The sequence below is a fragment of the Comamonas kerstersii genome, assembly GCF_008801935.1.
GTDB classification, from domain to species: domain Bacteria; phylum Pseudomonadota; class Gammaproteobacteria; order Burkholderiales; family Burkholderiaceae_C; genus Comamonas; species Comamonas kerstersii.
On record NZ_VZOT01000008.1, the window covers coordinates 1 to 115343 of the forward strand.

General features: G+C 59.3%; 99 protein-coding genes, 4 pseudogenes and 1 riboswitch (1 of these 104 running past the window's edge). Of the genes and pseudogenes, 60 read left to right on the forward strand and 43 right to left on the reverse strand.

What is annotated here, in order from left to right; translation table 11 throughout:
• The 3 genes and pseudogenes from F7P80_RS11600 to F7P80_RS11610 form a co-directional block, all read right to left on the reverse strand.
• A pseudogene (locus F7P80_RS11600) lies at positions 1-1096 on the reverse strand (calcium-binding protein); the annotation flags it as partial.
• A 20-nt stretch (positions 1097-1116) separates the two neighbouring features.
• Complete coding sequence (locus F7P80_RS11605) at positions 1117-1650, reverse strand: hypothetical protein (protein ID WP_130932726.1); 534 nt, start codon at positions 1648-1650, stop codon at positions 1117-1119.
• Complete coding sequence (locus F7P80_RS11610; RefSeq protein ID WP_151044895.1) at positions 1647-3866, reverse strand: peptidase domain-containing ABC transporter; 2220 nt, start codon at positions 3864-3866, stop codon at positions 1647-1649. The genes F7P80_RS11605 and F7P80_RS11610 overlap by 4 nt, the downstream gene beginning before the upstream one ends.
• 397 nt (positions 3867-4263) lie before the next feature.
• On the opposite strand from F7P80_RS11610, the pseudogene F7P80_RS17375 reads away from it, so the two are divergent.
• The 5 genes and pseudogenes from F7P80_RS17375 to F7P80_RS16805 form a co-directional block, all read left to right on the forward strand.
• Positions 4264-4362: pseudogene (locus F7P80_RS17375) on the forward strand (nucleotidyltransferase domain-containing protein); the annotation flags it as partial.
• A gap of 16 nt (positions 4363-4378) precedes the next feature.
• Positions 4379-4714 (forward strand): hypothetical protein, encoded by a 336-nt coding sequence (locus F7P80_RS11615; protein WP_338028327.1) that lies wholly within the window; start codon positions 4379-4381, stop codon positions 4712-4714.
• 138 nt (positions 4715-4852) lie between these two features.
• Positions 4853-5155: a hypothetical protein gene (locus tag F7P80_RS11620; RefSeq protein ID WP_077344977.1), complete on the forward strand. Its 303-nt coding sequence runs from the start codon at positions 4853-4855 to the stop codon at positions 5153-5155.
• 97 nt (positions 5156-5252) lie between these two features.
• Positions 5253-5657 carry a hypothetical protein gene (locus tag F7P80_RS11625; protein WP_151044897.1) on the forward strand — a complete coding sequence of 135 codons (405 nt, stop codon included), beginning with the start codon at positions 5253-5255 and terminating at the stop codon, positions 5655-5657.
• 150 nt (positions 5658-5807) lie between these two features.
• Entirely contained in the window at positions 5808-5951 is a 144-nt protein-coding gene (locus F7P80_RS16805) for a hypothetical protein (RefSeq protein WP_165442798.1), read from the forward strand.
• Between the two features lie 287 nt (positions 5952-6238).
• Here the strand turns inward: F7P80_RS16805 and F7P80_RS11630 are convergent, their stop codons facing one another.
• Complete coding sequence (locus F7P80_RS11630; RefSeq protein WP_211372029.1) at positions 6239-6751, reverse strand: tetratricopeptide repeat protein; 513 nt, start codon at positions 6749-6751, stop codon at positions 6239-6241.
• A 335-nt stretch (positions 6752-7086) separates the two neighbouring features.
• Between F7P80_RS11630 and icd the strand changes: the two genes are divergently transcribed.
• Entirely contained in the window at positions 7087-8343 is a 1257-nt protein-coding gene (icd, locus tag F7P80_RS11635; RefSeq protein ID WP_077344979.1) for an NADP-dependent isocitrate dehydrogenase, read from the forward strand.
• A 236-nt stretch (positions 8344-8579) separates the two neighbouring features.
• Complete coding sequence (locus tag F7P80_RS11640; RefSeq protein WP_249041452.1) at positions 8580-9971, forward strand: MFS transporter; 1392 nt, start codon at positions 8580-8582, stop codon at positions 9969-9971.
• Positions 9972-10018: 47 nt separating this feature from the next.
• On the opposite strand, the gene F7P80_RS11645 is transcribed toward F7P80_RS11640, so the two are convergent.
• The 3 genes from F7P80_RS11645 to F7P80_RS11655 all read right to left on the reverse strand — a co-directional run bounded on the left by F7P80_RS11645 (position 10019) and on the right by F7P80_RS11655 (position 13944).
• Positions 10019-12583, reverse strand: coding sequence for a chemotaxis protein CheW (locus tag F7P80_RS11645; protein ID WP_151044901.1), 2565 nt, complete (start codon positions 12581-12583; stop codon positions 10019-10021).
• A 96-nt stretch (positions 12584-12679) separates the two neighbouring features.
• A complete protein-coding gene (locus tag F7P80_RS11650; protein ID WP_151044903.1) occupies positions 12680-13231 on the reverse strand; it encodes an NUDIX hydrolase in 552 nt (183 codons plus the stop codon).
• Positions 13232-13245: 14 nt separating this feature from the next.
• Positions 13246-13944: a fumarylacetoacetate hydrolase family protein gene (locus F7P80_RS11655; protein WP_054067050.1), complete on the reverse strand. Its 699-nt coding sequence runs from the start codon at positions 13942-13944 to the stop codon at positions 13246-13248.
• A gap of 39 nt (positions 13945-13983) precedes the next feature.
• Here F7P80_RS11655 and pgeF point away from each other — a divergent pair, with 39 nt between their 5' ends.
• Positions 13984-14850: a peptidoglycan editing factor PgeF gene (pgeF, locus tag F7P80_RS11660; RefSeq protein ID WP_151044905.1), complete on the forward strand. Its 867-nt coding sequence runs from the start codon at positions 13984-13986 to the stop codon at positions 14848-14850.
• Here the strand turns inward: pgeF and F7P80_RS11665 are convergent.
• Positions 14770-15081: a hypothetical protein gene (locus F7P80_RS11665; protein WP_151044907.1), complete on the reverse strand. Its 312-nt coding sequence runs from the start codon at positions 15079-15081 to the stop codon at positions 14770-14772. The two genes, pgeF and F7P80_RS11665, sit on opposite strands and share 81 nt — an antisense overlap.
• A gap of 186 nt (positions 15082-15267) precedes the next feature.
• On the opposite strand from F7P80_RS11665, the gene F7P80_RS11670 reads away from it, so the two are divergent.
• The 4 genes from F7P80_RS11670 (at position 15268) to F7P80_RS11685 (ending at position 21192) form a co-directional block, all read left to right on the forward strand.
• Positions 15268-16962 carry a PHA/PHB synthase family protein gene (locus F7P80_RS11670; RefSeq protein ID WP_054067068.1) on the forward strand — a complete coding sequence of 565 codons (1695 nt, stop codon included), beginning with the start codon at positions 15268-15270 and terminating at the stop codon, positions 16960-16962.
• A 123-nt stretch (positions 16963-17085) separates the two neighbouring features.
• Positions 17086-18267 (forward strand): acetyl-CoA C-acetyltransferase, encoded by a 1182-nt coding sequence (locus F7P80_RS11675; RefSeq protein WP_151044909.1) that lies wholly within the window; start codon positions 17086-17088, stop codon positions 18265-18267.
• Positions 18268-18460: 193 nt separating this feature from the next.
• On the forward strand, positions 18461-19198 hold the full coding sequence (phbB, locus tag F7P80_RS11680) for an acetoacetyl-CoA reductase (RefSeq protein WP_054067054.1): 738 nt from the start codon (positions 18461-18463) through the stop codon (positions 19196-19198).
• A gap of 635 nt (positions 19199-19833) precedes the next feature.
• Positions 19834-21192 (forward strand): alanine/glycine:cation symporter family protein, encoded by a 1359-nt coding sequence (locus F7P80_RS11685; protein WP_054067055.1) that lies wholly within the window; start codon positions 19834-19836, stop codon positions 21190-21192.
• Positions 21193-21327: 135 nt separating this feature from the next.
• On the opposite strand, the gene F7P80_RS11690 is transcribed toward F7P80_RS11685, so the two are convergent.
• From F7P80_RS11690 to F7P80_RS11700, 3 genes are all read right to left on the reverse strand, one after another.
• Positions 21328-22275, reverse strand: coding sequence for a tyrosine-type recombinase/integrase (locus tag F7P80_RS11690; RefSeq protein WP_151044911.1), 948 nt, complete (start codon positions 22273-22275; stop codon positions 21328-21330).
• Between the two features lie 139 nt (positions 22276-22414).
• Entirely contained in the window at positions 22415-24466 is a 2052-nt protein-coding gene (locus F7P80_RS11695) for a PAS domain S-box protein (RefSeq protein WP_151044913.1), read from the reverse strand.
• A 146-nt stretch (positions 24467-24612) separates the two neighbouring features.
• Complete coding sequence (locus tag F7P80_RS11700; RefSeq protein WP_054067058.1) at positions 24613-25260, reverse strand: GntR family transcriptional regulator; 648 nt, start codon at positions 25258-25260, stop codon at positions 24613-24615.
• Between the two features lie 123 nt (positions 25261-25383).
• Between F7P80_RS11700 and scpA the strand changes: the two genes are divergently transcribed.
• From scpA to F7P80_RS11795, 19 genes and pseudogenes are all read left to right on the forward strand, one after another.
• Positions 25384-27573: a methylmalonyl-CoA mutase gene (gene scpA, locus F7P80_RS11705; RefSeq protein WP_151044915.1), complete on the forward strand. Its 2190-nt coding sequence runs from the start codon at positions 25384-25386 to the stop codon at positions 27571-27573.
• A 14-nt stretch (positions 27574-27587) separates the two neighbouring features.
• Positions 27588-28628, forward strand: a complete 1041-nt coding sequence (meaB, locus tag F7P80_RS11710) for a methylmalonyl Co-A mutase-associated GTPase MeaB (RefSeq protein ID WP_205245377.1) — start codon at positions 27588-27590, stop codon at positions 28626-28628.
• Positions 28629-28705: 77 nt separating this feature from the next.
• Positions 28706-30244 carry an acyl-CoA carboxylase subunit beta gene (locus F7P80_RS11715; protein ID WP_054067060.1) on the forward strand — a complete coding sequence of 513 codons (1539 nt, stop codon included), beginning with the start codon at positions 28706-28708 and terminating at the stop codon, positions 30242-30244.
• Positions 30245-30409: 165 nt separating this feature from the next.
• A complete protein-coding gene (gene accC, locus F7P80_RS11720) occupies positions 30410-32464 on the forward strand; it encodes an acetyl-CoA carboxylase biotin carboxylase subunit (RefSeq protein WP_151044917.1) in 2055 nt (684 codons plus the stop codon).
• Positions 32465-32674: 210 nt separating this feature from the next.
• The gene (locus tag F7P80_RS11725; RefSeq protein ID WP_054067062.1) at positions 32675-33145 is read left to right on the forward strand and encodes a VOC family protein; all 471 of its coding nucleotides are present in this window, start codon (positions 32675-32677) and stop codon (positions 33143-33145) included.
• An 84-nt stretch (positions 33146-33229) separates the two neighbouring features.
• The gene (locus F7P80_RS11730) at positions 33230-34123 is read left to right on the forward strand and encodes an alpha/beta hydrolase (protein ID WP_151044919.1); all 894 of its coding nucleotides are present in this window, start codon (positions 33230-33232) and stop codon (positions 34121-34123) included.
• Between the two features lie 139 nt (positions 34124-34262).
• Complete coding sequence (locus F7P80_RS11735) at positions 34263-35453, forward strand: ABC transporter substrate-binding protein (RefSeq protein ID WP_151044921.1); 1191 nt, start codon at positions 34263-34265, stop codon at positions 35451-35453.
• A 21-nt stretch (positions 35454-35474) separates the two neighbouring features.
• Complete coding sequence (locus F7P80_RS11740) at positions 35475-35813, forward strand: tRNA-binding protein (protein ID WP_151044923.1); 339 nt, start codon at positions 35475-35477, stop codon at positions 35811-35813.
• A 12-nt stretch (positions 35814-35825) separates the two neighbouring features.
• The gene (locus tag F7P80_RS11745; protein ID WP_151044925.1) at positions 35826-36746 is read left to right on the forward strand and encodes a branched-chain amino acid ABC transporter permease; all 921 of its coding nucleotides are present in this window, start codon (positions 35826-35828) and stop codon (positions 36744-36746) included.
• Between the two features lie 69 nt (positions 36747-36815).
• The gene (locus F7P80_RS11750; protein WP_151044927.1) at positions 36816-37808 is read left to right on the forward strand and encodes a branched-chain amino acid ABC transporter permease; all 993 of its coding nucleotides are present in this window, start codon (positions 36816-36818) and stop codon (positions 37806-37808) included.
• Positions 37805-38581 (forward strand): ABC transporter ATP-binding protein, encoded by a 777-nt coding sequence (locus F7P80_RS11755; RefSeq protein WP_151044929.1) that lies wholly within the window; start codon positions 37805-37807, stop codon positions 38579-38581. The genes F7P80_RS11750 and F7P80_RS11755 overlap by 4 nt, the downstream gene beginning before the upstream one ends.
• Positions 38578-39270, forward strand: a complete 693-nt coding sequence (locus F7P80_RS11760; RefSeq protein ID WP_151044931.1) for an ABC transporter ATP-binding protein — start codon at positions 38578-38580, stop codon at positions 39268-39270. The genes F7P80_RS11755 and F7P80_RS11760 overlap by 4 nt, the downstream gene beginning before the upstream one ends.
• Complete coding sequence (locus F7P80_RS11765; protein ID WP_151044933.1) at positions 39263-40906, forward strand: DUF262 domain-containing protein; 1644 nt, start codon at positions 39263-39265, stop codon at positions 40904-40906. The genes F7P80_RS11760 and F7P80_RS11765 overlap by 8 nt, the downstream gene beginning before the upstream one ends.
• Positions 40907-40913: 7 nt before the next feature.
• Positions 40914-41618, forward strand: coding sequence for an SDR family oxidoreductase (locus F7P80_RS11770; protein WP_151044935.1), 705 nt, complete (start codon positions 40914-40916; stop codon positions 41616-41618).
• Between the two features lie 47 nt (positions 41619-41665).
• The gene (locus F7P80_RS11775) at positions 41666-42418 is read left to right on the forward strand and encodes an IclR family transcriptional regulator (protein WP_054067074.1); all 753 of its coding nucleotides are present in this window, start codon (positions 41666-41668) and stop codon (positions 42416-42418) included.
• A gap of 160 nt (positions 42419-42578) precedes the next feature.
• Positions 42579-43559 carry a Bug family tripartite tricarboxylate transporter substrate binding protein gene (locus F7P80_RS11780; RefSeq protein WP_151044937.1) on the forward strand — a complete coding sequence of 327 codons (981 nt, stop codon included), beginning with the start codon at positions 42579-42581 and terminating at the stop codon, positions 43557-43559.
• Between the two features lie 13 nt (positions 43560-43572).
• Positions 43573-44598: an amidohydrolase family protein gene (locus tag F7P80_RS11785; RefSeq protein WP_151044939.1), complete on the forward strand. Its 1026-nt coding sequence runs from the start codon at positions 43573-43575 to the stop codon at positions 44596-44598.
• Positions 44599-44613: 15 nt separating this feature from the next.
• Positions 44614-45252 carry an RraA family protein gene (locus tag F7P80_RS11790; protein WP_077345119.1) on the forward strand — a complete coding sequence of 213 codons (639 nt, stop codon included), beginning with the start codon at positions 44614-44616 and terminating at the stop codon, positions 45250-45252.
• Positions 45253-45340: 88 nt separating this feature from the next.
• Positions 45341-45505: pseudogene (locus F7P80_RS11795) on the forward strand (SDR family oxidoreductase); the annotation flags it as partial.
• A 217-nt stretch (positions 45506-45722) separates the two neighbouring features.
• Here F7P80_RS11795 and F7P80_RS11800 read toward each other — a convergent pair.
• Entirely contained in the window at positions 45723-47189 is a 1467-nt protein-coding gene (locus F7P80_RS11800) for an amino acid permease (protein WP_077345120.1), read from the reverse strand.
• A 453-nt stretch (positions 47190-47642) separates the two neighbouring features.
• On the opposite strand from F7P80_RS11800, the gene F7P80_RS11805 reads away from it, so the two are divergent.
• Positions 47643-48107 carry a fimbrial protein gene (locus F7P80_RS11805; RefSeq protein ID WP_170265376.1) on the forward strand — a complete coding sequence of 155 codons (465 nt, stop codon included), beginning with the start codon at positions 47643-47645 and terminating at the stop codon, positions 48105-48107.
• Positions 48108-48280: 173 nt separating this feature from the next.
• Positions 48281-49030, forward strand: coding sequence for a hypothetical protein (locus F7P80_RS11810; RefSeq protein WP_249041453.1), 750 nt, complete (start codon positions 48281-48283; stop codon positions 49028-49030).
• A gap of 40 nt (positions 49031-49070) precedes the next feature.
• Here the strand turns inward: F7P80_RS11810 and F7P80_RS11815 are convergent, their stop codons facing one another.
• The 12 genes from F7P80_RS11815 to F7P80_RS11865 all read right to left on the reverse strand — a co-directional run bounded on the left by F7P80_RS11815 (position 49071) and on the right by F7P80_RS11865 (position 59848).
• The gene (locus F7P80_RS11815) at positions 49071-50132 is read right to left on the reverse strand and encodes an NAD(P)/FAD-dependent oxidoreductase (RefSeq protein ID WP_151044943.1); all 1062 of its coding nucleotides are present in this window, start codon (positions 50130-50132) and stop codon (positions 49071-49073) included.
• A gap of 73 nt (positions 50133-50205) precedes the next feature.
• The gene (fdxA, locus tag F7P80_RS11820; protein WP_151044945.1) at positions 50206-50535 is read right to left on the reverse strand and encodes a ferredoxin FdxA; all 330 of its coding nucleotides are present in this window, start codon (positions 50533-50535) and stop codon (positions 50206-50208) included.
• Positions 50536-50651: 116 nt separating this feature from the next.
• Positions 50652-52025, reverse strand: coding sequence for a sulfate adenylyltransferase subunit 1 (locus tag F7P80_RS11825; RefSeq protein WP_151044947.1), 1374 nt, complete (start codon positions 52023-52025; stop codon positions 50652-50654).
• Positions 52025-52957 (reverse strand): sulfate adenylyltransferase subunit CysD, encoded by a 933-nt coding sequence (cysD, locus tag F7P80_RS11830; protein WP_054067080.1) that lies wholly within the window; start codon positions 52955-52957, stop codon positions 52025-52027. Before cysD ends, F7P80_RS11825 begins: the two co-directional genes overlap by 1 nt.
• Before the next feature lie 64 nt (positions 52958-53021).
• Complete coding sequence (locus F7P80_RS11835; RefSeq protein ID WP_058880404.1) at positions 53022-53645, reverse strand: phosphoadenosine phosphosulfate reductase domain-containing protein; 624 nt, start codon at positions 53643-53645, stop codon at positions 53022-53024.
• Entirely contained in the window at positions 53642-54025 is a 384-nt protein-coding gene (locus F7P80_RS11840) for a DUF934 domain-containing protein (RefSeq protein ID WP_054067105.1), read from the reverse strand. The genes F7P80_RS11835 and F7P80_RS11840 overlap by 4 nt, the downstream gene beginning before the upstream one ends.
• 28 nt (positions 54026-54053) lie before the next feature.
• Entirely contained in the window at positions 54054-55841 is a 1788-nt protein-coding gene (locus F7P80_RS11845; protein WP_058880476.1) for a nitrite/sulfite reductase, read from the reverse strand.
• Positions 55842-56043: 202 nt separating this feature from the next.
• The gene (locus F7P80_RS11850; RefSeq protein WP_151044949.1) at positions 56044-56409 is read right to left on the reverse strand and encodes a hypothetical protein; all 366 of its coding nucleotides are present in this window, start codon (positions 56407-56409) and stop codon (positions 56044-56046) included.
• A 96-nt stretch (positions 56410-56505) separates the two neighbouring features.
• Positions 56506-58284 (reverse strand): FAD-dependent 5-carboxymethylaminomethyl-2-thiouridine(34) oxidoreductase MnmC1, encoded by a 1779-nt coding sequence (gene mnmC1, locus F7P80_RS11855; RefSeq protein ID WP_151044951.1) that lies wholly within the window; start codon positions 58282-58284, stop codon positions 56506-56508.
• 31 nt (positions 58285-58315) lie between these two features.
• Positions 58316-58972, reverse strand: a complete 657-nt coding sequence (locus F7P80_RS11860) for a trimeric intracellular cation channel family protein (protein WP_417034787.1) — start codon at positions 58970-58972, stop codon at positions 58316-58318.
• Positions 58973-59174: 202 nt separating this feature from the next.
• Positions 59175-59272: riboswitch (glycine riboswitch) on the reverse strand.
• A 115-nt stretch (positions 59273-59387) separates the two neighbouring features.
• A complete protein-coding gene (locus F7P80_RS16810) occupies positions 59388-59549 on the reverse strand; it encodes a hypothetical protein (protein WP_170265377.1) in 162 nt (53 codons plus the stop codon).
• Positions 59550-59575: 26 nt separating this feature from the next.
• Positions 59576-59848 (reverse strand): oxidative damage protection protein, encoded by a 273-nt coding sequence (locus F7P80_RS11865; RefSeq protein ID WP_054067085.1) that lies wholly within the window; start codon positions 59846-59848, stop codon positions 59576-59578.
• 151 nt (positions 59849-59999) lie between these two features.
• Here F7P80_RS11865 and F7P80_RS11870 point away from each other — a divergent pair, with 151 nt between their 5' ends.
• The gene (locus tag F7P80_RS11870; protein WP_054067086.1) at positions 60000-61025 is read left to right on the forward strand and encodes a sulfate ABC transporter substrate-binding protein; all 1026 of its coding nucleotides are present in this window, start codon (positions 60000-60002) and stop codon (positions 61023-61025) included.
• A gap of 39 nt (positions 61026-61064) precedes the next feature.
• Positions 61065-61259 (forward strand): hypothetical protein, encoded by a 195-nt coding sequence (locus F7P80_RS11875; RefSeq protein ID WP_130932729.1) that lies wholly within the window; start codon positions 61065-61067, stop codon positions 61257-61259.
• Between the two features lie 105 nt (positions 61260-61364).
• Here the strand turns inward: F7P80_RS11875 and mmsB are convergent, their stop codons facing one another.
• The 4 genes from mmsB to F7P80_RS11895 form a co-directional block, all read right to left on the reverse strand.
• Positions 61365-62264: a 3-hydroxyisobutyrate dehydrogenase gene (mmsB, locus tag F7P80_RS11880; RefSeq protein ID WP_151044953.1), complete on the reverse strand. Its 900-nt coding sequence runs from the start codon at positions 62262-62264 to the stop codon at positions 61365-61367.
• Positions 62265-62379: 115 nt separating this feature from the next.
• A complete protein-coding gene (locus tag F7P80_RS11885; RefSeq protein ID WP_151044955.1) occupies positions 62380-63546 on the reverse strand; it encodes an acyl-CoA dehydrogenase family protein in 1167 nt (388 codons plus the stop codon).
• A gap of 168 nt (positions 63547-63714) precedes the next feature.
• Positions 63715-64098, reverse strand: a complete 384-nt coding sequence (locus F7P80_RS11890; protein ID WP_249041454.1) for a lysozyme inhibitor LprI family protein — start codon at positions 64096-64098, stop codon at positions 63715-63717.
• 42 nt (positions 64099-64140) lie between these two features.
• A complete protein-coding gene (locus F7P80_RS11895) occupies positions 64141-65664 on the reverse strand; it encodes a CoA-acylating methylmalonate-semialdehyde dehydrogenase (protein WP_077345078.1) in 1524 nt (507 codons plus the stop codon).
• Positions 65665-65787: 123 nt separating this feature from the next.
• On the opposite strand from F7P80_RS11895, the gene F7P80_RS11900 reads away from it, so the two are divergent.
• The 6 genes from F7P80_RS11900 (at position 65788) to rssA (ending at position 78103) form a co-directional block, all read left to right on the forward strand.
• Positions 65788-66684 carry a LysR family transcriptional regulator gene (locus F7P80_RS11900; protein WP_151045019.1) on the forward strand — a complete coding sequence of 299 codons (897 nt, stop codon included), beginning with the start codon at positions 65788-65790 and terminating at the stop codon, positions 66682-66684.
• Between the two features lie 320 nt (positions 66685-67004).
• Positions 67005-70154, forward strand: a complete 3150-nt coding sequence (locus tag F7P80_RS11905) for a bifunctional diguanylate cyclase/phosphodiesterase (protein WP_170265378.1) — start codon at positions 67005-67007, stop codon at positions 70152-70154.
• A 148-nt stretch (positions 70155-70302) separates the two neighbouring features.
• Positions 70303-73833 (forward strand): chromosome segregation protein SMC, encoded by a 3531-nt coding sequence (gene smc / locus F7P80_RS11910; protein ID WP_151044961.1) that lies wholly within the window; start codon positions 70303-70305, stop codon positions 73831-73833.
• A 27-nt stretch (positions 73834-73860) separates the two neighbouring features.
• Positions 73861-75036, forward strand: coding sequence for a cell division protein FtsZ (locus tag F7P80_RS11915; RefSeq protein ID WP_151044963.1), 1176 nt, complete (start codon positions 73861-73863; stop codon positions 75034-75036).
• Between the two features lie 19 nt (positions 75037-75055).
• The gene (ligA, locus tag F7P80_RS11920) at positions 75056-77158 is read left to right on the forward strand and encodes an NAD-dependent DNA ligase LigA (protein WP_151044965.1); all 2103 of its coding nucleotides are present in this window, start codon (positions 75056-75058) and stop codon (positions 77156-77158) included.
• On the forward strand, positions 77159-78103 hold the full coding sequence (rssA, locus tag F7P80_RS11925; protein WP_151044967.1) for a patatin-like phospholipase RssA: 945 nt from the start codon (positions 77159-77161) through the stop codon (positions 78101-78103). It abuts the gene before it with no gap.
• A gap of 88 nt (positions 78104-78191) precedes the next feature.
• Here rssA and F7P80_RS11930 read toward each other — a convergent pair whose 3' ends face one another.
• Positions 78192-78386 (reverse strand): hypothetical protein, encoded by a 195-nt coding sequence (locus tag F7P80_RS11930; protein ID WP_249041455.1) that lies wholly within the window; start codon positions 78384-78386, stop codon positions 78192-78194.
• Positions 78387-78637: 251 nt separating this feature from the next.
• Here F7P80_RS11930 and F7P80_RS11935 point away from each other — a divergent pair, with 251 nt between their 5' ends.
• Complete coding sequence (locus F7P80_RS11935) at positions 78638-81115, forward strand: YgiQ family radical SAM protein (protein WP_151044971.1); 2478 nt, start codon at positions 78638-78640, stop codon at positions 81113-81115.
• 18 nt (positions 81116-81133) lie between these two features.
• Here the strand turns inward: F7P80_RS11935 and F7P80_RS11940 are convergent, their stop codons facing one another.
• The 5 genes from F7P80_RS11940 to F7P80_RS11960 form a co-directional block, all read right to left on the reverse strand.
• Positions 81134-83554: a putative bifunctional diguanylate cyclase/phosphodiesterase gene (locus F7P80_RS11940; RefSeq protein WP_151044973.1), complete on the reverse strand. Its 2421-nt coding sequence runs from the start codon at positions 83552-83554 to the stop codon at positions 81134-81136.
• Between the two features lie 396 nt (positions 83555-83950).
• Entirely contained in the window at positions 83951-84865 is a 915-nt protein-coding gene (locus F7P80_RS11945; RefSeq protein WP_151044975.1) for a CoA transferase, read from the reverse strand.
• A gap of 132 nt (positions 84866-84997) precedes the next feature.
• The gene (upp, locus tag F7P80_RS11950; RefSeq protein ID WP_054067099.1) at positions 84998-85630 is read right to left on the reverse strand and encodes a uracil phosphoribosyltransferase; all 633 of its coding nucleotides are present in this window, start codon (positions 85628-85630) and stop codon (positions 84998-85000) included.
• 223 nt (positions 85631-85853) lie between these two features.
• Positions 85854-86720, reverse strand: coding sequence for an enoyl-CoA hydratase-related protein (locus F7P80_RS11955; protein ID WP_151044977.1), 867 nt, complete (start codon positions 86718-86720; stop codon positions 85854-85856).
• Between the two features lie 70 nt (positions 86721-86790).
• The gene (locus F7P80_RS11960) at positions 86791-88302 is read right to left on the reverse strand and encodes a helicase HerA-like domain-containing protein (protein WP_151044979.1); all 1512 of its coding nucleotides are present in this window, start codon (positions 88300-88302) and stop codon (positions 86791-86793) included.
• A gap of 81 nt (positions 88303-88383) precedes the next feature.
• Between F7P80_RS11960 and F7P80_RS11965 the strand changes: the two genes are divergently transcribed.
• The 7 genes from F7P80_RS11965 (at position 88384) to rng (ending at position 95007) form a co-directional block, all read left to right on the forward strand.
• A complete protein-coding gene (locus F7P80_RS11965; RefSeq protein WP_054067109.1) occupies positions 88384-89103 on the forward strand; it encodes a YebC/PmpR family DNA-binding transcriptional regulator in 720 nt (239 codons plus the stop codon).
• Positions 89100-90386, forward strand: a complete 1287-nt coding sequence (gene purD / locus F7P80_RS11970) for a phosphoribosylamine--glycine ligase (protein WP_054067110.1) — start codon at positions 89100-89102, stop codon at positions 90384-90386. The genes F7P80_RS11965 and purD overlap by 4 nt, the downstream gene beginning before the upstream one ends.
• Before the next feature lie 10 nt (positions 90387-90396).
• Positions 90397-91338, forward strand: a complete 942-nt coding sequence (gene hemF / locus F7P80_RS11975) for an oxygen-dependent coproporphyrinogen oxidase (protein ID WP_240183940.1) — start codon at positions 90397-90399, stop codon at positions 91336-91338.
• A 196-nt stretch (positions 91339-91534) separates the two neighbouring features.
• Positions 91535-92203, forward strand: a complete 669-nt coding sequence (rsfS, locus tag F7P80_RS11980; protein ID WP_054067111.1) for a ribosome silencing factor — start codon at positions 91535-91537, stop codon at positions 92201-92203.
• 6 nt (positions 92204-92209) lie between these two features.
• Positions 92210-92677, forward strand: coding sequence for a 23S rRNA (pseudouridine(1915)-N(3))-methyltransferase RlmH (gene rlmH, locus F7P80_RS11985; protein ID WP_151044981.1), 468 nt, complete (start codon positions 92210-92212; stop codon positions 92675-92677).
• Positions 92678-92859: 182 nt separating this feature from the next.
• The gene (locus tag F7P80_RS11990; protein ID WP_151044983.1) at positions 92860-93474 is read left to right on the forward strand and encodes a Maf family protein; all 615 of its coding nucleotides are present in this window, start codon (positions 92860-92862) and stop codon (positions 93472-93474) included.
• Positions 93475-93519: 45 nt separating this feature from the next.
• The gene (rng, locus tag F7P80_RS11995; RefSeq protein WP_151044985.1) at positions 93520-95007 is read left to right on the forward strand and encodes a ribonuclease G; all 1488 of its coding nucleotides are present in this window, start codon (positions 93520-93522) and stop codon (positions 95005-95007) included.
• A gap of 167 nt (positions 95008-95174) precedes the next feature.
• Here the strand turns inward: rng and F7P80_RS12000 are convergent, their stop codons facing one another.
• On the reverse strand, positions 95175-96062 hold the full coding sequence (locus F7P80_RS12000; RefSeq protein ID WP_151044987.1) for a LysR family transcriptional regulator: 888 nt from the start codon (positions 96060-96062) through the stop codon (positions 95175-95177).
• Between the two features lie 199 nt (positions 96063-96261).
• Between F7P80_RS12000 and F7P80_RS12005 the strand changes: the two genes are divergently transcribed.
• The 4 genes and pseudogenes from F7P80_RS12005 (at position 96262) to F7P80_RS12020 (ending at position 100334) form a co-directional block, all read left to right on the forward strand.
• Entirely contained in the window at positions 96262-97461 is a 1200-nt protein-coding gene (locus F7P80_RS12005) for an MFS transporter (protein WP_151044989.1), read from the forward strand.
• A 70-nt stretch (positions 97462-97531) separates the two neighbouring features.
• On the forward strand, positions 97532-98203 hold the full coding sequence (locus F7P80_RS12010; RefSeq protein ID WP_151044991.1) for a gamma-glutamylcyclotransferase: 672 nt from the start codon (positions 97532-97534) through the stop codon (positions 98201-98203).
• A 95-nt stretch (positions 98204-98298) separates the two neighbouring features.
• Positions 98299-99173, forward strand: a pseudogene (locus F7P80_RS12015) (LLM class oxidoreductase).
• Between the two features lie 39 nt (positions 99174-99212).
• Entirely contained in the window at positions 99213-100334 is a 1122-nt protein-coding gene (locus F7P80_RS12020; protein WP_151044993.1) for an alkene reductase, read from the forward strand.
• A gap of 51 nt (positions 100335-100385) precedes the next feature.
• On the opposite strand, the gene F7P80_RS12025 is transcribed toward F7P80_RS12020, so the two are convergent.
• Positions 100386-100655: a type I restriction endonuclease subunit R, EcoR124 family gene (locus tag F7P80_RS12025; RefSeq protein WP_249041456.1), complete on the reverse strand. Its 270-nt coding sequence runs from the start codon at positions 100653-100655 to the stop codon at positions 100386-100388.
• Positions 100656-100833: 178 nt separating this feature from the next.
• Here F7P80_RS12025 and F7P80_RS12030 point away from each other — a divergent pair, with 178 nt between their 5' ends.
• From F7P80_RS12030 to F7P80_RS12055, 6 genes are all read left to right on the forward strand, one after another.
• Entirely contained in the window at positions 100834-101064 is a 231-nt protein-coding gene (locus F7P80_RS12030; RefSeq protein WP_054067115.1) for a hypothetical protein, read from the forward strand.
• A 389-nt stretch (positions 101065-101453) separates the two neighbouring features.
• Positions 101454-102014 carry a carboxymuconolactone decarboxylase family protein gene (locus tag F7P80_RS12035; protein WP_077345124.1) on the forward strand — a complete coding sequence of 187 codons (561 nt, stop codon included), beginning with the start codon at positions 101454-101456 and terminating at the stop codon, positions 102012-102014.
• Positions 102011-103105: an acyl-CoA dehydrogenase family protein gene (locus tag F7P80_RS12040; protein WP_151044995.1), complete on the forward strand. Its 1095-nt coding sequence runs from the start codon at positions 102011-102013 to the stop codon at positions 103103-103105. Before F7P80_RS12035 ends, F7P80_RS12040 begins: the two co-directional genes overlap by 4 nt.
• Positions 103102-103953: an ABC transporter ATP-binding protein gene (locus F7P80_RS12045; protein WP_151044997.1), complete on the forward strand. Its 852-nt coding sequence runs from the start codon at positions 103102-103104 to the stop codon at positions 103951-103953. Before F7P80_RS12040 ends, F7P80_RS12045 begins: the two co-directional genes overlap by 4 nt.
• 87 nt (positions 103954-104040) lie before the next feature.
• Positions 104041-105282, forward strand: coding sequence for an ABC transporter substrate-binding protein (locus F7P80_RS12050; protein WP_151044999.1), 1242 nt, complete (start codon positions 104041-104043; stop codon positions 105280-105282).
• The gene (locus F7P80_RS12055; protein ID WP_151045001.1) at positions 105279-106061 is read left to right on the forward strand and encodes an ABC transporter permease; all 783 of its coding nucleotides are present in this window, start codon (positions 105279-105281) and stop codon (positions 106059-106061) included. Before F7P80_RS12050 ends, F7P80_RS12055 begins: the two co-directional genes overlap by 4 nt.
• A 98-nt stretch (positions 106062-106159) precedes the next feature.
• Here the strand turns inward: F7P80_RS12055 and F7P80_RS12060 are convergent, their stop codons facing one another.
• The 7 genes from F7P80_RS12060 to lptF form a co-directional block, all read right to left on the reverse strand.
• Complete coding sequence (locus F7P80_RS12060; RefSeq protein ID WP_151045003.1) at positions 106160-107308, reverse strand: glycerate kinase; 1149 nt, start codon at positions 107306-107308, stop codon at positions 106160-106162.
• 16 nt (positions 107309-107324) lie between these two features.
• The gene (locus F7P80_RS12065) at positions 107325-108659 is read right to left on the reverse strand and encodes a GntP family permease (protein WP_151045005.1); all 1335 of its coding nucleotides are present in this window, start codon (positions 108657-108659) and stop codon (positions 107325-107327) included.
• A 335-nt stretch (positions 108660-108994) separates the two neighbouring features.
• A complete protein-coding gene (locus tag F7P80_RS12070) occupies positions 108995-110155 on the reverse strand; it encodes a pyridoxal phosphate-dependent aminotransferase (protein WP_054067132.1) in 1161 nt (386 codons plus the stop codon).
• A 45-nt stretch (positions 110156-110200) separates the two neighbouring features.
• Positions 110201-111142: a CysB family HTH-type transcriptional regulator gene (locus F7P80_RS12075; protein WP_054067122.1), complete on the reverse strand. Its 942-nt coding sequence runs from the start codon at positions 111140-111142 to the stop codon at positions 110201-110203.
• Between the two features lie 61 nt (positions 111143-111203).
• Positions 111204-111602, reverse strand: a complete 399-nt coding sequence (locus F7P80_RS12080; RefSeq protein ID WP_151045007.1) for a sirohydrochlorin chelatase — start codon at positions 111600-111602, stop codon at positions 111204-111206.
• A complete protein-coding gene (lptG, locus tag F7P80_RS12085; protein ID WP_151045009.1) occupies positions 111581-112711 on the reverse strand; it encodes an LPS export ABC transporter permease LptG in 1131 nt (376 codons plus the stop codon). Before lptG ends, F7P80_RS12080 begins: the two co-directional genes overlap by 22 nt.
• The gene (gene lptF, locus F7P80_RS12090) at positions 112708-113805 is read right to left on the reverse strand and encodes an LPS export ABC transporter permease LptF (RefSeq protein ID WP_058880424.1); all 1098 of its coding nucleotides are present in this window, start codon (positions 113803-113805) and stop codon (positions 112708-112710) included. The genes lptG and lptF overlap by 4 nt, the downstream gene beginning before the upstream one ends.
• A 24-nt stretch (positions 113806-113829) precedes the next feature.
• Here lptF and F7P80_RS12095 point away from each other — a divergent pair, with 24 nt between their 5' ends.
• Positions 113830-115343: the 5' portion of a leucyl aminopeptidase gene (locus F7P80_RS12095; RefSeq protein ID WP_151045011.1), read on the forward strand. Its footprint extends 28 nt past the window's final position; 1514 of the gene's 1542 nt are visible here — the first part of the coding sequence; it begins with the start codon at positions 113830-113832; the stop codon falls past the right edge of the window.

A 115343-nucleotide genomic window follows, 5' to 3' on the forward strand; every position in this document is an offset into this window, starting at 1 on the left:
GGCTGACGATGCCGGCGTCGGCGAGCGAGATCAGTTCGCCGGCGCCCGTCGCCCCGTTCTGGTCGGCATCGCGCCAAAGTTTGAGTTCGGCAAAGGCCGGGTCAGAAGCGTCGATGATGCCGTCGCCGTTGCTGTCCAAGGCGGCGAGTGCGGCAAAGCCGTTCGGAGCCAGCGTGCCGTTGGGAAGAGGTGTGAAGTCGCCAAAGAGCTCAGCGCCGGTGTCGATGCGGCCGTTGCCATTGCGGTCCCAGACCAGGAGGGCGTCGTCCTTGCCCGCCCAGCCGGTTCTAGTCAACACACCGTCGCCGTCGTGGTCGAAATAGACGTTGCTGGCGAGTCCCACCGTCTCCAAGCCGTCGCCGTCAAGGTCGAGAATGATGGGGTCGCGCGGCCAAACCCAGTTTTTAGCGCGGTCCCACCAGTCTTTGATGTTCTTTCCGAAGTCGCTGAGGTTCTTGCTCAGGTCAAGCAAGCCATCAAGGATATCCTTTTCGAGTTGGTTCTTGAAATCTTCCCAACCTGTCTTGTCATCGAACCATTTTTCAAAATCGTCCCAGAATTTCCCTTCATCACTATTGCCGGGGACATCGCCACCGGGGAGATCGAAATCCGAGCCTGGAGCCCAGTTATCTGTTGGCCCATCTTTCTGTGGTGCTGGCAATCCTGCTTCGCGAAGCGCTTCGTCTACGGTGGAGTTGGAGTTGCTTGACCTCGGGTCATAGGGGATGTTTTTGTCATCGATGCCCTTGACGGTTTCTTTGATTTTGTTCCATTCCCGCGACAAATCGTCACCTTCCTTGATGGTTTCGCGGGGGTGAGGCGTGGCGTTTGGGTCGGGGTGTTCTGGATCACGCGCACGATCCCAGTCAGGACTCTTGTCGTCGTACTTCCCAGATTCGGTCTTGATGTTTCCAAATGGTGAGGTTGAGGATTCACTTCGACCGCCACTCGCCGCACCAGGGCCAAAATACCCAGGGCCTCCACGAGCATAAAACTTGTCGCCATTGCTATCGGTGTAGATGATGTACTTGTGAAAAATGCCAAGACCACCAACAAATGCGGCAGGCGTGTATCCAACTTCGATTTTTTCCGTCATGATTACCCCCCCCCCCCGAATTAAATAGAACTGGCCCAGATATTGGCTTCAACACTTATTACGACTGCCTTCTTAGCATCAACGGTAAGCGTCATTGCCACTCCCTTGGAGATGATCAATCGCTCTCGTCCATACTGATCTTTTCTTACTGTGAATCTGCTTGTTCCCTGTGTGATTTCGCGCTCGAATTTTTTCTTTCTCGCTTCATCAGCATATGGCTTTAGCTCGCCATTGGGCCATATTCGGGTACCTTCGTGACGGTACTCGTAAATACTAAATTCTTGTGACTTGAGTTGATTCAATAACTCAAAAGCCTCTGCCATAGGCATCCCTGGGCGAAAGTACTTCGTAGCGACAAGACTTACGGCTTTGTCCCGCCCATCCTGCCCACCACCAGCTTTGTCGGCTTCAATCCAAGCCGTCTCCATTTCAGACAGCATTTTGTCGATCCACGTTTTGTCTTCCACTTTGCACCCCGCAATAAAAAAAACGGTCAATGCCATCAGCAAAGATGACCAGAACCGGCTGCTTACTTGTGCCGACCAGAAATTCATACATCCTCCTCCACCAAACTCATCTGCATGGCATGCTGCCCCATATTCACCACCTCATCCACTTGCAAGCTCTTGGGCACTTGGTGCGTGATAAAAATCATCGTCACCTTGCCCTTGAGTCGGTTGATGGTCTGCGCGAAGTGCTCGGCGGTCTGTTGATCCAGGTTCGAAATCGCCTCGTCGAAGATCAGCACCTTGGGACGCTTGAGTAGCGCGCGGGCAATGGCAATGCGCTGGCGCTGCCCGCCCGATAGCCCGGTGCCGCGCTCGCCGATCTCGGTCTGGTAGCCCTGCGGCAGCTTCTCGATCACCTCGTGGATTTCCGCCGCCTTGCAGGCTGCGATCACGTCCTCGAAGCTGGCGTGCGGGTGCGCCATGGCCAGGTTGTCGTAGACCGTGCCGGAGAACAGCACCGTTTCTTGCGGCACCACGCCGAAGGTGGCCCGCAGTTCGTTGGCGGCAAGCTGCCGGATGTCTCGCCCGTCGAGCAGGATTTGCCCTTCCTGCGGCCAGTAAAAGCCCTGCATCAGCTTGGCCAGCGTGCTCTTGCCGCAGCCGCTGGGGCCCATCAGCACCGTGAGCTTGCCGGTGGGGATGGCCAGACTCAGGTTGCGGTAGAGCCAAGGGTGCTGCTCGGAGTAGCGGAAGCCCACGTCCCGGATGTCGATGCGGCCTTCGCCACCCGCAGCGCGTTGCGGGGTGAGCGTAAAGGGCTCCTGCGGCATGTCCAGGATGTCGCCCAGGCGCTTGACGGAAATGCTGGCCTGCTGGAATTCCTGCCACAGCCCGACCAGGCGCAGCAGCGGCTGGCTCATGCGGCTGGCGAACATTTGGAAGGCCACCAGCATGCCCACGGTCATCCCCGCTTCGGGCTGCATCACGAGCCACGCCCCCACGATGAGGATGGACAGCGTCATCACCTGCTCCAGCCCGTTGGCCACCACGTTGTAGGTGTTGCCCACCTGCTTGGTGGCAAAGCCTGCCGAGAGGTACTGGGCCAGATAGGTGCCGTAGCGTTTGCCTACGTCCGGCTCCAGTTGCAGGGATTTCACCGTGGCCATGCCCGCCAGGTATTCGGTGAGAAAGGCTTGATTCCTTGCGCCGAGCAGGAACTGCTTGTCCAGCCGCTCGCGAAAGATCGGCACCATGATGAGGCTGGCGATGACGATCAGCGTCAAGATGCCCAGCGCGATCAGCGTGAGCTGCCAGCTGTAGGAGAACATCACCGCCAGGAAGATGAGTAGAAAGGGCAGATCGAGTACCAGGCTCACCGCCGCGCCGCAAATGAACTCGCGCAGCTGCTCCACGCCGTGCAGACGCGCCACCAACGTACCGGTGGGCCGCGCCTCGAAGTACGGCAGCGGTAGGTGCAACAGGTGCTTGAGCACCTTCTCGCCCAGCACGGCGTCGATGCGGCTGCCGGTGTGCAGCACCAGATACTGGCGCAGCCAAGTCATGCCGCTGGTGAAGAGCATGAACACCACCAGCGCCACGCCCAGCACGATGAGCGTGCTCTCGGAGTGATGGGCGATGACCTTGTCGATGATGACCTGGGTGAAGAGCGGTGTGGCCAGGCCGACCAACTGGATGGCGAGGCTGGCGAGCAGTACATCCCGCCAGATGCGCTTGTGGCGCAGCAGTTCGGGCACGAACCAGGAGAAGCCGAAGGGCTTTTTCTGGGTTTCGGGCGATGCGGTTTTGCTGACCGATTCGGAAACGGGTGGCTCGGCCTGGGCCACCAGCAGCAGTACCGGTGCCGCTTGGGCGCGGGCGGCGTCGAGCGCCACGGTCTCCGGGGCCGACTGGCCGGGTTTGACCCAAGCCAGGGTGTCGTCACCGTGCTGGACGATCAGCGCCGGGGTGAGCGGGATGCGGGAGGGTGGCGGGGGTGACGCGGCATTTGTATCTTCGCCAGAGCCTGCCTGCGTAGCTTCAGCCGCGGGCGTAGGCAACAGCGCCACGGCGGGCAGCGGCAAGGCCGACAGCCCTGATGACTGGCCATCAGGCCAATGCGCCAACCCGGCCTTGAGGCCGAGGGCGTCCAAGGCCTCGATCAGCGTGGGCAGATCGATAGGCGGCGGAAAACGCTTGATCACCAGCTCCGTATCGAAGGGCTGGCGATAGAAACCGGCCAGGCTCGCCAGGAGCCACAGCGCGGCTTGGGTGTCTACGTGTGTTTCCGCATCAGCAGTCGTATCCTGATGCACTCCCTGCATGCTTGTCCATCTTGTTTGTTATTCTGACGAAATACAGGTTGTGCGAGTGTAATGAGGGGGCTGTCAATAGCAAGATGGCATGTTGTCGCAGGATTTTTGCAAACGTGTTGCAGCCGGCCGACATCCCATCACCCGCTCATCCCCTCACAAACACGCAGAAACGCGCTTATGCTCGGAGAACGGGTTTGGTTTCGGTCGCGACTGCACCACCAAGCACCTGAAAAGGCCTAATGTTTTAAGGCATTAGGCCTTTTTTCTTTTTGGGTGCAAGAAAGTACATGTTTTTTGCAGCACCGCCAGACGCAATGGGCAGGCAACGCCGTAACATGCAGGATGATTGAGGGCGCCAGCAACTTCGATAGGGCATAACCAAGTGGGTGCAATGAACTACACACGCATGCTTGAGCAGCTGCAGACAGCCGTTCCCAGCCTGTCTGCGCTGTATGTGTTTGGCGCTCAGGCCACGGGCGATGCAGGCCCAGACAGCGACTTGGACCTGGCCGTTCTGGCGGATGAGGCGCTGGGCCCTGAAAAGCTGTGGGCTGCTGAGCAGCGAGCTGGCCGCCACGGCGCGCTGCCATGTGGATTTGCTGGACTTGCGTGCCTCGTCTACCGTGATGCAATACCGCATCATCACCACAGGGCAGCGCCTGTGGGCCAGAGACAGCCAGGCTGCCTTGTACGAGAGTTTTATCCTGAGCCAGAAAACTGCCCTGGATGAAGCCAGGGCAGGGCTGCTGCAAGACATTCAAAAAACACTACCAAGCGCTGCAGCTGCCCATTGTGGAGGCTGTGATTACCAAGCATCTGGGGGATTTCACGGCGTACAGCAAGACGCTGCTGCTTAAAAACGCTACTTTGCCGCAGCAGTAAATTTTGGATCTACAGAGGTAGGACACCAAAGAGTGTTGAGATGGCTTTAGAAGCTGCTAGCTTGGCAAATAGGGCCTACCTAGAATGCGCTTTGTTACAGGCATGGCGTGCATATGAAGCGGATAGTGATTGTCGGTTTAATGTTTTCATCGATGGCCTTCGCTCAGAGCGATGTCGTTCGAGGCGCAGGCAGATTGGCAGGTCAATTTGGCGTGGGCATCACTGACACTATTCGTGACAATCAGCCTCATTGGGAAACCATACCAGCCAAGTCAAAAGCTGAGTGCCTGAAGGAGTCCAATGGCGTATTGAACAATCAATTTGTTCGCTGCAGAAACGGTCGCCAAGAGTATGTGCAGTACAACAGCAAGAACGAGCGCATGGTGCTGAGAGAGCGGCCTATCCCGATGAATTGATGGTTCCGAACTGTTGACAGCAGATCTTCCAGATTTTTGGGTGTGCCCCCAGGTCGCTTTGGCAATCGGCTTGCCGAGCGCTTAGGACGATGCTTGCATGGGGCAGCTCAAGATTGGAGTCATTTTTATGTTTGGCTGGTTTTGCAAGCTATTTCGTGACGTCAATGCGCGCAGCGCCGCGCTGGAAATATTGGAGCAGCAGGCGCATGCTGCAAAGGAGCAGCTCAACGCATCTCTTCTGCTTGCCTATACCTCTTCAGGCCCTGAGACGAAAGTCGCATACCTGGAGCTTGCGAAATCCAGCTTTGCCACGCTGCAGGCCATTGCTGCAGAGCATCCAAGCATGCGTTTAACCAACGAGAACGAAGTGGATGACGCCATCAAACTGATGGAGGAAGAATTTACTCGCGCTGGTTATTACGCGATGTTCGATGCCAGCCGTAGGCAAGCAGCGTCGGCGCATGTGCATCTCAGCCAAAGAGCGAAAGAGTTGTTGCGCTAAAAGCCATGCTGCTTGCGCCAGCTCGGCAGCTGCAGGTCACAGGCTGCATGTGCTTTTGGTAGAGGCTGGTGCCAGTATTGGATAGCCCAATGTGCAGACCTGCTCAATAGGGTATGGTGTCCGTACTGAAACAAAGAAAGCACTTTCTGTATGGCTAAACCTAACTATCAATTCGAAAAGCGTCAGAGAGAGCTGGAAAAAAAGAGAAAAAAGGCCGAGAAGGCACAGCGTAAGGCCAGTGGCGCTGATGGCGTGCCTGCGGAAACACCGGTTGTGCCGACATTGGCGCAGTAAGCCCACTCTACGTCCCTTGGATCGCTTGTTCAAAGTCTTGATGTACTGGCTGAGGCTTGCGCGTCTGCACGGACCGGCCTGATCGCCAATGCAAACCTGCGGTTTGCTGTCTGGTGTGAGTAGCTTTAAGAAAAGCCCCTTCTGGCTATGGCCAAAAGGGGCTTTTACATTGGTGAGTCAGTGCCCGGGCTTGCTGCAAAAGGCATGGATTGATCTGCTGTGTCGACAGCGTAAGCCTGCAGCAGGACGGGCTGTTTGCTTTTACTGGGCAGATATTTCACGCACGATCAGCCATTGATTGCCTTCGCGCTGCAGCTCCATGGTTTTGAGGGTGCTGTCTTTGTAGTTGTCTGCAGAGTAGTCCTGGCGGAATCTGGCCGTGGCGCGTGCGCCGTTGTCTGCGCGGCTTTTTGCATCTGGCCCTGTGTGGCGTAGAGCACGGCCAGATTGTTGTAAGGCTCTGGCAGGTTGGGGACGTCACGTGTCAGCGCGCTAAAGATGTCTATGGCCAGATCGTACTTTTGCTGTTCTGTGGCGATCACACCCTGCAGAAAGCGCATATGTACGTCGTTGCCGTTGCGGCTCAGGTGTGCCTGCGCAAGCGCTGCCGCTTCGGTCAGCTTGCCCTGGGCCATGAGCTGATTGACTTCGGTGACGGCCGTGGAGGCAAGGCTTGCGCTGGCAAAAGTCAGGGCCGCCAATGCCAGACTGGCAGTGCGCCAGCGCGCCAGCGCGACCAGCGTTGCATCCAGGTACGTGAGAGACCGGAGAGGGAAGGCGCGGAAGCAGGGGGCATACAAGCGAATTTCACAGCAGCAGGGCAATTCGGAAGGAGTGAATGAAAGCCTGTTACAAGGCAGAAGTTACGAAACTTTTACTTTGTTTCTGAATTTTGTATGTAGGTGGATTGCCTGCGCTGTGGGGGTTTTGTCTGTTCTGTACATCCTTGCTGTGCGGGTGTGGCGCAGTCGCAAAGCAGCACCAGGTGCAGCGGCTCGCTGCAAGAGGGGCATCGCCAATGCATACCCGGTGGTGCGCGTTTCATGCCGCCATGCGGGGTGAAGCAGCCTAGAATCGGCAGCAAGTGGCCATGCAGACCACAAGCCCTACGTTGAAGTCCGGAGATAGCTTCCTCATGCAGTACACACACATCCGCATTCCTGAAAATGGCAGCCAAGTGACCGTTAACGCGGACATGACCTTGAATGTTCCCGATCAGCCCATCATTCCTTTTATTGAAGGTGATGGTGTGGGCGTGGACGTTACGCCAGTGATGCGCAAGGTGGTGGATGCTGCAGTGGCCAAGGCCTATGGCGGCCGCCGTCAGATTCAGTGGATGGAGGTGTATGCCGGCCAGAAAGCCACGCAGGTCTACGGCCCGGACGTCTGGCTGCCCGAAGAGACGGTGGATGCCGTGCGCGAATATGCCGTTTCCATCAAGGGGCCGCTGAATACGCCTGTGGGCGGTGGCATTCGTTCCCTGAACGTGGCACTGCGCCAGACGCTGGACCTGTATGTGTGCCTGCGCCCCATGCGCTACTTCAAGGGCGTGCCTTCGCCCGTGCGTGAGCCTGAGAAGACCGATGTGGTCATCTTCCGCGAGAACTCGGAAGACATTTATGCAGGCATCGAGTTCGCTGCAGGCACGGACAAGGCGCAAAAACTCATCGACTTTCTGCGCGATGAGATGGGCATTGACCATATCCGCTTCCCAGCGACCTCTGGCCTGGGCATCAAGCCTGTCTCGCGCGAAGGTACGGAGCGCCTGGTGCGCAAGGCCATCCAGTACGCGATTGACCATGACAAGCCTTCGGTGACGCTGGTGCACAAGGGCAACATCATGAAGTTCACGGAAGGTGCGTTCCGGGACTGGGGCTATGACGTGGCCCTCAAGGAGTTCGGTGGCGAGCTGATTGATGGCGGCCCATGGGTGGAAATCAAGAATCCCAGGACCGGCAAGCGCATCACCATCAAGGACAGCATCACTGACGCATTCCTGCAGCAGGTGCTGCTGCGCCCGGCCGAGTACAGCGTGATTGCTACCATGAACCTCAATGGTGACTACATCTCGGACGCTGTGGCGGCGCAGATTGGCGGCATTGGCATTGCGCCCGGTGCAAACATGTCAAGTTCCGTGGCGGTGTTTGAAGCCACCCATGGCACAGCGCCACGCTATGCAGGCAAGGACTATGTGAACCCCGGCTCCATGATTTTGTGTGGCGAGATGATGCTGCGCCACATGGGCTGGGTGGAGGCGGCGGACCTGATCATCAGCGGTATGGAGCAGGCCATCCAGAGCAAGAAGGTGACTTATGACTTCGCGCGCATGATGGAAGGGGCCACCCAGGTGTCATGCTCCGGATTCGGGCAGGTGGTGATTGACCACATGTAAGTGGCCCTGCGTATCCGCCAACCCCGCAGCCGCGGGGTTTTTTAGCTTTTGACCGTGTGTACGGCTGGCGCTTTGGCTGTGCAGCTGCGGTTTGCATGCATTCGCTTGACCTCGGTAATTACGAAAAAAAGAGCTGCCAGCGCTCTATTTGCAATGCTTTCAGATAGAAAAGTAGTTGAAACCATTGCTGTATCAGCGCTAGAAGCTATTGATTTGATATGACTCATACTTCCACTATGGCATCTGCTGCTGAGCCAGATGGCATGCATGGGCGTGCACGCAAGCTGGCCATGGCAGTCATTATTTGCGGCCTGGTGATCTGTGTGCTCGACAGCACTATGCTGAGTCTGGCCCTGCCGCAAATGGCCCGGCAGTGGCAGATTGACCCGGCCCAGACGCTGTGGGTGGTCAATGCCAACCAGGTGGCATCGCTGGTGCTGCTGCTGCCACTGGCTGCGCTGGGCGATCGTCTGGGCTACAAGCGTGTGTACCTGTGGGGCATGCTGGTGTTTGGCCTGTCCAGTGTGCTGGCGGCGCTGGCACCTTCGCTGCAGTGGCTGATTGTGGCGCGTGCTCTGCAGGGCATGGGCATGGCGGGGGCGCTGAGCGTCAATGGCGCGCTGGTGCGGCAGATTTATCCGCGTGCCCAGCTGGGGCAGGGCCTGGCGCTGAACTCCATGATGGTGGCCATCAGCTATGTGACCGGGCCGGTGCTGGCGGCGGCGGTGCTGTCGCAGCTGGACTGGCGCTGGCTGTTCAGCCTGCACATGCCGCTGGCGCTGTGGGTGTGCTGGCTGGGGCGCAAGGCCTTGCCCAAGCCATTCAAGCCTTCAGACCTGCGGGGGCTGTCCTGGTGGGATGTGCTGCTCAACATCACCATGTTTGCAGCGCTGTTCCTGGGGCTGGATCGTCTGAGTCACTACAGCCCAGAGCAGGGTCTGCTTCCTGCCGTTGCCTGGCTGCTGCTGGGTTTGCTGGCGGGCTATGTGTATGTACAGCGCCAGAAGCGCGGGGCGCAGCCCATGCTGCCGCTGGATTTGCTGCGCATTCCGGCGTTCAGGCTGTCCATGGGCGCTTCCATCTGCGCCTTCAGTGCGCAGACCATGGCCTTTCTGGCCATGCCTTTCCTGCTGATGGATGCCTATGGCGTATCGACCGGGCAGGTGGGCATGCTGATCAGCGCCTGGCCGGTGGCGCTGGCCATCGTTGCACCCATTGTGGGGCGGCAGATTGGCAAGATTCCAGCCAGCCGCCTGGGCGGCATGGGCATGCTGCTGTTTGCGGCGGGGCTGGCGGCACTGTCTCAGCTGTCGGCTGGCGCACCCGCCTGGGATATTGCCTGGCGCATGGCCATGTGCGGTGCGGGCTTTGCCATGTTCCAGTCGCCCAACAACCACACCATCGTCACCTCTGCACCCATGCACCGCAGCGGCGCGGCCAGTGGCATGCTGGGCTCGGCCCGTCATACCGGGCAGAGTCTGGGCGCGGTGCTGCTGGCGGCCGCCTTTGTGCTCTGGCCAGGCAGCGAAGGCATCGCCGAGCAGCGTGCCTTGCTGATGGGCGCAGGTCTTGCGGTGCTGGCAGCCGTGTTCAGCGTACTGCGCCATACGCCGGTCAAAGGCCGCTGAGGCGGCCTGCGCCAGCACAGCGCATGCTGGCGGAAACCGTGGCGGGTTTAGCCGATGTACTCCATCGCCTCACCAGATTTGCGGGGCGACTGCAGCGCATGCAGCAGCCCCTGTGGGTTCAGGCACTGGATCAGCAGTGCGCCCTGGTTGGCCTGAATCAGCTCATGCACCAGCAACTCTGCGCCGCCCGCCATGCTGGGCGCGGGGCGCACGCTCTCACGGGCGAAGTGGTGCACGCCATGCAGGGCGCTGACCAGCAGACCAAACTTGCGCTCGCCGTGCTCAACCACCACCACCTGGTGTTTTTCCGTCAGGCGTGAGCGCTGACCGGTCAGCAGCTCACCCAGATCAAACACCCAGACAAAGCCTGTGACCTGCCCCTGCGCATGCCGTGCCAGTGTGCCAATGCAGTAGGGCAGGCGGCTGGCCGAGACGGGGTTGACGGAGGTCGCGGGCAGGGCCTCCAGCACGGATTCGGCATGCAGTGCAAACAGCTGCTTGCCCACGAAGAAGGTGGCCATCTCGATGCCGTTGATGCTGGCACTGCTCTGGATGGCGTGGCTGGCCTCATGCACGCTGTCTGCTGTTTCCACCTTGCCAAAGGACTCGATGGAAATGGCCAGTACATCCTCACGGTAGCCGTCCGAGGTTTTGAACTCACGGTAGCCGCGCGAGACGCTGGCGCCCACAATGCCGTATTCGTTCTGGTAGGTGGTGATGGCGGCATCGCTGTGGCCCACCTGCAGCTGCAGCAGCTCGGGCTTGGGCAGTTGGACCGTGCTGCCGGGGGGCGAAGCAGGATCGGTGCTCGCCAGCACCAGTCCCTGGCGGTTGACGTACATGGCGCGGGTCTTGGGTTTGCCGACCAGAGAGCTTTCCAGCATGGCCTGCAGCTCCGGTATGGCATTGAACACGATGGCAATGCCGCCTACGGTGCGTTCATGGGCATCGTCCGTGCGAATGGGGGCGTGGTAGACATAGGTGGCCCCTTCGCTGCCAACGTGCGCAGCGCTCCACGGCGTGACGTGGTAGGACTGGCTGTCATTGAGTTGCATGACGGCCTGCACGGCTGCGCTGTCAATCGTCTGCTCCAGCACGCTGCTGCCATCGGGCAGATGCGGATGGCTGGCGCACAGGATGCGGCCCTTGTTGTCATAGACCATGAGGCGCAGGTAGACCGTGTAGAGGCTGTTGATGTGTTCCAGTACCTGGGTCGCTTCAGCCAGCAGAGCTGCAGGCGCCTCGCCTTGCGCATGGTGCAGCGTCAGCAGCTGGCGCAGCACGGGCGAGAGCGCCCACCAGCGGCAGTCATTGGCGCGTTCGTAGAGGTTGCGGTCCAGCAGATCGACCAGCAGCTGGGTCAGCGACTGGCTGTCGCGCAGGCCGACGCTGAGCACGGTGTCGTACAGATCACGAATCGACTGGGTAAAGACCAGATTCGTGCGTGCGCCGGTCTCGCCAATCTGCTCGAGCACCGACTTCAGGCGCACCGACCCTCCGCGCTGCCCGGCCGTCATGACCTGGCCATTCCAGACCACGCGGCGGATGGAGTCTGCCGCGTTGATGATGTCGTACAGCGGCGGGCAGAAACTCTTGGCGTGGGCCAGCAGACCCTGTGCCACATCGTGGGGCAGACTGTCCACGCAACGCATGATTTTGGTGCCAAAGGCCTGTTCCACCGGAATCATGACCTGACCTTTCCACCCTGCAGGCCCCGGATAGCCTTGGTAGGGCTTGGCAGAAACGGTTTGCACCAGATAGGTGCGACCGGAGTGTGTGAACAAATGTGGTGCGCCTTCGGGGTTGGAGGGGACCTTGGTGCCCGGCGCAATCCAGTGCGCGTCGCTGCTGGCGAGTACGTAGTCATGCTCGTTGAGCAGCAGGGCTACGCTGCGGCCTTCGGCGGCGCTGCTGCCGGCAAAAATGCCTGCCATCTCCCCCAGAAAGTCAAAGGACAGGCACAGCACGCCGCAGGGTTGGCCGGTCTGCGGGTGCAGCATGCGCTGTGTGTAGAGCAGGGCCTGGTCCTTGTGGGGGCGCAGATTGGTGTAGCGGAAGGTTTCTACAAAACTGTGGCTTCCCAGCGTCTGGGCCAGCAGCGAATCGTGTGAGCCATCGACGGGCGAGCTTTCATCGATCTGGGCCAGCACGGTGCCGGTCAAATCGAACAGCATGATTTCGTCGTACACCGTGTATTTGTGCTGGTACTCACGCAGGCGCTCGACGATGCCCTGGCCATCGGTGAACCCGGCGACGTAGTTGCACAGCGTGCGGTCCGTGGCCAGAAAACCGACGTCGGCCGTGCGTTCATAGAGATTGCGCACCACGATGTCGATGACGTGGTGCGCGCAGGTGGCGATTTCGGACATGACCTCGCCAATGGACTCCGACACCATGGAGTGCACCAGGTCCTGCTCCAGGCGCTGAAAGCCTTCGCGTGTGGCGGCCATCATGGGCAGCATGCTGTGCGCCTCTTCGGCGCAGTGCATCTTGGCCGATGATTCGATCAGGCGCCACATGAGGTTGAGCTCCTGCAATAAGCGCTCGCAGCGCGCGACATCCCGCATGTATGGGATGAAGGTGTCGATATGGATCTCGTTGTCGCTTGTCATGTCTGCCTCCCCTTTTTCAAGACAGAGCTGGCAGTTCAGGGGCCCAGCTCTTGTATGTCTTGGAAAAGCAAAAGCCAGGCCAGTGCGAACAAAGAGTTACAGCAAATCGATGTTGTGTACCTGTTCTACGCTACGGGCACGGTCGTCCAGGTAGCGCTGCAAGGTGGTGCTGACGGTGCGAAAGGCCAATTCATCCCACGGAATGTCCTTGGGCTCAAACAGGCGCGCTTCAATGGTTTCGTGCCCGGGGTTGAAGCTTTCGCTGAGCAGGCGTGCGCAGTAAAACAGGTGCACCTGACCAACGCGTGGCACGCTGATCACGGAAAACAGCCGGCCCATGGCAATCTGGGCACCGGCTTCTTCATCCGTTTCGCGGGCCGCGCCTTCGGAAGTGGTTTCATCCAGCTCCATGAAACCTGCTGGCAGCGTCCACTTGCCCCAGCGGGGTTCGATGTTGCGCTTGCACAGCAGGATGCGGCCATCGTCGGTAACAGGGATGCAGCCCACCACATTCAGCGGGTTTTGATAGTGCACAAAGCCGCAGGAGGGGCAGATGGCGCGCACGCGCGTGTCGCCATCGTCAGGAATGGCGTGCTTGACGGGGCTGCCACACTGGCAGCAGAACTTGATGGTGGGGCGAAAACTCATGGGCAATGCCTGCTTCAGGCAGTGATGGCTACGCGCAATGTGCCCAGGCCGGTAATACCGCCTTCCAGCACATCGCCGGCCTGCACGGCACCTACACCTTCGGGGGTGCCGGTCATGATGAGGTCACCGGGCTGCAGCTCCCAGGCCTGGGAAAGCACCTCAATAGTCTCAGCAATATTCCAGATGAGTTGGTTCACATGGCTGCGCTGGCGGTCTTTGCCGTTGACCTGCAGCCAGATTTCTGCCTGCTCTACATCACCCGCCTGTGCTGCAGGCGTGATGGCGCTGATGGGGGCGCTGTGCTCAAAGGCCTTGCCAATGCACCAGGGGCGGCCCTGCTTTTTCATGTCGTTCTGCAGATCGCGGCGCGTCATGTCCAGGCCTACGGCATAGCCCCAGATATGTTCCATGGCCTGCGCGGCCGCAATGTTTTTGCCGCCTTTGCCAATGGCTACCACCAGCTCGATTTCGTGGTGCAGATTGCTGGTCAGCGTGGGGTAGGGCATGCCGACAGTGCCACCGTTTTCTGCGGGCAGTACGGCATCTGCGGGCTTCATGAAGAAAAACGGTGCTTCGCGCCCCGTAAAGCCCATTTCTTTGGCGTGCTCCGTGTAGTTGCGGCCTACGCAGTAGATGCGGTGTACGGGAAAACGGTCAGCGCAGCCAATGACAGGCACCGAGGCTTGGGCTGGGGGCGTAAACACAAATGGCATGGTTCAGGGCTAAGCAGTCAACGAAAGAACAAGTGTGCCATGAGTCAGGTGTCAAGTTATGCTGTGCAGGTGACTGATACCAAGCATCTTCAGCAGCAGTGGCTGCAACCCGACTGGCCCGCCATTGCTGGCGTGCATGCCCTGTTTACCACCCGTGCAGGTGGGCAAAGTGCAGCTCCGTGGAACTCCATGAATCTGGGGGACCATGTGCATGATGACCCGCAGCATGTGGCCGCCAATCGCGCACTGCTGCAGGCGGTGCTCAGCGATATTTCCGGTCGCCCAGTGCAGACCCGCTTCCTGCAGCAGGTACATGGCTGCGATGTTCAATTTCTGGAGCACGCATCGCCCAATGGACAAGCCTTTGACGCCTGTTTGACCACTGAATCTGATGTGGCCTGCATTGTCATGGTGGCGGACTGTCTGCCCGTCTTGCTGGCACACCGCAGCGGGCGCGCCGTTGCTGCAGCCCATGCGGGCTGGCGCGGACTGGCAGGACATAACGGCCATGGCGTACTGGAAGCCGTCTGGCAGGCTTACGCCGCCCGACTGGGTGTGGCTGCCGATGCGCAGCTGGCAGCAGAAACGCAAGTCTGGCTGGGGCCATGCATTGGCCCCGAGGCTTTTGAGGTGGGCGATGAAGTGCGTGAGGCCTTTGTGCAGACGCTGCCTGCAGCCGTGCAGTGCTTTGTGCCCGTGGCGGGTAAGAGCGGCAAGTGGCTTGCTAATTTGTCGCTCCTGGCGCGCCAGCGACTGCAGGCTGTGGGCCTCACGCACATTTATGGCAATGACGGCAGCGCGCCCTGGTGCACGGTGAGCAATGCCTCACGGTTCTTTTCTCACCGGCGCGATGCTGCTGTCCTGGGCAGCACCGGCCGCATGGCTGCCTGCATCTGGAAGGGCTGAAGCCTTGGCGGCCTGCGCCTGATCGTAGGCACGTTGCTCGGCTTCGCGCTGGGCCTTGAGCTTGCGTTTGCGCTCTGGCGTGCCAAAGATGTAGATGATGATGCCGACAGGCAGCAGGCCATAGAGCACCAAAGTGACCATGGCCCCCAGCACGCTGCCCTGAGGGCCGAAGGCTTCGGCCAGTGCCATCATCACCGTGACATAAAGCCACGCAATCACGATTAAATACATGGTCTGTAATTTGCTTGATTTCTGTGCCAGGCGCTGGTTGCGATGTTGATTGGAGTCAAGGAATCAGGCTTTTGACATATGGCTGTCATGCACTGATTGTCACAATTGGTGTGCTGGACAACAATCATCAACCAGCATGATGCACTGTCGCATGGTGGTGCCGCCAAGAACGCAAGGATGACAAGCATGAATTCCACACCAGACTGGGGTGCTGCAGGGGAGCAGTACACAGACTTTTTCTCCAGACAATGGCAGAACGCCTTCCAGTCGTTTGCCGCACTCGGCCAGGCAGAACCCGCCAAAACAGCGGTCCAGTTGGATGTGAATCGGCTCCAGGCATTGCAGCAGGAGTATGTGCAGGAGGCGGCCCGTCTGTGGAGTCAGGGACTGCAGGCGCCAGCACAGCTGCAGGACAGGCGTTTCAAGTCTGCGCCATGGCTGAGCAATCCCGTCGCAGCCATGACGGCTAGCGCCTATTTGCTCAATGCCAAGGCACTGATGGGCATGGCGGACGCGGTGCAGACCGATGAAAAAACACGCCAGCGCATTCGCTTTGCCGTAGAGCAGTGGGTGGCAGCCATGTCGCCCAGCAACTATCTGGCGCTGAATCCAGAAGCCCAGCAAAAGGCGCTGGAGACCAAGGGCGAGAGTCTGGCCAAGGGCATTCAGAACATGCTGCACGACCTGCAGCAGGGCCATCTGTCCATGACGGACGAAAGTGCCTTCGAAGTTGGCAAAAACGTTGCCACCACCGAAGGGGCCGTGGTCTATGAGAACGAGCTGTTCCAGCTCATCGAGTACAAGCCGCTGACGGGCAAGGTCTACAAGCGCCCGTTGCTGCTGGTGCCACCATGCATCAACAAGTACTACATCCTGGACTTGCAGCCTGAGAACTCGCTGATTCGCTATGCCGTCAGCCAGGGGCACCGTACCTTTGTCGTGAGCTGGCGCAATCCGGATGAGTCGCTGGGCCACCTGGGCTGGGATGACTATATTGAAGATGCTGTCATCCGCGCCATCGATGTGACCCAGCAGATTGCCGGTGCGGACCAGATCAACACCCTGGGCTTTTGCGTAGGCGGCACCATGCTGGCTACGGCGCTGGCCGTGCTGGCTGCGCGTGGTGAGGATCCTGTAGCCAGTGCGACCTTGCTGACCACATTTGTGGACTTTTCCAGCACCGGGGTGCTGGATGTCTTTATTGATGAAGCCTTTGTGCAGATGCGTGAAATGCAGCTGGGCAAGGGCGGTCTGCTCAAGGGGCAGGAGCTGGCCGCGACATTCAGCTTCCTGCGACCCAACGATCTGGTCTGGAACTATGTGGTGGGCAATTACCTCAAGGGCGAGACGCCGCCACCCTTTGACCTGCTGTACTGGAACAGCGATGCCACCAATCTGCCAGGCCCCTGGTATGCCTGGTATCTGCGCAATACCTATCTGGAAAACAACCTGATTCGCCCCGGCAAGCTCACCGTCTGTGGCGAGCAGATCGATATGGGCCGCGTGACGCTGCCGCTGTACATCTATGGCTCGCGTGAAGACCATATCGTGCCGATTGAGGCCGCCTATGCCTCGACGCAGGTATTCCCTGGCGACAAACGCTTTGTCATGGGCGCATCGGGCCATATTGCGGGCGTGATCAACCCTCCGGCCAAGCACAAGCGCAGCCACTGGATTCGCAGCGACAACGCACTGCCAGCCAGCCATGGCGAGTGGCTGCAGGAGGCGACAGAACACCCTGGCAGCTGGTGGACCGACTGGTCGCAGTGGCTGCAGAGCCATGCTGGTACACAAATTGCAGCCCCCAAACGCTATGGAAAAGGGCGCAGCTACGAGGCACTGGAGCCAGCACCCGGGCGGTATGTACGGGAAAAAGCTTGAACCACGCTCACCCAAGTCATAGCAAAATGCTGCATTGCAACATCTGTCTGTAGCGCATTTGCCGCCGCAAGTACGTTGGGCACAAGTTGCAGCGCTTAGATCAACGAATAAAGGAATTAGAAAATGGAAGACATCGTCATTGTTTCGGCAGTGCGCACAGCGATCGGCAAGTTTGGTGGCAGCCTGGCCAAGGTGCCTGCTGTGGATCTGGGGGCTACGGTCATCAAGGAGGCGCTGCAGCGCGCCAATGTGCCTTTTGACCAGGTGGGCGAAGTCATCATGGGCCAGGTGCTGACCGCAGGCGTCGGTCAGAACCCTGCACGCCAGGCCATGATGAAGGCGGGTGTTGCCAAGGAAACACCTGCCCTGACCATCAATGCCGTCTGCGGCTCGGGCCTGAAGGCCGTCATGCTGGCGGCGCAGGCCGTGGCAACGGGGGACAGCGAAATTGTGGTTGCAGGCGGTCAGGAAAACATGAGCCTGTCGCCCCACGTGCTCAAGGGCTCGCGCGACGGCCAGCGCATGGGGGACTGGAAGATGCAGGACACCATGATCGTTGACGGCCTGTGGGATGTGTACAACCAGTACCACATGGGCATTACGGCCGAGAACGTGGCGCGTGAAAACGACATCACACGCGAGCAGCAGGACGAGCTGGCCATGGGCAGCCAGCAAAAGGCGGCGGCTGCGCAGGACGCAGGCAAGTTCAGGGATGAAATCGTTCCCGTGGTGATTCCGCAGCGCAAGGGCGACCCTGTTGTGTTTGATACCGACGAATACATCAACCGCAAGACCAGCCTGGATGCGCTGTCTGGCCTCAAGCCTGCTTTTGACAAGCAGGGCACGGTCACCGCTGGCAACGCTTCTGGCATCAACGACGGCGCAGCTGCCGTTGTGGTCATGAGTGCCAGCAAGGCGGCTGCACTGGGGCTCAAGCCGCTGGCCAAGATCAAGGCTTACGCCACCAGCGGTCTGGACCCCGCCACCATGGGCATGGGCCCTGTGTTTGCTACACGCAAGGCGCTGGAGCGCGCAGGCTGGCAGGTGGGTGATGTGGACCTGTTTGAACTCAATGAAGCTTTTGCCGCACAGGCCTGTGCCGTGAACAAGGTGCTGGGCATTGATGCGGCCAAGGTGAACGTCAATGGCGGTGCGGTTGCGCTGGGCCACCCCATCGGTGCCTCGGGCTGCCGCGTGCTGGTCACGCTGCTGCACGAAATGCAGCGCCGTGATGCCAAGAAGGGTCTGGCCGCACTGTGCATTGGCGGTGGCATGGGTGTGGCGCTGGCCGTAGAACGCGCATAACAGCCGCAGTTGGAGCCGCGAAACGATGTGCAGCCATCGCTTCGCTGGCGTTTTCCCTGTGCAGGGCATCCGCAATAGGCACGAGCAAGGGTGAATGCCATAGTCACGGAGTCTGAGGTGCAAGCTCAGCCGCTGTGATGCTGTATGGGCGGTGTGAGTTGTAAAGAATGACTAAATCAGCAGGAGTACAAAGATGAGCCAGAAAGTAGCGTATGTGACCGGAGGTATGGGAGGGATTGGTACTGCCATCTGCCAGCGTCTGCATCAGGATGGCTTCAAGGTGATTGCCGGTTGTGGGCCTACCCGTGATTACCAGAAGTGGCTGGATGAACAAAAAGCCCTGGGCTTTACCTTCTATGCCTCGGTAGGCAATGTGGGGGACTGGAATTCCACAGTGGAAGCCTTTACCCAGGCCAAGGAGGAGCACGGCAGCATTGATGTGCTGGTGAATAACGCCGGTATCACACGTGACCGCATGTTCCTGAAGATGACGCCTGAAGATTGGCGCGCCGTGATTGAAACCAATCTGAACTCCATGTTCAACGTCACCAAGCAGGTGGTGGGTGACATGGTGGAAAAGGGCTGGGGCCGCATCATCAATATCAGCTCGGTCAACGGCGCCAAGGGCCAGGCCGGTCAGACCAACTACTCCGCCGCCAAGGCTGGCATGCACGGCTTTACCATGGCGCTGGCCCAGGAGCTGGCTGGCAAGGGCGTGACGGTGAACACCGTCAGCCCCGGCTATATCGGCACCGACATGGTCAAGGCCATTCGCCCTGATGTGCTGGAAAAGATTGTGGGCGTGATTCCCGTCAAGCGCCTGGGTGAGCCCAAGGAAATTGCCTCCATGGTGTCCTGGCTGGCTTCGGAAGATGGCAGCTATGCAACCGGGGCGGACTTCTCGGTCAACGGCGGTCTGCACATGCACTGAGTCTTGCCTCGCCAAGCAAAATGCCCACCGGAAGGTGGGCATTTTTGTTGCAGAGCATGGAAGATGAAAGCGGCCGCTGCCACGAGGGCGGGCCTTGCACCCCTCTTACAGACGGATGGGGGCGCGCTTGCGGTCGCGTTCGTCTTCAGGCCAGATGGTGGTAATGGTTTGGGGTTGCATGGTTTTCACTCCTTTGCCTCTTTAACGTCCTGATCGCTGGTGGCGTTGACGTCGTTGGTGCAACTGTTTGTTTGCTGCGTTCGAGAATGTGTCGAAGCTGGTGTCGTGCTCAGGCGCGCAGAGGAGCGCGCTTGCGATCACGTTCATCTTCGGGCCAGACAGCTAAAGCTTGTGTGTGGTTCATGGGGTGTATTCCTTATGTACGAGGAACAACGCAGTTGCTAGGCAGCGCGTTGACACGCCCGAATAAAAAAAATTTGAAATTTTTTTGTAGCCCTCGGATTGGCCTCTTCTGAAGCTGCTGGTGCGGCCGTGCCGTACAGGCTGGCTATGCGCTGTATAGGGGAAAATATTGCGTCTCATGCATAACTGCTTGCGCGGGTGGAGAATGCAGCCCCTGCGGTTGGCGAAGGGGAGGAGGTCCCGGTAGCTGCAGCCCATGGAAGAAAAACGGTATGCAACAACTCACAGAATGGCTCCAGGCTCTTAACGGACTGGTCTGGGGCATCCCCATGATCGTGCTGATACTGGGCACAGGCTTTTATCTGCAGCTGCGTCTGGGCTTGATGCCACTGCGCAATATTGGCTACGGCTTTCGCATGATCTGGAAGAGCCGTTCCGTGCATGACGCTTCCAGCGGTGATATCTCGCCTTTTGCTGCCTTGATGACGGCGCTGTCTGCCACCGTGGGTACGGGCAATATTGCCGGGGTGGCTACGGCGATTGCCGTGGGCGGGCCCGGTGCCCTGTTCTGGATGTGGATGACGGCGCTGGTTGGCATGGCCACCAAGTACGCCGAAGTGGTGGTGGCCGTGAAGTACCGCGAGAAAAATCCCAGGGGCCATTGGGTGGGCGGCCCCATGTATGCCATCAAGAATGGTCTGGGCCCACGCTGGCGCTGGCTGGGTACGGCGTTTGCCATTTTTGGCGGCCTGGCAGGCTTTGGCATTGGTGCCATGGTGCAGGCCAACGGTATTTCTTCGGCCATTGAAGGTGCTTTTGGTGTGCAGACCTGGATCACTGGTCTGGTGGTCGCAGCCCTCACCGGTGCCGTGGTGCTGGGTGGCATTACCCGGATTGGCGCGGTGGCCGAAAAGCTGATTCCCACCATGTGCGTGGTCTACATCCTGTGCGTGCTGTGCGTGCTGGGCACCTTTGCTGACAAGATTCCTGCTGCGTTCGCACTGATTTTTGAGCAGGCTTTCAACCCCACGGCAGCCGTGGGTGGCTTTGCAGGCTCTACCGTGCTGATGGCCATTCGCATGGGTGTCGCGCGCGGCATTTTCTCCAATGAAGCGGGTCTGGGCACGGCAGGTATTGCGCAGGCCGCAGGCCAGAGCAAGGACCCCGTGTTTTCGGGCATTGTGGGCATGATGGGCACGTTTATTGACACCATCATCGTCTGCACCATGACGGGCCTGGCGATTGTGGTCAGCGGCGTGTGGAACAGCGGCGCCAGTGGCGCACTGCTGAGCACACAGAGCTTTGAAGCCGCCATGCCCGGCGTGGGCAAGTATCTGCTGGCGATTTCGCTGGCACTGTTTGCCTTCACCACCATCTTGGGCTGGGCCTATTACGGCGAAAAGTGCTGGAACTATCTGGTCGGCCCCGTGTGCGAAAAGCCGTTTCGCCTGCTGTGGGTGATCGGCGTCTATCTGGGGGCGGTCGTGACACTGGATGTGGCCTGGCTGGTGGCGGACACGCTCAACGCGCTGATGGCGATTCCCAACCTGATTTCCCTGCTGCTGCTCTCGCCCGTGATTGCGAGGCTGACACGCGAGTACTTTGCCGCGAAGCAGGCTTCAGAGCAGTAAGTCGTAGCCCACGGAACTGGGCAATTGCAGTGCCTGAAACTTCAAAAACAAGAGCTGCCAGCGCAGATATTTGCTTGTTTTCAGATACAAAACTATCTGAAACGCTGCAAATACGAGCGCTGGCAGCTATTTTTTTTATAAGTCCTTATCGTTGTTGAAGTAGGCACGCAGATGCTGCAAGGCATTGGGGTTCTTCATGCCAGAGCGTGCCAGCACCTCGCTGACGCTGCAGCCAGACTCCAGCCACTGCACCAGCACTGTGTTGCGCAGCACCTGGGGGCCCATGCGTGCAGGCTCGGGCAGCTTGGCGGCCAACGCCGCCTGGCGCAGGGTTTTGGTGACCAGATGCAGCAGGGTATGGCTGGTCAGCTGCGGGGCTTTGCGCGTGCAAAACAGCGCGCTCTGGCCCTGCATGGCGTGGTAGCCCGCGCGCGCCTGCAGCCAGGCCTGCAGGGCATGGTGCAACTGGGGGGAGACGGGCAGGGTACGGGTCTGCATGTCGCGCTCGCCTGCCACCAGCAGGGACTGAATCACACGCGGCTCGTCTTCGCTCCAGCGCAGGTTGCCCACTTCCAGGTGCTTGACTTCCTCGGGCGTGAGGCCCAGCTCCATCAGCAGCATCAGAATGGCGCGATCGCGGCTGCTGATCAGGTCGTCCGGCTGTGGAATGTGCTGCTGCAGGGCACGCCACATGCGTGGAGAGAGGATGGCGCCTTGCGGGTTCTCGCTGGGGGGGATGTCCTGGGCAGCCAGGCCCTGGGCCGGATTGCTGCGTGCCCATTGGTGCAGCACGGCATGGTCGTACACGCGGTCCAGCACACGCCAGTAGCGCCGGCGCGTGATGTCGCTGGGCTTGTGGTTCTTGGGGCTTTGCGGTGCGTGGTTGATGAACTGCAGCACTTGCACAGGCGTGGCACGGGCCCAGGCAAAAGGCTGTATGGCTTCGGCCTGCTCGCCAGACAGAAAGCGCAGCCAGGACAGCCAGATAAAGCGGTAAGGCCTGGCGGCCTCAGGGCTGAGCGGCTCCCAGGGGTTTTGCCCACAGGTCATCAGCCAGTGTTCAAACGCGTTGTCACCGCGCATGGGGATAAGAGGTGTCTCTTCTTCAGGGAGACAGTGGTTGCTGTGCAATGCGATGCGTCTTCCAAAAACAATGGGCCAACTGAAAAACTCAGGCCGTGTTTATAGCTGTTTCTGAAGATGCTATGCCGCAAAGTGCAGGCTAGTGCACATGCCTCTGATCACTGACGGCAGGAATTTCCCGGGCATGTGGGCTGTGGATGGCGGCTTTCATCAGGTCGCTGGCGGAAAAGCGGTCATCCAGCGTAGAGGCATGGCTGATGCGCAGCATCTGGACATGGAACCTGAGGTAGTGGTGCTGCACCTCCTGTATGGAGCGGGTCAGGCGGTCCACAAGAGCAGCAAATGACGCAGCGTCCTTGATGCCAGGCAGCAGCACGGCCAGCAGGTCCTTGCTGTAGCGCGACAGCGTATCGGTGCAGCGCAGCTGCTGCTCCAAGAGCTGCGCCAGCAGGCGCTGGGCGTTGTTCAAATCGTGAGGTGTAGCTTGGTCATCGAGCACAAACTGCACGCACACCACGCCCGCATGGGTGGACTTTCGATGGGAACTGATGAGCTGGCTGGTCAGTCGGTCCATGAACAGCTTTCGGGTCGGCAGCCCCGTGCTGCTGTCATGCAGCTCTGCATGTGGCAGCATGACCTCCAGGCTGGGGCGCTCGCTGATATCGCTGATCACCACGATGAAGTGGTGGGGGCGCTTGATCTCATTGAGCACGGGAGAGATGGAAATACGCTGCATCCAGACCTGGCCATTGCTGCGGGTGAGCAGCACCTCAGCCTGCCAGTGCTGCTCGGTGGCCAGGGTATGCCACAGCCCGCTCATGTCGGGGGGGATATCTGCAGTTTCGTAAAGCCATGGCAGTGATTTGCCAATGCAGTCCTGCCTGTGCATTTCCATCAGGCGCTCAAAGGACGGATTGACATCCGTGATGTTGTAGTGCGCATCCATGATGGCAACGCCCTCATGTACGTGGTGAAAGACGCTGGCAGCAATGCGCAGCTGTGCGTCTGCACGCTTGCGCTCCGAGATGTCCTGTAGATAGGCAACAAAAATCAGCCCTGAAGGGGTGATCGCCTTACCCAGTGACAGCTGCAGGGGAATGAGCTTGCCGTCTTTGTGTATGCCCAGCACTTCGCGGTGTTTGTTGGTAATCGGTTTGCCCACGTGCTGAAGGTGGCCTTCCAGAAAGGCATTGTGCTGCTCTGCCAGAGGTGAAGGCATGAGCATATTGACGCTGCGGCCCAGTACTTCTTCCTTGGTGTAGCCAAACAGTTGCTGCGCCATGGAGTTGTATTCAAGGATGATGCCGCGGGCATCGGTGCTGATGAAGCCCGCATCGGCTGCTTCCACCATGGCAAACAGACGGGCATCGCGGGCTGCAGCAGCGTGCCAGTGGTCGCGGTAGCGCATGGCTGCATGCGCCAGCCCCAGAATGACAAACACGGAACCTGCGATGGAGGCAATAAACAGTGACAGCATCTGGCTGCCATGCAGATCAGGCATGGCCGATGGCAGGGACTCACTCGTTCCAGGCAATGCAATGCGCATGGCATGCATGGAGAGGTAGTGCATATTGGCGATGGCGGCCGCCAGCAGGGAAGGGGGGAGCCAGCGCCAGTACAGCAGGTTTGTGCCACGGGCATGCTGTTCCACCCAGCGGTAGCTGGCAAAGCTCAGAATGCTCAGAGCGACGCCTGCGACGCTGGCCAGCAGGAACTGCGGCAGGTCCAGGCGCACCACTCCATCAATATAGGCAGCGCCAAGGCCGCTGTAATGCATGACCGTCACGCCAAGGCCAAACAGGCTGCCGCCCAGCAGCATGCGCGCTGTGCTCATGGGCTGGCTTTGCAAGGTCCAGATGGCAATGCCTGCGGCAGCCAGACTGGGCAGGATGGAGGCGGCAGTTTTCCAGACGCTGTAGCTCACATGCGTGGGCAGCTGCATGGCCAGCATGCCGGTGAAGTGCATGCACCAGATGCCAAAACCGAGCACGATGGCAGTGCACAGCCAGGCAATGCGCTGGTGACTGTGCGCGGCGGCACCCTGGTTGTTGCGCAGGATGTAAAAGCCAATATGGCAGCTGACAAAGGCAATCAGCAAAGACAGCAGCACAACCCCTAGGCTGTGAGGCACATGGGTAATGAGATGTGAACTGGGGACGTTGATGTGCTCAAACACGCTCAAACCAAGCATGTGAACTCCTGGGTATCTCTGGCGGCGCTGCGCATGCGATGAAGGCGACCAAGTACTGGCGTACGCGGCTAAATTTGATTGCTATAGAAATATTTTTGGTTACTTTCCAGGCCATGTCTGTAGGAAGAGTCTTGGAACTTCACTTTTCATGACATTTTTGCGGCCTGCAACCCATTGCTGAAGTGCGTAAGCATGGCTTGGCGGCTGCCCTGCGCATTTCGAGCCAGCAGCTGCTGCATCAGCGCTTCATGCTCCTGCAGGCTGTCCTGTGTGCGCCCCTGCTTGAACAGGGACTGGTGGCGGTTGAGCTTCATGACCTTGCGCAGGTCAGTCACCGTCTGCAGCAGAAAGCGGTTGTCGCACAGCGTCAGCAGTTGCAGATGAAAGGCTTCGTTGATCTGGAAAAACCGGTTGGCATCGTCCACCGCGGCGCACAGAGACTGGTGCAGGGCGTGCAGCTGCTGCAGCTGCGCATCCGAGGCCTGCTGGGCCACGGTGGCGGCAGCATCGCTTTCCAGCAAGGCCAGCAGGTGGTACACATCGCGCATGTCTTTTTCGGATGTCTCGGTCACATAGGCACCACGGCGCGGCTTCATGGTGACCAGGCCTTCTGCGGCCAGCACTTTCAGTGCTTCACGCAAAGGCGTGCGGCTGATGCCAAATTCCTCTGCCAGCTTCATTTCATCAATCCAGTCACCAGACTGGAGTTCGCGCTGGTAGATGCGCTGGCGTACCAGTTCAGCCACCTGGAGGTACAAGGGCTTGGGTGCAAGCAGGGGGGTAGTTTCTGTCATGGGTCTTAGGGGGCTTTCCCTAGGCCGGTGTTTCGTAGTTATGTATTCATAATTATGAATCACAAGCAGTGCGGAAAAACTGGCGTTTTCCAGCACAAGACTATTACGGAGACAGTTCTAGCCATGGGCATCGACAGCAAACAGGGCCAGACAGCGGCCACTGCCACATCTGAATTTCCATCAGCCAGCCTCGCAGACTGGGAAAAAGCCGCCGCCAAGGCTGCACCGCAGGGGGATATCAGCCAGCTCAACTGGACCACGCCGGACGGCATCACGGTCAAGCCGCTGTATACGGCGCAGGACACGCAAGACCTGCCCTATGCAGATACTTTGCCCGGGTTTGCGCCCTTTATTCGCGGCCCGCAGGCCACCATGTATGCAGGCCGCCCATGGACGATCCGCCAGTACGCGGGTTTTTCTACGGCCGAAGAGTCCAACGCTTTTTATCGCAAGGCACTGGCCGCCGGGGGGCAGGGGGTGTCTGTGGCGTTTGATCTGGCCACGCACCGCGGTTACGACTCGGACCACCCGCGCGTGACGGGGGACGTGGGCAAGGCCGGTGTGGCGATTGACTCGGTGGAGGACATGAAAGTCCTGTTCAACGGCATTCCGCTGGACAAGGTGTCTGTGTCCATGACCATGAACGGGGCTGTGCTGCCCGTGCTGGCGGGCTATGTGGTCGCAGCGGAAGAGCAGGGCGTGTCGCAGGACCAGCTCTCCGGAACCATTCAGAACGACATTCTGAAAGAGTTCATGGTGCGCAACACCTATATCTACCCGCCCCAGCCCTCGATGCGCATCATTGGCGACATCATCGAGTACACGAGCCAGCACATGCCCAAGTTCAACTCGATCTCGATCTCGGGCTACCACATGCAGGAAGCCGGGGCCAACCAGGCGCTGGAACTGGCCTTTACGCTGGCCGATGGCAAGGAATATGTGAAGACCGCCATTGCCAAGGGCATGGATGTGGACGACTTTGCCGGTCGCCTGTCCTTCTTCTGGGCCATTGGTATGAACTTCTATTTAGAGATTGCCAAGATGCGCGCTGCCCGCCTGCTGTGGTGCCGCATCATGAAAGACTTCGGTGCCAAAAAGCCCAAGAGCCTGATGCTGCGCACCCACTGCCAGACCTCCGGCTGGAGCCTGACGGAGCAAGACCCGTACAACAACGTGGTGCGCACCACCATCGAGGCCATGGCCGCCGTATTCGGTGGCACGCAGTCGCTGCACACCAACAGCTTTGATGAAGCCATTGCCCTGCCCACAGAGTTTTCGGCCCGGATTGCGCGCAACACCCAGCTCATCATTCAGGAAGAAACCCACATCACCAATGTGATTGACCCCTGGGCAGGTTCCTACATGATGGAAAAGCTGACCCAGGAAATGGCCGACAAGGCCTGGGCCATCATCGAAGAAGTCGAGGCCATGGGCGGCATGACGCAAGCCGTGGATTCTGGCTGGGCCAAGCTCAAGATCGAAGCTGCCGCAGCCGAAAAGCAGGCGCGCATTGACTCTGGCAAGGACGTCATCGTTGGCGTCAACAAATACAAGCTGGCCAAGGAAGACCCCGTCGATATCCTGGAGGTGGACAACGTCAAGGTGCGCGAAAGCCAGATTGCGCGCCTCCAGGATTTGAAGCAAAAACGCGATGCAGCCAAGGTGCAGCACGCGCTGGATGCTCTCACTAACGCAGCGCAGACCGGCGAGGGCAATCTGCTGGATCTGGCTATTGCGGCCATTCGCCTGCGCGCTACCGTGGGTGAAGTGTCGGATGCGCTCGAAAAAGTTTTTGGCCGCCACCGTGCGGATACCCAGAAGGTGACTGGTGTGTATGCAGCAGCCTATGACTCAGCCCAAGGCTGGGAGCAGCTCAAGCAAGAAATCAACACCGCTGCCGAGCTGCTGGGCCGCCGCCCGCGCGTGATGATCGCCAAGCTGGGGCAGGACGGACATGACCGGGGTGCCAAGGTGGTGGCCACTGCTTTTGCTGATCTGGGCTTTGATGTGGACATGGGGCCGCTGTTCCAGACGCCCGAGGAATGCGCGCGCCAGGCCATTGAGAACGATGTGCATGCCGTGGGCGTCTCGACCCTGGCCGCAGGCCACAAGACCTTGGTGCCCGCCATCATTGAAGCACTCAAGCAGCAGGGCGCAGACGACATCATTGTCTTTGTGGGGGGGGTCGTGCCTGCGCAGGACTATGACTTTCTGTTCCAGGCAGGGGTCAAGGGCGTCTATGGCCCCGGCACGCCCATTCCCGCCAGTGCCAAGGATGTGCTGGAACACATCAAGAAAGCGGCAGGCCTGTAACTGGGGAGCGCATCTTGACTCCTCAACAAATTCAGGAAGGCATTCTGCGCGGTAGCCCCGCCGTGCAGCGCCGTGCCATGGCCAAGGCCATTACCTTGCTGGAATCCACCCGCGCAGACCATCGCGCGCAGGCCGATGCACTGCTCACGGCCTTGCTGCCGCACACGGGCAAGGCGCTGCGGCTGGGTATCAGCGGAGTACCTGGCGTGGGCAAATCCACCTTCATCGAAGCGCTGGGCATGTATCTGACGGGGCAGGGCCACCGCGTGGCCGTGCTGGCGATTGACCCTTCAAGCACCGTATCCGGCGGCTCTATCCTGGGTGACAAGACCCGCATGGAGCAGCTCTCGGTCAACCCCAATGCCTATATCCGCCCCAGCCCATCGAGCGGCACGCTCGGCGGCGTGGCCGAGAAAACGCGCGAAGCCATGCTGGTCTGTGAGGCTGCGGGCTATGACGTGGTGATCGTAGAAACCGTTGGCGTAGGGCAGAGCGAAATCGCTGTGCACGGCATGACAGATATGTACTGCGTGCTGCAGCTGCCCAATGCGGGCGATGACCTGCAAGCCATCAAGAAAGGTGTGATGGAGCGGGCCGATTTGGTGGTCATTAACAAGGCTGACATTGACCCCAATGCCGCCACGCGCGCGCAGGCCCAGATTACGTCCAGCCTGCGGCTGCTGAGCATGCACGGCAACCCCGAGCATGCCCAGCACAACGCCGCACTGTGGCAGCCCAAGGTGCTGCAGATCTCGGCCCTGCAAGGACAGGGCGTGGGGGAGTTCTGGCAGACGGTGCAGCAATTTCAGCAGCTGCAGACTGCCAATGGCCGTCTGGCCCAGCGGCGTGAGCAGCAGGCACTGGCCTGGATGTGGGAGCGCATTGATGCCGGGCTGAAGCAGGCCTTCAGGCAACACCCGCAGGTGCAGGCCTTGCTGCCCGGCACGCTGGCCGATGTTGCCGCAGGCCGGCTGGCCGCCAGTACGGCCGCCAGAAATCTGCTGGCAGCGCAGGCGGCATCAGCGCCAACCGCAGCGAAAAGTGATGAAACATGACCGATTTCACCACTCAATCGACATTACATGAATAAGAAAACCGCCATCTTTATCTGAAGAGGATCTGAGGAAGACATATGGAATCGAACAACATCCTGGCCCAGCTCGAAGCGAAAAGAGAAATGGCCCGCCTGGGCGGCGGACAGAAAAGAATCGACGCCCAGCACCGCAAGGGCAAGCTCACAGCCCGTGAGCGCATCGAGCTGCTGCTGGACGACGGCACTTTTGAAGAATGGGACATGTTCGTCGAGCACCGCTGCACCGACTTTGGCATGGAGAACACCAAGATCCCCGGTGACGGCGTAGTGACGGGCTACGGCATGATCAACGGCCGCCTGGTGTTTGTCTTCAGCCAGGACTTCACCGTGTTCGGCGGGGCGCTGTCAGAAACCCATGCCGAGAAGATCTGCAAGATCATGGACCAGGCCATGAAGGTGGGCGCTCCGGTCATTGGGCTGAACGACTCCGGCGGTGCACGCATTCAGGAGGGCGTAGCGTCCTTGGGTGGTTATGCCGATGTCTTCCAGAAAAACGTGCTGGCTTCAGGCGTGATTCCGCAGATTTCCATGATCATGGGCCCTTGCGCTGGTGGGGCGGTGTACTCGCCCGCCATGACGGACTTTATCTTCATGGTCAAGGACAGCAGCTATATGTTTGTGACCGGCCCTGAAGTGGTGAAAACCGTCACGCACGAAGAAGTCACGGCCGAAGAGCTGGGCGGTGCCATCACCCACACCACCAAGAGCGGCGTAGCCGATCTGGCTTTCGACAACGATGTAGAGGCGCTGATGATGCTGCGCCGCCTGTACAACTACCTGCCGCTGAATAACAAAGAAAAAGCCCCGGTGCGTGCGACGACAGACCCGGCCGACCGTGCCGACATGTCGCTCAACACCCTGGTGCCCAGCAACCCCAACCAGCCCTATGACATGAAGGAGCTCATCCTCAAGACCGTGGATGACGGCGACTTCTTCGAGCTGCAGCCTGACTACGCCAAGAACATCTCGATTGGCTTTGCCCGCATGCGCGGCCAGACCGTAGGCATTGTGGCCAACCAGCCGCTGGTGCTGGCAGGCTGTCTGGACATCAAGTCCAGCATCAAGGCCGCGCGTTTTGTGCGCTTTTGTGATGCGTTCAACATCCCCGTCATCACCTTTGTGGACGTACCCGGCTTCATGCCTGGCACATCGCAGGAATACGGCGGCATCATCAAGCACGGTGCCAAGCTGCTCTATGCGTATGCGGAATGCACCGTGCCCAAGATCACCGTCATCACCCGCAAGGCCTACGGTGGCGCGTATGACGTGATGGCTTCCAAGCACCTGCGCGGCGATGTGAATCTGGCCTGGCCCCATGCCGAAATTGCCGTGATGGGCGCCAAGGGCGCCGTGGAAATCATCTTCCGCGAAGACAAGCACGACCCCGAAAAGCTCGCTGCCCGCGAGGCCGAATACAAGGCCCGCTTTGCCAACCCCTTTGTGGCTGGGGCTCGTGGCTTTATTGACGATGTGATTCAGCCGCACGAAACGCGCAAGCGCATCTGCCGTTCGTTGGAGATGTTGAAAAACAAGCAGTTAGAGAATCCATGGCGCAAGCACGGCAACATCCCTCTGTAAGGGGCGGCGGTGATACAGCCCCCCGATGCTTTGTTGCATGGGCTTGCCGTAGCGCTGCTACTGCCTGCGCCCATGCGCCGCGCCTCGGTCGCTTCGCTGGGCTGTCTCACCACCTCCATGGATAAACCTGCTGCTTAAAGCAAGTACAAGAAAGAGACAAAGATCATGTTTACAAAAATCCTGATCGCCAACCGTGGCGAGATCGCATGCAGAGTCATCGCCACCGCCAAGAAAATGGGCATCCAGACCGTTGCGGTCTACTCCGAAGCGGATAAGGAAGCCCGTCACGTCAAGCTGGCCGATGAAGCCGTGCACATTGGCCCAGCGCCCAGCCGTGAGTCCTATCTGCAGGCCGACCGCATCATTGCCGCCTGCAAGCAGACCGGCGCACAGGCCGTGCACCCCGGCTATGGTTTTTTGAGTGAGAACGAAGCCTTTGCCCGCCGTCTGGAGGAAGAGGGCATTGTCTTTATCGGCCCCAAGCATGCAGCCATTGCCGCCATGGGCGACAAGATTGCATCCAAGAAGCTGGCCAACGAAGCCGGTGTGAACACCATTCCCGGCTACAACGACCCCATCGCTGGTCCTGAGCAGGCCGTGGAAATTGCCAAAGGCATTGGCTACCCCGTGATGATCAAGGCCTCGGCTGGCGGCGGCGGCAAGGGTCTGCGCGTAGCCTTTGACGACAAGGAAGCCTTCGATGGCTTTGCCTCCTGCCAGAACGAGGCGCGCAACAGCTTTGGTGATGACCGCATCTTTATCGAAAAGTTTGTGGAGCAGCCGCGCCACATTGAAATTCAGGTGCTGGGCGATGCGCACGGCAACGTCATCTACCTGAACGAGCGCGAATGCTCCATCCAGCGCCGCCACCAGAAAGTGATTGAAGAAGCGCCTTCGCCTTTCATCAGCGATGCCACGCGCAAAGCCATGGGCGAGCAGGCGGTGGCACTGGCCAAGGCCGTGGGCTACCAGTCCGCAGGCACAGTGGAGTTTGTGGTGGGCAAAAACCAGGACTTCTACTTCCTGGAGATGAACACCCGCCTGCAGGTAGAGCACCCTGTCACCGAATGCATCACCGGGCTGGACCTGGTGGAGCAGATGATCCGCATCGCCGCCGGTGAAAAACTCGCCATCCGCCAGGAAGACGTCAAGCGCGATGGCTGGGCCATGGAGTGCCGCATCAATGCCGAAGACCCATTCCGCAACTTCCTGCCATCGACGGGCCGCCTGGTGCGCTTTAACCCTCCGGAGCAGACCATGTGGCAGGCCGACACCGAACACCTGCACGGCGTGCGCGTAGACACGGGCGTGTACGAAGGGGGCGAGATCCCCATGTACTACGACTCGATGATTGCCAAGCTCATCGTCCACGGCAAAGACCGCAACGATGCGATTGCCAAGATGCGTGAGGCGCTCAACGGCTTTGTGATTCGCGGCATCAGCTCCAACATCCCGTTCCAGGCCGCGCTGCTGGCCCACCCCAAATTCCAGACGGGTGACTTCAACACCGGTTTTATTGCCGAGCACTATGTCCACGGCTTTAACGCCAGTGATGTGCCGCACAGCGACCCGGATTTCCTCGTTGCGCTGGCCGCCCACATGAACCGCCGCTACCGCGCACGTGCGGCCACCATCAGCGGGCAGATGAACGGGCATGAGGTGGTCGTGTCTGCGGACTACACCGTCATCGTCCTGGGTGCAGAAGGCCAGAACCAGCACCACAGCGTCACAGTGTCTGACTTTGAGTTTGACAGCCGCAAGAGCACGGTCACGCTCAACGCCAGCGGCAAGCGCTATGAGTTCCAGAGCTTCAGCGCCATGCGTGAAGTGCGACTGCAGGGACTTTGCAATGGTCAACCCTTTACCGTGCAGGTAGAGCGCGGCACGCCCAAGAATCCGCTGGCATTGCGCATCACCCACAACGGCACGCAGATTGATGCGCTGGTGCTCTCACCCAAGGGGGCCAAGTTCCATGAACTGATGCCCTACAAGGCGCCGCCAGACATGTCCCGGTTCCTGCTCTCGCCCATGCCAGGCTTGCTGGTGGATGTGGCCGTGAAGGAAGGCCAGAAGGTGCAGGCGGGTGAGAAGCTCGCCGTCATCGAAGCCATGAAGATGGAAAACATCCTCTTCGCCAGCCAGGACGGCGTGGTGCGCAAGATCAGCGCAGGCAAGGGAGCTTCATTGGCAGTCGATGATGTGATTCTGGAATTTGAATGATCGGGGCGGTGTTGCTACAAGCCTTCAGACTTTGTTGCAAAGCTTTGCCGTAGCGCTGCTACTGTCTGCAGCTTTGCGTCGCGTCTGAACCGCCAAGCTTTGCTTGGCTGGCTTGTAGCACCACCTCGAAACGAAGAATGACTATAAAAATCATGCTCCAGCGCAATACCAGTAAGCGCTGACAGCTATGAAAACGATAAGGAGACAGCCATGAACATCACCGCACGCCCCTTCAAGGTCCTGGGCATCCAGCAAGTTGCCATTGGTGGCACCGACAAACAGCGCATGAAAAAGCTCTGGGTGGACATGCTGGGCCTGGAGCAAACCGGCACTTTCCAGTCTGAGCGTGAAAACGTGGATGAAGACATCCTCGCCATGGGCAAGGGTGCGATGAAGGTGGAAGTGGACATCATGCAGCCGCTGGACATCGACAAAAAACCCGCCGTTCACACCACACCGCTCAACCACATTGGCCTGTGGATTGACGATCTGCCCAAGGCCGTAGAGTGGCTTACCGCCCAGGGCGTGCGCTTTGCGCCCGGCGGCATCCGCAAGGGGGCGGCAGGTTACGACATCTGCTTTCTGCACCCCAAAAGCAATGACGAGTTTCCCATCGCAGGCGAGGGCGTGCTGATTGAGCTGGTGCAGGCCCCCCCCGAGGTGATTGCCGCGCTGGGCTGAGGTGGCGCAGCCTATTCAGCGTTTATTCAGCCTGCAGGCGATTTTGTTTCTTATGCTGCTGCGCAACCACCGGAGACCAACGCCATGCCAGGCAGCAATGCGCAAGCCTATTACGACCGCCAGTACAACGCCCGCGCCAGTGTGCAGGATGCGGCAGCCCTGATTGCCCGCTACACCCAGGAAAGCCAGGCTGCTTCGCAACTTCGAGCTATTAAAAACGTAGCTTATAGCGCACGCAGTACCGACGTTCTGGATATATATCTACCCCAAAGCACGCAACAGCAAGCGCAAGGCGCTCCTGTTTTTATATTTATCCACGGTGGCTACTGGCGGGCCCTGAGCAAGAACGATTCGGCCTTCATGGCCCCCGCGCTCACGCAGGCTGGGGCCATGGTGGTCGTGCCTGAGTACGATCTGGCCCCGGCGGTGACGCTGGACCACATCGTCGATCAGATGCGCCAGATGTTTGCCTGGGTGGTGCGCAACATCGCCATCTACGGTGGTGATGCTCGCAATATCTGCGTCTGCGGCAGCTCCGCAGGCGGTCATCTGGTCGGCATGCTGCTGGCCAAGGGCTGGCAGGAAGACTACGACTTGCCCGCCAGCGCAACGCCCGCCTCGGCCTTCCCCCTGAGTGGCCTGTTTGACCTGCAGCCGCTGCTGCACACCCACATCAACGGCTGGATGCAGATGGACGACGCTGCCGCCCTGCGCAACAGCCCACGCTTTCTGCTGCCAGACGCAAGCACCCATAGCCAGTGCCAGCTGCGCGTAGCCGTGGGGGAGTTTGAAAGCCGAGAATTTCACCGCCAGTCGCGCGAATATCTGGCGGCCTGGAATGCCCGCCTGCTGCCGGGGCAGTGGGTGGAAGCCCCCGCCACCAACCATTTTGATTTGCCGCTGCAGCTGGCCGACCCGAAGTCCATCGTGCACCAGACGACACTGCAACTCATGGGTTTGTCAACGCCTGCCCCTTGATGCAACTGTTGTGATTGCACCAATGGCCCCATGCCCGCGCTCCTCAAAAACGGCTGCGCTGTGTAGGCTTGCGGCGATTGATCGCCGTTGCTGCGCCGCAGCATTCATTCCACGATTCTGATATTTGAGACAAAGAGACATGAGCACCATCCACCGCCTGGCCCTGCGCGCCACCGCTGTCGCCGCCTTTGCCGCATCGCTGACCACTGCCGCCTGGGCGCAAGACCCCATCAAGGTGGGCGTGGCGCTCGATATCTCCGGCCCATTTGCGGGACCTGGTGCGGAAATCCGTGATGGCCTGAATCTGGCCGCCAAGCTGCTGGACAACAAGCTGGGCGGTATGCCTGTGGAATTGATTCAGGCTGACATGGCGGGCAACCCTGAAACCGCGCGCCAGCTGGTGGACCGCTTTGTCAAGCGCGACAAGGTGGACTTTTTCACCGGCCCCGTGGGCTCCAACGTGGTGCTGGCCGTGGGCCCCACCTTGTTTAACGCCAAGGTACCGTTCCTCTCGGCCAACCCCGGCCCCAGCCAGCTGGCGGGCAAGCAGTGCAACCCGTACTTCTTTGGCACCAGCTACCAGAACGACGCCATGCACGAAGCCGCGGGCAAACACGCTGCGGACAAGGGCTACAAGAAAGTCGTCGTGCTCGCGCCCAACTACCCCGCAGGCAAGGACGCGGTCAACGGCTTCAAGCGCGCCTATGCCCAGCCTGTGCAGGACGAGGTCTACACCAAGGTCGGCCAGTTGGACTTTGCCGCCGAACTGGCCCAGCTGCGCGCCGCCAAGCCCGATGCGGTCTACATCTTCCAGCCCGGTGGCATGGGCATCAACTTCATCAAGCAGTTCATGGGCGCGGGCCTGAACAAGGACATGGTGCTGATCTCCTCGCCCTTCACGGCCGATCAGGACATCATCGCCGCCGTGGGCGAGCCCATGGTCGGCATCTACAACGCCTCCAGCTATGCACACGATCTGGACAACGCCGCCAACAAGCAGTTTGTGGCCGAGTTCCAGAAAGCCTATGGCCGCCTGCCCACGCTGTACGCCGCTTTTGCCTATGACGTGGTCATGAACCTGGACGCCGCCGTGAAGGCTGTGGGCGGCAAGCTCGACGACAAGGCCGCCGTCGCGCAAGCCATCAAGACCGCCAAGTTTGACTCCGTGCGCGGCAACGTCAGCTACGGCAACAACCAGTTCCTCACCCAGGACTACTACCTGCGCCAGGTGGTCAAGACCGCAGACGGCCAGATCACCAACCAGCTGCAGCCCGGCAAGATCTACACCGCCCACCAAGATAGTTTTTCGGCCCAATGTGGCATGAAATAAGCGCTAGCCGCTATCAAAAATATGGAAACCATTACCTGGGATGACTTTGCCCGCTTGGAATTGCGCGTGGGCCGCATTGTGGCTGCCGAAGTCTTTGCGCAGGCGCGCAAACCGGCGTACCTGCTGCAGGTGGACTTTGGGCCGGAACTTGGCATCAAAAAATCCAGCGCGCAGATCACCCACCACTACACGCCCGAGGGCCTGATCGGCAAGCAGGTCGTGGCCGTGGTGAATTTCCCCAAAAAGCAGATTGGCCCCGTCATGTCGGAATGCCTGGTCACAGGTTTTCCGGACGAAAACGGCCACGTCGTGCTCTGTGTACCAGACCAGAACGTGCCGCTGGGCGCGAAGTTGTATTAAGGCGGTCGCAGGATGGATCTGGTTTTCTTGCTGGAGCAAACCCTCAACGGTTTGGGCTACGGCCTGATGCTGTTCTTGCTGGCCGCGGGCCTCACGCTGGTGTTCGGCATCATGGACACGCTCAATCTCGCCCACGGCGCGCTGTTTATGGCGGGGGGCTATGTCTCGGCCAGCGTGCATACGCACAGCGGCTCTTTCTTGCTGGCGATTGCGGTGGGCATTGCCGTCACGGTGGCCCTGGCTGCGGTGCTGGAAGCCGTGCTGATTCGCAGGCTCTACGCGCGTGACCACCTGAGCCAGGTGCTCGCCACCTTTGGCGTCATCTTGATTGCGGACGATGTGGTCAAAGCCATCTGGGGGCCTTCGCCCATCATGGCGTCCACCCCGGCGGCGCTCTCGGGGCCGGTTCAGCTGTTCGGCTTTCTGCCATATCCCAGCTACCGCCTGCTGATTCTGGCCGCAGGCCTGGCCGCCGCGCTGGCGCTGTACCTGCTGGTCAGCCACACCAAGCTCGGCATGTGGGTGCGCGCGGGCGCGTCCAACCGCCAGATGGCGCAGTGGATGGGCATTCGCGTGAACCGCGTGTTTGCCATCGTCTTTGCCATGGGGGCGGCGCTGGCGGCTTTGGCGGGGGCGCTCATGGCCCCCATCAGCGCCGTGCAGGTGGGCATGGGGGAACACATCTTGATTCCCGCGCTGGTGGTCATTGTGATTGGCGGCATTGGCTCGGTGCGCGGCGCACTCATTGCCAGTCTGCTCGTGGGCCTTGTTGATACCGCAGGCCGTGCCTTGCTGCCGCCGCTGCTGCGCGAGGTGCTCTCGCCCACGCTGGCGGCGGACATTGGCCCCGCCGTGGCCAGCATTGCCATGTATGTGCTCATGGCCGGTGTGCTGGTGTTCAAACCCTCGGGCCTGTTCCCGGCGCGTGGTTAAAAGGGCGGTTTTCTTGTGATGCATTCAAACCCTGTCAATACATACAGCGCTGCGCAGAACCCGCCGCCGATGGCATCCACCGCCCATGCGCGCTGGGTCAGCCACAGTGTGCTGGCTGCGCTGGTGATCGTGCTTGGCGCCTTTCCGTGGGTCGCACCCGCGCTGGGGCTGGATTACTACGTGGACTTTGTGCGCCGCATCCTCATCGTGAGTATTGCGGCGCTGAGTCTGAACTTTCTCATCGGCCGCGCAGGCCTGGTCGCCTTGGGCCATGCCGGTTTTGTGGGCGTGGGGGCCTATGCCGTGGTCGCCATGGTGGAGGGTGGCTACAGCAACGCCTGGCTCATCTGGCTGGTCGCGGCCGTGGCGGGCTTTGTGGTGTCGGGCCTGATCGGGCTGGTGGCCGTGCGCACCAGGGGCGTGTACTTCATCATGATTACGCTGGCCTTTGCGCAGATGCTGTACTACCTGGCCGTGTCGCTGCGCTTCTGGGGTGGGGATGATGGCTACACCATGTACAGCCCCCTGCAACTGTGGGATGGCGTGGATGCGCAAGGAAATGGGCTGTTCAGCCTTGTTCTGCTTGCCTTTGCATCACTCTTTTTGGTGCTTTCGCGCATCGAGCGCTCCTACTTTGGCCGCGCGCTGGAAGGCATTCGTGACAACGAAACGCGCATGCAGGCCATGGGCTACCCCACGGTGCGCCTGAAATTGCTGGCTTTTTCGCTGGCAGGCAGCATTGCCGCCTTGTCTGGCGCGCTGCTGGCGACGCAAAACGGGTTTGTCAGCCCCAGCCTGATGCAGTGGAACCAGTCGGCCCTGCTGATTGTGATGGTGCTCATCGGCGGCATCGGCCTGCGCTGGGGCGCGCCGCTGGGCGTGGCCGTGTGGCTGGTGCTGGAAGAACTGCTCAAGCAGCACACGGACTACTGGCACGCCCCCATGGGCCTGCTGCTGGTGGCCGTGGTGTTTCTGGCACCCAGGGGCTTGGCGGCATTCTTTGCCAAAAAAGACAGCGCAGCTAAAAAGCAGAGCGCCCAGCACAGTAAGGACGCCGCATGAGCCTGCTTTCCATTGAAAACCTCGTCAAACGCTTTGGCGCCCTCACGGCGACCGACCATGTCTCGCTGCAGGTGGAGCAGGGCGAAATCCACGCCCTGATTGGCCCCAACGGCGCGGGAAAATCCACGCTGGTGCATCTGATCTCGGGCTTGTTGCCTGCCGATGGTGGCTCTTTGAAGCTGGACGGCCAAGAACTCATCCACCTCGCCCCCCACCAGCGCGTGGCGGCGGGGCTGTCGCGCTGCTTTCAGATCACCAGCATCTTTGGTCAACTCACCGTGGCCGAAAACCTGCTGCTGGCCGTGCAGGCCCACCACAGCAACAGCTTTCGCTGGTTCAAAGTGCGGGACAAAGATGCGGAGCTAAAGGCCAAAGCATGGGAGCTGGCGCACCGTGTGCAACTGGAAAGCCAGTGGAACACCGTGGCCGGCACCTTGCCCCACGGCGCGCAGCGCAAGCTCGATGTCGCCTTGGCCATTGCAGCTACGCCGAAACTCCTGCTGCTGGACGAGCCCATGGCAGGCATGGGGCCAGCGGAATCCGAAGAAATGGTGGAGCTGATCCAGCAGCTGCGCAAAGACATGGCGATTTTGCTCATCGAGCACGATATGGACGCCGTGTTCCAACTGGCCGACCGCATCACCGTGCTGGTCTATGGCAAGGTGTTTGCGCAGGGCACGAGCGAACAAATCCAGCACGACCCGCGCGTGCAGGCCGTGTATCTGGGGCAGGAAGATGAACTGGAAGAACAAGCAGAAGAGGGTGCGGCATGAGCGGTTCCACGACACCATTGCTCGAAGTGCGCAACATCGAAGCAGGCTATGGCGCCAGCCAAGTGCTGTTTGGCGTCAGCCTGACGATTGAACCGCACCAGGTCGTCAGCCTCATGGGCCGCAATGGCATGGGCAAATCCACCACCATCAAATGCATTACCGGCGCCTTGCCTGTGCGCAAGGGGCAGATTTTCTTTGAAGGCAAAGAAATCACCAATCTGCCTGCCGATGAAATTGCCCGCCGTGGCATTGCACTGGTGCCCGAAGGGCGCATGTGTTTTCCCAATCTCACGGTGAAAGAACACCTGATCGCCTTTGCACGCAAGCCGGATCGGTCACAGGACACGGCCTGGGATTTGCAGCGTATCTATGAACTGTTTCCACGCCTGAAGGAACGTGAGCACCATATGGGCAACCAGCTTTCGGGCGGTGAACAGCAGATGCTGGCGATTGGGCGGGCTTTATCGACCAATCCAAAGTTATTGATTTTGGATGAAGCAACGGAGGGGTTGGCGCCGGTGGTGAGGGAGGAGATTTGGAAGTGTTTATATCGGTTACATCTCAAAAATCAATCAATTCTGATTGTTGATAAATATATCGATAAAATTCAAGAAATATCTCAAAATTATTTCATTTTGGAAAAAGGTTTAATTAAGACAAATAAAATATTAGGAGAATTTTATGAATAATTTGCAAGGCAGTATTGAGGTCGTAGGGAAAATTTTTTCTACGGACTTATTTTTTAACATACCAGATTATCAAAGACCATTTGCTTGGGAAGATTCAAATTTCCAAGATCTAATAGATGATTTAATTAGTGCACAATCAGAAAAAAACTATTTTTTAGGCACCATTGTTCTTCATAAGAAAAATGAGAGAAATAGTTATGATGTTGTCGATGGTCAACAGCGATTAACATCGCTATTAATTTTGTTTGCATGTTTAAGAGATCTTATAGCAGACCCTCTTTTTAAGAAAAATCTGCATGGTAAAATTCTTCAAGAAGAAAACCGTGTAGATGGTATTCCGGAGATGCCCAGAGTATCTGTAAAAGATCGGCAGATATTTAGAGAAATTGTTTTGGAAAACGGTGGAACACTTCAGAAGTTTAAGTCCAACGATTTTTCTGAGTCACAAAAAAGATACATACAAGCGATAAAAATATTTAAGTCATCAATAGATAAATATACACAAGAGCAACTTCAGAAATTCGTGCAATTTATAAACCAGCATTGCACCATTATTTATCTTTCTGCATCAACATTTAATGATGCATTTAAGTTGTTTACCATAGTTAATGATAGAGGTCGACAACTAAGAAGAATTGATATTCTTAAGGCTCAGAATATATCACCTGAAGCCGTCCCAATTGAAATGACTCGAGATAGACTTTCAAAGCAATGGGAGTCAATGGAGAATGACATTGGCGAAAAAGAATTTGAATCAATTCTTTACTCTATGAGGATGATTTTACTCAAGGAAAAGCCTCAAGAAGATCTGTTACAAGAATTTGAAAATAGGATTTTCAAAAAGGACATCCTTCAAAGAGGAGAAAAGTTTATTGATGAAGTAAAAATATATTCAGATATATATAGGCAGATATTTATCGATAAGGATTATTTGCCAAAAACTGACCCCAATCATTTGAAATATAAGGCAATGATCCATATTATGGACTCGGAGTTTGAGGCATCTGAATGGCGCTCTTGCCTTATGTTTTTTGCCAAAAAGTTCTCTGGTGAAAATTTTTATGATTTCATGTTGTTAATTGAAAAAGTATACTTACAACAATGGGTCGATGGTGTGCGAAAGGATGAGCGATTTGGAGTATATGCAAAAATACTAAAGTCCATAGAATCTGAAACCTCAGCATCAAATGTCATTAAAAATATAAAATTTGACAAAAACTCAATTATCAATGCAGGGAAGAGCAAAAATTTATATGGGAATAGATTTTGTAGGTATTTTTTATTAAGACTTGAAGTAATTTCTTGTGAAAATGATATTTACAAAGAAATAAATGCGAAGTCAATTGAACATATTTTTCCTCAGAAACCTGATCCCTCTTCGCAGTGGAGTCATGATCCAAATATCAGTGAACACAAAGAAGTTGTTAATACTTTAGGCAATTTGGTTTTGCTTAGTAAATCTAAAAATTCTTCAGCAAGCAATCATGATTTTTCTATCAAAAAAGAAAAATATCTAAAAGATAGAATGAGTGACTATCCTAGAAGTTTACAGGTTACGCTTGAAGAAAATTGGACAATTCAAAAGATAAAAGATTTGACCGAGAAATTATCTTTAAAATTAGTTGAAAATCCTTAATTTTTTTATGAAAAATTACAAAACCGCCATCATCATCGCCGCCGGCTCCGGCATGGGCGCAGCCACTGCCCGCAAACTCGCCGCTGACGGCTACCACGTGGGCTTGCTGTCTTCTTCCGGCAAAGCCGAAGCACTGGCCCAGGAGTTGGGCGGCATAGGAGTAACAGGAACCAACCAAAACCAAGCCGATATCCAAAAGCTGGTCGACTTGGTGATGGAACGTTGGGGCCGTGTCGATGTGCTGGTCAATTCCGCTGGCAAGGGGCCGCGTGCGCCGGTGCTGGAGTTGACGGATGCCGACTGGCACGCAGGCATCGACGCCTATTTCCTGAACATCGTGCGCGCGGCGCGCTGTGTGACGCCGATCATGGTGAAGCAAGGGGGAGGCGCGATTGTCAATATCTCCACGGCCTGGGCGTTTGAACCGGTGGATTTGTTCCCGACGTCTGCCGTGGCGCGTGCGGGCCTCGCCAGCTTTACCAAGCTGTTTGTCGATGAATACGCCAGGCACGGCGTGCGCATGAACAATGTGCTGCCCGGCTGGATCAACAGCCTGCCCGAAAAAGACGAGCGCCGCGCGGCCGTGCCCATGCAGCGCTATGGCACGGTGGAAGAGATTGCGGCAACGATTGCTTTCCTTGCCAGCGAAGGCGGGGCATACATCAACGGCCAGAACATTCGCGTGGATGGCGGGCTGATGCGCTCGGTGTAATCGCTTGCAGTTTTTAGCTTCATCTTTCTATAGCGGCAGACATCGCCATGCCTGAGTCCGAGCGTTCTGAACTGCCTGCAGCGTCGGACTCGCATGTCGTGGCGGTGTCCCGCGCTTTGCGTGTGCTCAATGCTTTCTATGGCGACGAAAGCTTTGTGTCCTTGGCAGAGCTGGCACGCCGAACGGGCATGCACAAGCCTACGGTGCTGCGTCTGGCGCGTACCCTGGAGCATGCCCGTTACTTGGTTCGGCGCGAGGATGGTGCCTGGCGCTTAGGCCCCAGTGCGGGTTTGCTGGGCGCACGCTACCAAGCGCAGTTTGATGTGAACACCATCGTTGAACCGTACTTGGTGGAGTTGTCGCAAATGAGTGGTGAGAGTGCCTCGCTCTACGTCTACGAAAACAACGCCCGCAGCTGCTTGCTGCGCTACGAAGGTCCCAGAGCACTTCCCCAGCACGTGCGCTCGGGCGAAGTGCTGCCGCTGGACCGTGGCTCAGCGGGGCGGGTGATTTTGGCAGCGCTGGGGGAGCCCGGTGCCATCTACGACGAGATTCGCCGCCAAGGCTACAGCGTGACGCGTGGTGAGCGCAGCGCTACCTCGGCCAGTGTCGCGGTGGTGGTGTATGGGACACGGCGATCGGTGCTGGGGTCGGTGTCGGTGGCGGGGCCGGCCGACCGCTTGAGCGATGCCCAGCTGCACAGCTACGCCCCGGCCGTGATGCAGGCAGCAGCACAGATTTCGTGGAAGCTGGGTGGCGTGAGTGCCTCTGCGCTGCGTTCGACCTGGCACCCCAACTGAGTGCTGCGGCCTCTTAGCGCTGGTTGCTTGCGCCGCGTTCGTTGTAAGCCTTGCTGGTATCCAACAGCGTTACGCCTAACGTAACGCTGTGTACCTAAGTTGGTGCGCTTACTACCATGCGTTTGCTCCCAACACAGGAGCGCACCATAAGGAGACAAATATGTTGAGCAAACGCACTCTTCTCAAAGCAACGGTGGTCGCATGCGCTGCATGGGGCGTGGCAGGCGGTGCCTGGGCGCAAAGTGATGGGTTCCCCAGCAAAAGCTTGCGTCTGGTGGTTCCTTTTGCCGCGGGCGGTCCGGCCGATGTGGTGGCACGAGAGTTTGCCCAAGACTTGGGTAAAGATCTGGGCCAAACCGTGGTGGTGGAAAACATGGGCGGCGGGGCTGGGGTGCCTGCGATCAATGCCGTATCGCGTGCACCGGCAGATGGCTATACCTTGCTGTTTGCTGCCTCGGGCAATGTCGTGATTCAGCCCTTGCTGACCAAGAACCGTGTGGACATTCTGACCCAACTCAGCCCTGTGGGCATGGTCACTACCAGCCCCCACGTACTGGTTACAACGGGCAAGTTGCCTGCCAAAAACGCCAAGGAGCTGATTGAATACGCCCGCGCCAATCCGGGCAGTTTGAACATGGCATCGGCCGGTGTGGGCGGTTTGGCCCATTTGGCTGCTGAGCTATTTATGAAAGAAGCTGGAATTCAGGGGCAGCACTTGGCGTACAAGGGATCGTCGCAGGCCATGACGGACTTGGCCTCGGGCCAGGTGCAAGCCATGTTCAGTAGCCTGCCTTCCATGAAGGGCATGGTCGACAAGGGCTTGATCAACGTGGTGGGTGTGACGGCTGAGTCCAAGTCGCCCACTTACCAGAACTACCCGTTGATCAAAGAAGCCTTGCAGGGGTTTGAGTACGTCACCTGGTACGGTATCTATGGCCCAGCAGGTTTGCCGCAGAACGTGGTGAGCAAACTCAGCCAAGCGTTGCAAAAACTGGGCAGCGATGCCCAGTTTGAAGAACGCCTGCGTGACCAAGGTGTGGATTTACATGTAACCACTGCAGAGGTTCTGGCCGATCGCACCCGCAAAGAAACAGCCCAGTGGGACAAAGTGATCAAAGAAGCGGGCATTCATTTGAACTGAGCAGGCACGTTCCATGATCATCGATTGCCACGGGCATTACACAACCTCACCCGCTGCATTGGCGGAATTTCGCAAACTCCAAAAAGCGCAGTTGCACACGGACCTGCGACCTGTCTTTGACGGTGCCCAGGCCATCAGTGACGAACAGATCCGGGAAAGTCTGGAGAAAAATCAGCTGGCCACACAACGCGCACGGGGCATTGATGTGACGCTGTTCTCGCCAACCGCAGGCGCGATGGAGCACCACGTAGGCGATGTGCAAACCAGCATCAATTGGACGCGGGCGTGCAACGATTTGATTCGCCGCGTTTGCAGCTTGTACCCCAAGGAGTTTGTGGGGGTGTGCCAGCTGCCACAGTCGCCGGGGGCAGATTTGTCCTATGCAGTCGATGAACTGGTGCGCTGTGTGCAGGAGCTGGGTTTTGTGGGCTGCAACCTCAACCCAGACCCTTCAGACGGGTATTGGACAGGCCCGCCGCTGACCGATCGCTACTGGTACCCGCTGTATGAAAAACTGGTGGAGCTGGATGTCCCCGCCATGGTGCACGTAAGCTGCTCATGCAATCCCAACTTTCACCACACAGGGGCGCACTATCTGAATGCGGACACCACGGCGTTCATGCAGTTCATTCAGGGGAATCTGTTCGTGGATTTTCCGACGCTGCGCTTTGTGATTCCGCACGGCGGCGGTGCGGTGCCTTACCACTGGGGACGTTACCGGGGCTTGGCCCAGCAATTGGGACGGCCACCGGTAGAGCAGTTGCTGAACAACGTGTTTTTTGACACCTGTGTCTACCACCAGCCGGGTATTGACCTGCTGCTCAGCGTCATACCGGAAGACAACATCTTGTTTGCCTCTGAAACACACGGTGCCGTCAAAGGTGTTGATCCCATGACGGGTTTTCACTACGACCACACCAAACGCTACGTGCAGTCGTCCACGGTGGTGCACGACGCGGTACGGGCCAAGCTCTTCGAGCACAACGCGCGCAAGGTCTATCCACGGCTGGATGCCTTGCTGTGTGCACAAAACCGTTAATTTCAGGAAATGGCTATGACATATTCCCAATTGCTAGAACTCTCAAGCACCTTGCTGGCCGATGTGGGCGCCTGCACCATGCACAGTCGCATACGCAGCCTCACCCCCGGCAAGCAACTGGTAGGCAAAGTGCTGACGGTGCGTGTGGCCCCAGGCGACAACTTGGCCATTCATGCCGCCTTGGCCCGTGCCCAGCGGGGAGATGTGCTGGTGGTAGACGGCGGCGGTTATACCGAGCGAGCCTTGATGGGCGGCATCATGATGACCCAAGCCAAAGCCACGGGGCTTGCAGGGGTAGTAATTGATGGTGCCATGCGCGATGTACAGGAGCTCCAAGCCTTGGGGTTGCCTGCCTTTGCCGTGGCTGTGCATCCGGCTGGGCCTTTTAAAGAGGGGCCTGGCAGTTTGTATGGTGCGATCCAATGCGGCGGTGTCGAGGTCCACCACGGCGATTGGGTGCTGGGCGATGACGATGGTGTGGTTGTTATGACCGAGGCAGCGTTGGCATCTTTGGTCGCAGCTGCAGCCGCGAAAAAGCAGCGCGAGCAAGACCGTATGGATGCTATTGACCGTGGCGATTTGAAGCCCAGCTGGTTGGATGCTGCTCTGGAAACGGCAGATATTGAGATAGTAAAAAAACCTAGGATGTATTGAGATTTGTGTGCGAGCACGAAGCCCTGTGCTGTCTTGACAATCTAGGCGTGCAGCGCGGTGAAGATGTTCATCCGCACAAAGAATGCACAACAGCCTGCCCGAAAAAGATGAGCGCCGCGCGGCCGTGCCCATGCAGCGCTATGGCACGGTGGAAGAGATTGCGGCAACGATTGCTTTCCTTGCCAGCGAAGGCGGGGCGTATATCAACGGCCAGAACATTCGCGTGGATGGCGGGCTGATGCGTTCGGTGTAAGCCATTTCAGGCCATTTCGGGCCGTCCAAGAGCAGGTGCTCTCATAGAAAGAGCTGCCAGTGCTGGTGTTTATTGGGTTTCAGGAAGTTTTTTGGCTGAAACCCAGTCATTCCAAGCGCTGACAGCTCTTTTTTTCGGAGTGCAACAATAACAAAGCCCCAGCAAGTGGGGCTTGGAAGGGCAAGGCCGCGCGGGGGTGGCCTGTGGCGCATGCAGCTTAGTGAGTGCCGCTGATGTCCATGTCCTTGAGCTTCACAAAGCGCGAGCCCTTGGCCAGCTTGTAGCCCCACCAGATGATCAGGAACAGCGGAATGCCGATATAGGTGGCAATGGCGCCAGTCCAGTCAATGGTGTCGGCCAGGAAGGCTTCGTAGTTCTGGCCCAGGGTAATGATCAGGCACAGCGCAAAGGCAAACACGGGGCCGATGGGGAACAGCGCAGCGCGGTAGGGGAGCTTGTTGGTGTCAAAGCCCTGCACGATGCAGGCGCGGCGGAAGCGGTAGTGGCTGATGGCAATGCCCAGCCAGGCGATAAAGCCGCACATGCCAGACAGGTTCAGCAGCCAGATGTACACGGCCTCAGGGCTGAATACATTGGTCAGAAAGCACAGGGCCGCAATCACCGTGGTGGCCAGCAGGGCCAGAATGGGCACGCCATTGCTGTTCACATAGGCAAAGATCTTGGGGGCCATGCCTTGCTTGGCCAGCGCATACAGCATGCGGGTAGAGGCGTACATGCCGGAGTTGCCGGCAGACAGCACCGAGGTCAGCACCACGGCATTCATGACAGCGGCCGCACCCAGCAGACCGGCGCGCTCAAACACCAGGGTAAAGGGGCTGACGCTGATGTCGCCCAGGTCGTTGCGCAACAGCTTGGGGTCGGTATAGGGAATGAGCAGGCCAATGATGAGGATGGCGAACACATAGAACAGCAGAATGCGCCAGAACACCTTGCGCACGGCGCGGGGCACGTTCTTGGCGGGGTTTTCTGACTCACCAGCGGCAATGCCGATCAGCTCTGTGCCCTGGAAGGAAAAGCCCACAATCATGGCCACGCCAATGAGGGCTGCAAAGCCACCAGCAAAGGGGGCGTCGCCCGTCGTGAAGTTGGCAATATTGCCCCAGATGCCATCAGGTGCGCCGCCGGTCATGATGCCGAACACCATGAGCAGGCCAATGCCGATGAAGACCAGCACGGTCACGACCTTGATGGCCGCAAACCAGAATTCCGACTCGCCAAAGCCCCGCGCGCTCAGCGCGTTCAGGCCAAACATCAGCGCCAGGAAGATGGCACTCCATAGCAGGCCGTTGACCTCAGGGAACCAGTAGGCCATGACCAGCTGGGCGGCCACCAGGTCCACGGCAATGGTGACGGCCCAGTTGTACCAGTAGTTCCAGCCCAGCGCGAAGCCAAAGCCTTCGTCCACATACTTGGCACCATAGGTGGCAAACGAACCTGAGACGGGCAGGTGCGAGGCCATCTCGCCCAGGCTGGTCATCAGGAAGTACACCATCAGACCGATGACGCAGTAAGCCAGCAGGGCGCCGCCGGGGCCAGCCTGCGAAATGGTGGCACCGGAGGCCACAAAAAGACCTGTACCGATGGAGCCGCCAATGGCGATCATGGACATGTGCCGAGCTTTGAGGCTGCGGCGCAAAGAAGACGCGGTGGAGTCTGCGGACATAAACGAGCGGTTGGGAATCCAGTTCAAAGGTCCGCACAGCCTGCAGGACTGTACGGACCATGCCAAATGCACCGCCAACAAAAAAGCCGCTGTCTCAGCGGCCCTCTAGTGTGGAAGTGCTTGCAGCGGATTCTGGGCGATGGCGGACGTCTTGTCTGGCGATGTCGTTAATGCCCCTACAGTGAGTTTAGAGATCCTAACGGGTGGGGTGGGGGCAGCTGCGCTGCTGAGCGTACAGACCCTGCGCTCTGCGGCACACAGGCCCGGCAGCGCTGACCAGTACATACGAGCGTTTGTCTGACGCATGGAAGCGGTGGCTGCAAGCAGCCAATGGCAGTCCATCCATTTATGGTGCTTGAATCACACCCCGATGGTAATAAACAAGCTTATGAAGAATAAAAAAAATATATGGTGGTATCGGCACTGATGGCCGTATCTTTTCATACTTGCGCCATGGCAGAAGGTGGCACGATTACTTATACAGGGATGATTACCAGTCAGACCTGTACCATTAATGATGGCAGTCCTGATTTTTCCGTGAAATTGCCCACCATCGCTGTGGAAACCCTGATGAAAAGCGGCGAAACCTCAGGGCGCACGCCATTTCGCATCCGTCTGAGCAACTGTGACGAAGATCTGGAAGGGGTGGGCGTCTTCTTTGAGCCTGGCGCCAATACCTCACATAAGAACAATCGCCTGATCAATCTGGGAACTGCACAGAATGTGGAACTGCAGATTCTCAATGATGATTTGGCGCCGGTAAAACTCAATGAAGGCGTAGATGCGCAGGACGTAAAGTTTGTCCCTGTGAAAAACCGCGGTGCGGTTTTGACATATTTCACACAATATTATGCGGAGGGTACGCCAGATGCGGGCAGTGTGGAAAGTAATACGCAATATACGGTGATCTACCCCTGATGATGGGCTGCGCATGAAACTGACATACAGATTTTTAGCATTATTTGCGTAATAGCCCAAAAAATCGGGGCTGCATGCAGTCCTCTGAGAAAAGTCAAAAAGCGCGCGCGTTGCCGACAATCTATGACAGTTCGCCGCATGCCACCGCAGATGCCTTTGCTATGCTGCAGCACATGGTTTTGTCTACATCCTGCAAGCCACGCTGGCCACTTCCGTTTTGTGCGGCAGTGGCCGCGCTATTTCTGGCAGGCTGTGCTTCGTCGGTGCAGGCCCCGCACGGGCAGGTCAAGGGCGAGCGCTTTTCCATGCAGGAAATGCTGCAGTCCGATAACAGCCGCCTTGCCACGCTGGCCATGCAGGAGAACCTGAACAGCCTGTGGCTGCTGGCAGAAAAGCTCTACCGCCGCAACCCGCGAGAATGGCGCAAGACGGCGGCCTCACAGGAAGCTGCGGTGGCCTATGTGCGGCTGGCGGTGCTGGAGCAGCAGGGCTGGCACGACCTGGAGGGCTTGCACGATGTGCAGGCGCTCAACGTTGCGCTAAGCCCGGACTTTGCCGGAGACCGCGTGGGCGCATTGATTTACGCGCTGGGCAATACGCTGGTGACGGCCCATGGGGGCAAGACCCGCTTTACGCTGGTGGACCGCATTCACCCCCAGCGTGTCTACAACGCGGCGCGCAATGTAGAAATTGCCAACTGGGTGCTCAATACGCGCAGGGGGCCGGGTGGGGAGTTTCTGCTGCTGTCCAACCACATGGGCGCGGCAGACCGCAACCTGAGCTTTGAGCGCGAGATGGGCAAGATCATCGCGCGGCTGGATCTGGTGGCCAGCATGGGCACGGAGCAGGTGCGGCGCTCGGCCATCAGCTTTACGCAAAGCTTGGTGGTAGGGCCTATCCTGCCGTTTCTGCCTGTGCGTTGACCTGTATGTGCGTGACCTTGCGTTCGAGGCCGCCTGCTTGTCAGGGGTGAGCGACACCCAGCCGCTCATGCAGCTTGGTGCTGGTGGTGGTGTATTGCAGCAGCACAGGCTCACCCGTCAGATATTCCACAATGGAAAACGCCGCCAGCGTGGCTTCATGGAAGGCGCACAGCAGCAGTTTGCGTTTGCCGGGGTAGGTGTTGATGTCGCCCACGGCATAGATGCCGGGTGCTTCGGTCACAAAAGTGCCGGTATGCACGGGTAGCTGTTTTTTCACCAGCTCCAGACCCCAGTCCGCCACGGGGCCGAGCTTGGGCGAAATGCCCTGGTAGGCCAGCCACTGCTGCACGGGCAGGGTCTGCGTGCTGCCATCGGGCAGGCTGACTTCCACGCTTTGCAGCTGCGTGCCTGTCGCCTGCAGCGCAACAGGCTGGGCAGCCAGCACCTGAATGCGGCCAGCGTCCTGCAGGGCCTGCAGCTGATCGAGCAGTGGCTGCGGGGCGGTGAACACGGCGCGGCGGTGCATCAGGGTCACGCTGGCGGGTTGGTAGGCCAGTGCATCGATGGCAGCCTGCACGGCCAGCTCATCACCACCGTGCACCAGTACCTGCTGGCCTTGCAGTGACAGGCGGCCAAGATCGGCCGGGTGGTAGTGCACGCTGTGGCCGACCAGGGCTTCAATGCCTTCGACCTTGATGGTCTTGGGCACAAAGGAGCCTACGCCTGCCGCAATCACCACGGCCTTGGCCAGCAACTGTGTGCCTGCGGTAGTGCCCAGCAGCCAGCGGCCATCGTCCTGCTGCTGCAGCGTCTGGACCTGTTGGCCCAGATGCAGCGTGGGGGCAAATGGGGCGATCTGCTCACGCAGGCGCTCTACCAGTTCGGCACCGGTGCAGGTCTTGATGCCGGGCAGGTCATAAATGGGCTTGTGCGGATACAGCTCGGCACACTGGCCGCCCAGATGGGGCAAGGCGTCAATCAGATGGACATGCAGGCCCTGCAGCCCGAGCTGGAACACCTGAAACATGCCCGCTGCCCCTGCGCCTATGACGGCGACGTCGGTTGCAATGGCGGCACAAGGGTTCAGGTGTTCGGTGGTCATAGGCGTATCCGGCAATTAAAAAGCCCCATTGCTGGGGCTGTTCAGATCGAAAGTGTCAGATCGAAACGGGGGCTTAACGCTCCAGCAGTTCGAGCTTACCTGCCTTTCCGTTCCATTCGTCGGCATCAGGCAGGGAAGCCTTACGCTTGGTAATGCTCTTCCAGCCCTTGGCCACAGCCAGTTCGGCGTTCAGCTTGATGAAGGCTAGCTGATCGGCAGGAACGTCTTCTTCTGCAAAGATGGCGTTGGCTGGGCACTCGGGAATGCAGACTGCGCAGTCAATGCACTCATCGGGGTCAATCACGAGGAAGTTTGGGCCTTCGCGGAAGCAGTCCACGGGGCAAACGTCCACGCAGTCGGTGTATTTGCACTTGATGCAGTTTTCGGTGACGACGTGTGTCATGAGGGATTCTTCTTATGCAGTGGAGTTCAGGTGTAACCCGCAATTCTAGGTTTTTTCTGCCGCCGTGCCATGACGGGCGGCAGATTTATACGTGCAGCGCTCTGGTTTGTCGCAGATCAGCGAACCAGTACGGCTGCGGCGGTGGCGTTGCTGGCAGTGTCCACCAGGATCAAAGACCCCAATGCACGTGCATGTGCAAAGCTGGCTGAGGGAATCGCCTCCTGCAGCAGCAGCTCCACCACGCCAATGGCGTTGGGCTCCAGCTGCGTGGCAGCTTCTTCTTGCAGGGTGTTGATATTCAGACGGTGCACCACACGCTGCGCCTTGGCCTTGACCCAGCGGTGGCCATGCAGCGCCCAGTACACGCGACCGGGCACGAGTGGCTCATTGTCCATCCAGGCAATGGTGGCAGTCAGATTGCGGCTGGCAGGCCAGGCGGGCTGGGCAGCGGGGGTGTCAAAGTCATCGTCTGCCACTTCGGCCTGCACGGGCGCAGCCACGATCCAGTCACCGCGCGAGACATCCACTTCGCGGTCCAGCGTGATGCCTGCGGACAGGCCCGCAACGACCTCCTTGGGTGCACGCGCATGGTCAATGACCTTGGCAATGGTGGCCAGCTGGCCGCTGGGCAGAATCTGCACCTGCGCGCCCACCTGGGCCTGGCCTGCGGCCACGCGGCCCCAGAACACACGGCGGCCTTCGGTGGTGATGGCGCTGTCGTGGAACTTTTCCACCCACTGCACAGGCAAAGCCAGCGGCAGATCGGTGTCTGCAGGGGTGTTTGGCAGCTGCTCCAGCAGTTGCAAAAGGCTCGGGCCTTCATAGCCTGCCCATCCGGCCTCGCGGTTGACCACGTTGTAGCCCTTGAGCGCCGAGACAGGGATGGTGGCGGTCACAGCGATGCCAGCCTCTTGCGCAAAGCGCTGCAGTGCGCCTTGGATGTTGGCAAAGGCCTGCGCAGGGTCAGCCACGGCATCGAGCTTGTTCACCGCAAACACCAGCGAATGCACGCGAAGCAGGTGCACCAGCAGGCTGTGGCGGCGGGTTTGCGGCAGCAGGGCGAGCTGCGGGTTTTGCCACTCCAGCTTGGTGGCATCCACCAGCACCACGGCAGCGTCGGCGCTGGAAGCAGCTGTCACCATATTGCGGGTGTACTGCTCATGGCCGGGCGCATCGCCAATGATGAACTTGCGCGCATCGGTGTTGAAGTAGCGGTAGGCCACGTCAATGGTGATGCCTTGCTCGCGCTCGGCAGACAGGCCATCGGTCAGCATGGCCAGATCGGTTTCGCCCGACTTGGTCACGCCCGCCAGCTGGTCTTGCAGCACGGCGCGGGTGTCTACCAGCAGGCGGCCAATCAGTGTGGATTTGCCATCGTCCACAGAACCGCAGGTGATAAAGCGCAGGGCAGAGGCATGGTCAGAATATGGCTCAAATTGGCCTGTAGCGCTTGCTGTTCCTGCGCTGGCAGCTATGGTTTGTGTAGTCATCAGAAATACCCGTCTTTCTTGCGCTTTTCCATGGAGGCCTCGCTGGTCTTGTCGTCCATGCGGGTGGCGCCTCGCTCGCTCACTTCAGCAGCCAGCGTTTCGATCACGATGTCTGCCGCAGTGGCGGCCTTGCTCTCGACCGGGCAGGTGCAGGTGATGTCACCCAGGGTGCGGAAGCGCACATCGCGCACGACCACTGCTTCGCCGTCTTTGGGTGGGGTGAGTTCGGTCACAGGCACCAGCAGGCCTTTGCGCTCCACCACGTTGCGCTTGTGGCTGTAGTAGAGGCTGGGCAGGGCGATGTTCTCGCGCTCGATGTACTGCCACACGTCCAGCTCCGTCCAGTTGCTGATGGGGAACACGCGGAAGTGCTCACCGGGTGCAATGCGGGTGTTGAACAGCGTCCACAGCTCGGGGCGCTGGGCCTTGGGCTGCCACTGGCCAAAGCTGTCGCGGTGGCTGAAGATGCGTTCCTTGGCGCGGGCCTTTTCCTCATCGCGGCGTGCGCCGCCAATCAGTGCGTCAAAGCGGAATTCCTCAATGGCTTCCAGCAGCGTGACCGACTGGTGCGCATTGCGGGGCTCATCGGGGTGGGCCAGGCGCACCGTGCCACGGGCCATGGAGTCTTCCACGCTGCGCACGATCAGCTCCGCGCCCAGCTCCTTGGCGCGAAAGTCGCGGAATGCGGTGACTTCTGGAAAGTTATGGCCCGTGTCGATCATCAGCAGCGGATAGGGCAGGCGGCCACGGCCAAAAGCTTTTTCCGCACAGCGCAGCATGACCAGCGAATCCTTGCCGCCCGAAAACAGCAGGGCGGGGCGTTCAAAGGCGGCTGCCACTTCGCGCAGGATGAAGATGGTTTCTTCTTCCAGCGCATCCAGGTGGCGGTTGCTGAGCTGGCTCAGCACTTGGTTTTCCACACGGGCGTTCATAAATACACTTTCCAACAAAATTGGCCGTTAGCGCTTGTCTGGCAAGCGCTCGTAGCTCACTTTTTTAATGCGCAAGGTGCAAACCGCATTCGCGCTGCTCTTCGCCCTTGGTCGGATCGACGTAGTCGAAGTTATTGGGCAGGCCGTGCTTTTCGCAGTATTCGTACAAGTCCTTGGACGACCAGTGCAGCAGCGGTGCGACCTTGATGAGGCCATCCGGGTTGATGCTCACGGGCTCCATCTGCGCACGCACGGCGCTGTCCGTGGCACGCAGGGCGGTGAACCAGACTTCAGGCTGGGTCTCGCGCAGTGCGCGGGCAAAAGGCTCGAGCTTCACTTCTTCGGTGAAAGCCGCGTGGCGTGGGTCATCCAGCGCTGGTGTCGGGCCTTCCACGGCCTCGCGGTGGGCACGTGAGCGCAGCGGCAGGTAGATCTTGAGGTTCAGGCCCAGCTGCTGGGTGACGGCGTCGGCAAACTGGTAGGTGGCCGGCGTGTTGTAGCCGTTGTCCATCCAGATCACGGGCACATCGGGCTGTACCTGGCTGACCATGTGCAGGATCACGGCCTCAAACGGGCGAAAGTTGGTCGTGACAATGGCGCGCTTGTTCAGACCCAGTGCCCAGCGCACCAGACCTTCTGCATCGTGGCCGAGTGCGGCATTGACTTTGGCAAGGTCGAGCTGGCTCATGCCGCCTCCACAAAATGGGGCTTGGGGTTGACGGCGTCGGCCTGATAGAAGCCGCTGAAGCGCTCAAACTGGCGCTGTGCATCAGCCTGGTCTACGCCTTCGCGCAGCACGGCGGTGCTAAAGCCTGTGCGGTACATCTGCACCAGCTGGTCAATCAGCACATCGCCCGTGGCGCGGATGTCACCTGCAAACTTGCGGCGGCGGCGCAGCAGGTAGGCCTGTGTGAAGGCGCGGCCATCGGTAAAGGCGGGAAAGTGCAGGTCAATCTGTGTGACGCCGTCCAGATTCACATCCAGCACATTCACGTCATTGGCAAGCACCAGGATGCCGTTGCCGCTCTCGGCGGGACTCTGGTAGTCGGTATGGGCCAAGATTTTCATCATTCAATCCTTGTTCTTCTCTTGGTATTCAGACGGCTTCTACGGCTTCAGGCGCGGGGTGGCGCGCAGCCTTGCCCGCTTCCTTGAAGGGGTCCAGCCCCACACGGCGAACGGTGTCGATAAAGCGCTCGCCCTGTGTGCGCAGGTCGCGGTAAGTGGTCAAGACGGCTTCGAGCACATCAGGCACTTCGGCTGCAGAGAAGGAGGGGCCAATCACCTTGCCAGCGACGGTGTCGCCCGAGAGCTTGGAGCCGTCCGAGCCGCCCAGCGTGACCTGGTACCACTCCTTGCCGTCCTTATCCACGCCCAGAATGCCGATGTGGCCGCTGTGGTGGTGACCGCAGGAGTTGATGCAGCCGCTGATGTGCAGGTCGATGTCGCCAATGTCGTCCAGCTCGTCCAGATCCTGGTAGCGCTGGGTGATGGCTTCGGCAATTGGCAGGCTGCGGGCATTGGCCAGTGCGCAGAAGTCGCCACCGGGGCAGGCAATCATGTCGGTCAGCAGGGCCACATTGGCGCTGGCCAGTCCCAGCGCGCGTGCGGCTTCGTACAGCGCGGTCAGCTGGCTCACATGCACCCAGGGCAGGACCACGTTCTGGTCGTGGGTGATGCGTGCCTCACCTGCGGAGAACTGGTCCATGAGTTCCGCCAGTGCTTCCAGCTGCAAGGCGGATGCATCACCGGGGGCCTGGCCGGGGCGTTTGAAGGACAGCGTCACGGCGCGCAGCTGCGGATTGCGGTGCTGGTGCACATTGCGTGTCAGCCAGCGGGCAAAAGCGGGCGTCTTGGCGGCGTAATCAATCAGTGCCTGCTCTGCAAGCGATGGGTTGACATCGGCAATCTCTGGCAGGACTGGGTCCACAAAGCAGGCCGCTACGCGGTCAAACTCGGCCTGTGGAATGGTGTGGGGGCCACCGTCCACCTCCAGAATCTGGCGGTACTCTTCTTCCACGGCATCGATATAGGCCTGGCCTTCGGCCTTGACCAGAATCTTGATGCGCGCCTTGTATTTGTTGTCGCGGCGGCCCAGCTCGTTGTACACGCGCACAATGGCTTCGATGTAATTCATGATCTGGTTCCAGGGCAGGAACTCACGAATCACCGTGCCGACGACGGGCGTGCGGCCCATGCCGCCACCGACGAAGACCTTGAAGCCAATCTCACCGGCTTCGTTCTTGACCAGGTGCAGGCCCACGTCATGCCAGCCGGTGGCTGCGCGGTCTTCCTTGGCACCCGAAATGGCAATCTTGAACTTGCGGGGCAGGAAGGCGAACTCTGGGTGCAGGGTGGTCCACTGGCGCAGGATTTCGGCGTAGGGGCGGGGGTCCACGATTTCATCGACGGCAATACCCGCCAGCGCATCGGTGGTGGTGTTGCGGATGCAGTTGCCGCTGGTCTGGATGCCGTGCAGATTGGCTGTGGCCAGCAGTTCCATCACATCGGCAGCCTTGGACAGGGGAATCCAGTTGAACTGCACATTGGTGCGGGTGGTGAAGTGGGCGCAGTGGGTGGGCAGGAACTTGGTGCCCAGTTTGCCCTGGCCTTCCATGGCGGCCTTGAAGACTTCGGCTTCAGGCTCGTCGTACTCACGGGCCACACGGGCCAGCACGCGGATTTGCTGGCTGTTCACTTCACCGTAGGGAATGGCCACGCGCAGCATGGGTGCGTAGCGCTGCACATACCAGCCGTTTTGCAGGCGCAGCGGACGGAAATCGTCTTCAGAGAGCTTGCCGGTCTGCCAGCGTTCGAGCTGGTCACGGAACTGGGCGGCCCGTTGCTTGAGGAATGCTTTGTCGAATTCTGTGTATTGGTACATGGCGCAGTCGCTGTCGTGGGTAGAGGCATTCAACGGCTGAAGGCCTCACGCTGGCTGCGGACTGTAAGCAAGCTCTTTATGATTTCAAAATATTATTTTGTTTTTGAACTATCTCTTTTTGTTATATAGATCTGCGCAGTTTGCAGCAAACCGGCGCAAAAAAGCTCCCGAAGGAGCTTGGCGCTTGTGCTAAGTCAATGACTTAAAAAGGCTTGATGGCCATCAGTGCACACAGTGCTAGCAGTATCAGCAGCTGCAATGCCAGCAGGCCGCGGCGCAGCGTCAGCTGTTCAACGGCGCTGGTACGCTTCGCGAAACCCGCAGACAGACCGTGCACCACGAACAGAACCAGGCCGATGTAGGGGTACATCATCTGCTGCCAGGGGCCGACAAAGGTCACAGCCAGTCCTGTGAGCGCGGCCAGGCCGCCAAAGATACGGGTGAACACATAGGCCAGTGGGCTGCGTGCTGCAGGCGCTGCCTTCCAGGCCATGAGTACAAAGGCTATCGACGCCAGCAGCGTGAGCACGGCCAGCAGCATGTGGGAGTGTTTGAGAGCGGTATACATGGTCTGAGAAATAAGAAAAACAAAAATGTAGCTTATACCGCAGGAAAATTCAGGGGTTGAGGTACTTTCTATTTTGAAAACAAGGGTTTATATGAGCTAGCAGCTCTCTTTTTTGATACTGCGCGCCAGGCGCTCTGTGCCCAGGTGCTGGGCCAGCCTGTGGTCCAGTGGCAAAGGCTCGCCATGCAGCTGGGCCGCGATGAGTTCGCCACAGAGCACAGACAGGGTCAGGCCTCGCGCGCCCATGGCTGTGCTGGCCCAGAGCCCGGGCGCAGCCTGGCTGACGGGCCCTGCAATGGGCAGGCGGTCATGACTGGCGCAGCGCACACGGCCCCAGGTGGGCTGGCAGTGCTCGTCTCCGGGCGTAAACCAAGGTTGCAACACCGGCGCGCTGCGTGGCAGCAGGGTGGAGAGCTTGTCGTAATTGACGGCATGGGCGGCGTCCTGATCGGCCTGGCTGATGGGCATGGTGTCCACATCGCGCTCAAAGGTAGAGCCCATGACCCAGGCATGGCCACCCTGCATGGGGACATGCGTGACCAGATTGCCATTGCCGTTGACGGGAAAGGGCGGCAGCGCTGTGGCATTGGCAGCTGTGTGCCAGCCCCAGCTGATCTGTCCGCGCAGTGACTGCAGCTCCCACTGCATGCCGTCTGGCAGCAGGGCAGGTGTGGCAGGGCCACAGGCGAGTATGAGCAGATCTGCCTGGGCGATCACCTGAGCAGCATTGTCGAGCGCCTGCCACTGACCGCCTTCGCTGCGAGCCAGGCGGTTCACCTGCGTGTTGCCCTGAAAACGAATCTGAGGATGCGCCAGCTGGGTCTTGACCAGCTGCGCAGGCCGCACCCAGCCCGCCTGTGCATGCCAGCAGGCGATGGTGTCGGCATCCAGCCCTGCGGTCTGTAGCTGCGCTGCGGTGGTGGCATGGCTCCATTGCGCGCCGGGGCCGTTGGCCCAGCTGGCAGGCAGGCCTGTGCCGCCATCGGTGCAGTGCTCGAGCACGCCGCTCAGGCCCCAGTCCTGATCTTTTTCGCACAGGTCGCGCAGGCGCTGCAGCGTCAGCCGCACCCCATTGCGTGACAGGCGTGAGAGTACGCTGTCGTCGGGCGAGACATGGGGGCAGAACAAGCCCGCAGGCAGGCCAGATGCACCATCGGCCGGTTCATCCCCTGCGCCGAGCACGGTGACCTGCCAGCCGCGCACGGCCAGGCTGCGCGCGACGGCGCTGCCAGCCAGCCCCGCGCCGATGACCAGTGCTGTGCCCGGCTGAGTGACAGCTTCGTGTTCCCCAGCACTGCGCTTGCGAGGCTCCCAGCGCGGTGCGTAGTGCGCCAGTGGCGGCTCGTGGCCATCTGCGAGGGCAAAGCCAGCAGCTTGCAGTGCCTGCTGCAGTGGCGCTGAAGGCTGACTGAGCTGCAGCACGCTGCCACGCTGGCAGTGGCGCGCCAGGGCTTTGACGCTGTAGGCGTCGGTCAGAAATTCAGGGTGCAGCAGCAGAGCATCGGCTGTGCTGGTCTGCTGGCGCAGCATGGTCTGGGCGTCGCCCACCCACAGCGTCAGCAGCACACGGCCTTGTGCAAAGCTCAGGCGGTGCACGCCGGGCAGCAGCCCGTACAGCTGCTGTGCCAGCTCCCGGGCTTGCGCTGTACATGCTGCAGGGGCTTGCGCCAGCACGGCATCTGCAGCCAGCGGCTGCGCCAGGATGCCGGTGAAATGCAGCAACTGGCTGCGCTGCGCATCGGCCTGCCACGCTGCCCATGCCTGCAGAAAGTGCTGGCCCTGCGCAAAGTCCGTGCTGAGCATGCGCCAGCAGGTGCGGCCTTGCCAGGCAAGCAGGTCAGGGTGAAGAGGGCAGGAGGCAAAAGAGGCAGGCATGAAACGCAGTCAATCAGTGCAGCAACGAAATTTACTCCCAGCGCTGCTGGTAGGAAAACACGGGCAGTCGCCAGCCAAAGCGGATGGCTGCCAGACGCAACGCCAGGCCGCCAGCAAAGCACAGTGCCGTGCTGATGCCCAGCGGCACCTGCAGCCACTGCAGGCCCAGATACAGCAGGCAGACGATCATGGAGACGCTGGCGTACAGCTCACGGCGGAAGACCACGGGCACCTGGTTGCACAGCACATCGCGTAAAATGCCGCCGCTGATGCCGGTGATCATGCCTGCCATGACCACGACCAGCGGGTCATAGCCGAGCTTGATGGCCACATCGCTGCCAATCAGCGAAAAAGCAATCAGGCCCATGGCATCCATGAGCAGGAACAGATGCTTCATGCGCTGCATGTAGCGCGCAATGATGGTGGTCAACAGACCGGCAGACACCACCAGATAGACATAGGCAGGGTGCTGCGTCCAGCCAATGGGGTAGTTGCCCAGCACCATGTCACGGATGGTGCCGCCGCCCAGTGCGGTGACAAAGGCAATCACGACCACGCCAAAAATATCCATATTGCGCCGCCCGGCAGCAAGCGCGCCAGACATGGCTTCGGCGGTGATGGCGATCAGGTAGATGACCAGAATGACGTTCAGCTGGGTGCTGAAGACGGAATGCAGAAAGTCAAGCAAGGTGGACACAGTGACACATGACGGGTGAGTCCACGCGCCAGCAGCCTGCCAGTGGCAAGAGGCTTGTGGGGCATGGAATAAGCCTCTCCCGCTGTCCTTTTACCTGAGAGTTTTTGCGCAACCCCTGTTTCGGCATGGGTGCGCTTGCCCCTTCGGTGAACCGGCTGGTCAGTGCTGACCCCGGCTGCTCTCCAGTCGGCGTATGTGTTCCGTGGTACTTGTGCCTGAGCGATTATGGGAGTTTGCGCCTTCGGCGGAGGTGGGCCGGATAAGGCTGCCTCGCTCTCCCACGGAATCCAAAACTTGTGATTATGGACCGAGTCCAGGCCTTTGCTGTGCGTGCAAGGGCATGCCGCTACAAAAAAGCCCATCCGTTTGGGGATGGGCTTTGGGGCAGGCAGTGCTGCAGGCGCAATTACGCGCTGGGAGGCACGTAGCCTGCCGCTGCATCGGCAGCGGCGCCAAAGAAGTGGTTTTGTTCAAACCCCTTCTTGATCGGCTTCATTGCATTACGCCGATGGCGGGACATATCCCGCCGCAGCGTCTGCGCCGCTGCCAAAAAAGTGGTTTTGTTCAAACCCCTTCTTGATCGGCTTCATTGCATTACGCCGATGGCGGGACATATCCCGCCGCAGCGTCTGCGCCGCTGCCAAAGAAGTGGTTTTCCATTTGACGGGCGAGGTACTGGCGGGCACGGGCATCGGCCAGGTTCAGGCGGTTTTCGTTGACCAGCATGGTCTGGTGCTTGAGCCAGTCGGCCCAGGCTTGCTTGCTCACATTTTCAAAAATGCGCTTGCCCAGCTCGCCGGGGTAGGGTGGAAAGTCCAAACCTTCAGCGTCTTGACCCAGTTTGATGCAATGAACAGTACGTGCCATGGGGTTCCTCTATGGATTTCAGATGTTTAGGTAATAAAGAACTGAAATCTTATTGGTTTAAGTTTTGAAATCTTGCTTTCAGAATGCAAGGCGACGAACAAAAAGCACCGCAACGCACCGTTTTGTCACCACATTCCCAAGAAAGCAGAACATGAAAAATCGCCGCAACTTTATCAAGTTTCCTGTTGCCCTCAGCCTTCTGGTGGGCTTCTCCTTGGGCGCAGTGCCATCTTTCGCTGCTGAGCCCGTGACCCTGCTCAATGTCTCCTACGACCCGACCCGTGAGCTGTATGTGGACTACAACAAGGCATTTGCCAAGCACTGGAAGGAAAAAACCGGCCAGGACGTGAGCGTCAAGCAGTCGCACGGCGGCTCGGGCAAACAGGCGCGCTCCATCATTGACGGCATTGACGCCGATGTGGCCACGCTGGCGCTGGCGGGTGATATTGATGCCCTGGTCAAGAACGGCAACCACCTGGCGGCTGACTGGCAACAGAAGCTGCCCCTGAACAGCGCGCCTTACACATCGACGATTGTGTTTCTCGTCAAAAAAGGCAACCCCAAGAACCTGAAAGACTGGGATGACCTGGTCAAGCCCGGCGTGCAGGTGATTACGCCCAACCCCAAGACTTCGGGCGGCGCACGCTGGAACTACCTGGCGGCCTGGGAATTTGCCAAGCGCAAAAACGGTGGCGATGAAGCCAAGGCCAAGGAGTTTGTGAAAAAGCTCTACGAAAACGTGCCCGTGCTGGACACCGGCGCGCGTGGCTCCACCATCACCTTTGTGCAGCGTGGCGTGGGTGATGTGCTGCTGGCCTGGGAGAACGAAGCCTTTCTGGCACTGAAGGAGTTTGGCCCCGAGAAGTTTGAAATCGTGGCACCTTCGATTTCCATTCTGGCCGAGCCTACCGTTGCCGTGGTAGACAAAGTCGTAGACAAGAAGGGCACACGTGAGGTGGCGCAGGCCTATCTGGAGTACCTGTACTCTGAGGAAGGCCAGAAGATTGCAGCGCGCAACTACTACCGCCCGACCAACGACAAGATCAAGGCCGAGTTTGCGCAGCAGTTCCCCCAGCTGGAGCTGTTCACCATTGACCAGGCCTTTGGTGGCTGGGCCAAGGCGGACAAGGCACACTTTGCCGATGGCGGCAGCTTTGACCAGATTTACGTGAAGTAATAAGCAGCCTGCGCTCTCGCTGCTGCAAGGAGGAGGACCATGACACCGACCACCAGACCGTTTGTGCAGGCTGCGCCGTCGCAGCAAGTGTTGCGTGTGCTGCGCACCACCGCCAGGCAGTGGGGCATGTGCATGGTGCTGCCTCTGAGCCGCGCCACGGCACCAGTACAGCAGCCATCAAAAACCGATGCGCCCTGTGCAAGGCACACAGCTTGCGATAAGGCGGCTGCATAGACAGGTCCGAAGCAGGTACATAGCACTTGCAAAAAAAGCCAGCTGGATATGTTCCAGCTGGCTTTTTGCATCTTCTCGCCGGTGGGGCAGCGTAATGGCTTGCGCCTAGGCCCGGGGCTGGAAGGCCTGGATGATGCTGGAAAAGTCCAGCCCACCATTGCCCTTGAGGCTGTGCTGCGCGTAAATGGAACGGGCCAGTCCACCCAGTGGGGTGCTGGCCTTGACGTGGCTGGCATTTTCCTGGGCCAGCCCCAGGTCCTTGAGCATCAGGTCGGTGCCAAAGCCGCCTGCGTAGCCCTTGCTGGCAGGGGCGTTCTCATGCACGCCGGGGAAGGGGTTGTATTTCTCCAGCGCCCAGTTGCCGCCTGAGCTGCGGCGCATGATTTCGGACAGTACCTTGGGGTCCAGCCCGTTGGCTACGCCCAGGGCAATGGCCTCGCTGGTGCCAATCATCAAAATGCCCAGCAGCATGTTGTTGCAGATCTTGGCCGTCTGGCCTGCGCCCACAGGGCCTGCGTGGAAGATGTTGGCCCCCATTTTTTCCAGATAAGGCCTGGCGCGCTCGAGCTGCGAGGCTGTGCCGCCCACCATGAAGGTCAATGTGCCAGCAATGGCCCCGCCAGTGCCACCGGAGACGGGTGCATCCATGAAGTCAATACCTGCTGCATCGGCCGCCTTGGCCACTTTCTGGCTGCTGGCGGCGGCAATGGTGGAGCTGTCAATGACCAGCGTGCCGGGGGCGATATGGGTCAGCAGGCCGGGTGCGCCGTCCTTGCCGAGGAATAGCGCTTCCACATGCGGGCTGGCGGGCAGCATGGTGATGACCACCTTGGCGCCTTCCACGGCATCCTGTGCGCTGACGGCAGCTGTTCCCCCTTCGGCCACGACTTTGGCAATGGCCTCTCTGGACAGGTCAAAGGCGCGCACGTCGTTCCCAGCCTTGGCGAGGTTGATGGCCATGGGCGCACCCATATTGCCCAGGCCAATGAATGCAATCGTTGTCATGCTGTCTCCTTATTAAAAATAGATAGCTGCTTGCGCTTGTATTTATTAGCTTTCAAGATGTTTTGTGCCTGAAAACCAGGTATTTCAAGCGCTGGCAGCTTTTGTTTTGATAGTGTTAGCGCAGGGCCTGCGGTGCATCCGCCTCCAGCATGCGCCGCGCAATGATGAGGCGCATGATCTCGTTCGTGCCTTCCAGAATCTGGTGCACGCGGGCGTCACGCAGCAGGCGCTCCAGCGGAAAGTCACGCAGATAGCCATAGCCGCCGTGCAGTTGCAGGGCTTCGTTGCAAACCATAAAGCCCGCATCGGTGGCAAAGCGCTTGGCCATGGCGCAGTAGGTGGAGGCGTCGCGTGCGCCTGCGTCCAGCTTGCTGGCAGCCAGCCGCACCATCTGGCGCGCGGCGACCAGCTCGGTCGCCATATCGGCCAGCTTGAACTGCAAGGCCTGAAAGCTGGCCAGCTGCTTGCCGAACTGCTTGCGCTCCTGCATGTACTGCTGCGCCTGCGTGAGCGCGCCCTGGGCTGCGCCCACCGAGCAGGTGGCAATATTGATGCGCCCGCCGTCCAGCCCCTTCATGGCGATCTTGAAGCCTTCGCCCTCGCTGCCCAGCAGGTTGTGTGCGGGAATGCGCACCTTGTCGAAATTGATGACGCGCGTGGGCTGGCTGTTCCAGCCCATTTTTTCTTCCTTCTTGCCGTAGCTGATGCCAGGGGCATCCGCAGGCACGGCAAAGGCGCTGATGCCATTGGCCCCAGAGTCTGCTGCGCCCGTGCGTGCCATGAGCACCAGCACATCGGTGCTGCCCGCGCCGCTGATAAAGGCCTTGGCACCGTTGATCACGTATGCGTCGCCCACACGCTCGGCACGGGTCTTGAGCGAGGCCGCGTCAGAGCCTGCGCCCGGCTCAGTCAGGCAGTAGCTGGCCAGTTTCTGGCCGCTGGTCAGCAGTGGCCCCCATTCGGCCTTGACCGCGTCGCTTGCCCAGGTACCCAGCATCCAGGTGGCCATGTTGTGGATAGTGATAAAGGCCGTGGTGCTGGGGTCCACGGCGGCCATTTCCTCGAACACCAGCGTGGCATCCAGCCGGGGCAGGGCCAGCCCGCCAATGGATTCTGGTGCGTACAGCCCACAAAAGCCCAGCTCTCCAGCCTGTGCAATCGCTTCGCGCGGGAAGATGCCTTGCGCATCCCACTGCGCCGCATGGGGGGCGAGGGCACTTTGCGCAAACTGGCGCGCAGTGTCGGCAAAGGCGCGCTGGTCTTCGCTCAGTTCAAAGTCCATGGTGGTCTCCTTTTTCGCCGCTAACACCACCCTTGATACGTTGTTGCGAAGCCTTGCCGTACGCTTGGTACTGTCTGCGGCTTCGCGCCTCGTCTCAAGCGCAAACCTACGGTCTGCTGGGCGCTGTTAGCGGCTTTTCTTTAACTTCTCCATGGCTGTTGTGCGGCGCTAGCGCTGGGCCGGTGCGCCGTGGTGCAGCCAGTGCATCAAATCCTGGCGCCGTTCCTGTGTCAGCTCGCTCAGGCAGTCATGCAAGCGCTGTGGCCAGTTAGCCGCTGCTTCATCGGCCGCATGGCGTGCCTTGCAGGTCGCGTGGCGCTGGCGGTTCCAGGCCGACTGCTCCTTGCGCAGCAGCGGCCGCTCGTTGGCAGACAGGGCCCGCATCACATCGCCATAGAGGATGTGGTGCGCGCTGTCGATGGCCTGAAAGCGCTGCACGGCACAGGCGTTGACATGTTCGGCAGCCGCGCTGTCCGGCACGCAGGCCGCACCCGCTTGCGCCCATGCGGCGGCAGGGGCCAGCACAGCCAGCCCGAGAAAGAGAGAAGTCATTCGCATGCCTCCATCATCTCAGAGCGGGCTGTGGCCTGGGGTTTACTTCAGGCTGATGGTGGTGTTCACGCCCTGGCCCGTGGTGCTGTCGTCAAACCAGCGTGCGGTCACGGTCTTGGTCTGGGTGTAGAACAGGATGACCTGCTTGCCGTAAGGGCCCAGATCGCCCAGCTTGGAGGCGCGGCTGCCGCTGAAGGAGAACAGGGGTACAGGCACGGGAATCGGCACATTGATGCCGACCTGGCCCACATCAATGTCTTCCTGGAACTTGCGTGCCGCTGCGCCGGACTGCGTAAAGATGGCAGTGCCGTTGCCGTTGGGGTTGGCGTTGATGAAGGCTATGGCTTCGTCGATGCTGTCAGCTGCGACCAGGCACAGCACGGGGCCAAAGATTTCCTGGTCGTAAATGCTCATGCCGGGTTGGACACCGCTGAAGATGGTGGGGCCCACGAAGTTGCCCTTTTCATAGCCGGGCACCTGGGGCCTGCGGCCATCCAGCTCCAGCTTGGCACCTTCGGCAACGCCACGTTCAATCAGCCCCTCCACGCGGGAAAGCGCCGCGCAGGAGACCAGTGGGCCTACGTCGGTGCCGGGTTCGGTGCCAGCGGACACCTTGAGCGTCTTGGCTTTTTCCACCAGCTCAGGGATCCAGTTCTGGGCTTCGCCGACCAGCACCGCCACGGACACGGCCATGCAGCGCTGGCCCGCCGCACCAAAGGCTGCGCCAGCCAGGGCGTTGAGCGTTTGCTCCTTGTTCGCATCAGGCAGCACGATGGCGTGGTTTTTCGCGCCCATCATGCATTGCACGCGCTTGCCGTTGAGGCTGGCGCGGTTGTAGACATGGGTGCCCACCTTGGTCGAGCCCACAAAGCTGATGGCCTTGATGTCGGGGTGGTCGCAGATAGCGTTGACCACGTCCTCGCCGCCATGCACCACATTGAGCACGCCGGGGGGGATGCCAGCTTCCAGTGCCAGCTCGCACAGGCGCATGGTCACCAGTGGATCTTGCTCGGAAGGCTTGAGCACAAAGGTATTGCCCGTGGCAATGGCCATGGGGAACATCCACAGCGGAATCATGGCCGGGAAGTTGAAGGGGGTGATGCCTGCACACACGCCCAGTGGCTGCAGCAGGGTATAGGTGTCCACCCCGTTGGCAACGTTGTTGGCCAGCTCGCCCAGCTGCAGGTTGCCAATGCTGGCTGCGTGCTCTACCACTTCCAGACCACGGAACACATCGCCTTCGGCATCAGGCAGGGTCTTGCCTTGCTCGGCTGTGAGCAGGGCGGCCAGCTCCTTCATGTTTTCACGGATGAGCTGCTGCAGTTTCAGGAAGATGCGGGCGCGGGTGCCAATGGGCGTTTTGCGCCAGGTCTTGAAAGCTTGCTTGGCATTGCTGACGGCCAGATTCACTTCCTCGGGCGTGGCAAAGGGCACGCGGGCCAGCACCTCCTGGGTGGCGGGGTTGACCACATTGCGCCATTGCGTGGTCTTGGACTCTACAAACTCGCCGTTGATCAAGAGTTTGACGCTGGGTGCCAGTACGCCGGCTTGTGCTGCTGCATTCATGCTGTTGTCTCCTTCTCAAGTGTTTTCATGGGTATGGAAGCCATCCTAGATGTGCAAATCTGCTGCAGCAATACGCGTTTACGCACCTTGGCTTTGCATAAATGCACAGGCACACTGCTGGATATGGACTGGGACCATTTGCGTTTTTTTGCAGCGCTGGCGCAGACCGGCACGCTGGCCGGGGCTGCACGCGTACTGGGCGTGGAACACACCACGGTGGCGCGGCGCATTCAGGCGCTGGAGCAGCACATGGGCTGCCCGCTGTTTGTGCGTGAGGCCTCGGGCCACAGACTCAATGCAGCCGGGCAGCAGCTTTGGCCTGTGGCGCAGGCCATGGAGCAAGCCGTGCGTGGCATGGAGCAGCTGTCCATGCCGCAGGCCAAAGCTGCGGCAGAGGTGGCAGGCATGGTCCGCGTGGGAGTGCCGGAAGGGCTGGGGGTGCAACTGCTGGCCGCACCTTTGGCCCAGCTGGCCCGGCAGTACCCCAAGCTTTCCATAGACCTGCTGGCCTTGCCCCGGCTGATGCACCTGTCACGGCGTGAGGCGGACATCGTGATTTCGTTGGAGCGGCCCAAGCGGGGCACGGTGGTGGTGAGCAAGCTGGCGGACTACCACCTATATCTGTATGGCGAGCGTCAGTACCTGGCACGCAGACCTCTGGTGCGCAGCAGCGAGGATTTGCGCCACCACCAGTTCATTGACTATGTGGATGACTTGCTCTTCACCAAGGAGCTGCAGTTGCTGGCCCAGATTTACAAGCCACGGCAGTACGTATTTCGTAGCACCAGCATTGCTGCGCAGTACGCAGCCGTGCGTGCAGGGGCAGGGCTGGCAGTGCTGCCTGCATTTCTGGCGGACAAGGACCCGCTGCTGCAGCGCGTGCTGCCAGATACGGCCACTTTCGAGAAAACATTCTGGATGAGCATGCCGCAGGAGTCGCGAACGGTGCCGCGCATCCAGGTGGTGTGGCGCTTTCTGAAAGGCATGGCCAAACCGCTGGAAGAGCGCTTGCAACCGTAGTGCTGATAGCTTGTGCCATATCACCTTGTGCCACGTGTGCCATGCGATGCAGGCGTGGGCCATTTCGCCCCAAAAATATGGCCAGCTCATAAGCCCAGCAGAAGCAGAACTCAATCAACTTTGTCTGCGTGATAGCCAAATCGCACTGATTCTCAGGTAATATTTGTTTGCATTTGCAGGCTGCAGGGATGGGGCAGCCGACTCTTTTCTGCTGACCGCCATTTTGATGGCGGCTTCCTGCTTTTATGACGGTAATACGTACAAGACTCAAAAAAACCTGGTTGCTTTGGGCCCCTGCTTCTGTTGTCTTCTGTGCAGGAGTGCTGGCCTCTGCCGGGGTAGTCAATGCATTGCTGGACCGTCAGGATAAGGAGGAGCAAAGCCGCGTCGATCATGAAATTGAGCTGTTTGCAGCTTCTTTGCAGCTGCGCATGACCACCTATGCAGATTTGCTGCGTGGCATGCAGCCGATCTTTGAGATGTCATCGACACACAGATCGCGCCGTGACTTCCTGCAAAAGACGGTGGTGAAGCAACTGCCCTATCGCTACCCGGGCATCGTGTCTCTGTCCGTGTCTTTGCGCATGTTGCCCGATGAATATCTGGAGTATCGCGACAGTCTTGTGGCAGAGCTGGGCGAAGCGGAGCGTGTTTCCATCGAGCAAATGCCCGCCTGGGATCCACAGCGCAAGACCTATAACGTGGTAGATCAGATCTGGCCGGAGCAGGCTGCTTCCAGACTGGTGGGGTCGGATGCCATCGCACATCCTGCGGCTGAGCTGTACGCCTATAAAAATGCGCCGCGCACAACACCACGCATGTCCGAGCCGCTGCAGTTGCGGCAACTCCCGCACGGCGTGGTGGGAGTGCTGATCTCCGTGCCATTTCAGCGCCTGGAAGAAGCTGTGCCAAGACTGGTTGGTACGGTCAATATGGGGGTGCGCCTGGACGCGCTGATTGAAGACCTGCAGGAGCAGGGCTTGCTGCGTAATACGGCCATCAGCCTGTCGGACGTGGGCAGCGTATTGCCCGGCAATATGGTTCAGTACGACGAGCAGCCCCTTTATGTTTCACAGGAATGGAATGCCATGGCGCCTGGCACACAGGGCGTCAGGTCATTCGATATCCTGGGGCGCAGCTGGCGTCTGGACTATGCGAGCCACCCACAGGTCCTGTCGAGCGCTGAACGCCTGTACCCCTGGGCCATAGGCGCTCTGGGCCTTCTCACAACGCTGCTGCTTGCCAGCATGCTTGCCCTGGCGGCACGCCAGCGTGAGCGTGCGCTGCTCAAAGTGCAGGCCAAGAACAACTTGCTGCGTTATCGCACGGGTCGATTCAATGCGCTGTTCCATCAGCACGCGATCGGGGTGGCAGAAGTCAATGCCCAGACCGGGCAGTTTCTGCATGTGAACGCACGTTTTTGTGAGATTGCCGGGGAGTTGTCCAGCAGACTGACCCTGAAGGGCCTGCTGGGTATGCTGCAGCCGCAGGACAGGGAGAGCTGCGAGCAGGCACTGGCACAGCTGCGCCATGGCCAGCAGGGGCACCACAGTCAGGTTTTTCAGGTGCTGCGTGCGGATGGCAGCACCGTATGGGCTGAAATGTGGCTGGCTCCCTTGCGCGAGCATGGGCGTGAACTGCCGGGCAGCCATATTGTGCTGTTGCAGGATGTCAGTCAGCGCTATCACATGCAGCAGCAGCTACAGGCGCGTGAAGCCTATTCCAGCGAAATGCTGCGTTACATGCCGGTGGGCTTTGTCGTGGTGGGTGTGGTGGGCAATATTGAGTTCATCAATCACCAGTTTGAGTCCATGACCGGCTGGCAGCAGTCAGACATCCCTGATGAGTCCGCCATGTGGCGCAAGCTCTGTGTAGATACGCTGGAGCATGCCAGACTGCTGCAGCGCCTGGCCTCTGTACGCAGCAACGTTGCGGGCAACAGCATGAACATGCTGGCTGCCGAATACCTGCTGCGTGCCAAGGATGGACGAGAGCTGCCCGTGGAAGTGTCGGGGCGCTTTCTCGATGGCCGTGTGCTGCTGAGTTTTGTGGACGTCAGCCAGCGCAAGGCGGCAGAAGCCCAGATCCGCTGGCTGGGCGACTACGACACACTGACGCAGTTGCCCAACCGCCGTCTGCTGCTCGACCGCCTGCATGAGGCACTGGTGCGCAGCAAGAAGGGTGGGGGAAGCAAAGGGGCCTTGCTGCTGCTCGATATTGATAACTTCAAGGCGCTCAATGAGACTCTGGGTCATGAGCATGGCGATGCCCTGCTGCGGCTGGTGGCTACTCGCCTGAGTGGCTGCATTGCAGGCCGGCACACCCTGGCCCGTCAGGGCGGGGACGAATTTGCCGTGGTTCTGGAAGATCTGCCCGTGGATCCTCTGGAGGCCGGGCGCAGCACCGAGCAGGTGGGCTGCACCATCCTGGCGGCACTGCGCACACCGTTTTATCTGAATGAGCAGGATTTCCATGTCACCGTCAGCATGGGGGCGGTGGTCTTCAGCGGACAGAATGACTCGGTGGAAGAACTGCTGAAACGCGCAGAACTGGCGCTGTATCAGGCCAAGAGCGCCGGGCGCGACAGCCTGCAGTTCTTTGACCCCAGCATGCAGCAGGCCGTCAGTGCGCGGGTGGAGATGGAAAAAGATATCCGCCTGGCTCTGGAGCGGCATGAGTTTGATCTGTTCTATCAGCCACAGGTGTGCAACGGGCAGGTGATGGGCGCGGAGGCACTGCTGCGTTGGCAGCATCCCAGCAAGGGGCTGATATCTCCAGCAGTGTTTGTGCCTGCGGCCGAAGATTCAGGCTTGATACTGCCGCTGGGTGAGTGGGCGCTGTATGCAGCCTGCCGCCAGCTGGCGCGCTGGGCACGGGATCCTGCGCTGTCGCAGATGAGTATGTCGGTCAATGTCAGCCCCCGTCAGTTCTACCAACCCGACTTTGTCGCCCAGGTGCAGCAGGCGCTGGAGGTCACGGGTGCGCGAGCTGAGCGGCTGGAGCTGGAACTCACAGAGGGCATGCTGCTGGAGGATGTGGAAGACACTATCCGCAAGATGGTGCAGCTCAAGGCACTGGGTGTCAGCTTCTCTCTGGACGACTTTGGTACGGGCTACTCCTCGCTGAGCTATCTCAAGCGCCTGCCGCTGGACAAGCTCAAGATCGACCAAGGCTTTGTGCGCGAGGTGGTCACCAGCAGTAACGATGCGGCCATTGCACGGTCCATCATTGCACTGGGTCACAGTCTGGGTCTGCAGGTCATCGCTGAAGGTGTGGAAACCGAAGCGCAGCGCGCATTTCTGGAAGAAAACGGCTGTAACTTCTGGCAGGGCTACCTGTTCAGTCGCCCGCAGCCCGCGGCTGACTTTGAGGCATGGGCACGCAGCTATAACGCCGAGACCACAAACCTGCAGGCCACACACTTTGCCCCTGAAGTGCAGCCTGCGTCAGCAGTGAAAGGTTACTCCTAAAAACAGAGCTGCTGACGTTGGTTTTATCAGCGATAAACAGGGTTTTGTTACAAAGTTTAAGATTCGGTGCTACAGGCATCTGTAACAGGGCGCGGTATTATCACGACTCATACGTTTTGCTTTTGCTTGCTTCCGAGTCTGAATCTCCGTGCGTCTTAATTCCATCAAGCTGTCTGGCTTCAAATCTTTTGCCGAACCTACCAACTTCATGCTGCCTGGGCAGCTGATTGGTGTTGTAGGTCCCAATGGATGCGGCAAGTCCAACATCATGGACGCGGTGCGCTGGGTGCTGGGCGAAAGCAAGGCCTCGGAGCTGCGTGGCGAGAGCATGCAGGACGTGATCTTCAACGGCACCACGCACCGCAAACCCGCCAGCCGCTCCAGTGTGGAACTGGTGTTTGACAATAGCGACCACCGCGCGGGTGGCCAGTGGGGCCAGTTCACGGAAATCGCCGTCAAGCGCGTGCTCACGCGCGATGGCAACAGCTCCTACTTCATCAACAACCAGCCTGTGCGCCGTCGTGACGTGCAGGATGTGTTCCTGGGCACCGGCCTGGGCCCGCGTGCCTACGCCATCATCGGTCAGGGCACGATCAGCCGCATCATCGAGTCACGCCCGGAAGAGCTGCGTCTATTCCTCGAAGAGGCCGCCGGGGTGTCCAAGTACAAGGAACGCCGCCGCGAAACCGAAAACCGTCTGTCTGATACGCGTGAGAACCTCACACGTGTGGAAGACATTCTGCGTGAACTCAACGCCAACCTCGACAAGCTGGAAAAGCAGGCCGAGGTTGCTGCCAGATACAACGAGCTGCAGGCCAGTGTCACCCTCAAGCAGCACCAGCTGTGGTTTCTGAAGAAGCAGGATGCCGAAGGCGATCTGACCAAAATCCGCCAGGAAGGTCTGCAGGCCGTCAACGAGCTGGAAGCCCGCATGGCGGAAATCCGCCACATTGAGGCCGATCTGGAAGCCGTGCGCCAGGCCCACTACGAAGCGGGTGACAAGGTCAATCAGGCGCAGGGCCGTCTGTACGAAGCCACGGCCGAAGTCGGCAAGCTCGAAGCCGAAATCCGCTATGTGGTCGAAGGCCGCCAGCGCGTAGAGCAGCGCCTGCAGCAGCTGGCCGAGCAGATCGCCCAGTGGGCACAGCGCAAGGAAGATGCCGAGGTGGAGCTGGAGCATCTGGCTGAAAACGGCATGGATGCCGAAGAACAGGCAGAAATGCTGGCTGCCCAGCTGGAAGAACAAAGCATGCGCCTGCCTGATCTGGAAGACGCCTTGCGTGCCGCCCAGAACAAGGCCAATGAGCAGCGCCAGCAGGTGGTGCAGGTGCAGCAGCAGATTCAGGTGCTGGCTGCAGAGCAGCGCAGCATCAACGAGCAGACGCGCCAGCACGAAAGTCGGCTGGAGCGCCTGCGCAATGACCGCAATGCACTGGCCACGCCCGATGAGGCACGCCTGCAGCAGGTCTCTGCCCAGTACGAAGATGCGGCCGAAATGGCCGAAATGGCCGAGGCGGCCCTCATGGAACTGCAGGACAGCGTGCCGCAGCTCGACGATGAGCGCCGCCAGCGCCAGCAGGCCCTGAACCAGGAAACTGCACGTCAGGCGGAACTGGCTGCGCGCATGGAAGCGCTCAAGGCACTGCAGGAAAAGGTCAAGACCGACGGCAAGCTGCAGCCCTGGCTGGCCAAGCATGGGCTCGATGGCCTGCAGGGCCTGTGGACACGCATTGCTGTAGAGCCCGGCTGGGAAAATGCACTGGAAGCAGCGCTGCGCGAGCGCATGGGGGCGCTGGAAATCAGCCGCCTGGACATGGTGCGTGGCTTTCTGGGTACAGGTGCAAAAGACGCGCCTCCCGCACGGCTGGCGTTCTATTCCAAGCCTGAGGGCAGCGTGAGCCTGAGCCTGAGCAGCAATGGCCTGCCCTTGATGGCAGAGCTGCTGCGTGTGGGGGATGCAGGCCTCAAAGCACTGCTGACCGAATGGCTGGCTGGCTGCTACACCGCACAGTCGCTGGATGAAGCGCTGAGCCATCGCGCTCAGCTCAAGGCTGGCGAAACGATTTATGTGCCCACGGGCCATGCGGTCACGGCCCACAGCGTGAGCTTTTTCGCTCAGGATTCTGAGCAATCTGGTCTGCTGGCACGCGCTCAGGAAATTGAGCACCTGGAAAAAGAACTGCGTGCGCAGGCGTTGATCAGCGAAGAAGCTCGTACAGCGCTGGTGCGTGCCGAGGCGGCTTATGCCGATGCCTCACAGCGCCTGGTGAGCGCACGCCGCGAAGCCAGCGAGGCCAAGCAATCGGCGCATGAGCTGCAGGTGGAAATGCTGCGCCTGACCCAGCAGGCTGAACAGGCGCGTGCACGCACCGCCCAGATTGAGGCCGATGTGGCTGAAGTACAGGCGGCACTGGATGATCTGCAGGAGCGGGCCATCGCCGCAGAGGCGCGCTTTGAAGAGCTGGACATGCAGCTGGCCGACAGCCAGGAACTGCATGCCCAGCTGGACGAAAAAGTCATTGAAGCCGAGCGCAAGCTGTCAGAAAGCCGTGAGCAGCTGCGTGCGCTGGAGCGCAAGGCGCAGGAAGCGACCTTCAGCCAGCGCAGCATGCAGGCACGACAGGCCGAGCTGCAGCGCACGCTGGAGACCGCAGAGCAGCAAACCAAGGCGCTGCTGGAAGAGCGTGAGCGTGCCTATGCCGAGCAAAGCCGCCTCAACGATGCCGCCGCGCAGGGTGGCCTGCAGGATGCACTGGCACTGAAGATGGAGCGCGAGCAGGCGGTGGCCGCTGCGCGCAGCGAATACGAAGACCTGACCAACAAGCTGCGCGCCAGTGATGAGCGTCGCACGCAGATTGAGCGGGCACTGGAGCCCATGCGTGCGCGCATTACCGAGTTCCAGCTCAAGGAGCAGGCTGCAGCGCTGGGCAGTGCCCAGTATGAGCAGCAGTTGGCAGAAGCTGGCGCTGATCTGGCAGCCGTGGCGCAGTCCATTCTGGAAGGCAACGTCAAGCTCCACGGTCTGCAAAGCGAGATTGACCGTCTGCACCGCGAGATTGCCGCGCTGGGCGCGGTGAACCTGGCGGCGCTGGAAGAGTTGCAGCTGGCGCGTGAGCGCAAGGTGTTTCTGGATGCGCAGGTGGCTGACCTGACCGAGGCCATGACCACGCTGGAAAACGCCATCAAGAAGATTGACAACGAAACGCGCGACCTCCTGTCTGCCACCTTCAACACCGTCAATACGCATTTTGGCCGCATGTTCCCCGAACTCTTCGGGGGCGGGCAGGCCAAGCTCATCATGACGGGCGATGAAATTCTGGATGCAGGGGTGCAGGTGATGGCACAGCCCCCGGGCAAGAAGAACCAGACCATTCACCTGCTGTCAGGCGGCGAAAAAGCACTGACAGCGATTGCGCTGGTGTTTGCCATCTTCCAGCTCAACCCCGCGCCTTTCTGTCTGCTGGACGAGGTGGACGCACCGCTGGACGATGCCAATACCGAGCGCTACGCCAAACTGGTGGCCAGCATGAGCCGGGGAACCCAGTTCCTGTTCATCAGTCACAACAAGATTGCCATGGAAATGGCGCAACAATTGATTGGCGTCACGATGCAGGAGCAGGGTGTTTCGCGCATTGTGGCTGTGGATATGGAATCGGCCCTATCCATGGCACACGCTTGATTACGAATAACGGGATACAGCAACTCCATGAGTACCCTTCAAATCAGTCTGGCCGTGGTGGGAGTCATCCTGCTGGGGCTGATCGTGGCCTACAACGCCTGGAACTATCGACGTCATGCGCCCAAGCGTCCCCGCCCTGTGGATGGCGACAAGGCGCAACTGGAACCGTCGGCACGCTTTGAACCTGCACTCGATGGTCTGGACATCACCAGCATGCCGCAGCCTGCACCTGCTGCCGTGGATGAACCACTCATGGATGCCGTGCCTGCGCAGGATGTTGCTCAGACGCCAGAGGCCGTGGCTGCTGCCGAATCGGCAGATACCACAGCAAGCACTGAACCTGTTCAGGCTGTGCGTGCGGCGCAGCCCTCGGCAGAGCGCAAGCTGGCACTGGATGCTCTGATTGATGCGATTGCGCCCATTCGTGTGGACCACCCCGTGACGGGCGAGGCCGCCTTGCTGGTGCAGCCCACCACACGCCGTGCAGGTAGCAAGCCTTTCCGAATTGAAGGCCTGAACGAAGCCACGCAGGAATGGGAAGCCGTGCGTGCAGGCCAGCGCTATACGGCCTTCCAGGCCGGTGTGCAGCTGGCCAATCGCCTGGGTGCGCTCAATGAGATCGAATTCTCGGAATTTGTGGCCAAGGTGCAGAACTTTGCCGATGCGCTCAACGCCATTGTCGAGCTGCCCGACATGCTGCAGGAAGTGGGCCGCGCGCGTGAACTGGACCAGTTCGCCAGCGAGCACGATGCGCAGCTGAGCTTTGTGCTGCGCCCACGCCGCGCAGCCTGGAGCCCCGGCTATATCGAACAGCACGCAGCCAGCCTGGGCTTTGTGACATCGTCCATGCCCGGCCGTCTGCTGCTGCCTTCGGCTTGCGGCGTGCAGCCACCGCTGCTGACGCTGGCTTATGACGCGCAGGCGGCGCAGTCAGACAATCTGGACCAGACCGCCGTGCATGAGGTCTGGCTGAGTCTGGACGTGCCCCAGGTGCCCCGCAGCGAAGAGCCTTTTGCACAGCTGCGCCGTGTGCTGCAGGCACTGTGCGAAAACATGGAAGGCTTTATCTGCGACCAGAACGGCTACCAGCTGTTGCCTCAGGTGTTTGACCCCATCGCTGCCGATCTGCAAAAGCTGTACGACCGTCTGGACCAGCGCGAGCTGTCCGCAGGCTCCATGCTGGCGCGTCGCTTGTTCAATTAAGTGAGCAGCCAACGCAAGCATGAGCGAGACTTTAGATCTGTTTGGCAGTGAAATGCCCGAAAAACCTGCGCCAGCAGCTCCTAAAACAGTAGTTGCCAAAGTGCAGGCATTGCGTGCGCAGCTGCAGCAATGGGCGCATGAATACTATGTGCTCGATGCGCCTACGGTGCCAGATGGTGAGTACGACCGTGTCTTCCAGCAATTGCAGGCACTCGAAGGTGCCTACCCAGAGCTGGTCACACCCGACTCTCCCACCCAGCGCGTGATTGGCGCCGTGCTCGATGGCCTGACGCCGGTGCGCCATGTGGTGCCCATGCTGTCGATTCGCACCGAGACGGACAATGAAGCCAGCGGTGCCGAGGCCTTTGATGCGCGCGTGCGTCGCGAGCTGGAGCTGGACGACAGCGCCGCGCCTGTGGAATATGTGGCTGAGCCCAAGTTTGATGGTCTGGCCATGAGCCTGCGCTACGAGCACGGTAAGCTGGTACATGCCGTCACGCGCGGCGATGGCGAAGTGGGTGAGGACGTGACCCACAACATCCGCACCATCCGTCAGATACCTCTGAGCCTGCCAGCAGATGCGCCCCCGGTGCTGGAAGTGCGCGGTGAGGTCTATATGCGCCGCGCGGACTTTGCCCAGCTCAATGAGCGGCAGGAAGCCGCAGGCGGCAAGCTGTTTGCCAATCCGCGCAATGCGGCTGCGGGCTCGGTGCGCCAGCTGGACTCCAATATCGCCATGCAGCGGCCCCTGTCTTTCTTTGCCTACGGTGTGGGTGAAGTCACGCCGGTGGAGCAGGGCGGCCCCGACTTTGTGACGCACTACGGCATGCTCATGCAGCTCAAGGCCTGGGGCTTTCCCGTGGCGCCGCAGGTGCGCATTGCGCATGGTGCTGCCGAGCTGGTGCAGTTCCATGAATTCATGGGGCAGGAGCGTCCGCAGCTGCCTTATGAAATGGACGGGGTGGTCTACAAGGTCAACAGCCTGGCGCTGCAACGCCAGCTGGGCTTTGTGACGCGTGAACCCCGCTGGGCCGTGGCCCACAAATATCCAGCGGAAGAAATGCCTACCGTGATGGAAGGCATTGATGTGCAAGTGGGCCGCACTGGCAAGCTCACCCCCGTGGCACGCCTGGCGCCTGTGAGTGTCGGCGGTGTGACGGTGACGAACGCCACGCTGCACAACCTGTTTGAAATCCGCAAAAAGGGCGTGCGCGTAGGGGACACCGTGGTCGTGCGCCGTGCGGGTGATGTGATTCCGGAAGCGGTGCGCCGTGTGCCCGGTGAGCGCGCTGCCTATGTGCCCAACTTCCGCATGCCTGCCACTTGCCCGATCTGTGGCTCCGAGGTGGTGCGTGAAAAGGGCGAAGCCAATCACCGTTGCACAGGGGGGCTGTTCTGCGCGGCACAGCGCAAGGAAGCCTTGCTGCACTTCGCAGCACGTCGCGCCATGGACATTGAAGGTCTGGGCGACAAGCTGGTGGACCAGCTGGTGGATGGCAATGTGGTGCGCAGCCTGCCAGACCTGTACCGCCTGCGGCTGGACGATCTGGCATCGCTGGATCGTATGGCAGAAAAGTCCGCCCAGAACGTGCTCGATGCCCTGGAAAAGTCCAAATCCACAACGCTCAACCGCTTCCTGTTTGGCCTGGGCATTCGCCATGTGGGAGAGGCCACAGCCAAGGATCTGGCGCGCCACTTTGGCACGCTGGATGCCATCATGGCGGCCAGCGTGGAGCAGCTGCTGGAAGTGCGCGATGTAGGCCCCGTAGTGGCCGAGAGCATTCATACCTTTTTCGCCCAGCCTCATAACCGTGAGGTGGTGCAGCAGCTGCGTGCGTGCGGCGTGCACTGGGAGGAAGGCGCTCCTGCGGAAAAAGCGCCGCAGATTCTGGCGGGCAAGACCGTGGTGCTGACCGGCACGCTGCCCACCATGGGGCGTGATGAGGCCAAGGAGCTGCTGGAAGCGGCGGGTGCCAAGGTCAGCGGCTCTGTCAGCAAAAAGACCAGCTATGTGGTCGCAGGTGCAGAGGCAGGCAGCAAGCTGACCAAGGCGCAGGAGCTGGGCGTTCCCGTGCTGGATGAGGCTGGGATGCTGGCACTGCTTCGCGGCGAGGACGTGTAAATGGCACTGGCCCCACGCATTCCCAAAATTGGTCTTGCGCTGGGCAGTGGCTCTGCCCGTGGCTGGGCGCATCTGGGCGTCATCCAGGCCTTGCAGGATGCGGGAATCAAGCCCGATGTGGTCTGCGGTGCGTCCATTGGTGCGCTGGTTGCCGCCGTCCATGCGGCCGGCGAGCATGAACGCTTTGCCGACTGGGTGCGCAGCCTGAGCATGCGCGATGTCTGGGGCTTCATGGACTTCAATCTCTCAGGCGGCATGCTCAAGGGCGAGAAACTCATCAACTTCTGGCGCCGCAATTTTGCGGACTTTGTCATTGAAGATTCGCCCACTCCCTTTGCGGCCGTCGCGACAAACCTGCACTCTGGTGCAGAAGTCTGGTTGCGTCATGGCTCGATAGCAGACGCTGTGCGGGCCTCGATTGCCTTGCCAGGCCTGTTTACGCCCGTGGTGCATGAAGGCCGTTTGCTGGTGGATGGAGGGCTGGTCAACCCTGTGCCTGCCTCGCTGGCACGTGCGCTGGGCGCTGACATTGTGATTGCCGTGGACCTGAATGCAGACCTGATGCAGCACGCCATGCGTCGAAACAGCATGGCAGTCCTGGAGGCGGAGCCACAGGAAGCTGCGGCAACGGCGGAAGTGAACTGGATGGGCCGCCTGCAGCAAAGCCTGCCCTGGCGCAAAAGCGATGCCCAGGAGGAAGACCGCATGCCCATGCCCTCTTTGCTGGATGTGGCCATGACCAGCATCAACATCATGCAGATGCGTATTACGCGCAGCCGTATGGCGGGAGATCCGCCGGAGCTGGTCATCGCCCCGCGACTGGCGCATCTGGGGCTGCTGGATTTTCACCGGGGGGAAGAGGCCATGGCCGCAGGCTATGCAGCGGCGCAGGCGGCACTCCCCGGGTTGGCGGACTTTGGCTGGAAGGCGCAGCTTTCTAATTAATTGATAGCTGCTAGCGCCCGTGAATAAAGGATTTCAGATGCAAAAGTATCTGAAGTCTTTATCTTGCAAGCGATAGCAGCTATGTTTTTTATCTGTGCCTGCGCACCGCACCTGCGCGTCCAGCCTTGCTCCAGTCATAGACATGGCCATCAGGCGTGTGGCCGTTCTCCACGGCAGCGACGCCCAGGCCGCCAACCATCTCGCGCATTTCTGAAGAAATGCAGACATGGGCATTGCGTGGATCAGCGCGCAGCTGCTGGCAATCGGCCAAGGCCTGGGACATGGCATGGTCCTCATAGGCGCGGCACTGGGGTTGCCATGAAGGGGTCTGGTCTTCTGGCGCGGTGTTGTGAAGGTGAAAAACCACGATGCTCATGGAAGCAGGCAATAGCAGAGGGAAAACTTCTGTTGTAACGCATGTGGATGGGCCGGGCGTGACACAGCATCGATACACCTACAGCCCCCAATGTTTGAGGCGCAAAAGTAAACTGGCGGGTTGATTTTTCACTGCTGTCTCAGCACAAGCATCTTCCGATGAACGCACCCATTGATGTTTCCTTCTTTCCGCGCAACGCCAAGCCTTTGACGAGCTACCGCCCGTACTGGGCCAAGCGCTTTGGTACGGCGCCATTTTTGCCGATGAGCCGTGCGGAGATGGACCAGCTCGGTTGGGACAGCTGTGACGTGATTCTGGTCACGGGCGATGCCTATGTGGACCACCCCAGCTTTGGCATGGCAGTGATTGGCCGCGTGCTGGAGGCCCAAGGCTTTCGCGTGGGCATCATCGCCCAGCCTGACTGGCAGAGTGCCGAGGCCTTCAAGGTACTGGGCAAACCCAATCTGTTCTGGGGCGTGACGGCGGGCAATATGGACTCCATGATCAACCGCTATACGGCCGATCGCAAAATCCGCTCCGACGATGCTTACACCCCTGGCGATGTGGGCGGCAAGCGCCCCGACCGCGCCGCCATTGTCTACAGCCAGCGCTGCCGCGAGGCCTACAACGATGTGCCGATCGTGCTGGGCGGCATCGAAGGTTCGCTGCGCCGTATTGCGCACTACGACTACTGGAGCGACAAGGTGCGTCGCTCCATCGTGGTGGACAGCAAGTGCGACATCCTGCTCTACGGCAACGCAGAGCGTGCACTGGTTGAAGTGGCACACCGCATTGCGCGCCGTGAGCCAGTGGAGAGCATCACCGATGTGCGCGGTACCGCCTTTGTGCGCCGCAAGTCGGAAGAGGGCTGGTACGAGGTGGACTCCAGCGAAGTCGATGAACCCGGCCCTATCGATGCGCTCATCAATCCCTATCTGACCACCAACGAGCAGGCCGCAGCCCAGGGACAGTCCTGTTCCAAGGAAGACGGTGCCCAAGCTGCGACACCCGGCACCGCCTGCGGTACAGCCCCCAATGTGCCAGCTATGCCTGCCGTGCAGGCCGTGCAGTTCGATGCGCTGGCCAATCGTGGCAAGAGCGGCCGCAAGCTGCCTCCCCGCGAAAAGACGGTGCTGCGCCTGCCCAGCTATGAGCAGGTCAAGAGCGACCCCATTCTGTATGCCCACGCCAACCGTGTGCTGCACCTGGAAACCAACCCCGGCAATGCCCGTGCGCTGGTGCAGGCGCATGGCGAGGGCACGGCTGCGCGTGATGTGTGGCTGAACCCGCCTCCCATTCCGCTGACTACGGCTGAGATGGACGATGTGTTTGGCCTGCCTTACGCGCGCGGCCCGCACCCCAGCTACGCGGATGAAAACGGCAGCCACGAAGGCGAGACCAAGATTCCTGCATGGGAGATGATTCGCACCTCGGTGAACATCATGCGTGGCTGCTTTGGTGGCTGCACCTTCTGCTCCATCACCGAGCACGAAGGCCGCATCATCCAGAGCCGCTCGGAAGACTCCATCATTCAGGAGATCGAGGACATTCGCGACAAGGTCAAGGGCTTTACCGGCACGATTTCGGACCTGGGTGGCCCTACGGCCAATATGTATCGCCTGGGCTGCTCCAGCCCTGAGATTGAAAAGCACTGCCGCAAGCCCAGCTGTGTGTTCCCCGGCATCTGCCAGAACCTGCATACCGACCATGGCCCGCTGATCAATATTTACCGCCGTGCGCGCAAGTTGCCCGGCATCAAGAAAATTCTGATTGGCTCCGGTCTGCGCTACGACCTGGCCGTGAAGTCGCCCGAGTACGTGAAGGAGCTGGTGCAGCACCACGTGGGTGGCTATCTGAAGATTGCGCCTGAGCACACCGAGCAGGGACCGTTGTCCAAGATGATGAAGCCTGGCATCGGCAGCTATGACAAGTTCAAACAGATGTTTGAAAAGTACAGCGAAGAGGCCGGCAAGAAGCAGTTCCTGATTCCATACTTCATCGCAGCCCACCCCGGCACCAGTGATGAGGACATGATGAACTTGGCCATCTGGCTCAAGAAGAACGGCTTCCGCGCAGACCAGGTGCAGACCTTCTACCCCAGCCCCATGGCCACAGCGACGGCCATGTACCACTCAGGCCGCAACACCTTGACCAAGGTGCGCCGTGAGATGCGTGATGAGGATGAAGAACGCGTGGACATCGTGCGTGGTGAAAAGCGCCGCCGTCTGCACAAGGCCTTCCTGCGTTACCACGACCCCAACAACTGGCCGCTGCTGCGTGAAGCGCTCAAGGCCATGGGCCGTGCGGATCTGATTGGCAATAGCAAGAACCACCTGATCCCCACCTTCCAGCCGCTCACCGATGGCAGCTACCAGAACGCGCGCAAGAAAAACAGCACGCCAGCCAAGTCAGGCAAGGTCGGGCTGGGCTACACCACCAACAAGGATGGCAAGGTTGTGGCGCTGCGCCCCCGCAAGGTCGATGAGATCGCTGCGCGTGAGCCCAAGGAAGATGTGCGCTTTGCACGCAACCAGCCCAAGGCTGGCCAGATGCTGACCCAGCACACGGGCTTGCCTCCACGTGCAGGCGTGAATGCACGCAGCAAGCCTTTTGGCAAAGCCAAGCCCAAGCGCTGAAGCGGGCAACTTGCTGAGTTACTGATCCACCGCGCTGTCTGTCTGGACGCGCGGTGGTTTTCTGAAGTAAGCCGCATCAAAAGGCACGGGGCGTGCAATGTGGTAGCCCTGTGCATAGTCCACGCCCATATCCTGCAGTGCCTTGAATGTGGCGTCATCGGTCACAAACTCGGCAATCGTCTTCTTGCCCATGACATGGCCGATATGGTTGATGGCGTCGACCATGGCGCGGTTGCATGGGTTTTGCAGCATGTCCTTGACAAAGCTGCCATCGATCTTGAGGTAGTCCACAGGCAGTTGCTGCAGGTATTTGAAGCTGGCCATGCCGGAGCCGAAATCATCCAGTGAAAAGCGGCAGCCGAGCTTGCGCAGCTCTTCAATCATGGCAATGGCAAGGTCCATGCTGGCAATGGCCGTGGTCTCCGTGATTTCAAAACACAGCTTGGCGGCAGCAATGCCATGCTCCTGAATGTTCTGGCGGATAAATTCCAGCAGTTCGCTATCACCCAGGCCTGAACCTGACAGGTTGATGGAACAGGTGCAGATATCTGCACCTTCCGCCAGGCGCTGCTTGAGCAGTATGAGCGAGTTGCGGACCACCCAGCGATCGATCTGTGGCATGAGATCGTAGCGCTCGGCAATCGGGATGAACTCGTTCGGAAGAATGAGCTTGTCCGGGCCATCTTGCAGGCGCAGCAGTATTTCAAAGTGTGCACCATGCATGCCGGTAACCGATGGCTGCAGAGGGTAGACGGTCTGTGCCATGAGCGTGAACTTGTCATGCTCAAGGCTGAAGCGCAGCCGCTGTACCCATTCCATGTCCCCCTGGTAACGCTGGAACACACGGTTGAATGGGTTGTAGACAGAGATGCGATTGCGTCCGCTTTCTTTGGCATGCTTGCAGGCACTCTCGGCCATGCGCAGCAGGGTTTGTGCATCCGTAGGGCGCTGTGGATGGATGTGGACCACACCAATGCTGACACTTGTGTGCAGATTGTGCTGGCGCCACTGTACGTGCAGGTTGTGAATGAGCATGCGCAGCCGCTCTGCCGTCTGCATGGCTGGATGGGGCTGGCAGTGGTTGAGCATCACTGCAAATTCGTCACCACCAATGCGGGCCAGTACATCGCTTTCACGCACGGCAATGCGCAGCTGCTGACAGACTTCGCGCAGGATTTCATCGCCAGCGGCATGCCCGTAGCTGGCATTGATGATCTTGAAGTGGTCCAGATTAAGGTGCAGCAGCGTGCAATGGTGCTTGCCCAGCGTTTGCTGCAGGTATTTTTCAAAGGCTGCGCGATTGTCCAGACCCGTCAGCATGTCGTGGCTCTGCTGCCAGGCCAGCATCTGCATGTATGCCTGTTCCTGTGAGACATCGTGCAGCACCATGACCGTGCCGGTGCGTTGCTGCGCATCTTCTACAGAGGTGGTGGATATGCGTACGGCGACCTTGTCGCGGTTCTCTCGCTCGATCCAGTGAATCTGGTCTTCTTCAGCCTTGGAGCGGCCCTGTACAGGTGAGGCTTGCTCATGCTGCGCAATGAGGCTGGGGGCAAAGGGGATGATTTCAGCCACAGGATGCCCCAGAAGATGCCCAACAGGTGTGTCCAGCAGACGGGAAGCTGCGGGGTTGGCATAACGGATGCGCTGCTTGGCATCCAAGGTGAGTACACCGTCAGCCAGCGCCGCCAGCGTAATGCTGCTGCGTTGCCGTTCGGCCTCCAGCGTGCTGTGAGCCTTGCGGCTTTCATTGATGGCACGCTGCACGGATAGCAGGTACAGCAGGCTAAGCACCAAGGCAGTTGCCAGATTGATCAGCAGCAAGCGATGGCTGAGCCCCCGGAAGAGATCGCCAAGTACAGCACTGAACTGCTTGGCCAGTGGAATGACGGTGCTGTGAATCTGGGAAATTTGCTGCAGCCAGGCGTTGACGGTCTGAGCGTTGGCGACAGTTTTGCCGCTTTGCAGGCGCTGGTGTATGGCTTCACCAAGCTGAGCGAGTTCATTGGCATAGGCATCACCTTGTTGCCAGAGCGTGCGCGCGGGAAGCAGAGCAGGCAGATCCCAGACCAAGGGGAGGGCGTAGAGAACGGTCTGTACATCGTCAGGATGGTTTTCGCCCTTCAGCAATCCTTCACGGATGCTGGATATGTCGTGTGCACCATCATCGAGTGCCTGGCGAGCAGTACTGACGCCAAGAGGTATGGCAATCGCGTTCCTGAAATCTATGAATTCCTGCGGGGCTGCGGTAGTGGCATAGCGCTGCAGATGCATGACGGCAGCATGCATGCCCTTGGCCCAGAGACTCTCGCCACTGACCACAATGCGCACGGCAGAAAGCAGCACTATGCTGGCAATGGCTACCATCAGCTGGATCGCCACCGCGCTGATAAACAGCCAGCGCCGCCATTTGTATGTCTTGTTTTGCGAGTTGGTCAAAACCGTGCTCCCCAGATCAGGGATATGAGGTCTTTGTGTACCCCCTGCAGACGGAGGTTGACAGGCGCCTGATGGTCTGCCTGAAAGTGAGTCAGTTGCGGTGTTGTTGCACTTTGCTGTGTATGTGAGTGTGTGTCAGGACCGCTTGCCTGTACGTTAGATATAAAAGTGCAAACCATTGCCAGGCCTCTCAGGGACAGCACCTGGGTTCACTAATTGCACCCTTGAAGCGTTATTGCGAAGCGACGTTGACTGCCTGCAGCTTTCGCCTGCGGATGGCAGTCTCGGCACCAACGCATTGCTGCAGTCTGACAGGTGGTGTTAGCGGCACTCATTCATGGACAACCCACCATTCACGAAAAGTATGTGGCTTTTGTCCATGTGCTGTTTTCGTAATTATTTGTATCTGCGGGGAATGACATGTAGGGGGATATCGCATTGTGCTGCCATCGATGCTATGGATTCGCAGTTTTGTGCCTGCATGAAAGAGGCAATGGTTGTGTGCATCTCTGGTGCTCGCATGCTGGCTGTACTGCCAGATATGTCTGGCATGCCCAATAGTTTGCACAGCCGCTGCGCGAAATGCGGCTCCAGTGCTGCCAATGCCACCCAGCCATCCTGACAGGCATAGATGCGATAACCGGCATGGGCTCCACCGACATCGCCGTCCGATGTACTCATGCCCCATTGGCAAGGCAGTGACAGCCATTGCGCAGCCTGAGCCAAGCCAGTATCCAGGCAATGTCCGTGTCCGCTTTGTGCGCGCAGCATCAAGCTCCGTAACACTGCTTCACTGGCCATCACTGCACCCGCCATGTCAGCAAACAGACTGGCAGGCATATGACCGTCACGCACAAGACCTGCCTGCGCCTGGTAGGTCAGGTCATGACCAGCGTGTTGAATTTCATCAGGGGCAGTGCTGCCAAAGATGCGCACCATGTTCAGGCGTGGATACTGGCTGTGAAGCTGTGGCCAATCCATTCCCAGTTTGGCGAGGGCACTGGGGCGAAAAGAGGTCAGCAGCACGTCGGTCTGTGCCAGCTGCTCATGAAGCAAAGCTTGCCCAGCCTCGGTTTTGAGGTTGGCCTGCACGATGGTGATGCCATCGTGCAGCTGTGCGTAGGCTGCTGGGCTGTAGATGTGCATGGGGTCTGCACTGGTGTATCCCTCAGGTGCCACGGGCTCCAGCTTGGTGCATTGCGCTCCCATGCCATGACAGCGCAAGAGTGCAGCAGGGCCTGGCAGATTCAAGGCGAGGCTGAGCACGCGAATGCCTTGCAGGGGAAGGATGGTGGGGCTGGTGACTTGCATGCATGCTTTGTAGAGTCTGCGCCTGTCTGTGTCTGCCGCCTAGGTGTCACAGCATTGCGCATTTCGCTGATGGTGATGAAGTCATAAAAAAGGCTTCCCGAAGGAAGCCTTGTTCAGCATGCAGCGTGTGCCTTACTTGGTGCCGAAGATACGGTCACCAGCGTCACCCAGACCAGGCAGGATGTAACCGTGGCTGTCCAGCTCGCGGTCAATAGCGGCTGTGTAGATGTCCACATCAGGGTGGGCCGCCTGCATGGTCTTGATGCCTTCAGGAGCAGCCAGCAGGCACATGAACTTGATCGTCTTGGGCTGGCTCTTGTCCTTGAGCTGCTGCACGGCGGCGGCTGCGGAGTTGCCGGTTGCCAGCATGGGGTCCACCACGATCACGTCACGTTCGCCCATGTTTTCGGGCATCTTGTAGTAGTACTCGACGGGCTTGAGGGTCTCAGGGTCACGGAACAGGCCGATGTGGCCGATACGCGCGCCGGGCACCACGTTGAGCATGCCGTCCAGGAAACCATTGCCAGCGCGCAGGATGGAAACCAGTGCCAGCTTCTTGCCGTCGATGACCTTGCCGGTCATCTTTTCCATAGGCGTCTCAATTTCGATGTCCTGCAGCGGAAAGTCGCGGGTCAGTTCGTAAGCCATCAGTGTCGACAGCTCGCCCAGCATGCGGCGGAAGCTGTTGGTGCTGGCTTCCTTACGACGCATCAGGGTGAGTTTGTGCTGAACGAGTGGGTGGTCGATGAGGTGGACGGTGCTCATAGTCGGGTGTCTGTATAAAGAAAAATCGCAGCTGGCACAGGGTGCTTGGAGGGTGTAGCTGTACTTTCTTCCCCAAGCACGTGGTGTGCCACTGCATATTACGATGTGCTTGCATTGTGCTGATTTCTGCCCGGCTATGTGGAAGGTCCTTATCTTTTCTGCATGTGAAAGGGTGTTTCTTTGCGCTGGTGCACATTCCACGGGCATTTCGCGCTAGTAAAAATTACGACTGCATCTGTCCGAATGCACGTTGTGGCATCAGTGGCGGGAATGTGCTGCTGCGTTTTTGCTGTGTGGCCTGCACGGATTCCATGACATGGCGGTTGCTCCAGATGCCTGCCTGCAGCCAGCCCATCTGGCGCAGGCTGTCCTGCACGCTGTGGTCAAGCGCAAAGTCCAGGGCCTGTTTGCTGCCCCAGATGGCAATCGGCGGCTTTGCGGCAATTTCTTGCGCAGTCTGCATGGCCGCTGCCAGCATGGCTTCCTGCGTATCAAACACGGCATTCACAAAGCCGTGCTGCAGCGCCGCCTGTGCTGGCCAGCGACGGCCTGTGTAGGCCAGCTCCTTGACCAGGCCCATGGGCAGCAGTTTGGGCAGGCGCTGCAAGCTGCCCAGGTCCGCCACCATGCCGATATTGATTTCCTGCACACAAAAGAAGGCATCCTGCGTGGCATAGCGAATGCAGGCGCAGCAGACCATGTCCAGCGCACCGCCGACACAGCCGCCCTGAATCGCCATGATCACTGGAATGCGCAATTGCTCGATACGCGTGAAAACCTGCTGCATGTCCCACAGAAACTCAGACAGGGCCGCTCGACCTTCCGGTGACTGGTCCTGTGGCGCAAAGTCTGGGTTGGCAAAGGTCTCCAGTGCCATGCCAGCGCTGAAATGCCTGCCTGTGCTGCTCAATACCAACGCACGCACATCCCCATGGGTGGAGATGTGGGTGAGGGCTGCATCCAGATCCCGCCAGAAGACAGGAGACATGGTGTTAAGTGTGTCTGGCCGAGAAAGCTGCAGGTGGGCTACATGCGCTTGTATCTGCAACTGCATGAGGGAAAGCGGAGGGAGGGATGTGGAACTGGTCATGGCGGGCCACTCTAGCCAGTGGCTTCGCCCGCCAGAAGTCGCATATTCCCTGATAGGGCCATGCTTGCGACTATTTTTTGCTGCCCGTCAAACTGCCCAGTACGCCACGCAGAATCTGGCGTCCCAGCTGGTTGACCATATTGCGTGCGGCGGACTTGGCCACGCTTTGTACCAGACCATCCTTTTTTCCACCACGTGGCCCTGTGGAGCCGAACAGAAACTCGTTCAGACCTCCCATCAGCCCATTGTCAGCCTGGGTGGCTGCTGCCTTGTCGGTGATGCCTCCAGTAGCTGTGGGCGCCTGTGCAGCGCGAGCCAGCAGCACTTCATAGGCAGATTCACGGTCCACGGTTTTCTCATAGATGCCAGCCACCAGCGAGCTGGCCAGCAAACGCTGACGCTGGGTGTCTTCAATTGGATCAATGTGACTGCCAGGGGGGACGACATAGACACGCTGTGTGATGCCGGGGCGCCCTTTTTCATCAAGGAAGCTGATCAAGGCCTCACCCACGGCCAGCTCGGTAATGGCAGCTTCTATATCGACGTCAGGGTTGGGGCGCATGGTCTGTGCGGTCGCCTTGACGGCCTTCTGGTCCCGGGGTGTGAAGGCACGCAAGGCATGCTGCACGCGGTTACCCAGCTGGGCGAGCACACTGTCCGGAATATCCATGGGGTTTTGCGTGACAAAGTAGACCCCCACGCCCTTGGAGCGCACCAGCCGCACCACCAGTTCAATGCGCTCGATCAGCGCCTTGGGTGCGTCATTGAAGAGCAGGTGTGCTTCGTCAAAGAAAAAGGTGAGTTTGGGTTTTTCGGGGTCTCCAATTTCTGGCAGTTGCTCGAAAAGCTCCGAGAGCATCCACAGCAGGAACGTGGAGTACAGGCGTGGCGACTGCATGAGCTTGTCGGCGGCCAGGATGTTGACGATGCCCCGACCTTGGGCGTCGGTCTGCATCAGGTCATCGATGTTGAGCATGGGCTCGCCAAAGAACTGGTCACCCCCCTGCGATTCAATCTGTAGCAGGCCGCGCTGGATGGCTCCCACACTGGCTGCGGAGATGTTGCCGTATTCCGTCGTGAACTGTTTGGCGTTGTCTCCCACGTGCTGCAGCATGGCGCGCAGGTCCTTGAGGTCCAGCAAGAGCAAGCCGTTGTCGTCCGCGATTTTGAAAACGATGTTCAGCACACCCATCTGGGTGTCGTTCAAGCCCAGCATGCGCCCCAGCAGCAGCGGCCCCATGTCGGAAATCGTGGCTCGAACGGGGTGGCCCTGCTGGCCAAAAACATCCCACAGCGTAGTCGGGCATGCGACGGGGGCTGGCTGGGCAATGCCACGCTCCTGCAAGGAAGCTGCCAGCTTGCTGCCGATATTGCCGCTTTGGCTGATGCCGGTGAGGTCGCCCTTGATGTCGGCCAAAAAGACCGGAACGCCTGCCAAGGAGAAGCTTTCTGCGATTTTTTGCAGGGTCACGGTCTTGCCAGTGCCAGTGGCGCCGGTGATCAGCCCATGGCGGTTGGCCATGCTAGGTAAGATGGAGCAGACTATGTCGCCGCGCTGGGCAATAGGCAATGCTGAGGCCATGTTCGGGTTTCCTCTGTCAAGTGGCGCTGTCAAAAGTAGAATCCGTGCCTAGTAGATTAAATCAAGACCAAAGGATTTCCCGTGGCAGGACATAGCAAATGGGCCAACATCCAGCACCGCAAGGGTCGTCAGGATGAAAAGCGTGGCCGTATCTGGACCCGTATCATTCGTGAAATCATGGTGGCTGCACGCCAGGGCGGCGGCGACCTGAATGCCAATCCCCGTCTGCGCTTGGCAGTTGACAAGGCCAAGGCAGCCAACATGCCCGCCGACAACATCAAGCGCAATATCGACAAGGCGACTGGCAATCTGGAAGGCGTCACTTACGAAGAAATCCGCTACGAGGGCTACGGCATCGGTGGTGCCGCCATCATTGTCGACACCATGACCGACAACCGTGTGCGTACCGTGGCAGAAGTGCGTCATGCCTTCAACAAGCACGGTGGCAATATGGGCACCGAAGGCTCGGTGGCTTTCCAGTTCAAGCACTGTGGTCAGATCATCTTTGCCCCTGGCACCGATGAAGACAAGGTGATGGAAGTGGCTCTGGAAGCCGGTGCTGAGGACGTGATCACAGGTGATGACGGCTCCATTGAAGTGCTGACTGCTCCCAATGAGTTTGAAACCGTCAAAAATGCACTGGAAGCTGCTGGCCTGCAGGCTGAAGTGGCAGAAGTGACCATGCGCCCGGAAAACACCATCGAACTGACTGGTGAAGACGCTGAACGCATGCAGAAGCTGCTGGACGTACTCGAAGATCTGGACGACGTTCAAGACGTCTATCACAACGCTGACTTATGAAAATTCTTGTGATTGGCGGCGGTGGCCGCGAGCACGCACTGGCGTGGAAACTGTCGCAATCGCCCAAGGCAACCAAGGTGTTTGTGGCACCCGGCAATGCGGGCACGGCACTGGCTGGCGGCAAGCTGCAGAACGTAGACATCACGGATGTGGTGGCGCTGCGTGAATGGGCACAGGCGGAAGGCATTGCGCTGACCGTGGTCGGCCCTGAGGCACCTCTGGCTGCTGGTGTGGTGGATGAATTCCGCAACCATGGTCTGAAGATCTTTGGCCCGACCAAGGCTGCAGCGCAGCTGGAGTCTTCCAAGGCTTTCTCCAAGGCCTTCATGCGCCGCCATGGCATTCCTACGGCGGACTATGACACCTTCACTGACCCTGTTGCAGCCCACGCTTTCGTGGACCGTCTGGGTGCTCCTATCGTGATCAAGGCCGATGGCCTGGCCGCAGGCAAGGGTGTGGTTGTTGCCATGACCCTGCAGGAAGCACACGATGCCGTGGACTTCATGCTGGTGGACAACAAGTACGGTGTGCAGCACAACGAAGGTGGCGCACGCGTGGTGATTGAAGAATTCCTCGCAGGCGAGGAAGCCTCTTTCATCGTGCTGTCTGATGGCAAGAATGTGGTGGCCATGGCTACCAGCCAGGACCACAAGCGCCTCAAGGATGGCGACGAAGGTCCCAACACCGGTGGCATGGGTGCGTATTCGCCCGCCCCCGTGGTGACGGCAGACGTACACGCCCGCGCCATGCGCGAAATCATCCTGCCCACCATCCGTGGCATGGAAAAGGACGGCATTCCTTTCACGGGTTTCCTGTATGCCGGTCTGATGATTGATGCCAACGGTCAGCCCAAGACGCTGGAGTTCAACACCCGCATGGGCGATCCTGAAACCCAGCCCATCATGATGCGCCTCAAGAGCGACTTGGTGGATGTGATGCTGGCGGCTGTGGATGGCAAGCTCGATCAGGTAGAGCTGGAGTGGGACCGCCGCACTGCACTGGGCGTGGTCATGGCCGCTGCGGGCTACCCAGAAGCACCTCGCAAGGGTGATGTCATCACCGGCCTGCCTGCAGAAGCCGATGACGCCATGGTCTTCCATGCTGGTACGCAGCTCAATGACGCAGGCCAGCCTGTGACATCGGGTGGCCGTGTACTGTGTGTGACCGTACTGGCTGACAGTGTGCGTCAGGCTCAGCAGCGTGTGTATGACGTCACGCGTGGCATCCATTTCGATGGCATGCAGTTCCGCCGTGACATTGGCTATCGCGCCATCAAGAACTAAGGAGCAGGCCTTGCAAGAATTCACTGCTACCGTGCCGCAGGTGCGTGCGTATCTGCTGGATTTGCAGGCGCGCATCACCCAGGCGCTGGAGGATGTGGAGGCGCAAGCCGGTGAGGGCGCTGCCAAATTTCTGGCAGACCCCTGGCAAAAGGGCGCTCAAGAGCGTCTGCAGGGCGATGGCATCACCAAGATTCTGGAAAATGGACTGGTGTTCGAGCGCGCTGGCTGTGGGTTCTCCCACGTCAAGGGCGCGCAGCTGCCGCCCTCGGCCACGCAGCACCGGCCCGAGCTGGCTGGTGCACCGTTTGAGGCCATGGGTGTTTCGCTGGTGTTTCACCCGCGCAACCCCTATGTGCCCACGGTGCATATGAATGTGCGCATGATCGCAGCCGGCCATGAAGGTCAGCCCAAGACCTGCTGGTTTGGTGGCGGCATGGATTTGACGCCGGTCTACGGTTTTGAAGAAGATGCCGTGCACTTTCACCAGACCTGCAAGAGCGCCTTGGAGCCGTTTGGTGCGGACCTGTACCCGCGCTTTAAAAAGTGGTGCGACGAGTATTTCTACTTGAAGCACCGCAACGAGCAGCGCGGCATTGGCGGCATTTTCTTTGACGACTTCAGCGAACTGGGTCAGGAGCAGGGCTTTGCCATGCTGCGCTCGGTGGGCGATGCCTTCTTGAAGGCCTACCTGCCCATCGTGGAACGCCGTAAGGCCATGGCCTACGGTGAGCAGCAGGTGGACTTTCAGCGCTACCGCCGTGGTCGCTATGTAGAGTTCAACCTGGTCTGGGACCGTGGCACGCACTTTGGCCTGCAGTCGGGTGGGCGCACAGAGTCCATTTTGCTGTCCATGCCCTTGCATGCGAACTGGAGCTACCAGCGTCAGGACGCTGAAGGCACGCCAGAGGCTCGCCTGCTCAGTGAATTCTTGGTACGCCGCGATTGGCTTTGAGTCAGCGCACAGCGCTTGTGCTGCAGGAAAACTATAATTTCCGTAGCTGCCGGCCTCAGATTGCCTGTGGCCGGCATTTCTTTTTTTACAAACACAATAAAAGCCCTGTCTGCGCGGGGCGGCATATGAGGGGCGTTGTTGCTCGCACATGCACCGCGCTATATTTGACCGGAACTTTCCAACCAGACATCGCCTGATGAGCACTTCCACCCAATCGGATTCCGCAGCCAAAAAAGACGTGACCAAACTCCAGCGTGCCATCGTCGATGGCCTGGAAGACGTCAAGGCCCAAGACATTCAGGTGTTCAACACCGAACACCTCTCTCCACTGTTTGAGCGCGTCATCGTTGCAACAGGCTCTTCGAACCGCCAGACCAAGGCACTGGCTGTCAGTGTGCGTGATGCCGTCAAGAAGGCTGGCTTCAAAGTGCCCCGCAACGAAGGTGAAGAAAACGGTGAATGGATCATCGTGGACTGCGGCGCCTGCGTCGTCCACATCATGCAGCCTGTGATTCGCCAGTACTACCGCCTGGAAGAAATCTGGGGCGAAAAGCCTGTGCGCCTGAAGCTCGGCGGTGCCAAGCCCGCCAAGATTTTTGCTTCAGAAGATGCTTCTGAAGAAGGCAAGCCCGCCAAAAAGCCTGCAGCCAAGAAGGCTGTGGCTGCTGTAGATGGCAAAACCGTGGTGAAAAAGGCTGCTGCCAAGAAGTCTGCCGCCACCAAGACCGCAGCTGCCAAGCCTGCTGCAACAAAGACTGCCGCGAAAAAGCCTGCAGCCAAGAAGCCTGCTTCTGCGGTGAAGACTGTGGTGATCAAGCCCACCGCACCCCGCGGCGGTGCCAAGAAGGCTGCAGCCAAGAAGTAATCAAGCATGAAGCTGCTGATTGTGGCCGTAGGCCAGCATGTGCCTGACTGGGCGCAGATGGCTTACGACGATTACGCCAAGCGCTTTCCTCCGGAGCTCAAGGTCGAACTCAAGGCTGTCAAGACCGAGCCCCGTGGCTCCAAGACCGTCGAGACCCTGTACGCTGCGGAGCGCAAGCGCATTGAAGCTGCCATTCCTCGCGGCACACGCATTGTGGTACTGGACGAGCGTGGCACCAACCTGACCACCAAGGCGCTGGCTGCACGGCTGCAAAGCTGGCAGCTCGAAGGCGATGACGTAGCGCTGGTCATTGGCGGCCCAGATGGGCTGGATCCTGCTTTCAAGCAGGCCGCGCATGAAAAGATTCGTCTGTCTGACATGACGCTGCCACATGCCATGGTGCGTGTGCTCCTGATTGAGCAGCTGTACCGTGCGTGGTCCGTGAATGCCGGACACCCTTATCACCGCGAGTAATCGCTGCTGCTGCTTGCATCTCCAAGGCCCGCGCTGACCAGCCGGGCCTTTGTTTTGGTGCAGCGCCAGGCACATAAGGTGCTTGCGGATTGCAGTCTGTCTGCGCAACTGATACTATTTTTTTAATAGCTTCTTGCGCTTGATGGATGGGCGCTACAAGCCAATTTTCTTGATATTTCTCTATGCCTGAATTTCTCTATCTCGCTTCTCAGAGCCCCCGTCGCAGCCAGCTGCTGCAGCAAATTGGTGTGCGCCATGAAATTCTGGTAGCCAATACCGATGGTGACATCCAGGAAGATGCCGAAGCCATTGAGGTGGTACTGCCGGGCGAAGCGCCGCGCGACTATGTGCAGCGCGTCACAGGCCTGAAGCTGGACGCCGCTGTGGCACGCCTGCAGCGCCGTGGCCTGCCTGTGGCACCGGTGCTGACCTCAGACACCACGGTGGCACTGGGCACAGAAATTCTGGGCAAGCCCGCAGATGCGCAGGACGCCAAAGCCATGCTGCGCAAGATCTCCGGGCAGACGCATGAAGTGCTGACGGCCGTAGCGGTACAGCATGGGGCGCAGTGCCTGCAGACACTGTCTGTATCCAAAGTACGCTTCATGCCCATGACTGAGGCACAGATCGATGCCTATGTCGCTTCGGGCGAGCCTTTTGGCAAGGCCGGTTCCTACGGCGTACAGGGTCTGGCTGCAGCCATGATCGAGCACATGGACGGCAGTTATTCAGGCATCATGGGTTTGCCCGTGTTTGAAACGGCGCAATTGCTGCGTCAAATTGGCTGGAAGCTGTAAGCCACGGTATCGGCAGCACACAACCCCTCAAAAAACAGACAAGACATGCAGCAAGATATTTTGGTTAACTGGTCACCGCAGGAAACGCGTGTGGCTGTGATAGAGCAGGGCGCTGTGCAGGAACTGCACATCGAACGCACGCTGGAGCGTGGCTTGGTGGGCAATATCTATCTGGGCAAAGTCTCGCGTGTGCTGCCGGGCATGCAGTCGGCCTTTATCGACATTGGCCTGGAGCGTGCCGCCTTCCTGCATGTGGCCGATGTGTGGCAGCGCCATGAAAGCGGCGACGCGCCCATGATCGCGCGCAAGAACGAGCCGCTCAAGCCGATTGAGCACCAGGTGTTTGAAGGTCAGTCCATTGTGGTGCAGGTCATCAAGGACCCCATCGGCACCAAGGGTGCGCGTCTGTCCACGCAGATCAGCATTGCAGGTCGCCTGCTGGTGCACCTGCCGCAGGATGAGCACATTGGCGTTTCGCAGAAGATCCCTGCGGAAGAGCGTGACGCGCTACGTGCACGCCTGCAAAAGCTGGTGGGCCTGCGCGAAAACGGTGGCGGCGGCGGTTTTATTCTGCGCACCAACGGCGAAGATGCGAGCGATGAAGAACTGGCAGAAGACATTGCCTACCTGCGCAAGACCTGGGCACGTGTGAAGAACGCGGCCATCACGCAGCCACCCATGACCTTGCTGCACCAGGACCTGAACCTGCTGCAGCGTGTGCTGCGCGACCTGGTGGGCGAGCAGACGCAGAGCATCCGCATTGACTCGCGCGAGCAGTTCGACAAGCTCATGGCCTTTGGCAAGGAGTTCATGCCCAGCGCTGCCACCAAGCTGCAGCTGTACAAGGGCGAACGGCCGATTTTTGACCTGTACGCAGTGGACGAAGAAATCGCCAAGGCACTGGGCAAGCGGGTGGATCTGAAGTCTGGCGGCTATCTGATCATTGATCAGACCGAGGCGCTGACGACGATTGACGTGAACACCGGCGGCTTTGTCGGTGCACGCAATTTTGATGACACCATCTTCAAAACCAATCTGGAAGCGGCGCAAGCCATTGCGCGCCAGCTGCGGCTGCGCAATCTGGGGGGCATCATCATCGTGGACTTTATTGACATGGCCCACGAAGAGCATCGTGAGCAGGTGCTCGATGAACTGCGCAAGCAGCTCACACGCGACCGCGTCAAGACGATGGCAGGCACCTTCTCGCAGCTGGGGCTGGTGGAGATGACGCGCAAGCGCACGCGCGAGTCGCTGGCGCACATGCTGTGTGAGCCATGCCCCGTCTGCCAGGGCAAGGGCTCGGTAAAGACCGTGCGCAGCGTGGCCTATGAAATCCTGCGTGAAATTCTGCGTGAAGCACGTCAGTTCAACCCCAAGGAATTCCGTGTGGTGGCCAATCCGGATGTGATTGATCTGCTGCTCGATGAAGAAAGCCAGCATCTGGCGGGCCTGAGTGACTTCATTGGCAAGCCCATCTCTTTGCAGGCAGAAGGTGCTCTTTCGCAAGAGCAATACGACATTGTGCTGCTTTGAGTTTTTTAACGTGCAATGGCATTCTATTTTTTTCAAAAAACATATTTAAAATCAATCACTTGTCAATTACTTTATCCAGTGTCGTGCATTTTGATGCACTACCATAAAGCCCAAAATGTGTAGCTGCATGAGTCTGGGCTGTCCTTGCAACGCCGTGGCCTTCAGCTCTAGGCGTTGTTGTTAAACATTCCCAGAATGAAATCTCGGACATGAACAATGCGTGGGCTGCGCATTGATGCCTTGTTCCAGACCAAGTACAAATTGTTGGTGGGCGCCCCTTGACGCGAGGTGATTGAAACCAGCTGGCCTGACTCCAGCGCTTCAGTGCATTGGTAATCAGGTAAGACACTCCAGCCGATCCCTTTCACGACGAGATCCTTGATGATGCGAAGATCTGGGATGGTCAGTGCAGCCTGCATGGTTGGTGCAAACTGAAATAGCGACGTCCACACAGGCCGAATCAATGGCAGGTCTTCATCGAACGCGATGAGCGGAAGTCCCGACAACTTTTCTGCAGTGGGTTTGACACCCAATTTCTTTGCCATCCCCGGAGCGACGACAAGCAATAAGCGCTCGGTCAACAACTGGGCAAACCCGTGCGAATGCTCGTCCGGCATAGAGGCGGTGATTGCCAAATCCACGGTTGAGGCATTCAGGAGGCTGTAGATGCGATCCCGGTTTCCTGTGTGAACACGAATCTGAAATCCTTGAGCCATCAATGGCTCAAGTCCAGCAGCGACCTTTGAGTTGATGAAATCGGAAGGTCCTGCGATGTGCACTGTGCCCCCCATTTCCCCGCTGGAACGATACGAGGCCATCCGCATCTCTAGCCCATCCATCATTGGGCCGATCGCACGGGCCAGCTCATCGGCAGCTTCCGTCGCGATGACGCCACGGGCACGCCTTACGAACAATGGCTTGCCGACAAAGGCTTCTAGAGCCTGAATGTGTAAGGAGACTGCGGGTTGTGTCATGCCCAAGGATTCCGCCGCACGTGAAAACGACCGCAGCCGATACGCGTCGATGAAGGTCCGCAGATGGTCGAGATGGCTCATACGTAGTGTGGTTCCGGTAGAGGTAAGTCTTTAAGGGCGAAGCATCGGTGCGATCAACAGGTCTGTCGCTGCACCCGAGTCATAAAAATATTTATACAAAGACCATTAAATAATAATTTCTCATATCTTCCGACGATCTCTACCATTCATCAAAACCCTGATTTCAGGCTTTTTTCTGAAAGATTGAGAGAGATCCTCTATGCCACTTATCGTCTATATCTTCACGCTCAGTGCCTTTGCACTTGGCCTTGCCGAGTTTGTTCCCATTGGTCTGACTGACGTCATGGCCCAGAGCCTGGGAGTCAGCGTTGAACAGGTAGGAAGCTCGGTGACCCTATACGCCCTGGGCGCTACGTTCGCTGCACCTGTGCTAACGGCTCTCACCGCAGGCTGGTCGCGCAAACGCGCCATGCTAGTGACTGTGCTGGTTTTCTCGCTGGGCAGCCTGGTTGCGGCAGTCGCGTCGAATCTGTCCATACATTTGATTGCGCGCTTTGTTGCAGGTATGGGGCATGGTCTGTTCCTTGCCGTGGCATCAAGCACGGCAGCGCGCTTGGTCGGCCCCAAGAAGGCCGGAAGTGCCGTAGCGGTCGTGTTCGGCGGATTCACTATCGCCATGGCCATCGGCGTTCCGCTTAGCACTTATCTGGGCGGCGTGATTTCTTGGCGCCCTGTGCTCGGTGCGATCGCTGCATTTGGTGGCATCGGCTTCCTGGGCTTGCTGCTGGGCATGAAAGAGCCACCTAAGCCAGCTGGACACGAAAGTCACGAGTCCGTTGGTCAGGCACTGAAGGCTATTTTCAACCCTGCACTGCTGCTTGCTGCGCTGGTCACCGTGCTGGGCTATGCCGGCTCGTTCACTGCATATACCTATATCGCACCGTTGCTCACTGATGTGACCCATGTCAGCGCTGCGACGATCAGCGTCTTCATGCTGTTCTATGGCGTGTTTGCTGCGATCGGCAACATCATGGGAGGTAAGTTGACTGACCGGGTGGGCGTCAATCGGGCGAGCGTGATTGTCATCAGCGGTATCGCTTTGGTGGCACTGGCTATGTGGATCTTTGCGGCCTCGGCTTTGGTCATGGGCATTCTGGTCGCGTTGCTGGGTATGTTTACTTTCGCCTCAGTTCCTGCGTTGCAGGCTCGATTGATTGGTGTCGCCGAAGAACATGCACCGCACGCCCATGGCGTAGCTGCTGGCCTGAACATCGCAGGTTTCAATTCTGGCATCGCCCTGGGATCCGCGCTGGGTAGTGTGACCATCAGCTCGATTGGCATTTCCTACATGGGCGTTGTAGGTGCCGCAGTCTCGGCGCTGGGTTTGATTCTGTTGCTGGCGTTGATGGCGCGCCATCGTGGTGTTGACTACCGCGCTGTTGCAGGCGCGAGCCACTGATCCAATTCATCTCTATTCACGCGGTTCAGCGTCCATGAAGGCGTAGCCGCAATCCCCATGAAGGATTTGCATGCTTACGAGAGAAATGATCCAAACGGGAGCCTATCTGAACTCGTTCAAGGATTTACCGCAACAGCCGCGGTGGTCCCACCAACGCATCGAAGCTTCGATGCACGAGACGCTGGCGCAACGCCCACGCGCTCAGCCCGTATGGCTGTTCGCCTATGGCTCGCTGATCTGGAATCCATTGTTCAAGTACGCAGAGATGCAGTCATCGGTCCTGCACGGCTGGCACCGCAGCTTCTGCATTCGCTTGCACGATGGGCGCGGCTCGGTAGACGCTCCTGGTCGAATGTTGGCACTCAAGACTGGCGGAGAAACCAATGGCGTGGCCTTTCGTCTTGCTGAGGATGGATTGGTAGACGAGCTCTGGCTGGCATGGGTACGCGAGATGGTGCATGGCTTGTACTGCCCGGTCTGGGCGGAGGCAGTCCTGGCAGATGGTCGGACTACTCAAGTCCTCACCTTCGTCGCAGACACAACACATCAGGTCTACGAGAGCGATAGCTCGGTCGCCACGACAGTCAAAGCCATCTGCAAGGCAAGTGGCCACCTGGGCAGTAATCGTGACTACGTGTTGCAACTCGAAGCCTGCCTCGCTGACCACGATATTCAGGACGCATACGTCACAGAGCTTGCCGCTGCCGTACGCACCCAATCAGTAGGAGTTACCTGTTCATGAAGCATCCACAAATTGGCCCATTGCCTCCAGAGCTGCAATCGCACGCCGGCTACAGCCGAGTCTTCAAGCCGGGCCAGCTGACCTTTGGTTTCATCATGCCATTGGAGGGCTATCCGCATTCGCCCTTTCCAACATTAGAGAACCACGTTCACCTTGCCAGAAAGGCCGATGAGGCTGGCTTCTCAGCGCTGTGGATGCGTGATGTTCCGTTCTACGACCCTCACTTCGGCGATACCGGGCAGATGCTCGACCCGATGGTCTACCTGGGGTTTCTGGCTGCTCATACACGGCAGATAGCCTTGGGAACGGCCGACATGGTGCTGACACTGCGCGATCCACTGATCCTTGCGAAGCAGGCCGTGTCCGTCGACCAGCTTACTCAGGGCGGCTGCTGCTTGGGCTGTCGACAGGTGACCGTATGGTCGAATATCCAGCCTTCGGCGTGGACTACGACAACCGTGGCGAGCGTTTTCGGGAGGCATTCTCTCTGATTAAAACAGTCACTGAGCAATCGTTCCCCACTCTCAGCACGACACATTACGGCGAACTAAGAGGAGAGATCGATCTGATTCCCAAGCCTGTAGGTCAGCGTATGCCCATGCTCACCATCGGTCGAGCACGTCAAGAACTGTCATGGATTGCACAGCAAAGCGATGCCTGGATCTGGCACTTGAGCAGTTTCCGGCAGTTGCCCGAATTGCTGGAGCAGTGGCGAGCCAGTCATGAAGGCCAGTGGTTGCGACCTTATGGCTATGGCAGCTTCTTCGACTTGGCTGATGACCCGCAAACGCCGTTGATGCAGGTTGGTAATGGGCTTCGCGCTGGCCGCCATGCCCTGATCGCTTTACTTGAGCAGCACCAGGCACTGGGGGTGAGTCACATCGCCTTCAATCTCAAACCTTTACGTCGTCCTGCTGAAGATGCGTTAGCCGAGCTCGCCGAGTTCGTGTTGCCGCAGTTTTCTGCCTGATGCGCAATTTCCCTTTCCTCCACGCCGAGAGAGAGAACCATGACCTCCTTGTTCGATTCATTTGACCTTTCTGGCCTGCCACTGGCCAACCGTATCGTGATGGCACCGCTGACGCGCAATCGTTCGCCCAAGGCTATTCCGCAGCCCATCACGGCAACCTACTATGCACAACGCGCCAGCGCTGGCCTGCTCATCACCGAAGCAACAGCGATTTCCCACCAAGGACAGGGCTATGCCGATGTGCCCGGCCTGTACACGCCAGAAGCCTTGGCTGGTTGGCGCTCAGTAACCCAAGCAGTGCATGCCAAGGGAGGGAAAATTGTGGTGCAACTGTGGCATGTGGGACGCATCTCCCACACGACATTGCAGCCTGGCGGTCAAGCGCCGGTGGCTCCTTCCGCTATCCAAGCAAAAGCACAGACCTACTTAATCAACGCAGACGGTAGCAGCGGCTTTGCACCCACATCCTTGCCCCGAGCCCTCGATACCAGTGAGCTACCAGGCATCGTGGAAGACTACCGGCTCGCCGCACGTGCAGCCATCGACGCAGGCTTCGATGGTGTTGAGATCCATGCAGCCAACGGTTATTTGATTGATCAGTTCTTGCGAAGCGGATCCAACCACCGCACCGATGTCTATGGTGGTTCCATCGAAAATCGCACGCGACTACTGTTTGAAGTCGTTGCCGCCATCACTGAGGAGATCGGTGGTGCACGCACGGGTATCCGTCTGTCGCCTGTCACACCCGCCAACGATGCCTTTGACCCTGAGCCACAGCCTCTTTTTGAACATGTAGCGAACGGTTTGGCCTCCTACGGTCTGTCGTTTGTGCACGTCATTGAGGGTGCCACCGGAGGATCGCGTGACTACCAACAAGGGGACACGCCATTCGACTACACGGCGTTCAAGCAAAGCTATCGACAGGCTGGCGGCCAAGGTGCATGGATGGTTAACAACGGCTACGACAAGGACATGGCGGAACAGGCCATTGCCAGCGGTGCCGCTGACCTCGTAGCTTTCGGTAAGCTGTTCATCGCCAACCCCGATTTGGTCGAGCGCTTCCGCGCAGATACACCGCTGAACGAGGCCGACACCAGCTCTTTCTATGGTGGAGATGAGCGCGGTTACACAGACTACGGCACTCTTGCTGGCTCTCAGTGAGCGCGGGGCAATTGCCAAGTCTATGGATTTTCCGGAGAGAAAAGGGCAGATTCAGACCTGCCCACCCACCCCCTTGAACTTCTCCACAAACGCAGAGATCTTCTGGAACACGGTCTGCTTCTTGGTGAGGTACTGCGGGTTCAAAGGGCTCATCTTCGGCAGAATGGCATTGAGCTCTGTTCCACTGTCTGAGGCGTACTCACGCTTGAGGGAATTGGTGATGTAGCGCTTGGCAGCTTCCGCATTGAGCTTTTCTTCGTCGATCAACGCCTGTGCTTCACGTTGTTGCTCAGCCTGGGCGTCTAAGCTGCGCCGCCGCATCTGGGTAGCGAACGTACCCCGGAAGGTGGCGGCTGCTGCATGCTCTCATGGGGTGAGAGGAGTATGATCTACGTCAATTTCAACAATGTTTGAAAACATTGAAACTGCTGCCGCAGCATTTTGAGGCCCGCAGCCGCCCGAAGGCTCGGGCTTCGTTACAGCTAGGAGATTTTTCACCATGGATTGGGTACCAGTAGCCTTTATCACGTTCAAGGCGCTTGTGTTCGGCGCGTGCATGTTCTATGCCATCAAGTGGCACTACGAGCAGGGCAAGAAAAAGGGCGAAGATTCGCGCACCTTGCTGCTCACCAGCACCATGGTGGTAGGGGGCTTTGTGGCTGCGGTTGGTCTGGTGATGTACCTGACGTTTTATCTGGCCACCAGCCTGGGTATGGATTTGAGTTTCTGAACAACGCCGACGGCAGACATCTGCTGAACGCACGGACAAAGCGCCCTGGGCCCCAAAGCCCATGGCGCTTTTTTTGCATCTGGAGTTTGCAGCGCAGCCGGTATGCAGCGTTCTGACATGCAAAAAAAGGAGCTGTCAGCGATTAATTGGTAAGCTTTTCAAGGTAATAAGTGTTTGAAATCCTTGTAAATTCATCGCTAGCAGCTATGGTTTTCTTTTAGATATACAGCGTATGTGCTCATAGGCTTTGTTTCTAAGATGTTTGAGTTATAAAAAACTGAGTAAATATTCGTTGGTAGTCAGAAGGGCGGTTTTCATAATGCGCACATAGATGCTGCTGTCAGTATGTGCAGCAGCCCTGTTTGAACGATTTGAAAACCACCTTCGCCATGTCCCGACTGCCACTGCTAGACACCACGACCGCCCCTGAAGCCAGCCAGCCTTTTGTGCAAAAGGCACTGGCTAACAACGGCTTTCTCCCCAATCTGATTGGCGTGCTGGCCCATGCGCCGGCAGCGCTGGAAACCTATCTGACCGTGGGCGGCATCAATGCAAAGGCTTCGCTGGGGCTGCCCGAGCGTGAGGTGGTGCAGCTCACCGCTGCCAAGGTGCATGGCTGCGACTTCTGCCTGGCCGGTCACACGGCGGTAGGCAGCAAGAAAGCCGGTTTTTCACGTGAAGTGGCACTGCAGCTGCAACAAGGCCTGCCTACAGGCGATGCCCGCCTGGATGCCGTGCAAACCTTTACCCAGGCCGTGATCGCCACACGTGGCGCGGTCAGCGATGAGGCACTGGCAGCCTTCAAGGCCGCAGGCTTTGGCGACCAGCAGGCGCTGGAAGTGGTGCTGGGTGTGAGCCTGGCCACGCTGTGCAACTTTGCCAATAACCTGGCCAAGCCTGCCATCAACCCCGAACTCCAGCCCTTCGCGCCCGGCGTGTTCACGGCATGAGTGCAAGCCATCTGACTCCCGCGCTGCAAAGCTGGCTGCGCACGCATGCTGCGGCTTTGCACGAAAGTGACGCGCAGGGCGATGCGCTGCTGGAGCAACTGGGCCGTGCAGGCCTGTTTGGTATTGCCGTGCCCACAGCCTTGGGCGGCGGCGGACAGGTGCCACACCAGGCTGTGCAGGCCATTGCCGAGGTGGCGGAGCATTCGCTCACAGCGGCCTTTGTGCAGTGGGCGCAGCGCGCCTTTATCGACTATCTGTGCGTGAGCGACAACCATGCCGCCCGCGAGCGCTGGCTGCCCGGCCTGCTTGGCGGCACTCTGGCGGGGGCGACAGGGTTGTCGAACGCCATGAAGTTCCTCTCCCAGCTCGAGCCCTTGCAGGTGCAGGAGCAAAGCGGTGAGGGCGGCGCGCGCCAGGTAACGGGCCGCATGCCGTGGGTAACCAACCTGCGCAGGGCCGGGTTTGTGGTGGCGGCTGCCGTGCAGCCTGCACAAGCAGGAGCGCAGCCCATCATCGTGGCGCTGGAAAGCAGCAGTGCAGGCTTGCGCCGCTCCGACGATCTGGACTTGCTCGGCCTTCGCGGCAGCAATACGGCTGCCATTGCACTGGAGAGCGTGGCAGTACCTGCCTACAGTGTGCTGGCCGAAGAAGGTCTGGGCTTTTTGAAGCGCGCACGCCCCATGTTTTTGAGCCTGCAGTGCGGCATGTCCATAGGCCTGATCCGCGCAGCATTGCGTGCGGCAGAGCAGGTAGGGGCAGCGCGTGAAGTGCTGCAGCCACGCATCACCCGTGCCTGGGAGGTGCTCGAGACCCAATGGCAGCTGCTGCGCGAGGGGCTGGATAGCGGCCAGTTCGTCCAGGATGCGGCGGCGCTGTTCCATATTCGACTGACGCTGGCAGCGCTGGTGCAGGAAGCGATACAGCTGGAGCTGCAGGGCTCGGGCGGGCGCGCCTATCTGCGCAGCCATTTGCCAGACTTTGGCCGTCGCCTGCAGGAATCGGCCTTTGTGCCTGTGGTCACGCCCAGCCTGACCCAGCTGCAAGGCGAGTTGCTGCGCCAGTCCGCACCCGCAACAACGGTGGCTGCATGAACCCGCCCGTGGCTGATTTTGTCAAGCCAGCTGCGGTACCAGTCAGCCAGGCGCCGCTGGCCCTGCAGGCCCGTGGCCTGAGCTATGCCTATGGCACTGGTGCGCCGGTGTTTCAGGGCATTGATCTGGACATTCGCGCCCAGGAAATTGTCTGCCTGCTGGGCGGCTCAGGCTGCGGCAAATCCTCCCTGCTGCGCACCCTGGCCGGGCTGCAAGCCCCTGCACAGGGCACGGTGGAGTTTCTGGGCAAGCCCTTGACCGAGCCGCACCCACGGGCTGCCGTAGTGTTTCAGCAGGCCAGCCTGCTGCCGTGGCTGAGCGTGCAGGCCAATGTGGCCTTTGGACTGAACTTTGCCAGACAGCCGAAGCTGGATGCTGCGCTGCAGCACCAGCGGGTGGCCCAGGCGATCGAAGCCGTGGGCCTGAAGGGCAAGGAAAAGCTTTACCCCGCACAGCTATCCGGCGGCATGGCCCAGCGCGTAGCACTGGCTCGTGCGCTGGCGCGCGAGCCGCAGCTGCTGCTGGCCGATGAGCCGTTTTCAGCGCTGGATGCCATCACGCGTACCGAGATGCAAAGCCTGCTGGTGGATGTGGTCCACCGCTGGCATACCGCCGCGCTGCTGGTTACGCACGATATTGACGAAGCCATTCTGGTGGCTGACCGCATTGTGCTGATGGCCCCGCACGACCCACAGCACCCTGAGCGCCAGGGCGGCTGCGTAGTGCGCCAGTGGCAGGTCAATGTTGCGCAGCCCCGATGTGAGCAGATCGCCGCCATGACCGCGCTGCGGCTGGAAATTCTGGCTGCCTTGCAGGCACTGCGCACTGCAGCTGTGCCTGCGCACTGATGCATTCCCCACGTTTTTCGCAAACCCAACAGGCAGGGCCAGGTCCACAGTCTGTGGCCCTTCTTTCTATTTTTTCGAGGAGATGCAATGCCCCAAGAACGCCAAACATTGAACTACCAGCATATCTGCACATCATCGAGTTGCGACTGCGGCATCAGCCGTCGCGACTGGCTGCGTATTACCGCCATGACAGGTGCTGCCGCTGCACCGCTGTTGCGTGCCGGTGATGCGGCCGCGCAGGCCGACAAGGGTGATGATGTGCCCGTGCGCATTGGCTATCTGCCCATTACCGATGCCACGCCGCTGCTGGTGGCCCACAGCCGCCAGCTGTTTGAGGCCGAAGGCCTGCGCACCGAAAAGCCGCGCCTGTTCCGCACCTGGGCGCAGATCATTGAAGCCTTTGTGGCAGGGCAGGTGAACGTGGTGCACCTGCTCTCGCCCACCACCATGTTTGTGCGCTATGGCTCGCAGTACGGTGCCAAGGTCGTGGCATGGAACCATATGAATGGCTCGGCCATCGCGGTGGCCAAGCACATCAACTCGGTCAAAGACCTGGGTGGGCAGCAGGTGGCAATTCCGTTCTGGTATTCCATCCACAACATCGTGCTGCAGCAGCTGCTGCGCGCCAATGGTCTCAAGGCCGTGAGTAAGCCCCGTAGCGGCGCACTGGCCAAGGATGAGGTGAATCTGGTTGTCATGCCGCCCGCAGAGATGGTTTCAGCCCTGGCCAGCAAGTCCGTGGCGGGCTATATCGTGGCTGAGCCCTTTGTGGCTGCGGCTGAGGTCAATGGCGTGGGCAAGGTGCTGCGTTTTGTGGGCGATGTGTGGCAAAACCATGCCTGCTGTCTGCTGACGCTGTCTGAGCGCGACATTGCCGAGCGCCCCGAATGGGCACAGCGCGTGACCAATGCCGTGGTCAAGGCCCAGCTGTGGACGCGCAACAACCAGCTGGATACTGCCAAGCTGCTGGCCAGCAGCGGCCCTGGCAAATACACACCGCACGGCCTGCCTGCGCTGTCCAAGGTGCTGGCAACTTCCGAAATGGCGCAGTACGAGCGCGATGGCGTGATTCAGCACCCCGAGTGGAAGCAGCGCCGCATTGACTTTCAGCCTTATCCCTATGCCTCGTACACCGAAGAACTGGTCAAGGCGCTGCAGAACACCTATGTGGAAGGCAATACGGCCTTCCTTGAAAAACTGGAGCCCAGCTTTGTCGCCAGAGATCTGGTCGATGACCGCTTTGTGAAGCAGGCGCTGCAGCAAGTCGGTGGCCTCAAGGCCTTTGGCTATGCCGAAAGCTTTACCCGCCAGGAAGTGATTGCCCCATGAGCCTTAGCCTGAAGGTCTGGGCCGAGCGCTTGCTCTGGCCTGCGATTGGCCTGGGGCTCGCCGTGCTGCTGTGGGCCTGGGGTGCACGCTACCTGTCAGATGTGGATGCCATACGCGAGGCCTTCGGGCCTGCGGCCGGTTTCTCCGCGCTGTGGCGCTTGCTGGCAACGGGCGAGCTATGGACGCACATGGCCCTGAGCCTGCAGCGCATTGGCCTGTCGCTGCTGATTGCCTTGCTGATTGGCGTGCCGCTGGGCATATGCATCGGGCTGTCGCAGTGGTTCAACAAGCTCACGGGCACGTTGTTTCAGTTTCTGCGCATGGTCTCGCCCCTGTCGTGGATGCCACTGGCCGTGATGGCGCTGGGCGTGGGCGAGTCGCCTGTGGTGTTTCTGCTGAGCTTTGCGGCCGTCTGGCCCATCATGCTCAACACCGCCACGGGGGTGGCAGCGCTGGACAAGCACTGGCTGCAGCTGGCCGCCAGCCTGTCTGCCACGCGCTGGGAGCTGGTGACGCGCATCGTGCTGCCGGGGATTGTGCGGCATGTACTCACCGGCTTTCGCCTGGCGCTGGGTATTGGCTGGATTGTGCTGGTGCCCGCCGAAATGCTGGGGGTGTCGGCAGGCATGGGCTATTTCATCCTCGACACACGTGACCGCCTTGCTTATGACGAGCTCATGGCAGGCATTGTGGTGATTGGGTGCCTCGGCTTTGTGCTGGACTGGCTGGCCCGCACAGCCAGCAGCCGCTGGGTAGATGCAGGTGCAAGGAGTTTATAAACCATAGCTGTCAGCGCTTGCTGCATAAGCACTAGAGGCATATTTGATGCATAAAAAAGGGAGCTTTGAAAGCTCCCTTTGTGTTTTGCTGGACTGGCTCAGTGCTTGCCCAGACCCTGTCCCAAGGCCAGCATGGCGGCAATATTGCGCGCGCTGCTGCGTACATTGAATGCGGCTTCGGCCACGGCTTCCAGGATGTTGCAGGGGCGGCTGAGCACGCTGAAGATGGCGTGAATGCCATGTGCATGCACCACATGGGCGTTGTGCCCCAGGCTGCCAGCAATACCCACCACGGGCACGCCATGCTGGTGCGCAACGGTTGCCACGCCAAATGGGGTTTTGCCAAAAATGGTCTGCTGGTCGATGCGGCCTTCGCCGGTAATTACCAGGTCCGCGCCTTGCACGGCTTGGTGCAAGCCCACGGCCTGGGCAATGATTTCGCAGCCGGGGCGCAGCTGGCCTTGGAGCACGGCCAGCATGGCAGCGCCCATGCCGCCAGCAGCACCTGCGCCTGGCACTTGATCTACATCCACGCCCAGATCGCGCTGGAGAATGTGGGCAAAGTGATGCAGGCAGGCGTCCAGCTGCTGCACCATGTCTGGCGTTGCACCTTTTTGCGGGCCAAAGATGGCGGAAGCGCCGCGGGGGCCGGTCAACGGGTTGTCCACATCGCAGGCCACTTCAATGGTGCATGCGGCCAGACGTTGGTCTATGCCAGAGGCATCCATGCGTGCCAGCTGGGCCAGCGCTGCTCCGCCACGGGTGATGGATTGGCCGTGGGTATCCAGCAGCTGCACGCCCAGCGCCTGCAGCATGCCAGCGCCGCCATCGTTGGTAGCGCTGCCGCCCAGGCCCAGAATCAGGTGGCGTGCACCGGCATCCAGCGCGGCCAGGATGAGTTCCCCTGTGCCGTAGCTGGTCGTGAGCAGTGGGTTGCGCTGCTCGCGTGGCACCAGGGCCAGCCCGCTGGCTGCAGCCATCTCGATCATGGCCATGCGGCCGTCGCCTGACAGCGCATAGAAGGCCTGCACCGGCTGGCCGAGGGGGCCAGTGACCTGCACATCCACCATGCGGCCATTGGTGGCTTCGACCATGGCTTGCACCGTACCTTCGCCGCCATCGGCCATGGGCACTTTGACGTACTGGGCGTCAGGAAAGACTTCCTTGAAGCCCAGTTCAATCTGCGTAGCCACTTCCAGTGCAGACAGGCTTTCCTTGTAGGAGTCGGGAGCGATCACAATTTTCATGACAAGTACCCGTTGCTTACAGCATGAAAGCGCTGGCGGCCCAGATGCAGGCAAACGTGACCGTACCCATCACAATGGTCGAGGTGGTAAACACGCGCAGCGACTGCTGCATCTCGATGTTGGAGAACTTGGTCACCACCCAGAAGTAGGAGTCATTGGCGTGCGAGGCCACGATGGAGCCTGCACCAATGGCCAGGACAGCAAACAGACGGCCCATTTCGGAGTCCAGGCCAAAACTGGCCAGGCTGGGGGTGACGATGGCGGCGGTGGTCAGCGCTGCGACCGTGGACGAGCCCTGTGCGGTCTTGAGCAGCGCGGCGATGATGAATGGCACGAGCAGACCGACGGAAGCGCTGCCCAGTGCCTCACCCAGTGCAGTTCCCACGCCGGTTTCCCTGATCACGGCACCAAACATGCCGCCCGCTGCGGTGATGATGAGGATGGGGCCAGCCTTGACAATGGCTTGTTCCAGAACATCTGTAAAGTCGCCCTTTTTGCCACCGTTGCGGCTGAGCAGCCACAGACCACACAGCATGCCTGCCAGCAGGGCAATCACGGGGTTGCCCAGGAAATGCAGATAGACCGCAAAGCCGGTCTTCAGACCCAGGGTGGTCAGCAAGGTGGAAATAGAGATCAGCACCAGCGGCAGCACCACGGGCAGCAGTGCATGCGAGAAGGGGGGCAGGGGGCGGTCGCTCTGGAGTTCATCCACTTCCATGGCAGCAGGGGCGTAGTCTTGCCCTTTGCTCATGAAGTTGGCCCAGTAGTAGGCAGCCAGCAGACCGGGAATGGCAAAGATGACGCCGGCCAGAATGAACAGCCCGAGGTTGGCGCCCAGCGTATTCGCAGCCGCCAGCGCACCGGGGTGGGTAGGCACAAGGCAGTGCACGGCGTAGAGCGAAGAGCCCAAAATAGCCGCCATCAGCGGCATGGGGGTCCTGGATTTGGCGCTGATACTGCGCGCAATGCCGCTCAGAATGATGTAGCCCGTGTCACAGAAGATGGTCAGGCCCGGAATAAACCCCGTCCAGGCCAGCGCTGGCTTGGCATTGCGCTCACCGGCTTTTTTCAGAATATGGGTGGCAATGCTGAGCGCACCGCCGCTGCGCTCCATGCATACCGCAATGGCAGCACCAAAAATGATGATGAAGGAAATGCCGCCCAGCGTGTTGCCAAAGCTGGTTTTGAGCAGATCGATGACTTTTTCGACCGGCACATTGGTGGACAGCGCCAGCACAATGGACACGGCAAACAGCGAGCCAAAGACGCTGAATTTGACTTTCGCCGTGAGGTAGACAATGGCCACGATGCTCAGGGCCACAAGAAGTGAAGAGATAGCAATGCTGCTCATAGGTTATTTACCTGATTTTTGGGAAATCTTGCGCAGAGGGCGGCTTGCGTCTTCACGGCAGGTGCGGGCAGGGCGCTGGGCGGTGGCGGCAACCTGATAAGTCATGCACTGTGGGATTGCATGCTTGCCATCAAAAGCTATTATAGGAGCGGGCGCTCCTCTGGCTGAGCGGCTGCTGCCATGAAACCTGCATGAGCATTTGCCTGCATGCAGTTTATTTTTGAGAGCGGCTAGCGCTGATAAATCAAGCATTTGTGACATATAAGTACCTGAAAACAAGAAAGGGAGCGCGCTAGCAGCTCCCTTTTTGATATCAGCAGTCAGTGCTGCGTGTATTACAGCTTGCGCAGACGCTCAATCGCTGCCTGCAGGGTTGCATCCTGCTTGGCAAAGCAAAAGCGCACGACCTGCTGGTCAAAACCATCGCCATAGAAGGCAGACAGCGGAATGGCAGCCACGCCAATTTCCTTGACCAGCCACTGGCAGAAGTCGGACTCGTTCATGTCTGTCACGCCGGAAATATCTACGCACTGGAAATAGGTGCCAGTGGTGGGCAGGAGCTTCAGGCGCGTGCCGCGCAGCCCTTCGGCAAACAGATCGCGCTTGCGCTGGTAGAAGACAGGCAGGTCCAGATACGGGCTGGGGTCTGCCATATAGCTGGCCAGACCCATCTGCATGGGGGTGTTGACGGTGAACACATTGAACTGGTGCACCTTGCGGAACTCTGCCGTCAGTGCCGCAGGCGCGGCCACGGTGCCCACCTTCCAGCCCGTGACGTGGTAGGTCTTGCCAAAGCTGGACACGATAAAGGCCCGCGCTGCCAGCCCGGGAAAGCGCGCCGCGCTTTCGTGCTGGGCACCGTCAAACACCATGTGCTCGTACACCTCATCGCTGATGAGCAGCACATTGGTGGGGGCGAGCAGGTCTTCCAGCTGGCGCATTTCCTCAGCGGTCCAGATGGTGGCACTGGGGTTGTGCGGGGTGTTGATGATGAGCAGGCGCGTTTTGGGCGTGATGGCAGCGGCAATCTTGGCAAAGTCAGGGCGGAACGTACCGGGCGTGAGCGGCACGCGCACGACCACGCCGCCTGCCAGCTCGATGTTGGGTGCGTAGCTGTCGTAGCAAGGGTCCAGCACAATGACCTCATCGCCCGCATGCACGGTCGCCAGAATGGCGGTCAATATGGCTTGCGTGGCGCCTGCCGTGATGGTGATTTCGCTGTTCGCGTCATAGCGTTTGCCATGCAGGGCTTCGATCTTGGCAGCTACGGCTTCACGCAGGGGTGCGGCGCCGGGCATGGGGGGGTACTGGTTGTGACCTGCCTGCATGGCGGCAGTCACTGCATCCAGCAGCTTGGGGTCGCAACCAAAATCCGGGAAGCCCTGGCCCAGATTCACGGCCTGGTGCTCGTTCGCCAGTGCCGACATGACGGAAAAAATCGTGGTGCCTACATGGGGCAGCTTGCTGGGAAAAGTAGGGGTGACAGGTGTAGTCATGGCAAAAAAAGGGATGCCCAAGGCATCCCGTACAAAAGCAGGCAATCAGAGTTCGTAGTCGTTGACGTGACCGCTCATGGCACGCAGGATCAACTCGCGCGAGAGGCGGTCGCTCAGCGTCTCGGCAAACTTGTAGACAAAGTTGCGCAGATAGGCACCGCGCTTGAAGGCGACGCGCGCGACGCTCTGGCCAAACAGGTGGCCCAGTGGGCGCGAGACCAGATCTGGACCGGGGTCATCACGCATGGCCATCTCGGCCACGATGCCGATGCCCAGACCCAGACGCACATAGGTCTTGATCACGTCAGAGTCAATGGCTTCGAGCACGATGTGGGGCTCGATCTTGCGGGTGGCAAAGGCCGCATCTACCTTGCCACGGCCCGTGAAGGAGGGGTGGTAGGTAATCAGCGGTTCATTGGCCAGATCGTCCAGGCCAATGCGGTCCTTGGTAGCCAGGGGGTGGCTGGCGGGGACCACCAGCACGTGCTGCCATTCGTAGCAGGGCAGGGTGACCAGATCCGGATAGTCCGCCAGTGACTCGGTCGCCATGCCGATTTCTGCCACTTCATCGAGCACCATGCGCGCGACTTCGTGTGGGGTGGCCTGATGCAGGCTGATATTGACCTTGGGGTAGCTGGCGCGCAGCTTGGCCACTGCGTGCGGCAGCACATAGCGCGCCTGCGTGTGGGTGGTGGCAATACTGAGCGTGCCGCTGTCCTGCGCGCTGAACTGCTCGCCAATACGCTTGAGGTTGCCGACCTCACGCATGATGACTTCAATGCTCTTGAGCACGTGCTGGCCGGGCTCTGTGATGCGCTTGAGGCGCTTGCCATGGCGGGCAAAGATGTCAATGCCCAGCTCCTCTTCCAGCTCGATGATGGCTTTGGACACACCGGGCTGCGATGTGTGCAGCGCTTTGGCGGCTTCCGTGAGGTTGAGGTTGCGGCGCGCTGCTTCTTGCACGAATCGGAACTGGTGGAGGTTCATAAGAGGAAGGCTTTAACGATGTTTTGCTTATTATGAACGAAGCATCTAAAGATTTCCAATCTTATGCAATGTATTGTGCAGCAATGACTGCCAGCAGTTCGGTAACACGGGGGTCTTCACCCACGGCGGTAGCGATCTCGAACTCCACGGCAGGGTGCTGCTGGCGCAAGCCATCAACCAGCACGGGCAAGTCATTGCGTGCATGGCGCCCTGTGCCCAGGAACATGGGCAGGATGGTGATGTGCGTGCAGCCTTGGGCAATCAGGCCTTGGGCCGCCGTGGCAAGGTCGGGCTCCGTCAGCTCCAGATAGGCACATGCACACAAGGCATGCGGGTAACGTGCCTTGAGGGCCTGAGCTACCGCCTCAATGGGCTGACGCCACAGCGGATCGCGCGAACCATGGGCAAAGAAAATGACGCCCGCCCGGGCGTCTGTGTTCAGCGGCGCAGCACCAGCCATGTGAATGCCCCCAGTGAAAGCAGTGAGTAGATAAAGCCAGGGGCAGCAGCGGTCAGCATGGGTGACCAGTTCTGCAAATTGCCTGCATAGCCAAATACGTTGTTGAGCATGAAGAAGCTGATGCCCGCCATCACGCCACCAAACACATAGGCCGCAATGCCGCCGGAGCGAAAGTGCAGATAGGCAAAGGGCAGGGCCAGCACCACCATGACCAGGCAGCTCAGGGGGTAGAAAACCTTGCGCCAGAACTCGATTTCGTACTTCTGCGTGGACTGGTCATTGGCCTCCAGATGCTGAATGAACTGGAACAGCTCCAGCGTGGGCATGCGGTCAGGCTTGTTGACAGCGGCCATCAGCATGGCGGTCGTAATGCCAGTCTTCCATTGATAGCTGGGCAGCTGCTCACGCGCCATTTCCACAGCGTCTTCAATCTTGGCGGAGCCATCCTGGTACGCAAAACGTGTGATGCGCACCTGCTCCAGATTCCACAGGTTGTCTGTTTCTTCGACGTGGCCGTTTTGCGCATGGATTTGCCAGGTGATGCGGCCTTGCGGGTCAAAGTTGAAGATACGGATACCGGTGATGGCACCATCAGCACGCACGGTGCGGACGTTGACGGCCAGAGTGTCGCCATCGTTCTTTTCCTTGAGCCACGCGCCGGTTGCACCCGAGGTAGACACGCGACCCAGGTATTTGGCCTTGACAATCAGGCCCATGCGCTCTGCCGCCGGGGCAATATAGTCACCAACGGCAACGGTCAGCACCACAAAGCAGGCACCGATGGTGAGCATGGTGCGCAGCGCCAGCCAGGGCCCCAGACCGCTGGTCCGCATGATGGTGAATTCCGAGCTCTGGGCAAAGCGGGCCATCACAAAAATACTGCCAATCAGCACGGCAATGGGCAGCAGTTCGTACAGGTGGCTGGGGATGTCCAGTGTCACGGTCAGCAGTGCCATCCAGATGGTGTAGGTCACACCGCCGTAGTTGCGGCCCACGTTGCCCATTTCATCGAGCAGATCGAAGAAAAAGAACATGGCCAGAAAGGCCAGTGCCACAAAGCCCACGGCACTGAAAATATCGCGGTAAATGAGTTTGCGAAGTGTCTTCATGCTGCCACTCCACGGCGCTGAAAGAGATCTTTGAAACGCCAGCGTTTGTGGCGCAGGGTCAGCCCGAACACGGCGATGGCAAGCAGACCGCCATGAATGCCTAGCATGTATGTCAGCAGCGACATGCGGCCAGAAGCCACCCAGCTTTGGCCGATGCTCATGAGGTTGTAATAGACCACAAAGGTCAGCAAGGCCACGAGCAAGCTGCTGCTCTGCCCGGCACGTGGGTTCACGATGGTGATGACCAGCGCCAGGATCAGCAGGTTAAAAGCAGCCAGCGGCAGGCCGGCACGCCAGCCTGCTTCCGCCAGGTTGACAGCCGAGGGATTGCGAATCAGCTCCAGCGTAGACAAGGAGCGTGCGGTGACATAGGGGCGTACGGCACCGCCTTCTTCAAGGCGCAGCTTATAGACATCAAAGCGCGTCAGTTTCGTCTGGCCGGTGGCAGGGTCTGTCTCAAGGCGCTGACCGGCGGTGAGCACGGCATTGCGCGAGCCATCATCGGCTTGCTCGACGTGTGCGGTTTTAGACGATGTGACGAATTCGCGGCCCTGGCGGCGCTCCACGAGAAAAATATTGTTTGCAGCCTCATCAGAGACGCGGTCTTTGTCAATAAAGATCACGCGAGAGCCATCGGAGGATTCCTGAAACTCACCGGGCGCAATGCGATCAATATCGCTGCGCTGCTCAAACTGCGCGCGCAGCTGCTGAATCTGCTGGTTGCTCCAGGGCCAGACCAGCAAAGAGAGTGCTGCGATCACTGCAATAATCGGCCAGGCAAAACGCAAGATAGGGCGCAGCATGCTGGCCAGTCCCTGACCACTGGAAAACCAGATCGCCATTTCGCTGTCGCGGTACATGCGTGCCAATGTCCCTACCACTGCGACAAACAGGCTCAGTGTCAGAATGGTGGACATCTGTCCAAGCACGGTAAAGCCCATGACCAGCATGACGTCAGAAGGGCTGATGGTGCCTTTGGTGGCTTGGCCCAGGGTGCGGATCAGCATCATGGTCATCACCACGGTGATAAGCACCACCAAAGTGGCTCCGAAGCTGCGTCCCAGCTCCTTGCGTATGGATGAATCGAATAACATTGGCTGCAAAGGAAAATGCTGATTATGAACTTTGAACTGAAGGCTTTGAATCTGTCTGGCGCTGCCGCAGCAAAGTGTGATCTTCTTGTATTGTTGGTGCCTGAGTCCTTCAAGCCTGAACAAGACCCTTTGTCAGCACTGGTGCAAAGAGCCAGCAAGCACGGTGACTGGTCGCAGGCCGCTGGCAAATCGCTGCAGCTTTACCAGGCTGCAGGCGTGCAGGCGCGCCGTGTATTGTTGCTGGGTATTGGCGCGGCTTCGGTGCGCGATATCCGCAACGCCATGCAAAGCGCTGCTGCCTGCCTGAAGGCCGACGGTGTCAAGCATGCCCTCGTGTACCTGGCTGCAGTGGAAGATGCCGCCCAGGCCGTACGCACCAGCGTGCAATGCATTGCAGATACCAGCTATGTCTACACCCTGACCAAATCCAAGGTGACAAAGCCTGCCTTGAACAAGGTCACGCTGGGTGTACAGAACAAGGCGGCAGTCAATGCCGAATTTGAGCAGGCTGTGGCAGTCGCTCTGGGCCAGAGCCTGGCGAAAGAGTGGGGTAACCGCCCTGCCAACCATGCCACCCCCACCATGCTGGCGCAGGCGGCCAAGGACCTCGCCAAGCATGCAGCTATCCAGTGCAAGGTACACGGCCCCAAGGACGTGGAAAAGCTGGGCATGGGCGCCTTCATGGCCGTGGCCAAGGGCTCCAAAGAACCTCTGCAGTTGATTGAGCTGAGCTACAGCGGCGCGGCCAAGTCTGAGCCACCTGTGGTGCTGGTTGGCAAGGGCATTACCTTTGATACAGGCGGTATTTCCCTTAAGCCTGCGGCGGCCATGGACGAAATGAAGTTCGACATGTGCGGCGCTGCCAGCGTGCTGGGCGTGTTCCGTGCTTTGGCGGAACTCAAACCGGCCATCAATGTGGTCGGACTGATTCCTGCCTGCGAAAACATGCCCGATGGCGGCGCTGTCAAGCCTGGTGATGTGGTCACCAGCATGAGCGGCCAGACGATTGAAATTCTGAATACCGATGCCGAAGGTCGCCTGGTGCTGTGTGATGCGCTGACCTATGCCGAGCGCTTCAAGCCTGCGGCTGTGGTCGATATCGCTACGCTGACCGGTGCCTGCGTGATTGCATTGGGTGGTGTGCGCTCGGGCATGTATGCCAACCGTGACGATCTGGCGCAGGCACTGCAGCTGGCAGGTGACAAGAGCGATGACCTGTGCTGGCGCATGCCTCTGGATGACGATTACGCAGAAGGCCTGAAGAGCCATTTTGCGGACATGGGCAATGTGGCAGGTCGTGCGGGTGGCTCGATCACCGCCGCCAAGTTCCTGCAGCGCTTTGTGGGCAATATGCCCTGGGCACACTTGGACATCGCCGGTACGGCCTGGAAGGAAGGTGCTGCCAAGGGCGCAACCGGTCGCCCCGTGCCCTTGCTGGTGCAATACCTCGTGGATGCCGTGCAGTCCGCGCCTGCCAAAGCCAAGAAACCAGCTGCTGTGACCAAGGCCAAAACTGCCAGTGCTCCCAAGCGCAAGGC

What these genes read in the sequence shown, in the direction of transcription:
- lptF (WP_058880424.1), bottom strand. Translation starts at nt 113,805, where the DNA reads ATGTTATTCGATTCATCCATACGCAAGGAGCTGGGACGCAGCTTCGGA.
- F7P80_RS12020 (WP_151044993.1), top strand. Translation starts at nt 99,213, where the DNA reads ATGACCTCCTTGTTCGATTCATTTGACCTTTCTGGCCTGCCACTGGCC.
- F7P80_RS12035 (WP_077345124.1), top strand. Translation starts at nt 101,454, where the DNA reads ATGTCCCGACTGCCACTGCTAGACACCACGACCGCCCCTGAAGCCAGC.
- fdxA (WP_151044945.1), bottom strand. Translation starts at nt 50,535, where the DNA reads ATGACACACGTCGTCACCGAAAACTGCATCAAGTGCAAATACACCGAC.
- scpA (WP_151044915.1), top strand. Translation starts at nt 25,384, where the DNA reads ATGGGCATCGACAGCAAACAGGGCCAGACAGCGGCCACTGCCACATCT.
- F7P80_RS11625 (WP_151044897.1), top strand. Translation starts at nt 5,253, where the DNA reads ATGGGGCAGCTCAAGATTGGAGTCATTTTTATGTTTGGCTGGTTTTGC.
- F7P80_RS12045 (WP_151044997.1), top strand. Translation starts at nt 103,102, where the DNA reads ATGAACCCGCCCGTGGCTGATTTTGTCAAGCCAGCTGCGGTACCAGTC.
- F7P80_RS12055 (WP_151045001.1), top strand. Translation starts at nt 105,279, where the DNA reads ATGAGCCTTAGCCTGAAGGTCTGGGCCGAGCGCTTGCTCTGGCCTGCG.
- icd (WP_077344979.1), top strand. Translation starts at nt 7,087, where the DNA reads ATGCAGTACACACACATCCGCATTCCTGAAAATGGCAGCCAAGTGACC.
- F7P80_RS11885 (WP_151044955.1), bottom strand. Translation starts at nt 63,546, where the DNA reads ATGGACTTTGAACTGAGCGAAGACCAGCGCGCCTTTGCCGACACTGCG.
- F7P80_RS11605 (WP_130932726.1), bottom strand. Translation starts at nt 1,650, where the DNA reads ATGAATTTCTGGTCGGCACAAGTAAGCAGCCGGTTCTGGTCATCTTTG.
- F7P80_RS11810 (WP_249041453.1), top strand. Translation starts at nt 48,281, where the DNA reads ATGGTTTTGTCTACATCCTGCAAGCCACGCTGGCCACTTCCGTTTTGT.
- F7P80_RS12000 (WP_151044987.1), bottom strand. Translation starts at nt 96,062, where the DNA reads ATGAGCCATCTCGACCATCTGCGGACCTTCATCGACGCGTATCGGCTG.
- F7P80_RS11695 (WP_151044913.1), bottom strand. Translation starts at nt 24,466, where the DNA reads ATGCTTGGTTTGAGCGTGTTTGAGCACATCAACGTCCCCAGTTCACAT.
- F7P80_RS11875 (WP_130932729.1), top strand. Translation starts at nt 61,065, where the DNA reads ATGACACCGACCACCAGACCGTTTGTGCAGGCTGCGCCGTCGCAGCAA.
- F7P80_RS11725 (WP_054067062.1), top strand. Translation starts at nt 32,675, where the DNA reads ATGAACATCACCGCACGCCCCTTCAAGGTCCTGGGCATCCAGCAAGTT.
- F7P80_RS11675 (WP_151044909.1), top strand. Translation starts at nt 17,086, where the DNA reads ATGGAAGACATCGTCATTGTTTCGGCAGTGCGCACAGCGATCGGCAAG.
- F7P80_RS11735 (WP_151044921.1), top strand. Translation starts at nt 34,263, where the DNA reads ATGAGCACCATCCACCGCCTGGCCCTGCGCGCCACCGCTGTCGCCGCC.
- F7P80_RS11935 (WP_151044971.1), top strand. Translation starts at nt 78,638, where the DNA reads ATGAACGCACCCATTGATGTTTCCTTCTTTCCGCGCAACGCCAAGCCT.
- F7P80_RS11870 (WP_054067086.1), top strand. Translation starts at nt 60,000, where the DNA reads ATGAAAAATCGCCGCAACTTTATCAAGTTTCCTGTTGCCCTCAGCCTT.
- purD (WP_054067110.1), top strand. Translation starts at nt 89,100, where the DNA reads ATGAAAATTCTTGTGATTGGCGGCGGTGGCCGCGAGCACGCACTGGCG.
- pgeF (WP_151044905.1), top strand. Translation starts at nt 13,984, where the DNA reads ATGAGTCAGGTGTCAAGTTATGCTGTGCAGGTGACTGATACCAAGCAT.
- lptG (WP_151045009.1), bottom strand. Translation starts at nt 112,711, where the DNA reads ATGAAGACACTTCGCAAACTCATTTACCGCGATATTTTCAGTGCCGTG.
- F7P80_RS11615 (WP_338028327.1), top strand. Translation starts at nt 4,379, where the DNA reads ATGAGGCGCTGGGCCCTGAAAAGCTGTGGGCTGCTGAGCAGCGAGCTG.
- F7P80_RS11785 (WP_151044939.1), top strand. Translation starts at nt 43,573, where the DNA reads ATGATCATCGATTGCCACGGGCATTACACAACCTCACCCGCTGCATTG.
- F7P80_RS11665 (WP_151044907.1), bottom strand. Translation starts at nt 15,081, where the DNA reads ATGTATTTAATCGTGATTGCGTGGCTTTATGTCACGGTGATGATGGCA.
- ligA (WP_151044965.1), top strand. Translation starts at nt 75,056, where the DNA reads ATGAGCGAGACTTTAGATCTGTTTGGCAGTGAAATGCCCGAAAAACCT.
- F7P80_RS11900 (WP_151045019.1), top strand. Translation starts at nt 65,788, where the DNA reads ATGGACTGGGACCATTTGCGTTTTTTTGCAGCGCTGGCGCAGACCGGC.
- F7P80_RS11645 (WP_151044901.1), bottom strand. Translation starts at nt 12,583, where the DNA reads ATGACAAGCGACAACGAGATCCATATCGACACCTTCATCCCATACATG.
- mnmC1 (WP_151044951.1), bottom strand. Translation starts at nt 58,284, where the DNA reads ATGCCTGCCTCTTTTGCCTCCTGCCCTCTTCACCCTGACCTGCTTGCC.
- F7P80_RS11760 (WP_151044931.1), top strand. Translation starts at nt 38,578, where the DNA reads ATGAGCGGTTCCACGACACCATTGCTCGAAGTGCGCAACATCGAAGCA.
- F7P80_RS11640 (WP_249041452.1), top strand. Translation starts at nt 8,580, where the DNA reads ATGGCATCTGCTGCTGAGCCAGATGGCATGCATGGGCGTGCACGCAAG.
- F7P80_RS11800 (WP_077345120.1), bottom strand. Translation starts at nt 47,189, where the DNA reads ATGTCCGCAGACTCCACCGCGTCTTCTTTGCGCCGCAGCCTCAAAGCT.
- F7P80_RS12080 (WP_151045007.1), bottom strand. Translation starts at nt 111,602, where the DNA reads ATGGCTGGTGCTGCGCCGCTGAACACAGACGCCCGGGCGGGCGTCATT.
- F7P80_RS11740 (WP_151044923.1), top strand. Translation starts at nt 35,475, where the DNA reads ATGGAAACCATTACCTGGGATGACTTTGCCCGCTTGGAATTGCGCGTG.
- F7P80_RS11650 (WP_151044903.1), bottom strand. Translation starts at nt 13,231, where the DNA reads ATGAGTTTTCGCCCCACCATCAAGTTCTGCTGCCAGTGTGGCAGCCCC.
- cysD (WP_054067080.1), bottom strand. Translation starts at nt 52,957, where the DNA reads ATGAACGCCCGTGTGGAAAACCAAGTGCTGAGCCAGCTCAGCAACCGC.
- phbB (WP_054067054.1), top strand. Translation starts at nt 18,461, where the DNA reads ATGAGCCAGAAAGTAGCGTATGTGACCGGAGGTATGGGAGGGATTGGT.
- F7P80_RS11835 (WP_058880404.1), bottom strand. Translation starts at nt 53,645, where the DNA reads ATGAGCCAGCTCGACCTTGCCAAAGTCAATGCCGCACTCGGCCACGAT.
- F7P80_RS16805 (WP_165442798.1), top strand. Translation starts at nt 5,808, where the DNA reads ATGGCTAAACCTAACTATCAATTCGAAAAGCGTCAGAGAGAGCTGGAA.
- F7P80_RS11865 (WP_054067085.1), bottom strand. Translation starts at nt 59,848, where the DNA reads ATGGCACGTACTGTTCATTGCATCAAACTGGGTCAAGACGCTGAAGGT.
- F7P80_RS12025 (WP_249041456.1), bottom strand. Translation starts at nt 100,655, where the DNA reads ATGCGGCGGCGCAGCTTAGACGCCCAGGCTGAGCAACAACGTGAAGCA.
- F7P80_RS11955 (WP_151044977.1), bottom strand. Translation starts at nt 86,720, where the DNA reads ATGACCAGTTCCACATCCCTCCCTCCGCTTTCCCTCATGCAGTTGCAG.
- F7P80_RS11655 (WP_054067050.1), bottom strand. Translation starts at nt 13,944, where the DNA reads ATGCCATTTGTGTTTACGCCCCCAGCCCAAGCCTCGGTGCCTGTCATT.
- F7P80_RS11690 (WP_151044911.1), bottom strand. Translation starts at nt 22,275, where the DNA reads ATGCGCGGTGACAACGCGTTTGAACACTGGCTGATGACCTGTGGGCAA.
- F7P80_RS11790 (WP_077345119.1), top strand. Translation starts at nt 44,614, where the DNA reads ATGACATATTCCCAATTGCTAGAACTCTCAAGCACCTTGCTGGCCGAT.
- F7P80_RS11805 (WP_170265376.1), top strand. Translation starts at nt 47,643, where the DNA reads ATGGCAGAAGGTGGCACGATTACTTATACAGGGATGATTACCAGTCAG.
- F7P80_RS11750 (WP_151044927.1), top strand. Translation starts at nt 36,816, where the DNA reads ATGGCATCCACCGCCCATGCGCGCTGGGTCAGCCACAGTGTGCTGGCT.
- F7P80_RS11890 (WP_249041454.1), bottom strand. Translation starts at nt 64,098, where the DNA reads ATGACTTCTCTCTTTCTCGGGCTGGCTGTGCTGGCCCCTGCCGCCGCA.
- F7P80_RS11840 (WP_054067105.1), bottom strand. Translation starts at nt 54,025, where the DNA reads ATGAAAATCTTGGCCCATACCGACTACCAGAGTCCCGCCGAGAGCGGC.
- F7P80_RS12075 (WP_054067122.1), bottom strand. Translation starts at nt 111,142, where the DNA reads ATGAACCTCCACCAGTTCCGATTCGTGCAAGAAGCAGCGCGCCGCAAC.
- F7P80_RS12065 (WP_151045005.1), bottom strand. Translation starts at nt 108,659, where the DNA reads ATGAGCAGCATTGCTATCTCTTCACTTCTTGTGGCCCTGAGCATCGTG.
- F7P80_RS11815 (WP_151044943.1), bottom strand. Translation starts at nt 50,132, where the DNA reads ATGACCACCGAACACCTGAACCCTTGTGCCGCCATTGCAACCGACGTC.
- F7P80_RS11700 (WP_054067058.1), bottom strand. Translation starts at nt 25,260, where the DNA reads ATGACAGAAACTACCCCCCTGCTTGCACCCAAGCCCTTGTACCTCCAG.
- F7P80_RS11745 (WP_151044925.1), top strand. Translation starts at nt 35,826, where the DNA reads ATGGATCTGGTTTTCTTGCTGGAGCAAACCCTCAACGGTTTGGGCTAC.
- F7P80_RS11770 (WP_151044935.1), top strand. Translation starts at nt 40,914, where the DNA reads ATGAAAAATTACAAAACCGCCATCATCATCGCCGCCGGCTCCGGCATG.
- F7P80_RS11850 (WP_151044949.1), bottom strand. Translation starts at nt 56,409, where the DNA reads ATGTATACCGCTCTCAAACACTCCCACATGCTGCTGGCCGTGCTCACG.
- F7P80_RS11755 (WP_151044929.1), top strand. Translation starts at nt 37,805, where the DNA reads ATGAGCCTGCTTTCCATTGAAAACCTCGTCAAACGCTTTGGCGCCCTC.
- F7P80_RS11895 (WP_077345078.1), bottom strand. Translation starts at nt 65,664, where the DNA reads ATGAATGCAGCAGCACAAGCCGGCGTACTGGCACCCAGCGTCAAACTC.
- rng (WP_151044985.1), top strand. Translation starts at nt 93,520, where the DNA reads ATGCAGCAAGATATTTTGGTTAACTGGTCACCGCAGGAAACGCGTGTG.
- rlmH (WP_151044981.1), top strand. Translation starts at nt 92,210, where the DNA reads ATGAAGCTGCTGATTGTGGCCGTAGGCCAGCATGTGCCTGACTGGGCG.
- F7P80_RS12040 (WP_151044995.1), top strand. Translation starts at nt 102,011, where the DNA reads ATGAGTGCAAGCCATCTGACTCCCGCGCTGCAAAGCTGGCTGCGCACG.
- F7P80_RS11915 (WP_151044963.1), top strand. Translation starts at nt 73,861, where the DNA reads ATGAGTACCCTTCAAATCAGTCTGGCCGTGGTGGGAGTCATCCTGCTG.
- rssA (WP_151044967.1), top strand. Translation starts at nt 77,159, where the DNA reads ATGGCACTGGCCCCACGCATTCCCAAAATTGGTCTTGCGCTGGGCAGT.
- F7P80_RS12050 (WP_151044999.1), top strand. Translation starts at nt 104,041, where the DNA reads ATGCCCCAAGAACGCCAAACATTGAACTACCAGCATATCTGCACATCA.
- rsfS (WP_054067111.1), top strand. Translation starts at nt 91,535, where the DNA reads ATGAGCACTTCCACCCAATCGGATTCCGCAGCCAAAAAAGACGTGACC.
- F7P80_RS12030 (WP_054067115.1), top strand. Translation starts at nt 100,834, where the DNA reads ATGGATTGGGTACCAGTAGCCTTTATCACGTTCAAGGCGCTTGTGTTC.
- F7P80_RS12060 (WP_151045003.1), bottom strand. Translation starts at nt 107,308, where the DNA reads ATGAAAATTGTGATCGCTCCCGACTCCTACAAGGAAAGCCTGTCTGCA.
- F7P80_RS11930 (WP_249041455.1), bottom strand. Translation starts at nt 78,386, where the DNA reads ATGTCCCAGGCCTTGGCCGATTGCCAGCAGCTGCGCGCTGATCCACGC.
- F7P80_RS11945 (WP_151044975.1), bottom strand. Translation starts at nt 84,865, where the DNA reads ATGCAAGTCACCAGCCCCACCATCCTTCCCCTGCAAGGCATTCGCGTG.
- F7P80_RS12005 (WP_151044989.1), top strand. Translation starts at nt 96,262, where the DNA reads ATGCCACTTATCGTCTATATCTTCACGCTCAGTGCCTTTGCACTTGGC.
- upp (WP_054067099.1), bottom strand. Translation starts at nt 85,630, where the DNA reads ATGAGCACCGTCCACCTCATCGACCACCCACTCGTTCAGCACAAACTC.
- mmsB (WP_151044953.1), bottom strand. Translation starts at nt 62,264, where the DNA reads ATGACAACGATTGCATTCATTGGCCTGGGCAATATGGGTGCGCCCATG.
- F7P80_RS11765 (WP_151044933.1), top strand. Translation starts at nt 39,263, where the DNA reads ATGAATAATTTGCAAGGCAGTATTGAGGTCGTAGGGAAAATTTTTTCT.
- F7P80_RS11670 (WP_054067068.1), top strand. Translation starts at nt 15,268, where the DNA reads ATGAATTCCACACCAGACTGGGGTGCTGCAGGGGAGCAGTACACAGAC.
- F7P80_RS11730 (WP_151044919.1), top strand. Translation starts at nt 33,230, where the DNA reads ATGCCAGGCAGCAATGCGCAAGCCTATTACGACCGCCAGTACAACGCC.
- F7P80_RS11775 (WP_054067074.1), top strand. Translation starts at nt 41,666, where the DNA reads ATGCCTGAGTCCGAGCGTTCTGAACTGCCTGCAGCGTCGGACTCGCAT.
- F7P80_RS11780 (WP_151044937.1), top strand. Translation starts at nt 42,579, where the DNA reads ATGTTGAGCAAACGCACTCTTCTCAAAGCAACGGTGGTCGCATGCGCT.
- F7P80_RS11715 (WP_054067060.1), top strand. Translation starts at nt 28,706, where the DNA reads ATGGAATCGAACAACATCCTGGCCCAGCTCGAAGCGAAAAGAGAAATG.
- F7P80_RS11960 (WP_151044979.1), bottom strand. Translation starts at nt 88,302, where the DNA reads ATGGCCTCAGCATTGCCTATTGCCCAGCGCGGCGACATAGTCTGCTCC.
- F7P80_RS12070 (WP_054067132.1), bottom strand. Translation starts at nt 110,155, where the DNA reads ATGACTACACCTGTCACCCCTACTTTTCCCAGCAAGCTGCCCCATGTA.
- F7P80_RS11610 (WP_151044895.1), bottom strand. Translation starts at nt 3,866, where the DNA reads ATGCAGGGAGTGCATCAGGATACGACTGCTGATGCGGAAACACACGTA.
- accC (WP_151044917.1), top strand. Translation starts at nt 30,410, where the DNA reads ATGTTTACAAAAATCCTGATCGCCAACCGTGGCGAGATCGCATGCAGA.
- F7P80_RS11990 (WP_151044983.1), top strand. Translation starts at nt 92,860, where the DNA reads ATGCCTGAATTTCTCTATCTCGCTTCTCAGAGCCCCCGTCGCAGCCAG.
- F7P80_RS12010 (WP_151044991.1), top strand. Translation starts at nt 97,532, where the DNA reads ATGCTTACGAGAGAAATGATCCAAACGGGAGCCTATCTGAACTCGTTC.
- F7P80_RS11825 (WP_151044947.1), bottom strand. Translation starts at nt 52,025, where the DNA reads ATGACTACACAAACCATAGCTGCCAGCGCAGGAACAGCAAGCGCTACA.
- F7P80_RS11685 (WP_054067055.1), top strand. Translation starts at nt 19,834, where the DNA reads ATGCAACAACTCACAGAATGGCTCCAGGCTCTTAACGGACTGGTCTGG.
- F7P80_RS11620 (WP_077344977.1), top strand. Translation starts at nt 4,853, where the DNA reads ATGAAGCGGATAGTGATTGTCGGTTTAATGTTTTCATCGATGGCCTTC.
- F7P80_RS11845 (WP_058880476.1), bottom strand. Translation starts at nt 55,841, where the DNA reads ATGTACCAATACACAGAATTCGACAAAGCATTCCTCAAGCAACGGGCC.